This window comes from Streptomyces sp. NBC_01237 (assembly GCF_035917275.1).
Taxonomy (GTDB): Bacteria; Actinomycetota; Actinomycetes; order Streptomycetales; family Streptomycetaceae; genus Streptomyces.
This window is the reverse complement of record NZ_CP108508.1, coordinates 5611071-5726413: the sequence shown is the minus strand read 5'-3', so window position 1 is coordinate 5726413 and position 115343 is coordinate 5611071. Positions and strand designations below refer to the sequence as shown.

Annotated in this window: 100 protein-coding genes (2 of these 100 cut by a window edge); 42 read left to right on the top strand and 58 right to left on the bottom strand. The window is 71.4% G+C overall.

The features are described 5' to 3' along the window. Positions 1–866 carry the 5' portion of an extracellular solute-binding protein gene (locus tag OG251_RS25680; protein WP_326679337.1) on the bottom strand. It extends 451 nt beyond the left edge of the window, so the window shows 866 of its 1317 coding nt (coding positions 1–866); the start codon lies at positions 864–866; its stop codon lies off the left edge, out of view. Positions 867–1051: 185 nt separating this feature from the next. Between OG251_RS25680 and OG251_RS25675 the strand changes: the two genes are divergently transcribed. Further along, positions 1052–2365 (top strand): ROK family transcriptional regulator, encoded by a 1314-nt coding sequence (locus tag OG251_RS25675; protein ID WP_326679336.1) that lies wholly within the window; start codon positions 1052–1054, stop codon positions 2363–2365. 63 nt (positions 2366–2428) lie between these two features. On the opposite strand, the gene OG251_RS25670 is transcribed toward OG251_RS25675, so the two are convergent. The 3 genes from OG251_RS25670 to OG251_RS25660 all read right to left on the bottom strand — a co-directional run bounded on the left by OG251_RS25670 (position 2429) and on the right by OG251_RS25660 (position 8289). After that, on the bottom strand, positions 2429–3529 hold the full coding sequence (locus tag OG251_RS25670) for a DUF1996 domain-containing protein (RefSeq protein WP_326679335.1): 1101 nt from the start codon (positions 3527–3529) through the stop codon (positions 2429–2431). A gap of 59 nt (positions 3530–3588) precedes the next feature. Further along, positions 3589–5913, bottom strand: a complete 2325-nt coding sequence (locus OG251_RS25665) for a discoidin domain-containing protein (RefSeq protein ID WP_442818378.1) — start codon at positions 5911–5913, stop codon at positions 3589–3591. Positions 5914–6066: 153 nt separating this feature from the next. Continuing rightward, positions 6067–8289, bottom strand: coding sequence for a discoidin domain-containing protein (locus OG251_RS25660; RefSeq protein WP_326679333.1), 2223 nt, complete (start codon positions 8287–8289; stop codon positions 6067–6069). 334 nt (positions 8290–8623) lie between these two features. Here OG251_RS25660 and OG251_RS25655 point away from each other — a divergent pair, with 334 nt between their 5' ends. Further along, positions 8624–11971, top strand: a complete 3348-nt coding sequence (locus OG251_RS25655; RefSeq protein WP_326679332.1) for a tetratricopeptide repeat protein — start codon at positions 8624–8626, stop codon at positions 11969–11971. A 241-nt stretch (positions 11972–12212) separates the two neighbouring features. Here OG251_RS25655 and OG251_RS25650 read toward each other — a convergent pair whose 3' ends face one another. Both OG251_RS25650 and mca read right to left on the bottom strand, forming a co-directional pair. Continuing rightward, entirely contained in the window at positions 12213–12452 is a 240-nt protein-coding gene (locus tag OG251_RS25650) for a hypothetical protein (protein ID WP_326679330.1), read from the bottom strand. Between the two features lies 1 nt (position 12453). Continuing rightward, positions 12454–13335: a mycothiol conjugate amidase Mca gene (mca, locus tag OG251_RS25645; protein ID WP_073718153.1), complete on the bottom strand. Its 882-nt coding sequence runs from the start codon at positions 13333–13335 to the stop codon at positions 12454–12456. Between the two features lie 99 nt (positions 13336–13434). Between mca and OG251_RS25640 the strand changes: the two genes are divergently transcribed. Both OG251_RS25640 and greA read left to right on the top strand, forming a co-directional pair. Then, entirely contained in the window at positions 13435–13851 is a 417-nt protein-coding gene (locus OG251_RS25640; RefSeq protein ID WP_326679329.1) for a DUF4307 domain-containing protein, read from the top strand. Between the two features lie 192 nt (positions 13852–14043). Then, complete coding sequence (gene greA, locus OG251_RS25635; RefSeq protein WP_073718155.1) at positions 14044–14541, top strand: transcription elongation factor GreA; 498 nt, start codon at positions 14044–14046, stop codon at positions 14539–14541. 70 nt (positions 14542–14611) lie between these two features. Here the strand turns inward: greA and OG251_RS25630 are convergent, their stop codons facing one another. The 3 genes from OG251_RS25630 to ilvA form a co-directional block, all read right to left on the bottom strand. Then, positions 14612–15466, bottom strand: coding sequence for an ABC transporter permease (locus OG251_RS25630; RefSeq protein WP_326679328.1), 855 nt, complete (start codon positions 15464–15466; stop codon positions 14612–14614). Continuing rightward, positions 15463–16440, bottom strand: coding sequence for an ATP-binding cassette domain-containing protein (locus tag OG251_RS25625; protein ID WP_326679327.1), 978 nt, complete (start codon positions 16438–16440; stop codon positions 15463–15465). The genes OG251_RS25630 and OG251_RS25625 overlap by 4 nt, the downstream gene beginning before the upstream one ends. A 148-nt stretch (positions 16441–16588) precedes the next feature. Beyond that, positions 16589–17818 (bottom strand): threonine ammonia-lyase, encoded by a 1230-nt coding sequence (gene ilvA / locus OG251_RS25620; RefSeq protein WP_326679326.1) that lies wholly within the window; start codon positions 17816–17818, stop codon positions 16589–16591. Between the two features lie 157 nt (positions 17819–17975). Between ilvA and OG251_RS25615 the strand changes: the two genes are divergently transcribed. After that, the gene (locus OG251_RS25615; RefSeq protein WP_326679325.1) at positions 17976–18506 is read left to right on the top strand and encodes a MarR family winged helix-turn-helix transcriptional regulator; all 531 of its coding nucleotides are present in this window, start codon (positions 17976–17978) and stop codon (positions 18504–18506) included. Positions 18507–18618: 112 nt separating this feature from the next. Further along, on the top strand, positions 18619–18810 hold the full coding sequence (locus OG251_RS25610; protein ID WP_326679324.1) for a DUF1059 domain-containing protein: 192 nt from the start codon (positions 18619–18621) through the stop codon (positions 18808–18810). Between the two features lie 66 nt (positions 18811–18876). Here the strand turns inward: OG251_RS25610 and OG251_RS25605 are convergent, their stop codons facing one another. Continuing rightward, complete coding sequence (locus OG251_RS25605; protein ID WP_326679323.1) at positions 18877–20022, bottom strand: cystathionine gamma-synthase; 1146 nt, start codon at positions 20020–20022, stop codon at positions 18877–18879. 67 nt (positions 20023–20089) lie between these two features. On the opposite strand from OG251_RS25605, the gene OG251_RS25600 reads away from it, so the two are divergent. From OG251_RS25600 to OG251_RS25580, 5 genes are all read left to right on the top strand, one after another. After that, positions 20090–21193 carry a hypothetical protein gene (locus tag OG251_RS25600; protein WP_326679322.1) on the top strand — a complete coding sequence of 368 codons (1104 nt, stop codon included), beginning with the start codon at positions 20090–20092 and terminating at the stop codon, positions 21191–21193. Between the two features lie 71 nt (positions 21194–21264). Next, positions 21265–21471, top strand: coding sequence for a hypothetical protein (locus OG251_RS25595; RefSeq protein ID WP_326679321.1), 207 nt, complete (start codon positions 21265–21267; stop codon positions 21469–21471). A 58-nt stretch (positions 21472–21529) separates the two neighbouring features. After that, positions 21530–22201, top strand: a complete 672-nt coding sequence (msrA, locus tag OG251_RS25590; RefSeq protein WP_073718165.1) for a peptide-methionine (S)-S-oxide reductase MsrA — start codon at positions 21530–21532, stop codon at positions 22199–22201. A 227-nt stretch (positions 22202–22428) separates the two neighbouring features. After that, the gene (locus OG251_RS25585; protein ID WP_326679320.1) at positions 22429–23067 is read left to right on the top strand and encodes an ATP-dependent Clp protease proteolytic subunit; all 639 of its coding nucleotides are present in this window, start codon (positions 22429–22431) and stop codon (positions 23065–23067) included. A gap of 2 nt (positions 23068–23069) precedes the next feature. Next, positions 23070–23675: a ClpP family protease gene (locus OG251_RS25580; RefSeq protein WP_326679319.1), complete on the top strand. Its 606-nt coding sequence runs from the start codon at positions 23070–23072 to the stop codon at positions 23673–23675. Positions 23676–23723: 48 nt separating this feature from the next. Here OG251_RS25580 and OG251_RS25575 read toward each other — a convergent pair whose 3' ends face one another. The 4 genes from OG251_RS25575 to OG251_RS25560 all read right to left on the bottom strand — a co-directional run bounded on the left by OG251_RS25575 (position 23724) and on the right by OG251_RS25560 (position 26667). Beyond that, positions 23724–24140 carry a helix-turn-helix domain-containing protein gene (locus OG251_RS25575; RefSeq protein ID WP_326679318.1) on the bottom strand — a complete coding sequence of 139 codons (417 nt, stop codon included), beginning with the start codon at positions 24138–24140 and terminating at the stop codon, positions 23724–23726. Between the two features lie 242 nt (positions 24141–24382). Continuing rightward, positions 24383–25762: an NADP-specific glutamate dehydrogenase gene (gene gdhA / locus OG251_RS25570; protein WP_326679317.1), complete on the bottom strand. Its 1380-nt coding sequence runs from the start codon at positions 25760–25762 to the stop codon at positions 24383–24385. Between the two features lie 274 nt (positions 25763–26036). Next, a complete protein-coding gene (locus OG251_RS25565) occupies positions 26037–26207 on the bottom strand; it encodes a hypothetical protein (RefSeq protein WP_326679316.1) in 171 nt (56 codons plus the stop codon). Positions 26208–26298: 91 nt separating this feature from the next. After that, positions 26299–26667 carry a hypothetical protein gene (locus tag OG251_RS25560; RefSeq protein WP_326679315.1) on the bottom strand — a complete coding sequence of 123 codons (369 nt, stop codon included), beginning with the start codon at positions 26665–26667 and terminating at the stop codon, positions 26299–26301. Positions 26668–26754: 87 nt separating this feature from the next. On the opposite strand from OG251_RS25560, the gene OG251_RS25555 reads away from it, so the two are divergent. Next, positions 26755–28434 (top strand): hypothetical protein, encoded by a 1680-nt coding sequence (locus tag OG251_RS25555; RefSeq protein WP_442818377.1) that lies wholly within the window; start codon positions 26755–26757, stop codon positions 28432–28434. Positions 28435–28792: 358 nt separating this feature from the next. After that, complete coding sequence (locus OG251_RS25550) at positions 28793–29482, top strand: RDD family protein (protein ID WP_442818376.1); 690 nt, start codon at positions 28793–28795, stop codon at positions 29480–29482. Between the two features lie 102 nt (positions 29483–29584). Here the strand turns inward: OG251_RS25550 and OG251_RS25545 are convergent, their stop codons facing one another. From OG251_RS25545 to OG251_RS25530, 4 genes are all read right to left on the bottom strand, one after another. After that, positions 29585–30268, bottom strand: coding sequence for an ABC transporter ATP-binding protein (locus OG251_RS25545; protein ID WP_073718171.1), 684 nt, complete (start codon positions 30266–30268; stop codon positions 29585–29587). 216 nt (positions 30269–30484) lie between these two features. Beyond that, positions 30485–31960, bottom strand: coding sequence for an ABC transporter permease (locus OG251_RS25540; RefSeq protein ID WP_326679314.1), 1476 nt, complete (start codon positions 31958–31960; stop codon positions 30485–30487). A 302-nt stretch (positions 31961–32262) separates the two neighbouring features. Next, positions 32263–33525 carry a L,D-transpeptidase gene (locus tag OG251_RS25535; protein WP_326679313.1) on the bottom strand — a complete coding sequence of 421 codons (1263 nt, stop codon included), beginning with the start codon at positions 33523–33525 and terminating at the stop codon, positions 32263–32265. Positions 33526–33760: 235 nt separating this feature from the next. Beyond that, positions 33761–34222: a hypothetical protein gene (locus OG251_RS25530; protein ID WP_326679312.1), complete on the bottom strand. Its 462-nt coding sequence runs from the start codon at positions 34220–34222 to the stop codon at positions 33761–33763. Between the two features lie 108 nt (positions 34223–34330). On the opposite strand from OG251_RS25530, the gene OG251_RS25525 reads away from it, so the two are divergent. Further along, complete coding sequence (locus OG251_RS25525) at positions 34331–34639, top strand: hypothetical protein (RefSeq protein WP_326679311.1); 309 nt, start codon at positions 34331–34333, stop codon at positions 34637–34639. Positions 34640–34751: 112 nt separating this feature from the next. Here the strand turns inward: OG251_RS25525 and hutH are convergent, their stop codons facing one another. The 5 genes from hutH to OG251_RS25500 form a co-directional block, all read right to left on the bottom strand. After that, a complete protein-coding gene (hutH, locus tag OG251_RS25520; RefSeq protein ID WP_326679310.1) occupies positions 34752–36302 on the bottom strand; it encodes a histidine ammonia-lyase in 1551 nt (516 codons plus the stop codon). Positions 36303–36387: 85 nt separating this feature from the next. Next, positions 36388–37542 (bottom strand): GGDEF domain-containing protein, encoded by a 1155-nt coding sequence (locus OG251_RS25515; RefSeq protein ID WP_326679309.1) that lies wholly within the window; start codon positions 37540–37542, stop codon positions 36388–36390. Between the two features lie 104 nt (positions 37543–37646). Next, a complete protein-coding gene (locus OG251_RS25510) occupies positions 37647–38459 on the bottom strand; it encodes an enoyl-CoA hydratase/isomerase family protein (protein ID WP_326679308.1) in 813 nt (270 codons plus the stop codon). A 129-nt stretch (positions 38460–38588) separates the two neighbouring features. Beyond that, the gene (locus tag OG251_RS25505; RefSeq protein WP_326679307.1) at positions 38589–39788 is read right to left on the bottom strand and encodes an adenylate/guanylate cyclase domain-containing protein; all 1200 of its coding nucleotides are present in this window, start codon (positions 39786–39788) and stop codon (positions 38589–38591) included. A 182-nt stretch (positions 39789–39970) separates the two neighbouring features. Continuing rightward, positions 39971–40873, bottom strand: coding sequence for a biotin--[acetyl-CoA-carboxylase] ligase (locus OG251_RS25500; protein ID WP_326679306.1), 903 nt, complete (start codon positions 40871–40873; stop codon positions 39971–39973). 190 nt (positions 40874–41063) lie between these two features. Here OG251_RS25500 and OG251_RS25495 point away from each other — a divergent pair, with 190 nt between their 5' ends. The 4 genes from OG251_RS25495 to OG251_RS25480 all read left to right on the top strand — a co-directional run bounded on the left by OG251_RS25495 (position 41064) and on the right by OG251_RS25480 (position 43804). Next, positions 41064–42653: an acyl-CoA carboxylase subunit beta gene (locus tag OG251_RS25495; RefSeq protein WP_073718180.1), complete on the top strand. Its 1590-nt coding sequence runs from the start codon at positions 41064–41066 to the stop codon at positions 42651–42653. 14 nt (positions 42654–42667) lie between these two features. After that, entirely contained in the window at positions 42668–42874 is a 207-nt protein-coding gene (locus OG251_RS25490) for an acyl-CoA carboxylase subunit epsilon (protein WP_073718181.1), read from the top strand. A 122-nt stretch (positions 42875–42996) separates the two neighbouring features. Continuing rightward, positions 42997–43125 (top strand): morphogenic membrane protein MmpB, encoded by a 129-nt coding sequence (gene mmpB / locus OG251_RS25485; protein ID WP_274535783.1) that lies wholly within the window; start codon positions 42997–42999, stop codon positions 43123–43125. A 67-nt stretch (positions 43126–43192) separates the two neighbouring features. Continuing rightward, positions 43193–43804 (top strand): nucleoside triphosphate pyrophosphatase, encoded by a 612-nt coding sequence (locus OG251_RS25480; RefSeq protein WP_326679305.1) that lies wholly within the window; start codon positions 43193–43195, stop codon positions 43802–43804. Between the two features lie 13 nt (positions 43805–43817). Here the strand turns inward: OG251_RS25480 and OG251_RS25475 are convergent, their stop codons facing one another. Further along, positions 43818–44270 carry a hypothetical protein gene (locus tag OG251_RS25475; protein WP_326681417.1) on the bottom strand — a complete coding sequence of 151 codons (453 nt, stop codon included), beginning with the start codon at positions 44268–44270 and terminating at the stop codon, positions 43818–43820. Positions 44271–44625: 355 nt separating this feature from the next. Between OG251_RS25475 and OG251_RS25470 the strand changes: the two genes are divergently transcribed. Further along, a complete protein-coding gene (locus tag OG251_RS25470; protein WP_326679304.1) occupies positions 44626–46380 on the top strand; it encodes an acetyl/propionyl/methylcrotonyl-CoA carboxylase subunit alpha in 1755 nt (584 codons plus the stop codon). A gap of 124 nt (positions 46381–46504) precedes the next feature. Next, complete coding sequence (locus OG251_RS25465) at positions 46505–47107, top strand: TetR/AcrR family transcriptional regulator (protein WP_442818375.1); 603 nt, start codon at positions 46505–46507, stop codon at positions 47105–47107. A gap of 80 nt (positions 47108–47187) precedes the next feature. On the opposite strand, the gene OG251_RS25460 is transcribed toward OG251_RS25465, so the two are convergent. Both OG251_RS25460 and OG251_RS25455 read right to left on the bottom strand, forming a co-directional pair. Further along, entirely contained in the window at positions 47188–48144 is a 957-nt protein-coding gene (locus OG251_RS25460; protein ID WP_326679302.1) for a DeoR/GlpR family DNA-binding transcription regulator, read from the bottom strand. Positions 48145–48319: 175 nt separating this feature from the next. Then, on the bottom strand, positions 48320–49759 hold the full coding sequence (locus OG251_RS25455) for an NAD(P)H-quinone dehydrogenase (protein ID WP_326679301.1): 1440 nt from the start codon (positions 49757–49759) through the stop codon (positions 48320–48322). 238 nt (positions 49760–49997) lie between these two features. On the opposite strand from OG251_RS25455, the gene OG251_RS25450 reads away from it, so the two are divergent. The 3 genes from OG251_RS25450 to OG251_RS25440 all read left to right on the top strand — a co-directional run bounded on the left by OG251_RS25450 (position 49998) and on the right by OG251_RS25440 (position 53255). Beyond that, complete coding sequence (locus OG251_RS25450) at positions 49998–50435, top strand: gamma-glutamylcyclotransferase (RefSeq protein ID WP_073718187.1); 438 nt, start codon at positions 49998–50000, stop codon at positions 50433–50435. 147 nt (positions 50436–50582) lie between these two features. After that, positions 50583–51407, top strand: a complete 825-nt coding sequence (locus OG251_RS25445; RefSeq protein WP_326679300.1) for a purine-nucleoside phosphorylase — start codon at positions 50583–50585, stop codon at positions 51405–51407. 207 nt (positions 51408–51614) lie between these two features. Then, a complete protein-coding gene (locus OG251_RS25440) occupies positions 51615–53255 on the top strand; it encodes a phospho-sugar mutase (protein WP_326679299.1) in 1641 nt (546 codons plus the stop codon). A gap of 60 nt (positions 53256–53315) precedes the next feature. Here the strand turns inward: OG251_RS25440 and OG251_RS25435 are convergent, their stop codons facing one another. From OG251_RS25435 to OG251_RS25390, 10 genes are all read right to left on the bottom strand, one after another. Beyond that, positions 53316–54155, bottom strand: coding sequence for a phosphate ABC transporter ATP-binding protein (locus tag OG251_RS25435; protein ID WP_326679298.1), 840 nt, complete (start codon positions 54153–54155; stop codon positions 53316–53318). Positions 54156–54296: 141 nt separating this feature from the next. Further along, the gene (locus OG251_RS25430) at positions 54297–55277 is read right to left on the bottom strand and encodes a sortase (protein WP_326679297.1); all 981 of its coding nucleotides are present in this window, start codon (positions 55275–55277) and stop codon (positions 54297–54299) included. A 114-nt stretch (positions 55278–55391) separates the two neighbouring features. Then, positions 55392–56873, bottom strand: a complete 1482-nt coding sequence (locus tag OG251_RS25425) for a hypothetical protein (RefSeq protein WP_326679296.1) — start codon at positions 56871–56873, stop codon at positions 55392–55394. Between the two features lie 100 nt (positions 56874–56973). Next, complete coding sequence (locus OG251_RS25420) at positions 56974–57894, bottom strand: hypothetical protein (RefSeq protein WP_326679295.1); 921 nt, start codon at positions 57892–57894, stop codon at positions 56974–56976. Between the two features lie 289 nt (positions 57895–58183). After that, entirely contained in the window at positions 58184–60730 is a 2547-nt protein-coding gene (locus OG251_RS25415) for a hypothetical protein (RefSeq protein ID WP_326679294.1), read from the bottom strand. Continuing rightward, complete coding sequence (gene pstS / locus OG251_RS25410; protein ID WP_326679293.1) at positions 60727–62460, bottom strand: phosphate ABC transporter substrate-binding protein PstS; 1734 nt, start codon at positions 62458–62460, stop codon at positions 60727–60729. Before pstS ends, OG251_RS25415 begins: the two co-directional genes overlap by 4 nt. Next, entirely contained in the window at positions 62457–63923 is a 1467-nt protein-coding gene (pstA, locus tag OG251_RS25405) for a phosphate ABC transporter permease PstA (protein WP_326679292.1), read from the bottom strand. The genes pstS and pstA overlap by 4 nt, the downstream gene beginning before the upstream one ends. A 17-nt stretch (positions 63924–63940) precedes the next feature. Further along, the gene (pstC, locus tag OG251_RS25400) at positions 63941–64990 is read right to left on the bottom strand and encodes a phosphate ABC transporter permease subunit PstC (protein WP_326681416.1); all 1050 of its coding nucleotides are present in this window, start codon (positions 64988–64990) and stop codon (positions 63941–63943) included. Positions 64991–65054: 64 nt separating this feature from the next. Further along, complete coding sequence (locus tag OG251_RS25395; RefSeq protein WP_326679291.1) at positions 65055–65444, bottom strand: hypothetical protein; 390 nt, start codon at positions 65442–65444, stop codon at positions 65055–65057. Between the two features lie 388 nt (positions 65445–65832). Beyond that, entirely contained in the window at positions 65833–66507 is a 675-nt protein-coding gene (locus OG251_RS25390; RefSeq protein WP_326679290.1) for a PH domain-containing protein, read from the bottom strand. Between the two features lie 137 nt (positions 66508–66644). On the opposite strand from OG251_RS25390, the gene deoC reads away from it, so the two are divergent. The 3 genes from deoC to OG251_RS25375 are packed head-to-tail and all read left to right on the top strand — an operon-like array spanning position 66645 to position 69941. Further along, positions 66645–67592, top strand: coding sequence for a deoxyribose-phosphate aldolase (gene deoC / locus OG251_RS25385; RefSeq protein WP_326681415.1), 948 nt, complete (start codon positions 66645–66647; stop codon positions 67590–67592). Between the two features lie 5 nt (positions 67593–67597). Beyond that, positions 67598–69037 (top strand): aldehyde dehydrogenase family protein, encoded by a 1440-nt coding sequence (locus tag OG251_RS25380; protein ID WP_326679289.1) that lies wholly within the window; start codon positions 67598–67600, stop codon positions 69035–69037. Continuing rightward, positions 69027–69941 carry an aldehyde dehydrogenase family protein gene (locus OG251_RS25375; protein ID WP_326679288.1) on the top strand — a complete coding sequence of 305 codons (915 nt, stop codon included), beginning with the start codon at positions 69027–69029 and terminating at the stop codon, positions 69939–69941. Before OG251_RS25380 ends, OG251_RS25375 begins: the two co-directional genes overlap by 11 nt. Positions 69942–70040: 99 nt before the next feature. On the opposite strand, the gene OG251_RS25370 is transcribed toward OG251_RS25375, so the two are convergent. Beyond that, a complete protein-coding gene (locus tag OG251_RS25370) occupies positions 70041–70454 on the bottom strand; it encodes a hypothetical protein (RefSeq protein ID WP_073718197.1) in 414 nt (137 codons plus the stop codon). A gap of 64 nt (positions 70455–70518) precedes the next feature. Here OG251_RS25370 and OG251_RS25365 point away from each other — a divergent pair, with 64 nt between their 5' ends. Continuing rightward, on the top strand, positions 70519–71220 hold the full coding sequence (locus tag OG251_RS25365) for a uridine kinase (protein ID WP_326679287.1): 702 nt from the start codon (positions 70519–70521) through the stop codon (positions 71218–71220). Between the two features lie 308 nt (positions 71221–71528). On the opposite strand, the gene OG251_RS25360 is transcribed toward OG251_RS25365, so the two are convergent. Next, the gene (locus tag OG251_RS25360) at positions 71529–72290 is read right to left on the bottom strand and encodes a SigE family RNA polymerase sigma factor (protein WP_326679286.1); all 762 of its coding nucleotides are present in this window, start codon (positions 72288–72290) and stop codon (positions 71529–71531) included. Between the two features lie 181 nt (positions 72291–72471). Here OG251_RS25360 and afsQ1 point away from each other — a divergent pair, with 181 nt between their 5' ends. The 5 genes from afsQ1 (at position 72472) to OG251_RS25335 (ending at position 76359) form a co-directional block, all read left to right on the top strand. Next, the gene (gene afsQ1 / locus OG251_RS25355) at positions 72472–73149 is read left to right on the top strand and encodes a two-component system response regulator AfsQ1 (protein WP_073718952.1); all 678 of its coding nucleotides are present in this window, start codon (positions 72472–72474) and stop codon (positions 73147–73149) included. Further along, complete coding sequence (locus OG251_RS25350) at positions 73146–74696, top strand: HAMP domain-containing sensor histidine kinase (protein ID WP_326679285.1); 1551 nt, start codon at positions 73146–73148, stop codon at positions 74694–74696. The genes afsQ1 and OG251_RS25350 overlap by 4 nt, the downstream gene beginning before the upstream one ends. Continuing rightward, positions 74693–75343, top strand: coding sequence for a hypothetical protein (locus OG251_RS25345; RefSeq protein WP_442818374.1), 651 nt, complete (start codon positions 74693–74695; stop codon positions 75341–75343). Before OG251_RS25350 ends, OG251_RS25345 begins: the two co-directional genes overlap by 4 nt. A 164-nt stretch (positions 75344–75507) precedes the next feature. Continuing rightward, positions 75508–76062 carry a VanZ family protein gene (locus OG251_RS25340; protein WP_326679284.1) on the top strand — a complete coding sequence of 185 codons (555 nt, stop codon included), beginning with the start codon at positions 75508–75510 and terminating at the stop codon, positions 76060–76062. A gap of 90 nt (positions 76063–76152) precedes the next feature. Continuing rightward, positions 76153–76359, top strand: coding sequence for a PspC domain-containing protein (locus OG251_RS25335; protein WP_073718202.1), 207 nt, complete (start codon positions 76153–76155; stop codon positions 76357–76359). Positions 76360–76454: 95 nt separating this feature from the next. On the opposite strand, the gene OG251_RS25330 is transcribed toward OG251_RS25335, so the two are convergent. Both OG251_RS25330 and OG251_RS25325 read right to left on the bottom strand, forming a co-directional pair. Continuing rightward, positions 76455–76748 carry a hypothetical protein gene (locus tag OG251_RS25330; protein WP_266803229.1) on the bottom strand — a complete coding sequence of 98 codons (294 nt, stop codon included), beginning with the start codon at positions 76746–76748 and terminating at the stop codon, positions 76455–76457. Positions 76749–76881: 133 nt separating this feature from the next. Next, positions 76882–78036, bottom strand: a complete 1155-nt coding sequence (locus tag OG251_RS25325) for an adenosine deaminase (protein ID WP_326679282.1) — start codon at positions 78034–78036, stop codon at positions 76882–76884. 101 nt (positions 78037–78137) lie between these two features. On the opposite strand from OG251_RS25325, the gene OG251_RS25320 reads away from it, so the two are divergent. Further along, positions 78138–78902, top strand: a complete 765-nt coding sequence (locus OG251_RS25320; RefSeq protein WP_326679281.1) for an alpha/beta hydrolase — start codon at positions 78138–78140, stop codon at positions 78900–78902. A 40-nt stretch (positions 78903–78942) separates the two neighbouring features. Here OG251_RS25320 and OG251_RS25315 read toward each other — a convergent pair whose 3' ends face one another. Further along, a complete protein-coding gene (locus OG251_RS25315; protein ID WP_073718206.1) occupies positions 78943–79896 on the bottom strand; it encodes a LysR family transcriptional regulator in 954 nt (317 codons plus the stop codon). Positions 79897–79958: 62 nt separating this feature from the next. Between OG251_RS25315 and OG251_RS25310 the strand changes: the two genes are divergently transcribed. The 3 genes from OG251_RS25310 to OG251_RS25300 all read left to right on the top strand — a co-directional run bounded on the left by OG251_RS25310 (position 79959) and on the right by OG251_RS25300 (position 83214). Further along, positions 79959–81254 (top strand): MFS transporter, encoded by a 1296-nt coding sequence (locus OG251_RS25310; RefSeq protein WP_326679280.1) that lies wholly within the window; start codon positions 79959–79961, stop codon positions 81252–81254. A gap of 154 nt (positions 81255–81408) precedes the next feature. Then, complete coding sequence (locus OG251_RS25305) at positions 81409–82125, top strand: L,D-transpeptidase family protein (protein WP_326679279.1); 717 nt, start codon at positions 81409–81411, stop codon at positions 82123–82125. A gap of 93 nt (positions 82126–82218) precedes the next feature. Further along, positions 82219–83214: a sigma-70 family RNA polymerase sigma factor gene (locus tag OG251_RS25300; protein ID WP_326679278.1), complete on the top strand. Its 996-nt coding sequence runs from the start codon at positions 82219–82221 to the stop codon at positions 83212–83214. 308 nt (positions 83215–83522) lie between these two features. On the opposite strand, the gene OG251_RS25295 is transcribed toward OG251_RS25300, so the two are convergent. Continuing rightward, positions 83523–83870 (bottom strand): STAS domain-containing protein, encoded by a 348-nt coding sequence (locus OG251_RS25295; RefSeq protein WP_442818373.1) that lies wholly within the window; start codon positions 83868–83870, stop codon positions 83523–83525. A 281-nt stretch (positions 83871–84151) separates the two neighbouring features. Here OG251_RS25295 and OG251_RS25290 point away from each other — a divergent pair, with 281 nt between their 5' ends. After that, positions 84152–87490, top strand: a complete 3339-nt coding sequence (locus OG251_RS25290; RefSeq protein ID WP_326679276.1) for a S8 family serine peptidase — start codon at positions 84152–84154, stop codon at positions 87488–87490. Between the two features lie 112 nt (positions 87491–87602). Here OG251_RS25290 and OG251_RS25285 read toward each other — a convergent pair whose 3' ends face one another. The 7 genes from OG251_RS25285 to OG251_RS25255 all read right to left on the bottom strand — a co-directional run bounded on the left by OG251_RS25285 (position 87603) and on the right by OG251_RS25255 (position 96049). Beyond that, positions 87603–88880 (bottom strand): thymidine phosphorylase, encoded by a 1278-nt coding sequence (locus OG251_RS25285; RefSeq protein WP_326679275.1) that lies wholly within the window; start codon positions 88878–88880, stop codon positions 87603–87605. 84 nt (positions 88881–88964) lie between these two features. Beyond that, positions 88965–89390 carry a cytidine deaminase gene (locus OG251_RS25280; protein WP_326679274.1) on the bottom strand — a complete coding sequence of 142 codons (426 nt, stop codon included), beginning with the start codon at positions 89388–89390 and terminating at the stop codon, positions 88965–88967. Next, positions 89387–90652: an ABC transporter permease gene (locus OG251_RS25275; RefSeq protein ID WP_073718214.1), complete on the bottom strand. Its 1266-nt coding sequence runs from the start codon at positions 90650–90652 to the stop codon at positions 89387–89389. The genes OG251_RS25280 and OG251_RS25275 overlap by 4 nt, the downstream gene beginning before the upstream one ends. Beyond that, positions 90649–91767 (bottom strand): ABC transporter permease, encoded by a 1119-nt coding sequence (locus OG251_RS25270; RefSeq protein ID WP_326679273.1) that lies wholly within the window; start codon positions 91765–91767, stop codon positions 90649–90651. The genes OG251_RS25275 and OG251_RS25270 overlap by 4 nt, the downstream gene beginning before the upstream one ends. Then, positions 91764–93347 carry an ABC transporter ATP-binding protein gene (locus OG251_RS25265; protein WP_326681413.1) on the bottom strand — a complete coding sequence of 528 codons (1584 nt, stop codon included), beginning with the start codon at positions 93345–93347 and terminating at the stop codon, positions 91764–91766. Before OG251_RS25265 ends, OG251_RS25270 begins: the two co-directional genes overlap by 4 nt. 253 nt (positions 93348–93600) lie before the next feature. After that, entirely contained in the window at positions 93601–94650 is a 1050-nt protein-coding gene (locus OG251_RS25260) for a BMP family lipoprotein (RefSeq protein WP_326679272.1), read from the bottom strand. Between the two features lie 160 nt (positions 94651–94810). Continuing rightward, positions 94811–96049 carry an amidohydrolase gene (locus OG251_RS25255; RefSeq protein WP_326681412.1) on the bottom strand — a complete coding sequence of 413 codons (1239 nt, stop codon included), beginning with the start codon at positions 96047–96049 and terminating at the stop codon, positions 94811–94813. Between the two features lie 396 nt (positions 96050–96445). Between OG251_RS25255 and OG251_RS25250 the strand changes: the two genes are divergently transcribed. Further along, entirely contained in the window at positions 96446–98110 is a 1665-nt protein-coding gene (locus OG251_RS25250; protein WP_326679271.1) for a VCBS repeat-containing protein, read from the top strand. 124 nt (positions 98111–98234) lie between these two features. Here the strand turns inward: OG251_RS25250 and OG251_RS25245 are convergent, their stop codons facing one another. Genes OG251_RS25245 through OG251_RS25230 form a run of 4 tightly spaced genes read right to left on the bottom strand, consistent with a single transcriptional unit; the run spans position 98235 to position 102972 of the window. Beyond that, positions 98235–99284 carry a hypothetical protein gene (locus OG251_RS25245; RefSeq protein WP_326679270.1) on the bottom strand — a complete coding sequence of 350 codons (1050 nt, stop codon included), beginning with the start codon at positions 99282–99284 and terminating at the stop codon, positions 98235–98237. Between the two features lie 10 nt (positions 99285–99294). Further along, on the bottom strand, positions 99295–100221 hold the full coding sequence (locus OG251_RS25240) for an N-acetylneuraminate synthase family protein (RefSeq protein ID WP_326679269.1): 927 nt from the start codon (positions 100219–100221) through the stop codon (positions 99295–99297). Between the two features lie 13 nt (positions 100222–100234). Further along, entirely contained in the window at positions 100235–101572 is a 1338-nt protein-coding gene (locus tag OG251_RS25235; RefSeq protein WP_326679268.1) for an N-acylneuraminate cytidylyltransferase, read from the bottom strand. Between the two features lie 20 nt (positions 101573–101592). Beyond that, positions 101593–102972, bottom strand: a complete 1380-nt coding sequence (locus OG251_RS25230) for a DUF6716 putative glycosyltransferase (protein ID WP_326679267.1) — start codon at positions 102970–102972, stop codon at positions 101593–101595. A gap of 187 nt (positions 102973–103159) precedes the next feature. Here OG251_RS25230 and OG251_RS25225 point away from each other — a divergent pair, with 187 nt between their 5' ends. Continuing rightward, positions 103160–104143, top strand: a complete 984-nt coding sequence (locus OG251_RS25225; RefSeq protein WP_326679266.1) for a glycosyltransferase family 2 protein — start codon at positions 103160–103162, stop codon at positions 104141–104143. After that, the gene (locus tag OG251_RS25220) at positions 104140–105513 is read left to right on the top strand and encodes a polysialyltransferase family glycosyltransferase (protein WP_326679265.1); all 1374 of its coding nucleotides are present in this window, start codon (positions 104140–104142) and stop codon (positions 105511–105513) included. Before OG251_RS25225 ends, OG251_RS25220 begins: the two co-directional genes overlap by 4 nt. A gap of 198 nt (positions 105514–105711) precedes the next feature. Here OG251_RS25220 and OG251_RS25215 read toward each other — a convergent pair whose 3' ends face one another. After that, complete coding sequence (locus OG251_RS25215; RefSeq protein WP_326679264.1) at positions 105712–108078, bottom strand: glycosyltransferase; 2367 nt, start codon at positions 108076–108078, stop codon at positions 105712–105714. Beyond that, on the bottom strand, positions 108075–109673 hold the full coding sequence (locus OG251_RS25210) for a hypothetical protein (RefSeq protein ID WP_326679263.1): 1599 nt from the start codon (positions 109671–109673) through the stop codon (positions 108075–108077). Before OG251_RS25210 ends, OG251_RS25215 begins: the two co-directional genes overlap by 4 nt. A gap of 262 nt (positions 109674–109935) precedes the next feature. Between OG251_RS25210 and OG251_RS25205 the strand changes: the two genes are divergently transcribed. Continuing rightward, positions 109936–111144, top strand: coding sequence for an acyltransferase family protein (locus tag OG251_RS25205; RefSeq protein WP_442818372.1), 1209 nt, complete (start codon positions 109936–109938; stop codon positions 111142–111144). 163 nt (positions 111145–111307) lie between these two features. On the opposite strand, the gene leuE is transcribed toward OG251_RS25205, so the two are convergent. Together leuE and OG251_RS25195 are read right to left on the bottom strand one after the other, a co-directional pair. Further along, positions 111308–111973, bottom strand: coding sequence for a leucine efflux protein LeuE (gene leuE / locus OG251_RS25200; protein WP_326679262.1), 666 nt, complete (start codon positions 111971–111973; stop codon positions 111308–111310). A 165-nt stretch (positions 111974–112138) separates the two neighbouring features. Further along, positions 112139–113719 carry an acyl-CoA mutase large subunit family protein gene (locus OG251_RS25195; RefSeq protein ID WP_326679261.1) on the bottom strand — a complete coding sequence of 527 codons (1581 nt, stop codon included), beginning with the start codon at positions 113717–113719 and terminating at the stop codon, positions 112139–112141. A 396-nt stretch (positions 113720–114115) separates the two neighbouring features. Here OG251_RS25195 and OG251_RS25190 point away from each other — a divergent pair, with 396 nt between their 5' ends. Continuing rightward, the gene (locus tag OG251_RS25190; protein ID WP_326681410.1) at positions 114116–114976 is read left to right on the top strand and encodes a L,D-transpeptidase family protein; all 861 of its coding nucleotides are present in this window, start codon (positions 114116–114118) and stop codon (positions 114974–114976) included. Between the two features lie 288 nt (positions 114977–115264). On the opposite strand, the gene OG251_RS25185 is transcribed toward OG251_RS25190, so the two are convergent. Continuing rightward, on the bottom strand, positions 115265–115343 hold the end of the coding sequence (locus OG251_RS25185) for a hypothetical protein (RefSeq protein ID WP_326679260.1). Its footprint extends 1061 nt past the window's final position; only the last 79 of its 1140 coding nucleotides appear in the window; its start codon lies off the right edge, out of view; it ends in the stop codon at positions 115265–115267.

Here is a 115343-nt window from a genome sequence, read left to right as displayed (position 1 = left end):
TGGGACTTGAAGGTGGCGGAGGCGGTCTGCCACAGCACCATCGCGGTCTTGTCGGTGGCGAAGTCGCTGAGGGACTGGTTCTGCGCGTACTCGGCGTTGCCCGGTGCGACGATCCTGGCCTTGGCCATCAGGTCGACGTACTGCTTGACGGCGGCGACGGCTCCGTCCGAGGTGAAGTCCGCCTTGCCGTCGGGGGTGAAGAAGTCCGCGCCGTGCTGCTTGCCGAGGACGAAGACCTGGTGGATGTTGTTGGAGAGGTTCGACCCCTCGGCCCCCAGGGCCCACTTGCCGTTCTTGGACAGCTTCTTGCCGGTCTCGGTCATCTCGGCCCAGGTCGCGGGGGGCTGGGTGACACCCGCGTCCTTGAACATCTTCTTGTTGTAGTAGAGCGCGTACGCCATGGAGTAGAGCGGTACGGCCGCGGGGTCCTGGCCCTCGACCCCGGTCGAGCCGAGCGCCGACTCGACGAAGCGGTCCTTGCCGCCGATCCGGTCGAAGTTCTTCGCGTCCCAGGGCAGCAGGGCCCCGCCGGCCTGGAGGGAGGCGCTCCAGGTGTTGCCGATGTTGAGGACGTCCGGACCCTGGCCGGACGTCGTCGCGGTGAGGATGCGGTTCAGCAGGTCGGCCCAGGGCACCACCTCCAGCTTCACCTTGATGCCGGTCTCCTTCTCGAACTTGTCGAGCTCCGGCTGGAGGACCTTCTTGTCGACCTCGATGCTGGCGCCCTGGTTGGAGGCCCAGTACGTGAGGGTCTTGGGCTGCTCGTTGGATCCGCCCGCACCGGACGATCCGCCGCCGCAGGCAGCCGCGGTGAGTACGAGCGAGAGGGTGACGGCACCGACGGCCGCGGCTCGGCTTCTGCGCATGACTCCAGGGGGCCTTTCGGGAAAGTGGCGGAAGGGCCGGGGTGGTTGGGCCGGAACGAACGCCCGCGTTCGGATCCCGCAGCCCCCACGGCTTAATTTAGGATGTGAGTTAAACCTCAAGCGAAGGTCGCGTCAAGAGGCCGGACCCCTGTAGGTTGCGAGTAGGACTTCGACGAGGGGGCAGAGTGAGAGAGCGCAGCGGCCGTACCGTGCGTGACCTGCGGCGGGAAAACCGCACCGCTGTTCTGCAACAGTTGTATTTCGACGGGCCGCTGAGCCGCTTCTCACTCGGACCCGCCACCGGCCTCAGCTCGGGCTCGGTCAGCAACGTGGTCGCGGAACTGGTCGCCGAAGGACTCGTCGAGGAGGCCGGGAGCGTCGACTCCGGTGGCGGGCGACCGCGCATCCTCGTGCGCATCCGCCCCCACTGCGGATACATGATCGGGGTCGACGTCGGCGAGACCCGGGTCCGCATCGAACTCTTCGACCTCGCCCTCACCGAGCTCGCGCGGGTCGAGAAACCGCTCACGGGCGGCCCCTTGAACCGGTACGACGTCGACGTCGTCGTCGGCCACCTCCTCGAAGGCATCGCGGAGGTCCTGGACCGGGCGGACCTCGCCCCGGAGCGGCTGCTCGGGGTCGGCATCGGGGTGCCGGGCATCGTCGCCCGGACACCCGAGGACGGCGCCGTGGTGCACGGCCAGACCATCGGCTGGGACGCCGTGCCGCTGGAACGGCTGCTGCGCGAGTCCGGGCTGCTGCCCGAGACCGTGCCGTACTACATCGACAACGGCGCCAAGACGCTCGGCCAGGCCGAGATGTGGTTCGGCGCCGGACGCGGTGCGCGGAGCGCCGTGGTGGTGCTGTTCGGCTCCGGCGTCGGCGCCTGTGTGGTCACCGACTCCCTGCGCCCCGGCCGGGCCGTGGAGTGGGGCCATCTGACGGTACGGGTACGGGGGCGGCGCTGTCGTTGCGGCGCCCAGGGCTGCCTGGAGGCGTACGCGGGGGCGGAGGCGCTGCTGCAGCGGTGGGCGGAAGCGGGCGGACGGCCCCCCGGCGGCGCGGACGAGGAGACGGCGCTGACCGCCATGCTCGCCGCCGCCTATCCCGCCGCCGGCGACGACGGCACGGTGCCCGAGGCCGACACGACGGCACTGGCCGTCCTGGAGGAGACCGCGGAGTACCTCGGCGCGGGCTTCTCCGACCTCATCAACCTGTTCCAGCCCGAGCGGATTCTCGTCGGCGGCTGGGCGGGTCTCCAGCTCGGCGCGCGCTTCCTGGAATCCGTGCGGGCCTACGCCACCTCGTACGCCCTGTCCTACCCGGCCGCCCATGTGCACATCGGCCTCGGCACGCTGGGCCCGGACGCGGTCACGGTGGGCGGGGCGATCCTGCCGCTGGACGACTTCTTCGCACGCGGCGGCCGGCCGCGCGAGGCCGGCCCGGAGGAGCCCGCCCCCGCCTGGCAGGCGACCCTCCAGCAGCGGGCGGCGAACTGAGCGGGCGAAGGCCCGGCCGCCCCTCGGGAAAGCGGCGGCCGGGCCGGTGGGAGTCCTCCGGGATCAGGGCAGCCGGTACTCCTCGTCCAGTACCGCGCCCTCCTCGGGACGGTTCTGGTCGTAGCCGCGCGGGTCGCACTGGAGGCCGCCCACGACGCAGTGGTCGACCATGGCCTTGAGGGTGCGCTCCTCCCAGGCGTTGAAGAAGTCGTAGTGGAAGGAGTAGCCGCGGCCGCTGGCCAGTCTGACCTGCGACATGTCACCGTCGGCCGGGAAGGCCATCTTGAACTCCACCATCGGCAGGGCCACCGGATGGCTGGCGGGGCACACGTTGTCGTTCGTGCCCGCCTTGACCAGCGGATAGGCCATGTGGCTCTGGTGATCGGGTGTGTCCAGGTGCAGACCGTTCCAGCAACTCGGCGCCTGCATACGCAGGTTGAGCTGCGATCCGGCGGGGCAGTTCGACGGGAAGTCGATGTTCTTGAAGCTCTCCCCGCACTCCCAGCCCTCGACCCAGCCGGGGTGGTCGCGGAACTCCTGCGCGCTCTGCATCGGGTTGCCGACCACGAACCGCAGCCCCTTGGGGAAGGGCCGCACGCTGGTGTAGTCGGTCACGCCGGCCTTGTAGTAGATGACCTGCGGACCGATGGGCAGGATCTTCTTCTCGCCCTTGAACAGGGACGGCATCCAGTACGCGGACGCGTCGCCGGGAGCCTTGCACGTGGTACCGCCACCGTAGAGCGAGTCGGTGGTGCTGCTCGCGTTCGTCGAGGTGTTCCCCATGAACGTGTGGTCGTGGGACTTGCCCGGCTGGCCCGGGAACACGATCGGGTCGTCCGGCGCGGTGTGCGTGACGGAACAGTTGGCCTGGAACTCGTGGAAGTAGCGCGGTTCCGGGTTCGCCTCGGACGGGGTCACCCCCGTCACCTGCGGCACGGCCGGTATGTACCCGTCCCCGTCGGCGTCGTCACCCGAGGCCCGGGTGGACGGCGCCATGGTGTGCCCGGCGTGGGCCGCCGCGGCCGCGCTCACCCCGGCGCCCCTGCCCGCCCGGTCGGCGGCGTCCGGGTCGGCGGCACTGGCCATCGTGCCGAAGCCCAGGACTCCGGCGACGAGGGCGGTACCGAGCAACAGTGCGGGAAGCCGTTTTCTGCGTGATCTCATGGTTCTCCTGCCTTTTCGGTGGGGGTGGTGCGGGTCGGTGCCGGCCGGTGCGGCCGTGATCAGCTGTAGACGCCGAACTCGTGCAGGGAGTAACCCCAGCCGGTGCCGCGGGCCTTCAGCTGGAGGCGCACATGGCGTGCTGTCCCGGCGACATCGAGGGTGTCGATGTCCCCGTTGCCCGTGGTGGTGGTGTGGACGGTGCGCCAGGTGGTGCCGTCGTTCGAGACCTGGACCTCGTACGACGTGGCGTAGGCGGCGTTCCAGACCAGCTGGAGCTTGCGGAAGGCCGTGGGGGCTCCGAGGTCGACCTGGATCCACTGCGGATCGCTCCAGTCGCTCGCCCAGCGCGTCTCGGGCTTTCCGTCCGTCGCGTTGGCCGCCGGGCACGGGCAGTCGCCGTACGAGGCCTGGGCGGACGAGGCGGTGGCCGGCTTGTTCAGTGCGACGTTGGTACCGTCGACGGGCGGTGCGACGACCTTGACCGACTTGGTCTCGATACCGGCGTTGCCGTGCCCGTCCTCGGCCTGGATGTACACCTTCCACACGCCGAGCTTCTCCGGCGCCGTGACGGCGAACGTGCCGTCGCCCGTGGAACGCCACCGGGCCTCGACGAGTCGCTTGTCGCCGTTGGCGTAGTTGCCGCTCAGGAAGATCTTGGACGTGATCCGGTCGCCGTCCGGGTCGGTGATACCCGCACGCACGGTGAACTCACCGCCCGCCGGGGCCGCCGAGGCCGGGGTGACCGTCATGTCCCGGATCACCGGCGGGGTGTTGTCGCCGGCCGTCGATCCCCCGTACGCCTTCTTGACGGCGTAGTACGACAGCCGCTTCAGCCCGTCCGGCAGCAGATTGAACCAGACACCGCCGAAGTCGTGCTCGGTCCCGTAGTGGAAGAGGGTGGCGCCCAGGGCCACGCCCTGGTGACCGGTGACGCAGTTCCACGCCTCGGTGTACCCCTCGGCCTTCTGTACGTCGGTCTGCTCGTCGGGCACACCGTTGGCGTCGTCGGGCACCTCCCACTCACCGGCCGGGCCGCCCTCGGTGATCAGGTAGGGCTTGGTGTAGCCCCCGTCGATCCAGTCCTGCCGCACCCCGCAGATGTCCCCGTAGGAGTTCATCGAGTACAGATCGAGGTCGGGGGCATTGCGCTTGTAGTACGGCCAGGCGCCGGTCCAGGCGTCGGTCGAGGTGACGGGGTGGTCCGGGTCGATGCCGTGGATCTTCTTCGCCACGTCGTTGACGAAGCTCGTGTACGCGTTGCGCTGCGCCTCCAGCTCCGTACCGCTGTAACAGTTCTGGAGCCCGAGCACCGACTCGTTGCCGACGTTCCACATCAGGGTGGCGGGGTGGCTCCTGTAGGCGTCCACCCACTTCGCGAACTCGGTGAGCATGCTGTTCTTGTACGTCGTGTCGGTGACGTAGTTGACGCAGCCGCCCGATCCGGGGCCGCCGCCGGGCTGGAGCCAGAAACCGTTGACGACGCGGAGACCGTTGGCCGCCGCGCTGTCCAGCAGCGGCTTGGTGGAGGCGTCGGTGCCCCAGGTACGGATCGTGTTGACGCCCATCGACGCGACGTCGGGCAGGTACTTCGGGGCGTCCGCGACGGACGGCCCCCAGGTGAGCCCCTTGACCGTGTACGGGCGTCCGTCCACGGTGAGCTGCCAGTTTCCCTGTGAACCGGCCACGCGTACGGCGCCGCCGGCGGCGGGCGGGGGGCCGCCGTCGCCGTAGACCTGGAACTCCCACAGCGAGTAGCCGTATCCGCCGGAGCGTGCGACGCCCTGCATCCGCACATAGCGGCCGGAGCCGGAGAGCGCGACCTCGTCCGTGCCGCCGTCGCTGCCGGTGACGGCCTTCACGGTGCGCCAGTCGGTCCCGTTGTCGGACGCCTGGATCTCGTAGTTCTTCGCGTAGGCCGCCTCCCAGGTCAGTACGGCGCGGCTGAGACCGCCGCTCCGGCCGAGGTCGACCTGGATCCATTCGTTGTCGTTGCGCGCGCTGGACCAGCGGGTGCCGGTCGTATCGCCGTCGAAGGCGGCCTTCGCGGCGAAGGCTTCGCCCTCCGAGGAGGAAGCGGTGGCCTGCTTGCCCTGCGACAGCAGGGCTTCGGCGGCCTGGGCCGGGGGCGCGGCGGCGAAGCCGAGCGAGGAGGCCGCGAGGGCGCCGAGCGCGAGCAGGGACACACCGACACGGCGGCGGACCGAGGTGGTCCGTGAGGAGGGTGGAAGAAGTGGCGGCGGTGCGGTGCTCGATGACCGTGACGGCTGCGACGGCTGCGACGGCTGTGGGGATCGTGAGGGGGGTCTGGACACGTCTGCTCCTGGCGGTTTCGGTGCCGGACGGGGGCCGGGGGCGCTCTCCCGGAAACCCGGCCCCGTCGGCATGGAGGGCCTGTCGGCACACCCGTGGGGGGCGGCCGTCCTGGTGACGCACCAAAGGGTGCTCCCCCTCCGGTCCGGACGGCGGGGATCGGTCCGGCCGGAGGGGGGTTCGGGCCGGCCGCCGTCAGCTGGACCGGCGGCCGGAGCTGCGGGAGGTCAGGGGTAGGAGACGACCGTGGAGGGAACCGTCGCGGTCCCCGAGGTGGGGGAACCCGTGTCGTTGATGACGTGGTCGTAGTGGCCGTTGCCGCCGAGCGAGACCGTCAGCAGGCTGTGGAACTTCACGCCGGGCTTCACCGGGGCCTTGAAGCCGTGGTCCTGACGGATGGTCGGGTCGACGTTGTAGTTGCAGTAGCTGCCCATGCCCCACCCCTCGTGGGTGTTGACCGAGTCGTCGACCCGGTAGGCCGCGTAGCCCTTGGTGCCGCCGTTCTGGATGGCGGCCTGGTCGGGGGCGTCGTACGCCTTCTCGTTCTGGTAGAAGATCGTCCGGCCGCGCTCGCCGTACCACTCGACGTCGTACTTGTTGAAGTGCTCGACGAACAGGCCGGTGGCCAGGACGTCGTCACCGTTGACACGGACGCCGTAGTCGGCCCGGTTGGTCTCCCAGCCGACGCCCTCGCCGTGGTCCGCGCGCCACACCCAGGTGTGGTCGACGATCACGTCGTCGCTGTTGACGACCATGCTGGTGGTGGCCTTTCCGGCGCCCGCCCCGCCGACCCGGATGTATACGTCCTGGACGGTGGTGGGGTTGGCCGCGTGGTCGGTGGAGGAGCCGCTCCCGCCGATCTCCAGCAGCGTCGGGGAGTTGACCGGTCCGGCGTCGATGAGGAAGCCCGCGAGCTTCACTCCGTCCACGTCGGCGACCTTCATCGCGGTCACGCCGTTGTCGGGGATGACCGTGGCGAGACCGAGACCGAGCACGACGGTGTCGGCCCGGTTCACGTTGATGGTCCGGTCGACGTGGTAGATGCCCGGAGTGAAGAGCAGGTTCAGGCCCTGCGCCAGGGCGGCGTTGATGGTCGTGGCGGTGGCGCCGGGCTTGACCACGTAGAACTGGCTCAGCGGGATCGACCGGCCCTGCGGCGTGCCGTTGGCCCAGGTGGTGCCCCGTGCGTTGGTCCGCTTGGCGGGGGTGAACACCTTGTACTCATTGCCGTCCAGGTACAGGAACGGCTTCTCACGGGAGATCGGCGTCGTGTCCAGCGTCGTGTAACGCGGCTCGGGGAAACCGTTCGCCGGAGCGCCCTCGACGCCGGAGAACGTCATGTTCCAGACGCCGTTGGTCCAGCCGCCGATCGTGCTGTCCCGGGTGTACCACTGCTGCTGCGAGTACGGTCCGACGGTGCCGTCGATCTTGCTGTCGGCGATGTAGCCGCCGCTGGCCCAGCCGTATCCGTCGGGAGCGAGGTTGAGCCCGCCCTTGACGTGCATCCGCCGGAAGGAGGCGGCCTGGGAGACGGCCCACCGGTTGGTGCCGTTGACCGGCTTGAGCGCCAGGTTCTCCGCCGACCGCCAGAAGTTCTGGGTGGCGTTGCCGTTGAACCACCCGGCGTCGACGGTCACATCACCGTTGAAGGTGGTGTCGTCCGGCTTCAGGCCGAGCCCGGCGATCGAGGTGTAGAAGCCGATCTGGGCGTTGAGGTTGCTGTACGTGCCCGGTTTGAAGAGGAACGCGTGCCTTCCGCTGCCGAACTGGGCCGACTCCTGCTCCTTGAAGACCTGGTCGAGCTTGGCCTGGATGCCGGGTGTGGACGGGTCCATGATGTGCACGTTCGGGCCGAGGTCGCCTCCGCCCTCGATGGGCGGTCCGGAGGAGTCGGCGGCCCCGAAGACCTTGAACTCCCAGAGTGAGTAGCCGTATCCGGTGGCACGGGCGGTGCCGAACAGCCGGACGTAGCGCGCCGTGCCCGAGATGTCGAGGGTCTCGACGCCGCCCGCGCCGGTGGTCGTCGAGTAGGCCGTCGACCAGTCGGTGCCGTTGCCCGACAGCTCGATGCGGTATCCCTTCGCGTAGGCGGCCTCCCAGTGCAGTTCGACCTTCCCGATCGCGGCGGGGGAACCGAGGTCCACCTGGATCCACTGCGGGTCGGAGCTGCCGCTGGACCAGCGGGTGCCGTTGTCGCCGTCGACGGCTCCGGTGGCGGGGGTGCCGTAGTTCTCCTGGCTGGAGGCCGTCACCGGCTTGCCCCGCGAGAGGAGTGCGGGCGCCGCCTGGGCCGTGACGGCGGGGGTGAGCGCCAGGAGGGCTGCGACCAGGGTGCCGACGACGGCGCCGGCGACGCCTCGCCGGGCGGTCCTCCTGGAGCTCCACGGACTCTTCGTGCTCCACGGGTCCTGCGGTGGCGATGCGGCCACGGGTCTGCCAACTACGGCCATGAAGGGGCTCCTTGAAACGAAACCGAAACGGGAGAGCGCTCTCCGGAACCTTGCCCGCCGCCGCGTGCACGGTCAATATCTCCGACCGGACTTTTCTTTCGTCTTTCATTAAGACGGGAGGTACGGGCGGGCCCGGTGCGTACGACACCTCCCGGCCGAGTGCGATCGCCCTTCGGGGCCCGGTGCGCTCGACACCCCCGGCCGAGTGCGCATCGCCCTTCGGGGGCCGGTCGCACCGCACCACGGCCGCGGGGCGGGGGCGAACCGATGGACCTCACCGGGCCCGCGCAGGACACTTGGCGCGACAGGCCGGGACTCTCGGAGGGGGACACACATGCGGGACAGCCATCGGGCGGAAGCCGAACGGCTGTTGGTGCGCGCCGTGGAGGAGGAGGCCCGGCGCGCCGGCGGGCGGGCGGACTCCGGTGCGCTGATGGCGCGGGCGCGCACCGCGCTCGACACCATGGCGGCGAGCGCGGGCGAGGAGTACGCCGCGTACACGCGGGCGCTCGAAGCGGCGGAGGCGGAACGACCGCCGCTGTCGCAGCGGTTCAGCAGGGCCACACTCGGAACACCTCTGCTGGTGACGGGAGTCGCCGCCACCGCGGCGTTCGGGGCGGACCTGGCGCTGGGCACGGCGACCGGACTCGCCCTCGGCGCGGGCGCCGTCGTCGCGGTGGCCGGGGCCGCCGCGACCGTGGCCAGGGTGACCACGTCCCACCGGCCCGCCGCCCGCTCCGGGGCCGGTGCGCCTGACCGGCCCGGCGGCCCCGAACAGCTGCGGCTCGACTGGCTGGCGGCGCTGGAGATACGGGGCATCCGCCCGTACCTCGACCAGCAGCGGTGGATGCACGCCGCCACCGCCACCGCCCGCGTCCACCACAGATCCGCCCGCCGCCCGGAGGGGAGCGGCACCGCCCCGGCCGGAGGGGGACTGCGCGGCCGGGACCGCAGCGCGGCCGCCCGTCAGCGTGCGCTCCTGGAGCAGTCCTTCGGCCATCTGCCCGCCGCCGAGGGCCCGTTCGCCGGACGCCGCGCCGAGCTGGCCCGGATCGCCCAGTGGGTGCACGCGGCGCGTGCGTCGGCGGAGACCAGGCCGACCGTCGTCGTCCTGCACGGCGAGCCGGGCGCCGGGCGCACCACCCTCGCGGTACGCGCCGCGCACGCGCTCAAGGACCAGTTCCGGGGTGCATGCGTCGTCGACCTGCGCGGCGATGTCGCCGGGGAGAGTCCGCTGCCCACCCGCGACGCGCTGCTGCACCTGCTCAACCGGCTGGGCGCACCCCGCGAGCAGCTGCTGTTCCGGGACGGGTCCTCCGCCGGCCGGGCGGTACCGGGCGCCGGGGAGCCGGGCGCCGGAGAGCGCGGCACCGGGGAGCAGGGAGCCGGGGAGCCGGGCGCGATCGACCAGCAGTTGCGGCGGCTCGGCGTGCTGTACCGCCAGCACCTCACCGGGATGCCCGTGACGATCATCCTGGACGACGCGACCGACGCCGGTCAGGTCCGCACGCTGATCCCCGAGCGCTCCGACAGCCTGGTGCTCGTCACCGCCCGCGAACCCCTGGACCTGCCCGCGGACACCCCCGCCTGGGTGCACCAGCTGCCGGTCGGCGGGCTCGACGCGGCGGGCGCCGAGGAGCTGCTGCGCGAGAGCGCCCAGGACGAGGAGGCCGGGCCGTACGACTACCCGTCCACCGACGCCGTCGTCGAGCTGTGCGGCGGGCTGCCGCTGGCGCTGCGGGTCGCGGGCTCCGCCCTCGGCTCGCGCACCCGCGCCGCGCTCGCCTCCGACTTGGCCGCCGACCCGGGCGCGCGGGGTCCGGCGGGGCCGGTGGAGCGGGCCCTGCGGCTGCGCTACGACGATCAGTCCGAGCAGGCCAGGCGGCTGCTGCGGCGGCTCGCGCTGGCCGGGCGCGCGAGCCTCGGCGCGGCAGCGGCGGCGGCGCTGCTCGCCGCCGACGAGCAGGAGGCGGGGCGGCTGCTGACCGCACTGACGCGGGCCGGGCTGCTGACCCATGTACGCGGTTCGCGCTACCGGCTGCACGATCTCGTCCGGGCCTTCGCCCTGGCCCGGCTGCTGGACGAGGAGGAGCCGGCCGAGCGCACCGCCGCGCAGGAACGGCTCCTGACGAACTACGCGGAGCTCGCCGACGCCGTGATCCGGATGGTCGACGGCAAGATGTCCACCCGTGCCGGGCAGTTCGGCCCGCACGGCTTCACCTCCCTGGACGCGGCCCTGCGCTGGCTGGACGAGGAGTCGAGTTTCATCACCTCGGCGCTGCGGCACGCGGAGGGGGTGGACCAGGGGGCCGTGCTCCATCTGCTGGGCGCGCTGTGCGACTACTGCCTGCTGCGCGGTGACCTCTACCGGCTGGGTGAGATCAGCGAGCTGACCCAGGCCGTCGACAAGGGTCTGCTGGAGCGGTCCGTCCAGTGGCGCACCGGCATCGCGGCCCGGCAGCTCGGCGAGCTGGACAAGGCCCGCACCACGCTCTCCTCGGTCGTCGGCCTCTACCGTGAGGCGCACCACGACGCCGGGGCGGCGCTGGCGCTGTGCTCGCTCGGGATCACGCTGCACCATCAGGGCAACCTCACGGAAGCCTCCGTACGGCTGCGCGAGGCGCTCGCCCTCCAGTCCTCCGACGAGCAGGCCGAGGACCGTGCCTGGACCCTGCACGCGCTGGCCGCCGTCGAACGCGACCGGGCCAATCTGTCCGAGGCACTGACGCTGCTGGACACCGCACTGGCGCTGCACCGGGAGGGCGAGTCCCTGCACGGCGAGGCGTGGACGCGGTTCCAGCTGGGCCAGGTCCGGCTGCGGACCGGCGAGGTGGGCGCGGCCGAGGAGGCTCTGAACACCGCGCTGGAGCTGTACGGACGCACCAGGGACGAGCGGGGCGAGGCCTGGGCCCTGACCCAGCTGGCCCGTGCCCGGCTGCTGGACGGCGACCCGGTCCGCGCGGTGGAGGAGCTGCGCGGCGCGCTGGCCCGCCACCGGGACAACGAGGACGCGCGTGGCGAGGCGTGGACGCGGTACTACCTGGGCCAGGCACTGGAGGAGGACGGCGACACCGATCAGGCGGTACGGGAGCTGGAGCGGGCGCGCACGATGTTCTCCCGGATGCGGGACGTGTACGGGCTGGCGTGCGCCAGGCACCACTCGGGCCGGGTCACCCGGGACCAGGGGGCGGCCCGGACCGGGAACCTGCGCAACTCCGGCTTCGCCCGTCAGCTCCTGATGGACTCACGGGCGGACTTCCGGCGCATCGGGGTGGCGCACGGGGAGGCGTGGACCTGCCTGGAGCTGACTCTGGTGGACGCGGGCAACGGCCGGGCGGCCCAGGCGCTGGAGCTGTGCGGCGAGGCGGTCGGGCTGTTCGCCTCGTACGGGGACGAACGCGGCGGCGACTGGGCCCGCTTCCTGCGCTGCACGCTGCTGCCGTACGCCTCCCCGGGCGGCAGCGAGGTGGGTACGGCGGTGGCCCAGCAGGAACTGGCGGACCTGATCGCCGCCGGGCACCCCGCGCGTGACAGCAAGCTGGCGGATTGCGCACGGGCGTACGCGGGTGTGCTGGACCGGGGCGTCGACCTGGACGAGGGCTGGCAGGCGTGGCGCCTGGGCCTGACGCCGGACCGCGACGCGCGGGAGCTCATGGGGGTCCGGGTGACGGCGGAGCCGTAGGAAGGGCGCCACGGCGGCCGGGCGGCACGGGACCGGCGCGTTGGCCGGTCACCGGCCGTTCAGGTGGTCGGGCCCGTCCGGAAGCCGGGACACCGGCTTCCGGACGGGTACGACCGGCCGGCCCGGCCGACGAGCAGGGCCGACGACCGGGGCCGATGATCCGGCCGACGGGCCCGGCCGGTGATCCGGGCCGGCCGGTGACCGGCTCCAGGAGCGCTTGCGCGCGGTCCGTGTGTGCGGGCTACTTCCGCGGCGCCGCCGCGGCCTTCTCCCCCGCCTCGTCCGGAACGGCGTCCGGATCCGGTGCCTCGACGAAGTCGACCTTGCCCATGTGCCGGTTCATCGACTTCATCAGCAGCCACACGCCGACGGCGAGCGCCGCGAAGACGAGAAAGCCGAGAACGCCGGGAGTCACCTTGTTCTTGTCGAGCTCATCGGCGGCGAGCGGGACGAGGTGCGTCAGTGCCTGAGTCGCGTACATATCAGGCATTGTCGCGGATGCCCGCGAAGAGGTCGCTCTCGGGGAGGGAGGTATCGACGAGAGACTTCGCCAGCTCGTACTCCTCGGTCGGCCAGACCTCCCGCTGGATGTCCATCGGGACCCGGAACCAGCCGCCGTCCGGATCGATCTGCGTCGCGTGCGCGATCAGCGCCTTGTCCCGGATCTCGAAGAACTCGTCGCACGGAACATGCGTGGTCAGCGTGCGTTCGTCGCGCTCGAACTCCTTCCAGCGCTCCAGCCACTCGCCGTACGGGGACTCCAGCCCGCGGGCGAGGAGCGCCTCGTGGAGGGCGACGGTGCGCGGCCGGTTGAAGCCCTGGTTGTAGTAGAGCTTCTGCGGCTGCCAGGCCGGGCCGAACTCGGCCTCGGGGAACTTCTCCGTATCGGCGGCACCGTCGAACGCGATCATCGTGATCTTGTGGGTCATGATGTGGTCGGGGTGCGGGTAGCCGCCGTTCTCGTCGTACGTGGTGATGACCTGCGGCCGGAACGCGCGGATCTTCGACACGAGACGCCCCGCCGCCGTCTCGTCGTCCTCCAGCGCGAAGCAGCCCTCGGGCAGCGGCGGCAGCGGGTCGCCCTCGGGCAGCCCGGAGTCGACGAAGCCGAGCCACTCCTGCTCGACGCCCAGGATCTCCCGGGCCTCGTCCATCTCCTTCCGGCGCACCTCGTGGATGTTCTCCTCGATGTACGCGTCCCCCTGGAGCTTCGGATTGAGGATGGAGCCGCGCTCGCCCCCCGTGCAGGTCACGACCAGCACGTCCACCCCCTCGGACACATACTTGGCCATCGTTGCCGCGCCCTTGCTCGACTCGTCGTCGGGGTGGGCGTGAACGGCCATCAGACGCAGCTGCTCAGTCAAAGCTTCGATCCTCAGTGATTGGTCGCCATGTGCGGCTTCTATAGTGACCGAACCGGGGGCTGGAAAATTCCTCGATTCCGGGGAGCAGGAGGAACGATCATGACGGCGGTTCGTGAGGCCACGCCCGAGGGGCGCTACGGCCGGCCCGAGGATCAGCGTGCGGACCGCAAGCTGAAGATCGTCGGGGCGGCGCTGGGCGTCGTCCTGCTCGGCGTGATCGCCTGGATCGGCTTCTCCTACGTGGGCGGCAAGGACATCAGCGCCGAGTTGATCAAGTCCAAGGTCGTCTCGGACACCCGGGCCGAGGCCCATCTCGAAGTGCGCAAGGACCGCGACAGCGGCGGCTACTGCACGCTGCGCGCGCTGAGCGAGGACGGCCGGGAGGTCGCCCGCAAGGACTTCCGCTTCGACCAGCCCTCCGACCGGATCGACCACGTCGTCGCGCTGCGCACGACGTCCAGGGCGACCGCGGTCGAGCTGATGGGCTGCACGGCGGGTGGCGACTCGTCGCACTGACGGTCACCGGCCGTCCAGTACCCCCTGCGACCTGCGCCGTCCGACGCTGACCTGCGTGGACGCGCGATTGACGATTTACCTTCTCCCCCTTTTCCTGCGGAATTGTTAGGCTCGTGGTTTCGCCCACCCGTGGAAGCACATGCTTCTGGGTAGGGCGTTGCTTTGTATTCCCAGTACCGACGAGGAGCACCTGTGACCCAGACCAGCGAAAACGTCACCTGGCTCACGCAGGAGGCGTACAACCAGCTCAAGGCCGAGCTGGAGTACCTGTCTGGTCCCGCGCGCACGGAGATCTCCGTAAAGATCGCGGCGGCCCGTGAGGAGGGTGACCTCCGGGAGAACGGCGGGTACCACGCGGCCAAGGAGGAGCAGGGCAAGATGGAGCTGCGGGTGCGCCAGCTCACCCAGCTCCTGGAGCACGCGAAGGTCGGCGAGGCCCCCGCCGACGACGGCGTGGTCGAGCCCGGCATGGTCGTGACGATCGCCTTCGACGGCGACCCGGACGACACGATGACCTTCCTGCTCGCCTCGCGCGAGTACGCCAGCTCGGACATCGAGACGTACTCCCCGCAGTCCCCGCTCGGCACCGGCGTGAACGGCAAGCGGATGGGCGACGACGCGCAGTACGAGCTGCCGAACGGCAAGACCGCGACGGTGAAGATCCTCAGCGCGAAGCCGTACACCGGCTGAGCCGTCCCGGACACACCCGACGGAGAGGAGCCCGCGGCCGGACGGCCGCGGGCTCCTCTCCGTGGACGGGTCAGACCGTGACCCGCCGGTACTTGCGCACGGACAGGGTCCGGAAGACCACCAGGATCAGCAGCGACCACAGCAGCGAGGCCCAGACCGGATGCACCATCGGCCAGGCGTCGGACGGTGACACGCCCGGGTTGCCGAAGAGCACCCGGCAGGCCTGGACGGTGGCGCTGAACGGGTTCCACTCCGCGATCGGCTGGAGCCAGCCCGCCATGTTCTCCGTGGGCACGAACGCGTTCGAGATGAATGTCACGGGAAAGAGCCAGATCAGCCCGCCCGACGTGGCGGCCTCGGGGGTGCGGACGGTGAGCCCGATCAGCGCCCCGATCCAGGAGAAGGCGTACCCCAGCAGCAGGAGCAGCCCGAAGGCTCCCAGCACCTTGCCGATGTTCTCGTGGGTGCGCCAGCCGACCAGCAGGGCGACGATCGCGAGGACCACCAGGGTGAGAGTCGTCTGGACCAGATCGGCGAGGGTACGGCCGGTGAGGACCGCGCCGCGGGCCATGGGCAGCGAGCGGAAGCGGTCGATGAGGCCCTTGTGCATGTCGTCGGCGATGCCCGCTCCGGCGCCCGCGGTGGCGAAGGTGACGGTCTGCGCGAAGATGCCCGCCATCAGGAAGTTGCGGTACTCGGTGGCGTTGGTGGAGCCGCCGATCACCATCGAACCGCCGAAGACGTAGCTGAACAGCACGACGAACATGATGGGCTGGATCAGCCCGAAAATGATCATCTCGGGGATGCGCGCCATGCGGATCAGATTGCGCCGGGCGATGACGAGCGAGTCGCGGACCGACTGGCCGATCCCGCCCTCCGGCCGGTGACCGGCCGGGCGGGGAGCGGCCTCGCTGAGGGCGTTCATGATCCGGACTCCTTCCCGTTGTCGTTCTGCTCCAGCTCCGCGGCATGCCCGGTCAGCGAGATGAAGACGTCGTCGAGGGTGGGGCGGCGCAGTCCGATGTCGTCGATCTCGACTCCCTGGGCGTCGAGGTCGCGGATGACCTCGGCGAGGAGCTTGGCCCCGCCCGTCACCGGGACGGTCAGCCGCCGGGACAGCTCGGCGACGGTGACCTCGCCCTTGCCCAGCGCGCTCAGCACGGCGCGGGCCGGTTCGATCTCCTGCGGGCGGTGCACGACGACCTCGACCCGCTCGCCGCCGATACGGGCCTTGAGCTGGTCGGACGTACCGCGGGCGATGACCTTGCCGTGGTCGATGACACAGATGTCATGGGCGAGGTGGTCGGCCTCCTCCAGATACTGCGTGGTCAGCAGCAGTGTCGTGCCGCCCGCCACCAGTTCCTGGATGACCTCCCACAGCTGCTGGCGGTTGCGCGGGTCCAGGCCGGTCGTCGGCTCGTCCATGAACATCACGGGCGGGGACACGACGAGCGCCGCCGCGAGGTCGAGCCGGCGGCGCATACCGCCGGAGTACGTCTTGGTGGTGCGGTCGGCCGCGTCGGCGAGGTGGAACCGCTCCAGGAGCAGGCCCGCCCGGACCTTCGCGTCCCGTGCGCTCATCTGGTAGAGCTGCCCGACCATCTGAAGGTTCTCGCGGCCCGTCAGATATTCGTCAACCGCGGCGAACTGGCCGGAGAGCCCGATCGAGCGGCGTACCTCGTTGGGTTTGCGCAGTACGTCGATGCCCGCCACCAGGGCCCGGCCGCTGTCCGGCCGGAGCAGCGTGGTCAGGACCCGTACCGCGGTCGTCTTGCCCGCGCCGTTCGGCCCGAGGAGGCCCAGGACGGTGCCTTCCGGCACGTCGAAGCCGACGCCGTCCAGTGCTCGTACGTCACCGAAGGTCTTCACCAGGTCTTCGGCGTAGATAGCGCCCGGCATAGGGATTCCCCCAGTTGCTTCTCGGGTGACTTCCTGAGCACAGATCCTAGGTACGCCGCCCGCTGCCCGCCCGGTGAACGCCTGCGCCCGGTCTCCGCCCCGCCCGGCCCCTGGTTCCGGCCGCCGCCCCGGTCCCGCCCCGGTCCGGTCAGCTCATCACGAGGTACCCGGCCCCGCGCAGCGTCGCCGCGACCTCCTCGCAGTGCTCCGGGCCCTTGGTCTCCAGGTGCAGTTCCACCTCGGCCTCGGTGAGCCCCAGCCGGGGGTCGGTCCGCACATGGCTCACGTCCAGGACGTTGGCGTCGGCCAGGGACAGCGCGGCCAGCAGGGTGGCGAGCGCGCCGGGCCGGTCCGTGAGCCGCAGCCGCAGGCTCAGATAGCGCCCCGCGGCGGCCATCCCGTGCCGCAGGATGCGCTGCATCAGCAACGGGTCCACATTGCCGCCCGACAGCACCGCGACGACCGGCCCCCGGAACGCGCCCGGGTCGCTCAGCAGCGCCGCCACCGGACTCGCCCCGGCCGGCTCGACGACCAGCTTCGCCCGCTCCAGGCAGAGCAGCAGGGCGCTGGAGAGCTCGTCCTCGGTGACCGTACGCACCTCGTCGACCAGTTCCTCGATGATCCCGAACGGTACGTCGCCGGGGCGCCCGACCCTGATGCCGTCGGCCATCGTCTGCGTCGATTCGAGGGAGACCGGGTGGCCGGCGGCCAGCGACGGCGGGAAACTGGCCGCACCCGCCGCCTGCACCCCGACGATCCGCACGTCGGGGCGCACGGCCTTCACCGCGACGGCGATGCCCGCGGCGAGCCCGCCGCCGCCGACGCCGACGACGACCGTGCGGACCTCCGGGCACTGCTCCAGGATCTCCAGGCCGACGGTGCCCTGTCCCGCGATGATGTCCGGGTGGTCGAAGGGGTGGATGAAGACCGCGCCCGTCTCCTGCGCGTACTCCTGGGCGGCGGCGAGCGTCTCGTCGACGACATGGCCGTGCAGCCGGACCTCGGCCCCGTACTCACGGGTCGCGGCGACCTTCGGCAGCGGAGCGCCGACGGGCATGAACACCGTCGACCGCACCCCCAGGAGGGAGGAGGCCAGGGCGACACCCTGCGCGTGGTTCCCGGCGCTCGCGGCGACCACACCGGCCGCCCGCTCGACCGGGCTGAGGCCCGAGATCCGCACGTACGCGCCGCGCAGCTTGAACGAACCGGTGCGCTGAAGGTTCTCGCACTTGAGGTGGACCGGTGCGCCCACCAGGCCGGTCAGATGGCGGCTGCCCTCCATGGCCGTCACCCTGGCCACACCGGACAGCATCTTCCGCGCCCCGCGGATGTCATCGAGGATCAGCGGCGGAAAGGGGCTCGGCGTACGGAAGGTCATGACAGCAAGTCTCGCAGTTCCGGCCGATCGCGGCCGGGCCGTCTCACGGTGGCCTGCGGTGGTGTCCACAGGTTTGTGCAGCGCTGGTACACGTTGCCCCGTGGCCGCGTACTCTGTCCCCCACCCATCCGACACCGCACGAAGAGAGCCCCCGGCCATGCCCCCTCAGGACATGACGACTGCTGCGTCTCCTTCCGGGGGCGCCGCCCCCGAACACCCGGGTCCCGACCACCTCCTCGATGCCCTCCAGCACCAGGTGGCCGTCTTCGCCCGCCGTGCCGAGCAGACCCGCCTCGGCGGTGTCGGCCAGGTCCGCAATTCCATGGACCGGGCGGCGTATCTGCTGCTGAACCGGCTGGACCGGGAAGGCCCGATGGGCGTCAAGGCACTGGCCGCGGGGATGGGGATCGACTCCTCGACCGTGACCCGCCAGGTCGCACCGCTCGTCGACACCGGCCTGGTCAAGCGCACCTCGCACCCGGAGGACGGCCGGGCCGTCGTGCTCCAGCTGTCGCCGCGCGGCCAGGCCCGGCTGAACGAGGTCCGGGCCTCCCGACGGGAGCTGATGTCCCAGGTGACCGACGAGTGGAGCACCGAGGAGCGCGACACCTTCTGCGCCCTGCTCACCCGGTTCAACGCGGCACTGGCCGCACGCCAGGCCGCCCATCTGAGCCCGCAGGACAACTGACCGGCCGCCGGTTCGGATCGCACCGCCCGGCGGGACGACACCGCCCCCGCCGGGCCGGTGAACGGATCTACCCTGGAGAGAGCGGGCCGTCACATCGGCCGAGGAGGCTGTCATGACCAGGAAGATCGCCGACTGCCGCAAGTATCCGAGCGACTCGAACTGCACACTCACCATTTCCGGTGAGGAGGACGAAGTCGTACGGGCCGCCACCGAGCACGCCGTCTCGGTCCACGAACACACCGACGGCCCCGAACTGCGCGAGCAGGTCCGGGCCATGCTGGAGGACGAGAAGGCCGCCGTCTGATCACCCGTGTGGGTGCCCGCCCGGTCACGGACGGGCACCCGTCGCACGCGGAGCCCCGCGGCAGGGTCAGCCGAGCGCCTGGGTCAGGTCGCCCAGCAGGTCGTCGGCGTTCTCGATGCCCACCGAGAGGCGGACCAGGTCGGCCGGTACCTCCAGCGGGGAGCCCGCTGCGGAGGCGTGCGTCATCCGGCCCGGGTGCTCCAGGAGGGACTCCACGCCGCCGAGGGACTCACCGAGCGTGAAGAGCTTCGCCCGGTTGCAGACCTCGACGGCCGCTTCCTCGCCGCCCGTGACCCGGAACGACACCATGCCGCCGAACGCCTTCATCTGCTTGGCGGCGACCTCGTGCCCGGGGTGCTCCGGCAGCCCCGGGTAGAGGACCTGGGTCACCTTGGGGTGCCGGGTCAGCAGCTCGGTGACCCTGGTGGCGTTCTCGGTGTGCCGGTCCATACGGACCGCGAGGGTCTTGATGCCGCGCAGCACGAGCCAGGCGTCGAAGGGACCGGCGACGGCCCCCATCGCGTTCTGGTGGTACGCCAACTCCTCCGCCAGCTCGGGGTCGTTGACGATCAGCGCGCCACCGACGACGTCCGAGTGACCACCCATGTACTTGGTGGTGGAGTGCACCACGACATCCGCGCCCAGGGCGAGCGGCTGCTGGAGGTAGGGGCTGGCGAAGGTGTTGTCGACGACGAGGCGCGCCCCCGCCTGCCGGGCCACGCCCGCGACGGCCGCGATGTCGGTGATGCCGAGCAGCGGGTTGGACGGGGTCTCGACCCAGACCGCCTTGGTGCGCGGGGTGATCGCGGCCCGTACCGCCGCCACGTCCGAGGTGTCGGCGACCGAGAACTCCACGCCCCAGCGGGTGGCGACCTTGGCGAACAGCCGGAACGTGCCGCCGTACGCGTCGTTCGGGATGACGACGTGGTCGCCGGGGGTCAGCAGCGTACGGAGCAGGCAGTCCTCGGCGGCGAGGCCGGAGGCGAAGGCCAGACCGCGCCGGCCGCCCTCCAGGGCCGCGAGGTTCTCCTCCAGGGCGGTACGGGTCGGGTTGGCGCTGCGGCTGTACTCGTAGCCGCCCCGCAGCCCGCCCACGCCGTCCTGCTTGTACGTGGACACCTGGTAAATGGGCGGAACTACGGCGCCGGTGAGGGGATCGGCGGTGTTCCCCGCGTGAATCGCGAGGGTCTCGAAGCTGTGCTGGTCGCTCATGAGGCCCGAGCGTAGTTCGTCACGAGGGCACGCACGGGACACTGCGCCGTCCGGGGACAATGGAGCCATGGAGATTCTGTGGTTCCTGCTCGCGCTGTGCATGCTCGGCGCCGTGATCGGCCCGATCATGCTGCGCCGTCGCGGCGGCATCCGCCAGGTCGCCCCCGGTTCACCGGACGCGGCCGACCCGGACACGTACGGCTTTGTCCGCCAGGAGGATCTGGACGTCCGGATGCCGGGCCCGGACCAGGACCTGCTCGATGTCCTCGACGTCGTGCAGCGCACCCAGGACTGGCGGGCCGCGGCCCAGCTGCTGGCCGGTACGCCCAAGGAGGGCGAGGTGCGCTGGCAGCGGGTGCAGGCGTTCGCGGGCGCGGCCTCGCTGGAGCTGGCGCGGCAGCCGGGCGTGGGCGGGGCGTGGCTGCGCTCCTGGCGTGCGGAGTCCCCGAAGGACGCGGGCGGCGCGGCGGTGCACGCGGAGTTCCTGGTGCAGCAGGCGTGGCGGTCGTCCACCGCCGGGTCGGACGACTTCCGGATCATCCTGGAGGAGGCCCGTACGGTCTGTGGCGAGGCGGCCCTGCTGGCGCCCGGCGACCCGGTGCCGTACCTCGTCGAACTGGCCGTGGCCCGTGGACTGGGCTACTCCCACGAGCAGTTCGACCAGCTCTGGGCGAAGATCATCGACCGCGCCCCGGCGCATATGGGGGCGCATATCGCCGCGCTGCACTTCTGGTGCGAGAAGTGGCACGGTTCGCGTGAGGAGGCCGAGCGGTTCGCCACCGCGGCCGCCGCCCGCGCCCCGCAGGGTTCACTGCTCGCCGCGCTGCCGCTGTTCGCGGTGTACGAGCACCTGCCCGAGGTCAATCTGGTCCAGGGCTTCTACCGGGGCGTCGTGGTGGGGAAGGCGGTCGAGGGCGCGATGTTCGCGGTGCACGCGGCCCGTGCGGACGACCCGATGCTGGCCCATGTGCGCCACCTCCTGGTGCTGTTCCTGGTCCGGATGGAGCGCTGGTCGGAGGCGATGCACCAGCTGGTCCACATCGACGGGCACGTGGGCGCGCTGCCGTGGACGCAGGACCCCGACCCGGCCGCCGAGTACACGGTCTACCGGGCGCTCGCGGTCGCCGGGTACGAGGCGAACGGCGGCAGCCCGGCCACCCTGCCGCACTGACCCGCGGCTTCCCCGGGGCTCCCCCGCACCTGCCTCTCGGACTCCTCCTTCGGATTGGACCGGTATCCCGCATGGCACGACTGATCCCGCTCGTCATGATCGCGCTCGCCGTCTGGCTGTGGCTCCGGGCGAGGCGGAAGACGGCCGCGTACATGGCGGCGCACGAGTCCGCAGCCGGCGCCGGCGCACGGCGCGAGGGCAGGGACCCGTCGGCGGGCGGCCCGTCGGCGGATGGCCCCTCGGCGGGCGGCCCGTCGGCGGGCGGCCCGGAATCCTGACCGCCGCACCTTTGTTGTAAGTAGCGACCCCGCACCCGGCCCCCGGAGGAGCCCCCGCATGTTCCTGAACAGCCGTACCCCCGAGCTCCCCACCCCCGAGCAGGCCCTGCGCGGCCGGTCCACCCCCGAATTCACTGTCCCCTCCCGCCACACGGTCCTGGGCAATCCGCTGCTGGGTCCGTACCCGGAGGGCCTGGAGACCGCGGACTTCGCGCTGGGCTGTTTCTGGGGCGCCGAGCGTAAGTTCTGGCAGACGGAGGGTGTCTGGACGACCCTCGTCGGTTACCAGGGCGGATACACCGAGAACCCCACGTACGAGGAGGCCTGCTCGGGTCTGACCGGCCACACCGAGGCCGTCCGTGTGGTCTTCGACCCGAAGGTGGTCACGTACGCGGAGCTGCTGAAGCTCTTCTGGGAGTCCCACAACCCGACCCAGGGCTTCCGCCAGGGCAACGACGTGGGCACCCAGTACCGCTCGGCGATCTACACCCATTCCCCCGAGCAGGCGGCGGCGGTGACCGCGTCCCGCGAGGCGTACCAGCAGGTCCTGACCGGCTCCGGCTTCGGGACGATCACCACCGAGATCCTCCCGGCGGAGGGCCGGCCGTTCTGGCCTGCCGAGGCCTATCACCAGCAGTACTTGGACAAAAATCCGGCGGGTTACTGCGGGATCGGCGGAACGGGCGTCTCCTGCCCGATCGGGGTGGCTCCGGCGTCGACGGGCGAATGACCGGAAGCCGGGGTGACCACCGGCCGGGGTGACCGTCGGCCGGGGTGACCGCTCGCGAACGGGACTGCGGCGGCGGGCCTTCGGGCCCGCCGCCGCTTTCGTGTTCAGGGGCCGCTCTGCCGTCGGCGAATCTGCCGTGGGCCGAGAAAACCCCGCGGCCGGTGCGGGCGGGGCAAAGGTGGAGGCAACGCGGCGGCAGCAGCCGCGCCGGCCACTGGGAGGACCGCATGTCACCACACCTCGCCCCGTACCCGCGCGCCACCGACGAGGACACGCCCTCGACCAGGTTCGACGACCATCTGGCCGCGCAGCTCCTCACCCAGCGGATCGTCTTCCTCGGCACACAGGTGGACGAGGTCTCCGCGAACCGGGTCTGCGCACAACTGCTCCTGCTGTCGGCGGAGGACCCGCGCACCGACATCAGCCTTTACATCAACAGCCCCGGCGGCTCCGTGACCGCCGGGCTCGCGATCTACGACACGATGCGGCTGATCCCCAACGACGTCTCCACCCTCGCGATGGGGTTCGCGGCGAGCATGGGGCAGTTCCTGCTCACCGTCGGGACGGCCGGGAAGCGCTTCGCGCTGCCCAACGCGCGGATCATGATGCATCAGCCGTCGGCCGGGATCGGCGGGACGGCTGCCGACATCGCGATCCAGGCGGAGAACCTGGAGTTCACCAAGCGAGCCGTCGAGCGGATCACCGCCGAGCACACGGGGCAGAGCGCGGAGACGGTCTCCCGCGACGGTGACCGCGACCGCTGGTTCACGGCCGAGCAGGCAAAGGCGTACGGCATGGTCGACCGCGTCGTCGACGCGCTCGACGACGTACGGCCGGCGGGTTCACGACGACGGATCGGACTCTGATCATGGGCCAGTACACGATTCCGAACGTCGTCGAGCGCACCCCGCAGGGCGAGCGGTCCTACGACGTCTTCAGCCGGCTGCTGTCGGAGCGGATCATCTTCCTCGGTACCGAGATCGACGACGGGGTCGCCAACGTCGTCATCGCCCAGCTGCTCCACCTGGAGTCGTCGAGCCCGGACACGGAGATCGCGATCTACATCAACTCCCCCGGTGGCTCGTTCACTTCACTGATGGCCATCTACGACACGATGAGCTTCGTCGCCTCGCCGATCTCGACGTTCTGCGTGGGGCAGGCCGCCTCGACGGCGGCGGTGCTGCTGGCCGGGGGGAATCCGGGACGGCGGTTCGTGCTCGAACACTCCCGTGTGCTGCTGGGGCAGCCGGCGAGCGGTGGGCAGCAGGGGACGGTGTCGGATCTGCGCGTGCACGCCGCGGAGATGCTCCGGATCCGTTCCGAGGTCGAGGAGGTCCTGTCCCGGCACACCGGCCACGACCTCGCGACGCTCCGCGCGGACATGGACCGGGACAAGATCTTCACCCCGCACGAGGCGGTGGCGTACGGGCTCGCCGACGAGGTGCTCAGCCGCAGAGTCCCAGCGCGCGTCTGACGGCGGGGCGGGCGGCCGGAGGCGGGGGGAGCGGGGGGCTCCCCGGCTTCAGGCCGCCAGGCTCACCTCTCCCCTCATGGCCCCGGACGGGGCGGCGGCGCGGCCGAGGCGGGTGGTCAGGGGGCGTGCACCGGTCAGACGGACCAGATCGGCTCGGGCCAGACCGAGGACATCCGCGAGGCTGAGACCGAGCGCGTGCGCGGCGGCCGCGAGGACTTCCGACGACGCCTCCTTGCGTCCGCGCTCCACCTCGGAGAGATAGGCCATCGAGATCCGCGCCGCGTCGGCCACGTCCTTGAGCGTGCGCTCCTGGTCCAGTCGCTCCCGGCGCAGGACGTCACCGACGATGTCCCGCCAGAGCGGCTCTCTGGGCGCGGGCGCGGCGGGCGCGGCGGCGTCCGGCCGCGTCGCGGGGAACGGGCGCAGGGGGATGACGCGGGCTTGGTTCGTCGCATGGGTGCTCACCGCTCCAGAGTAGGAGCGTCGCGCCCGGCGGGCGAGGTGCGGGCGTTGTGCCCGGGGCGGATCTGCTGTCGGCGAAGTCCCGTGACGCGCGGCCGTCCTGCGGGAAGGGGCAGTCCCTCCTACGGGAAGGGACAGGCCGTCCTACGGGAAGACGCGGGCGGTCCTGGGCGCGGGCGCCGTCGTGGCGAACGGGCACCGGTCCGGTCGGAGGCCGGCCGGACCGGTGCCCGCGGCGTCCACGGTCAGATCAGGCCCTGCGCGAGCATGGCCTCCGCGACCAGCTCGAAGCCCGCGATGTTCGCGCCCACCACGTAGTTGCCGGGGCTGCCGTAGCGCTCGGCGGTCGTGTAGCAGGAGTCGTGGATGTGGCGCATGATCTCCGCGAGCCGCTCCTCCGTGTGGGAGAAGGACCAGGAGTCGCGGGACGCGTTCTGCTGCATCTCCAGCGCGCTGGTGGCCACACCGCCCGCGTTGGCCGCCTTGCCGGGGGCGAACGCGACACCCGCCTCCTGGAGGACCCGGACGGCCTCCGGGGTGGTGGGCATGTTGGCGCCCTCCGCGACGGCCTTCACTCCGTTGCGTACGAGGGCGATGGCGTCGGCCTCGTGGAGTTCGTTCTGCGTGGCGCAGGGCAGGGCCACATCGACGGGCACGGACCACAGCCCCGTACCGGGCACGAACCGCGCGTGCTCACCGCGGCGTTCGGCGTACTCGGAGACCCGGCCGCGGCCCGCTTCCTTGATCTCCTTGAGCAGGGCGAGGTCGATGCCCTTTTCGTCGACGACATAGCCGTCGGAGTCGGAACAGGTCACCACGGTCGCGCCGAGCTGCTGGGCCTTCTCGATGGCGTAGATCGCCACGTTGCCCGAGCCCGACACGGCGATGCGCTGGCCGTCGAGGGAGTCGCCCCGGCTGCGCAGCATCTCGGCGGTGAACAGGACGCAGCCGTAACCGGTCGCCTCGGTGCGTGCCTGGGCGCCGCCCCAGCCGAGGCCCTTTCCGGTGAGGACACCGGACTCGTAACGGTTGGTGATCCGCTTGTACTGGCCGAAGAGGTAGCCGATCTCCCGGCCGCCCACGCCGATGTCACCGGCGGGGACGTCGGTGTACTCGCCCAGGTGGCGGTGGAGTTCGGTCATGAAGGACTGGCAGAAGCGCATGATCTCGGCGTCGGAACGGCCCTTGGGGTCGAAGTCCGCGCCGCCCTTGCCGCCGCCGATGGGCATCCCGGTGAGGGCGTTCTTGAAGATCTGCTCGAAGCCGAGGAACTTCACGATGCCGAGGTTGACCGAGGGGTGGAAACGCAGTCCGCCCTTGTACGGGCCGAGCGAGCTGGAGAACTCGACCCGGAAGCCCCGGTTCACATGGATGTCGCCGGAGTCGTCCGCCCACGGCACCCGGAAGATCAGCTGGCGTTCGGGCTCGCAGATCCGCTCGATGATGCGGGCGTCCACGAACTCCGGCCGACGCGTCAGCACCGGACCGAGTGTTTCGAGGACCTCGCGTACCGCCTGGTGGAACTCGTGCTCGCCCTGGTTGCGCCGCAGGATCTCGGCGTAGAGCGGCTCGATGACACGGTGGTCGGCATCGTGCGGGCGTGAGGGGGCGGGGCTGGCCGGCATCTGATCAAGACCTTCCATGGGGTCGGCGACATGCACGTCGACGCCCCCGTCCCGAGGGCTGACGCACGGACCGTTGTACGGCGCAATTGTCCCAGAGCGGTCTGATGATCTACGAAGGCATCCACATGCTGGCCGTATACCGGCGCCGGTCGACATATCGACCTTGATCAACCGGTCCGGCCGACGCCCGGACGACGTCCCCCGCTTCCCGGACCGGAGCCGCCCCTGAGCAGTAGCCCTGAAGCCGCCGCCCCGGAGCCTCCCCCGGCCGCGCTCAGGATTCGCGCGGCTCGCGCAGCATCCAGAGTCCGACCCCGGAGCCGATCGCCAGGACGCCCGCGACGGCGCTCATCGCGATCTGCAGGCCGCTTTCCTCCACCGCGAAGTTGATGAACACGTTCGCGACGAGCGAGACGGACAGTACGAGCAGGAGCAGGGCCTTCATGGTGTCCTCCGTTTTGGGGTGATGCACCGAGTCTCCCGGCCGGAGCCGGCCGTCACGAGGGAGCTCTCACCCTGGTCCGGGGTGTACCCACCTACACCTCGTCCACCGGGACGGGGGTGTCGACCCACCGGAACCAGGCTCGGCCGTCCTGGATGTGCAGCAGGAACTCGGCGACCGTCCCGCCCGTCGGCCGGGTCAGGGTCATCGTCCGGTTCACCTGGTCGTGGACCGCCTCCCAGGCTTCGGCGCTCTCGTCGCTCCCGTCCTCGTCCATCCGGTCGAGGAGGACCAGTTCGCGGGCGAAGAGGTCGCGCACCTCCTCATGGGCGGGGCCGGCCAGGAACCGGCCGTGCAGCCAGGGGAAGTCGTGCTCGTCGACGGCGATGGCGCCGACCAGGTCCTCGCCCCGCCGTGAGGGCAGTCGCAGCCTCAGCCGCCAGATGGCGTCGTCGTTCTCCATAGCCGTACCCGGCCGCCCTTCGTGCCCGTTCGCGCATACGTTCCCCTCACCGTAAAGGGTGGCCCCGCCCGGTTAGGGTCTCTGCGCATGGGGATCACCGAGAGCGTCCGTGCGCACACGCCCGGCCCGGTCGCCACGGTGAGCGGCGGCGGAAACCGCGCCCTGTGGCAGGTGCCGCTCGTCGCGACGCTGGCGGTGGTGCCGTTGTACGTGGTGTGGGCGACGGTCCTGGCCACCGGCGGCGGGGATCTGGCGGCACAGGTCGCCTGGGCCGACTTCGTCTCGCGGCACCCCTCGTCCGCGTATAACCTCTCCTGGTACGGCGGGACGCACACCGCCAACTACAGCGTGCTGGCACCGCCGTTGATGGGGCTGGTGGGTGTGCGGGCGGTGTCCGTGGGCGCCGGGCTCCTGGGGTCGTGGGCGCTGGCCCGGCTGTGCGTGCGCGGCGGGGCGCGGTGGCCACTGGCACCCGCGGTGCTGGGGTCGTTGGCGCTCTGGTGCAATGTCGCGTCGGGGCGGACGACGTTCGCGCTGGGCGTGGCGTTCGGCCTGGTCGCGCTGCTGTACGTACGGAGCCGTCCGGCGCTCGCGGCGGTGTGCGGTGTACTGACGACGGCCGCGAGCCCGGTGGCGGGACTGTTCCTGGTGGTGGCGGGTGCGGCCCACGGGCTCGACCGCCGGTGGCACCGGGCCCTGGCGCTGGTGCTGCCGCCCTTCGCGGTGGTGGCGGTGACCACGGTGCTCTTCCCGTTCTCGGGGGAGCAGCCGATGCCCTCCGGGAAGCTGTGGATGCCGCTCGCAACCTGCGCGGCCGTGTGGCTGGCGGCGCCGCGCGAGGGCGGCTGGCGGGTGGTGCGGTTCGCGGGCGCCGTGTACGCGGCCGGCGTCGTCCTGACCTTTCTGGTCTCCTCGCCCATCGGGACGAACGTGGAGCGGCTGGTGGGGGTCGCCGGTCCGCCCGTGCTGCTGGCCGCCCTGACGGCACGCGTCGTCCGGCCAGGGCCGGGCGCGGGGCCGGTGCGCGGCGTCCAGCGGGCGCGCGGCGCGGTGCCAGCGGTGGTACCGACGGTGGTGCTGGCGGCGGTGCTGGCCGTCAACACCGGCTGGGTGGTGGACAAGACCAACGACGATCTGAAGGTCTCCAACGACGTGCCCGCCTGGGCCGCGCACACCGACGGGGTCGTCGCCGCCCTGCACCGCTTCGGCGCCGACCGCACCCGGATCGAGGTCGTCCCGGCCCGCGACCACCGGGAGGCCGCCGTGATCGCCCGGTACGCCTCCATGGCGCGCGGCTGGAACCGCCAACTGGACGTGGAGCGCGGGCGGCTGTTCTACGAGGGCACCCTGACCCCTGCGGCCTACCGCGGCTGGCTGGATCGCTGGGGCGTCGGACTGGTGGTCCTGCACAGCGGGAAGCCGGACAGCCCGGCCGCGGCGGAGGCCGGGATCGTACGGCGCGGTACCGACTGGCTGGAGCCGGTGTGGCAGGACGAGGGGTGGCGGATCTACCGGGTCCGCGACGCCGTGCCGCTGGTGTCCGCGCCGGGTGCCGTGGTGCGCGGGGACGCGGCTTCGCTGGTGCTGCGGATGCCCGCGGCCGGTTCGGTACGGATCCGGATCGCGTACTCGCCGTGGCTGCGGGCGGACGGCGGCGGGTGCGTGCGCCGGGACGGCGAGTGGACACGGCTCACGGTGGACCGGGGCGGTGAGTACCGGCTGGACGCGCGCTACCGGCTGCCGTGGACCGGTGACGGCTGCGGGTGATCCGGAGCCGGGCCCGATACGGAGCCGGAGCCCGGCCCGACGCGGAGCCCGGCCGGACGCTGCGCACGGCCCGACGGGAAGCCGGGCCCGATACGGAGCCCGGCCGGTGGAGCGCACCGTGGCGACGGCGGGGGCCCGTCGCCCTCGTGACCCCGTTGCACCGCCTTGCCCCTCCTTGCCCTCCTTGCCCGGGAGGCACGGAGGCCGGTACGCCGGGCCGGGTTGTGCGAGGGTGATCCGATGAGCGAGTTCTTACCCTGCGGGAAGCGCGACACGGCACCTGACGGTCAGCCATGATGCCGTCATGACAACGCCATGGGGGCCACGGAGCGGTCAACGCCCGTTGGGAACACCGCCGTTGTACGCACACGCGGTCGCGTCGCACCAGGCGCGCCCGCACCGGCTCCCCCCGTATCCGCATCCGTACCCCTATGCGCCCGAAGCGCTGAGTCATCCGCATCCGTACCCGCCCGGAACGCCGGGCCGGCCGCCCCGCCTGCCCTCGGCGACCGGGGACATGCGGCGGTATCTGGCGATCGGGCTCGACTCCTACCTCTGTCTGCTGGCGGTCGGGTTGCTGGTCCGTCCCTATCTGAACGCGCCCGGCGCGGGCCGGACGGCCGCGCTGCTCGTCGGTCTGGCGCTGGCCCTGTCGTTCGCCAACCAGGTGCTGCTGACCGCGGCCGTGCGGGCGAGCGCGGGAAAACTGATCATGGGCGTCCGGGTGATCGCCCTTCCCGACGCGGGCCGGCCGGCCTTCCGGCTGCTGGTGCGGCGCTGGCTGTACGGACTCCTCTGGCTGCCGTTCCAGCCCTGGCGCGGGCTGCGCGCCCATGTCACCGGCCGTGCCCCCGACCGGCCCGAGGGCGCGCGAGCGGGTACCGGCGCGGGAGCGAACCCGGGCGCGCGTGCGGGCGCGGGCGCCGGAGCCGGTGCACTGTGCACCCTGACGGACGGCAGCCCCCACGAGGATCTGGCGGGGATTCGCCAGATCCGGCGCAGGGACCTGCTGTGCTACCGGGCCGCCGTGGCCGCCCGGACGGGATGAAGCCGCACCACCCCCCGGCCGGAGCGCACCGCCCTGCCGCACCGCACCACACCGACGGGCCACTCCACATCGCCGGGCCGGCCAGCCCCGGCGGCACCCGTCTTACGCCGAGGCGTTCTCCGTCACGGTGACGCGGCCCTGGCGGATGGTGGCGAGCCGGGGCGCTCTGCGGGCGATCGAGCTGTCATGGGTGACCATCACGAAGGTCAGCCCGTGCTCCTTCCACAGTCCGTCGAGCAGTTCCATGATCTCGTCGCGCATGGACTCGTCGAGGTTGCCGGTGGGTTCATCGGCGAGCAGTACCTTGGGCCGCTTCACCAGCGCCCGCGCGATCGCGACGCGCTGCTGCTGACCGCCGGACATCTCCCCCGGCAGATGGGCGGGCCGGTCACCGAGACCCACGGACTCCAGGGCCTCGAAGGCCCGTTCGCGGCGGGCCTTCGCCCCCAGGCCCAGCGGGACGAGAGCGGTCTCGACGTTCTCCTGGGCGGTGAGGGTGGGAATCAGGTTGAAGCTCTGGAAGACGAAGCCGATGGACTCCGCCCGGACCTTGGTGAGCCTGGCCTCGGGGAGCTTCGCCAGGTCGACCCCGTCGAGTTCGACGGAGCCCTCGGTCGGCCGGTCCAGACCGCCGAGCATCTGGAGGAGGGTGGACTTCCCGCCGCCGGTGGGCCCCTGGATGACGAGCCTGCCACCGTCCTCGATGGTCAGGTCGACACCGGCGAGCGCGTCGACGGTGGTCTTGCCGCGCCGGTAGCGCTTGGTGACGCCGCTGAGCTGGTACACGTGTGGACTCCTGCTGTACGTACGGAGGGTGAGGTCGGGAGCGGCACTGCTGGACGGCGGAGCTGTTCGTACTGGCACACCGTTGAACGGTCGGCGCTGTTCGTACTGGCACACCGCTGGACGGTCGGCGCTGTTCGTACCGGCCGACCGGGGGCGGAAGGGGCACGTCCGGCGCGGGGCTCTGTTCGAATCGGCGGACCGCTCGACGCGGTGCCGCTACTCGACGCGGCGCAGGGCGTCGGCCGGGCGCAGCCGCGAGGCGCGCCAGCCACCGAAGGCGCCCGCGATCAGTCCGCCCGCGACGGCCAGCCCGACGGCGGTGACGATGGTGGTGAGGGAGACGGGTGCGGTCAGGGCGATGTCGAGGGTCTTGGCCGCGCCCTGGCCGCCGGGTCCTCCGACGAGCGCGCCGCCCATCCGGCCGCCGCCCCCGCCCCCGGTGGCGCCGAGCTGCGCGGTGAGGGTGGGACTGACGGCGGTCACCAGGTAGGCGCCGCCGAGCCCGACGGCTATGCCGAGGACGCCGCCGATGAGCCCGTTGACGAGGGCCTCGCCGACGACCTGGCGGGTGACCCGGCCGCTCTTCCAGCCGAGCGCCTTGAGCGTGCCGAACTCCCGTACGCGACGGCTGACGGCGGCGGAGGTGAGCAGTCCGGCCACCAGGAAGGCGGCGACGAGTACGGCGACGGAGAGCCACTTGCCGACGCTGGAGGCCAGGTCGGAGGCGGTGGACAGGGAGCCGGAGACGGTGTCGGCGAGGTCTGCGGAGGTGGTGACGGTGGTGCCCGGGATGTTCTTCTGGATGGTGGACTTGACGCTGTCGATCGCCTGCGAGCCGGTGGCCTTGACATAGACCGTGGTGATCTTGTTCTTGGAGTCGGCGAGGGTCTGCGCCTGCTTCAGCGGGAGGTAGACGTTGGCCGCCGCGTCACCGCTGTCGGCCGTGGAGATCCCGACGATCCTGTACGTGGTGCCGGATATCTTCACGGTCCTGTCGACCGCGAGCTTCTTCTCCTTGGCGTACGAGGCGTCGACGACCGCGACGTCGGCGTCGGTCTCGGTGGCCTTGAAGGTGCGGCCCGCGGTGATGGTGGAGGAGGTCAGCGGGCCGAGGTCCCGCCGGGTGACATCGGTGCCGTACACGGTGAAGGAGTTGACGTCGAAGGAGGCGCCGCCGCCCCGGACCTCGCCCTGCGGCATCCCGCCGCCGCCCTGGCCGCCGCCGGGACCCGTCCGGCCCTCCCGGTCCGCTCCCGCTCCGTCGGACTGCTTGAACTCACCGCGCCTGAACTGTCCGTCGACCTTCATCACGACCAGGCTCAGCCCGCCGACGGAGTCCGCCACCCCTTCCTGCTCGCCGACCTCGCCGACCGTGCCGGCGGCGAGCGTCCGGAAGCCCTGCACCATCACCCGGTCGGTGCTCTGGGTCGTGTCGTCGTCGCTGTCCTTGGCATCGAACTCGAACCGGGGGCGCTCGGAGGCCGAGCCCGGAGCGGCGGCGGCCTTGGTCACGGTCATGTCCGTGCCGAGCCCGTACAGCGACCGCAGGACCTTGTCCTGCGCCTTGGTCATGCCGGAGGAGACCGAGCTGACGACGATGACCAGCGCAATGCCCAGGGCGAGCCCGGAGGCGACGACGAGCGCCGCCTTTCTGCGGCGGCGCAGCTCACGCCGGAGGTAGGTGAAGAACATGGCGTGAAGCTATGGAGCGGGCGTGATGGGGAGATAAGGCCGCGATGAGAGCGGGATGAGAACGCCGGGGTGCGCAGGCATCCGCCCGCGGTACGCCGGAGCACGCGCAGATACGCCCTCCGTACGCCGGGGTACGCATGGACACACCGGGGTTGCGCGGATCCGCCCGCAGGAGGCCGGGGCACGCCCGGGTCCGCCGAAGGCGGCGTACGACCGGAAACGCCGAAGGCGGCGGCACCCGGATCCGTGGGGATCCGGGTGCCGCCGCCTTCGTACGGGGATCGGGAAGGAGCGGGAGCGCGTCAGCCGGCGGAGCCCGCCGTCCACTCGGCCCAGCTCATGTTCCAGCCGTTGAGGCCGTTGTCCGGGGTGATCGTCTTGTCCGGGGAGTTCTTGACGACGACCACGTCACCGATGAGCGAGTTGTTGTAGAACCAGGCGGCGGGCTGGCCGGGGTCGCCCGCGCCCTTCACATCGGCGAGGCCCACGCAGCCGTGGCTGGTGTTGGCCGTGCCGAAGATGCCCTTGCCCCAGTAGTTGCCGTGGATGAAGGTGCCCGAGGTCGACAGCCGCATGGCGTGCGGGACGTCCTTGATGTCGTACTCGCCCTTGCCGTCGTCGTCGGTGAAGCCGACGGTCGCACCGTTCATCCGGGTCTCCTTGTACTTCTCGGAGATCACCATCCGACCGTTGTACGTCGGGTTGTCGGGCGAACCGGCGGAGATCGGGATGGTCTTGATCGTCTTGCCGTCCTGGGTGACCGTCATGGTCTTGGTCTGGGCGTCGACGGTCGAGACCTGGTTGCGGCCGATCTTGAAGGTGACGGTCTTCTGCTGGACGCCGAAGACGCCGTCCGCGCCCTCGACACCGTCCAGCGCCAGCTTCAGCGTGACGGTGGAGCCGCCCTGCCAGTAGTCCTCGGGGCGCAGGTCCAGGCGCTGCGAGTTGAACCAGTGGCCGGCGACCTGCTGGCCGCTGCTCGACGTCACGGTGATGCCGTCCTGGACGGCCTTCTTGTCCGTGATCGCCTTGTTGAAGTTGATCGAGACCGGCATGCCGACGCCGACGGTGGAGCCGTCCTCGGGGGTGAAGTTCCCGATGAAGCTGTTGGCGGGCGACACGGTGGTGAAGGAGCTGTTCTCGTGCGCCTCGCGGCCCTTCGAGTCCTTCGCCGTCGCGTTGATCTTGTACGTGGTGGAGCGCTCCAGCTGACCGGCCGGCTCCCAGCTCGTGCCGTCGGCCGACAGGGCGCCCTTGACGGTGTCGCCGGCCGCGGTGGTCATGGTGACCTCGGTCAGCTTGCCCTTGGTGACGGTGACCTTGGCGTCGTTGTTGATGCTGGCGTTGGTGGCGCCGTTCTTCGGCTTGATCGCTATCTGCGCCTCGGAGGCGTCCTCGGCGGCCGCCTTGTCCACCTCCTGCGCCTGCGACGTCTTCGAGCTGTCGGCGCTCGCGTCCTTGTCGCCGTCGCTACAGGCCGAAAGCACCAGCACGCCACCGAGCAGTACGGACGCGGCCGCGAGGCCCCTGCGCCGCTTGCTGTCCGTCATCACACGCTTCTCCATCGTTGCCGATTCCCCAAAATCCCCGAACGGGTCCGCCGGACGGCGATTACCCGTCAATGTTCCAAGAACACCCGGAACGGGTGCTCGGTTCCTCATCCATCACAGATGTGGGGAACACCACTCATCGACGCGGCGGTGGCAGCGGTGGTTCCCGGCCCGTCTGTGCTTGTCCGGCCGTGGACACAGCGCGGCCCCGGTCCGCGGGTGAGCGGGCCGGGGCCGGTGTCCTCACACGTCAGCCCTGCCGTACCGCGCCGCTTCTCTCGTCTTCTTCCTTCCCATTGTGCGCGACCTCGCCGCCAGCGTCGTCGCCGTCCTCCTCCGGCTCGTGCTCGTAGAGGATGTCCTCGCCGAGGTAGTCCTCGTCCTCGTCGTCGTCCCAGCCCTCCGCGTCGGGGTCGTAGTCGACGGTCTCGCTGCTCCAGGACGCCTGGGCGAGTTCGATCCCCGGCACCTCGCTGACCAGGTCGAACGGGTCCACCAGCGAGGCGAGGGCCTCCGCCGGGTCGGTCCGGACGGTGGCCTCGGCACGGAGGCGTTCCTCGGCGGTGTCCCCCTCGGTGATCCCGGCGACGGGCTCCCCGTACTCGGCGGCGATGCTTTCGAGGGCGGTACCGGTCAGGGCGTCGGGGTCGGTGATCTCCAGCACCATCTCCACACGAAGACGAACAAATCTGGATGTCTCTGAAGTGCTCATAAGCCGGAGCGTAAGGCTCCTTCCGTCCGCGACTTTCCTACGACCCGCTGCTTTGCTTAGCATCGGCCCACGGGGCTAACTCATGGTTGTCGCAAGGGGATCGATTCTGTGTCCGTCGCTCGTCGCACACTGCTGACCACCACCGCCGCAGGGACCCTGCTCGGCGCTCTCTGGTTCGTCCCCTCGGCCAACGCGACCGTCGACGGGACGGCGCGGCAGACCGGGGCGAACGGATCCGCACACCTGGCGGCACAGCCCGCGACCGCCGGGGACGACAGCTCCGGCGAGACCCTCGCCGACACCGGCACGGGGGTCGACACCACGCCGTACCTGATCGGCGGTACGGCACTGCTGGGCATCGGCGCGGGCTTCGTCACCTACTCGGTGCGCCGCGGCACGGTACGCCCGGCGCTCTGAGGGCACCCGCACGGAGGAGAGGGCTGCCGCACTGTCCGGTGCGGCAGCCCTCTCCTCCGTGGGTACGGCGACGTGTACGACGGCGTACGACGGTGGCCGTACGCGCGCCGGCTCAGGCCAGCGGCCCGGTGACCGGTTCCACGGCCTGCACCAGCTTCCCCTCGCGTACGAAGGCGTCGGCGGCGGCCAGGTCCGGGGAGAGGTAGCGGTCCGGGCCGGGCCCCTGGACCCCGGCGGCGCGCAGCGCGGCGATGGCGGCCTGCGAGGCGGGGGCCGGGGTGAGACCTCCGGCGGCGCGCAGCTCGACGGCGCGGGTCGCCGCGTACAGCTCGACGGCGACGATCCGGGCGAGGTTGTCGACGGCCGTACGGAGCTTGCGCGCCGCCGACCAGCCCATGGAGACGTGGTCCTCCTGCATCGCGGAGGACGGGATCGAGTCGGCGGACGCGGGGACCGCGAGCCGCTTCATCTCACTGACCAGGGCCGCCTGGGTGTACTGGGCGATCATCAGCCCCGAGTCCACCCCGGGGTCGTCGGCGAGGAACGGCGGCAGCCCGTGCGAACGGTTCTTGTCCAGGAGCCGGTCGGTGCGGCGCTCGGCGATCGAGCCGAGGTCGGCGGCGACGATGGCGAGGAAGTCGAGGACGTACGCGACGGGGGCGCCGTGGAAGTTGCCGTTGGACTCCACCCGGCCGTCGGGGAGCACTACCGGGTTGTCGACGGCGGAGGCCAGTTCACGGCCGGCGACCACGGCCGCGTACGCGAGGGTGTCCCGGCCCGCGCCGTTGACCTGCGGGGCGCAGCGCACGGAGTAGGCGTCCTGGACGCGGGGCGCGTCGTCCTGATGGTGACCGGTGAGGCCCGAACCCGCCAGCACCCGCAGCATGTTGTCGGCGCTGGCGCCCTGGCCCGGGTGCGGGCGGATGGCGTGCAGTTCCGGGGCGAGGACCTTGTCGGTGCCGAGCAGCGCCTCCAGCGAGAGGGCGGCGGTGATGTCGGCCGAGGTGTAGAGGTTCTTCAGGTCGGCGAGGGCCATGACGAGCATGCCGAGCATGCCGTCGGTTCCGTTGAGGAGGGCGAGGCCCTCCTTCTCGCGCAGTTCGACCGGTGCGATGCCGTGGGCGGCCAGCAGTTCACCCGCGGGGCGCACGATGCCGTCGGGGCCTTCCGCGTCGCCCTCGCCCATCAGTGTCAGGGCGCAGTGCGAGAGCGGGGCCAGGTCGCCGGAGCAGCCGAGCGAGCCGTACTCGTGCACGACGGGTGTGATGCCCGCGTTGAGCACGTCGGCCATGGTCTGCGCGACCTCTGGGCGTACGCCGGTGTGGCCGGAGGCGACCGTCTTCAGCCGGAGGAACATCAGGGCGCGGACGACCTCGCGCTCGACGCGGGGGCCCATGCCCGCGGCGTGCGAGCGGACGATGTTGCGCTGGAGCTGGGCGCGCAGTTCGGGGCTGATGTGGCGGCTGGCGAGGGCGCCGAAGCCGGTGGAGACGCCGTAGACCGGCTCGGGCTTCGCGGCGAGCGCGTCCACGATCCGGCGGGCGGCGGCCAGGGCTTCCACGGCGGCTGCGGAGAGCTCGACCCGGGCGCCCCCGCGGGCCACGGCGATGACGTCCTCGGCGGTGGTACCGGACGTCCCCACCACGACTGTATGCATATCCATATTCAGAAGCGTACGGACTGAAAGCCCACATGTCACTAGTGGTTGCCCGGTTGACCCCTTACCGCCCGTCGCGGCCCGGAGCCGGTCAGGGGCGCTGACCGCGCAGCCTGCGCCGGTCGTGGGCGGCCTTCGGCGGCGAGTCGGCCAGCCGGATCACCTCGCCGTCACGCCCGGCCACCACCGGCCCCACCGAGCGTGCCGCCTTGGCCCGGTACTGCGCCGCGTCCGCCAGCCGGAACAGGCGGCGGGCCGAGCGCACCGGACCGATCGGGTCACCGGTCGACGCGACCCCGCAGGCCACCCCGTCGCCGAGTTCGAGCACATCCGCGCGCTCGCACAGCTCCGTGGCGACCCGGACCACGTCGTCCGCGCCGGGCCCCACGACGAGCAGGCAGAACTCATCGCCGCCGAGCCGGGCCGCGAGGGCGTCCGGCAGCATCGCCCCGCACAGGGACAGCACCGAGCCGAAACGTTCCAGCAGACGATCGCCGACGGCATGGCCATGCGTGTCGTTGACCGCCTTGAGGCCGTTCAGATCGCAGACCACCAGGCTGACGACGGCACCCTCCGTGCGGTGGCGCTCCAGCGCCTCGTCGAGCCGGATGTCGACGGCGCGACGGTTGGCGAGCCCGGTCAGCGGGTCGCTGAAGGCGAGCTTGCGGACCTCCTCCAGGCGCTCCGTCTGGGCGATCCCGGCCGCGACGACGGCGGCCAGCACGGTCGCGAAGTTCGCGTCGTCCCGGTCGAACACCGGCTCCCCCGCCTGGCGCGCCACATACAGCTCGCCCCAGGCCCGCCCGTGCAGCACGATCGGCGCGACCACACAGCAGCCGCGCCCGCGCCGCCGCAGGGCCGCGACCCGCTGATGGCAGTACGGGCGGGCGCCGCGGGCCGGGCCGCCCGCGCCCGGCAGGCCGTCGGCGGTCTCCACCCACGCGTCGGGCTCACCGCCGCCCGCCCACCGCTCGTGCAGGAACTCGGTGATCTCCGGGAACTGGTGCACCGGGTACACCTCGCGCTCGGGGAACTCCTCCTCCGCCTCGTCGCGCCGCCCCGCGTTCACCAGCACCCTCAGCCTGCCCCGGTCGCGCTCCCACACGGAGAGCGCGGCGAAGCCGCCGCCCAGCGCCTCGCAGGCCCCCAACGCCGCAGCCCGCCACGATTCGCGCGGGGTGTAGGCAGCCGCCATCGTCTGCGCCAGCGAAACCACGGCCCTCAGGCGCGCATCGTCACCACCCATTTGCACAGCTTATGTAGATTTGTTCCATTTTGATCATCTTGAGGGCTTAACAATCTTCAGCGCGCCTCACCTGACGTCACCATCGATCACGGAACGTCACCTCGTCACTCCCCGGGCCAGTTCGGGCGGCGCTTCTCGTTGAAGGCGGCCACCCCCTCCACCCGGTCCCCGGAGAAGGCCACCGACCGCCAGGCCGAGTCCTCGACCTCCAGACCCGTCCGCAGATCCAGCCCGTGTCCCAGCCGCAGCGCCCGCTTGGCCGCGCGCAGCCCGACCGGGGAGTTGGCCGCGATCCGGCCGCCGAGCGCCAGCGCCTCCTCCCGGTCCCGGCCCGCGTCGACCAGTTCGTCGACCAGCCCCAGCTCGCGGGCCTCGGCCGCCTCCACCCGGCGCGCGGTGAAGACCAGCTCCGCGGCGCGCGCCGCACCGACCCGGCGGGGCAGCAGCTGCGTACCGCCGCCGCCCGGGATCACTCCGACCGACACCTCGGGCAGGCCCACCACGGCGGTGCCGTCGGCCACGATCAGATCGCAGGCCAGGGCGAGTTCGAAGCCACCGCCGAGCGCGAAGCCGTGCACGGCGGCGATCGTCGGCATCGGCAGTTCGAGCACCCCGGTGTACGCGGCCCGCGCGGTGGGCCGCTGCCGCATCAGCTCGGCATCGGTGAAGGAGTTCCGCTCCTTGAGGTCCGCGCCCACACAGAAGGCCCGGTCATGACTGGAGGTGAGGACGGTGACGCGTACATCCCGGTCGGCGCCCAGCGCCTCGCAGGCGGCCCCGAGGGAGCGGGCCATCTCCGTGGACACCGCGTTCATGGCCCTGGGCCGGTCGAGCACCAGCTCGGCGACGTGCTCCTGGCCCTCGTGCCGCCGTACGACGACGAACTCCCCGAACCGCTGCTCCGACGTGACGGTCATGACTGCACCCCTCCGGTTAACGAGCGTTACCGAGGGATCCTAGACAGGACCGGCCGACACCGTAAGGACGCTCGCGGCGCCCGGCAGCGCACAGGGCCGCGCCGGAACACCGCCCGGCGCGGGAACGCGTCAGCTCCCGGTCTTGCCCCGCCGGGCCAGCAGCCAGGGCTCCACGACCCCGAGTCCGCGCACCGGGCGCTGCCACATCGGCTGGAGTCCGAAGCGGTACGTGGGCAGGGGCGGGGCGTCCTCGACCACCCGGCCCTCCTTCTCGGCGAGCCGGGCCCGCTCGGCGTGGGCCGCGACCTCCTCGGCGGCCTGCGCCTCGGACGCGGGCGCGTCACCGGTGCGGGTCAGCTCCTTGGCGAAGGCCCCGTCGACCAGCACGGCGTCCTTCGGGGCTATCGAGGTGAGCCGGCTGGCCAGGTTCACCGTCGTACCGAAGACATCGCCCATCCGGGTGGTGACCGTGCCGAACGCGATGCCGACCCGCAGCGCCGGCATCGTCTCGTCCTGCGCCATGGCCTCGATCAGCCGCAGCGCTATCTCGGCCGCCGTGCCCGCGTCGTCGGCGGCGAACAGCACCTCGTCGCCCAGGGTCTTGATGAGCCGCCCGCCGTGGGCCGCGACCAGGTCGGCGGAGGTGGTCTCGAACGCCTCGACGAGTTCGCCGAGCTCCTCCTCCTCCAGCCGCCGGGTCAGCCGGGTGAAGCCCACCAGGTCGGCGAAGCCGACGGCGAGCCGCCGGTCGACCATCTCGTCGTCGTCGGCCGCCTGCACGACCCGGCCGGTGGCCGCGGCGAGCTGACGCCGCCACACATAGACCAGGAACTCCTCCAGCTCCGGCAGCAGCAGCTCGATCAGCGGATACGTGACCTCGGTACGGGTCATCCCCGGCTCGGGCGGCTCGGTCAGCCCCTCCAGGAACGAATCGATCTGCCACTCCGCCAGCCGGGCGGTGGTCTGCCCGGTCGACCGGGCCACCTGGATCGCCATCGGCTCGCTCAGCAGCCCCGCCTCCACCAGACCGGCGAGCCGGCGCAGCGCCAGCACATCGGCCTCGGTGAGCGCCCTGGCCTGCCCGATGTCGGCGAAGCCCATGGCCCGCCAGAACCGGGACGCCAGGTCCATGGAGACCCCGGCGGTGCGGGCCGCCTGGAAGGGGGTGTAGCGGCGGTCGGCCCCGAGGATCAGCTGTTCGAGCCGGATCGCGAGGGGGTCGTCGGTCGGTTCCACCGTGTGATCGACCTCGTGATGCGGTGTGGCGTGGACCGAGGGTTCCGAAGGGGGCTCCGCGCCCTCGCCGGAGGTCGTGTCGTCGACGGTCACCAGCCGCCTCCTGCCCGTTCCCTGCGCACTGCCCTGCCGATCTGTCGCTGGATCGCCTCAACGATACGGCAGATGTGCCCTAGCTCACGTCCCCGGTTGCCCGGTACGGGTGCGTCGCACGTGACATCTCCCGTATTTGCAGTATTCCGCCGCGGCCCGCACCGCACCGATTTCACCCGTTCTCAGGTCAGACCGCCCTCCGCGCCCCGCAGGTGCACGATGTCGCCCGCGGACACCGGTTCCATGAGTCCCCCGCCGGTGGACAGCACGAGGCGGCCGTCGCCGTCGATCGCGACGGCCTCGCCGACGATCGACCGGTCGCCGGGCAGCTGGGCCCGTACGGTCCGGTCCAGGGTCGCGCAGCCCGCCGCGTACGCCTCCTGGAGTCCGCTCGCCGCGGCGTCCCCGCCCGCCGCGCGCCATGTCCCGTACCACTCCTCCAGCGACCGCAGGACGGCCCGCAGCAGCGTCTCCCGGTCCGTGGAGACCGCGCCGGCCAGCGCCAGCGAGCCCGCGGTCGGGGCGGGCAGTTCCGCCGCGCGGAGCGAGACGTTGATGCCCATGCCGATGACGACACCGGCCCCGGCGCGCTCGGCGAGGATGCCGCCCGCCTTGCGTTCCGCGCCCGCCGGTGTCTCCCCGGGCCGGGGGTGGCCGAGGTCCCCGGGGACGGTGACCAGGAGGTCGTTGGGCCATTTCAGTGCCAGGTCGACACCCGCGGACCTGGCGAGCCCGGTCGCGGCGGCGACCCCGGCCAGCAGCGGCAGCCAGCCCCAGCGCTCCACGGGCACCTCACGCGGCGTCAGAAAGACGGAGAAGAACAGCCCCGAGCGCGACGGCGCCGTCCAGGCCCGGTCCAGACGCCCGCGCCCCGCGGTCTGCTCCTCGGCGACCAGGACCGTGCCCTCGGCCAGGTCATCGGCGCGCCCGGCGAGGTCGGAGTTGGTCGAGCCGGTCGACTCCACCACGTCCAGTGAGCTCCACAGCCCGCCGGGCCGCAGCAGTCCGCGGCGCAGCGCGGCGACGTTCAGGGGCGGCCGGTCCAGGTCCGACCAGCGGTTGTGTGGCGCATCCGGTGATGTCATGCAAGCCAGCCTAGGTGTGGCAAACGACGCACTGCCGAACCGTATCGGCGCCGATACGCTACGAGTCAGTAGCCATGACGCGTCAGTAGCTGTACGGAGTAGTACTGACCCGTCAGCTGTACGGAGTACCGGCCCGTTCCCCGTGACCGGTACCAGTCGTCCCCGTGACCAGGCAGGGAGCCGCCACCCGATGTCCGAGCCGCAGAGCGACATCCACACCACCGCGGGCAAGATCGCGGACCTGCAGCGCCGCATTGACGAAGCGACGCACGCCGGCTCCGCCCGCGCGGTCGAGAAGCAGCACGCCAAGGGCAAGTTGACCGCCCGCGAGCGGGTCGATCTCCTGCTCGACGAGGGTTCCTTCGTGGAGCTCGACGAGTTCGCCCGGCACCGCTCCACCAATTTCGGCATCGAGAAGAACCGGCCGTACGGAGACGGTGTCGTCACCGGCTACGGCACGGTCGACGGCCGCCCCGTCTGCGTGTACTCGCAGGATTTCACGATCTTCGGCGGCTCGCTCGGCGAGGTCTACGGCGAGAAGATCGTCAAGGTCATGGACTTCGCCCTGAAGACCGGCTGTCCGGTCATCGGCATCAACGACGGCGGTGGCGCCCGCATCCAGGAGGGGGTGGCCGCCCTCGGTCTGTTCGCCGAGATCTTCCGCCGCAATGTGCACGCCTCGGGTGTGATCCCGCAGATCTCGCTGATCGTCGGTCCGTGCGCGGGCGGGGCCGTCTACTCCCCCGCGATCACCGACTTCACGGTGATGGTCGACCAGACCTCCCACATGTTCATCACCGGACCCGACGTCATCAAGACGGTCACCGGTGAGGACGTCGGCTTCGAGGAGCTGGGCGGCGCCCGTACGCACAACACCACGTCCGGTGTGGCGCACCACATGGCGGGGGACGAGAAGGACGCGATCGAGTACGTCAAGTCCCTGCTCTCGTACCTCCCTTCGAACAACCTCTCCGAGGCGCCCGCTTTCCCGGAGGAGGCCGACCTGGCCACCACGGACGAGGACCGCGAGCTGGACACCCTCATCCCGGATTCGGCGAACCAGCCGTACGACATGCACACCGCCATCGAGCATGTGCTGGACGACGGCGAGTTCCTGGAGACCCAGGCCCTGTTCGCGCCGAACATCATCACCGGCTTCGGCCGCGTCGAGGGCTACCCGGTCGGCATCGTCGCCAACCAGCCGATGCAGTTCGCCGGTTGCCTGGACATCAACGCGAGCGAGAAGGCGGCCCGCTTCGTCCGTACCTGCGACGCGTTCAACGTGCCGGTGCTGACCTTCGTCGACGTGCCGGGCTTCCTGCCGGGCGTGGACCAGGAGTACGGCGGCATCATCCGCCGCGGTGCCAAGCTGATCTACGCGTACGCGGAGGCCACCGTCCCGCTGATCACGGTGATCACCCGCAAGGCGTTCGGCGGGGCCTACGACGTCATGGGCTCCAAGCACCTGGGCGCCGACATCAATGTCGCCTGGCCGACCGCGCAGATCGCGGTGATGGGCGCCCAGGGCGCGGTGAACATCCTGCACCGCCGCACCATCGCCGCGGTCACGGACCCCGACGAGGCGGAGGCCACCCGCGCCGGACTCATCGCCGACTACGAGGACGCCCTGCTGAACCCGTACGTGGCGGCCGAGCGCGGATACGTCGACGCGGTGATCATGCCGTCCGACACCCGGGCCCACATCGTCAAGGGACTGCGGCAGCTGCGGACGAAGCGGGAGTCGCTGCCCCCGAAGAAGCACGGCAACATCCCCCTCTAGAAAGGGCCCTGGTCATGATCAAGGTCGTACGGGGCAACCCGACCCCGGAGGAGCTGGCCGCCGCCCTCGCGGTGGTCCAGGCACGCGCGGCGGCGACGGCGGCCGTCTCCTCGGGCGCGCCGGTACCGCCCGAGCAGTGGTCCGACCCGGGCCGCATCGCCCGCCGCGGGCGCCCGCAGCCGGGTCCGCGGTCCTGGGCGCGGACGTACTGGCCCGCCTGAGCCGCACCGCGTACGCACGGACGCCACCCCAGGTACGGGCGGAATTAATTAGTCCGTCCGTACGGGGGTGGCTGAGTATCCGTACTCAGGCGTAGGGGCGGGCTCCGCAGCAGGATCGGAGCATGCTGTGGTCCGACCCCGAGAACAAGCCGCCGAAGGAACTGCGTGACGCCCAGGACATGATGCGTCGCGCGGGCCTGGTGCTCGCGCTCGCCATGGTGGTCGCGATGTTCGCCCTGGGCATCCGCTGAGCTTCCCCGGCGGGCCTCTCCCCGGCCCTCCCCGGCGGGGCACGGGGCCGCCGCCGGTCCTTCTACGATGGCCGGTATGACTGATCAGCGCCGCCTCGTGCTCGCCTCCGCCTCGCCCGCCCGCCTCGGCCTCCTGCGCCAGGCCGGATTCGCGCCCGAGGTGATCGTCAGCGGCGTGGACGAGGACGCCCTGACCGCCCCGACCCCGGCCGAACTGGCGCTCGTGCTGGCCGAGGCCAAGGCCGCGGCCGTCGCCGCCCGCCCCGAGGCCGCAGGCGCCCTGGTCATCGGCTGCGACTCGGTGCTCGAACTGGACGGCCTGGCGCTCGGCAAGCCCGCCGACGCCGAGGAGGCCACCGCGCGCTGGAAGTCCATGCGCGGCCGGGCGGGCGTCCTGCGGACCGGGCACAGCGTGATCGACACCGCGTCCGGCCGTACGGCTTCCGCGACCGCGTCCACCGTCGTCCGGTTCGGCGAGCCGACCGACGCCGAGGTCGCCGCCTACGTCGCCTCGGGCGAGCCGCTCCATGTCGCGGGGGCGTTCACCCTGGACGGCCGCTCGGCCCCGTTCGTGGACTCCATCGAGGGCGACCACGGCAACGTCATCGGGCTCTCCCTGCCGCTGCTGCGCCGGCTCCTCGGAGAACTCGGCATCTCCGTGACGGAGTTGTGGGTCTGATCCGGGACGGCGCTCAGACGGGCGCGGGGGCGGACGCGTCGCCGCCGCTCCCGTTCCCGCCGCCGCCCGCGCCCCGGCCCTCGGGGCCGTACGCCAGCAGCGTCAGCACGAGCAGGGCCAGCACGGCCATCATGACCGCGAACGCGGTCCAGCCGACCAGGCCCACCGTCACGGCGCCCAGCACCCCGTGCACGACCGCGCACCCGATGAGGGCGATACGGCCCACCCGGCCCGGCGAGCGGTCCCGTATCCCGGCCACCAGCGCGACCAGACCGCACAGCGCCAGCAGGAACCCGGAGACACCGCCCATCACCCAGGTGCCGGTGGACATGGCATCCGGGTCCAGACCGGCCAGCGACATGTTCTGGTTCTCCGTGAGCGTCGCGAGTACGGCGTTGATGAGCACGATGCCCACGGCTTCCCCGAACAGCACGAGCGCGGTCACGACCGCCACCGGCCTGCGCACCACGGCGCCACCCCCTGTTACCTGTAGTACGTGTGATATCGCGGACCCTACTAACGGGTAATCCTTCGGACAAGGGGTCGCACACCCTCGCCCGACGGGCAAAGAATCCACCGGCCGTTCGTAGGGAGTCCACAAAGAAATGCCCTGCGGCGTTGACCCTGATTACAGAGACCTGCACCACACCTCGTGGCTACTGTGCGCTTGGGGAACGCGGCGTACCGTGGTGCGACAAGGGATTTCACGACTCAAGCAAGCCTCGAATCACACTCCGTGTGGGCAAGCTCACTATTGGGGACGGGTCGTACGGCCGTGTCGGTAGTCCCTAAACTCAGCTTGTTCCAAGGAGGGAGTCATCGTGCGCAAGGTGCTCATCGCCAACCGTGGCGAAATCGCTGTCCGCGTTGCTCGGGCGTGCCGGGATGCGGGGATCGCGAGCGTCGCGGTCTACGCGGATCCGGACCGGGATGCTTTGCACGTCCGGGCGGCCGATGAGGCGTTCGCTCTGGGCGGTGACACCCCGGGTGCGAGCTATCTGGATGTGGCCAAGGTGCTCCGGGCTGCCGCGGACTCGGGCGCGGACGCGATTCATCCGGGGTACGGGTTCCTGTCGGAGAACGCGGAGTTCGCCCAGGCGGTGCTGGACGCGGGGCTGACCTGGATCGGTCCGCCGCCGCAGGCGATCCGCGACCTGGGGGACAAGGTCGCGGCCCGGCACATCGCGCAGCGTGCGGGTGCTCCGCTGGTCGCGGGGACCCCCGACCCGGTGTCCGGGTCGGACGAGATCGTGGAGTTCGCCCGGGAGAACGGGCTGCCGGTCGCGATCAAGGCGGCGTTCGGCGGCGGCGGCCGCGGGCTGAAGGTGGCCCGCACCCTGGAGGAGATCCCGGAGCTGTACGACTCCGCCGTCCGCGAGGCCGTCGCCGCGTTCGGCCGGGGCGAGTGCTTCGTCGAGCGCTACCTCGACAAGCCGCGGCACGTGGAGACACAGTGCCTGGCCGACACCCACGGCAATGTCGTGGTCGTCTCGACGCGTGACTGCTCGTTGCAGCGCCGGCACCAGAAGCTGGTCGAGGAGGCCCCGGCCCCGTTCCTGTCCGACGCGCAGAACGCCGAGCTGTACGCGGCGTCGAAGGCGATCCTCAAGGAAGCCGGCTACGTCGGTGCCGGAACGGTCGAGTTCCTCGTGGGGCTGGACGGCACGATCTCGTTCCTGGAGGTCAACACCCGTCTTCAGGTCGAGCACCCGGTGACCGAGGAGGTCACGGGCCTCGACCTGGTCCGCGAGATGTTCCGGATCGCCGACGGCGAGGAGCTCGGCTACGGGGACCCCGCGGTGCGCGGGCACTCCTTCGAGTTCCGGATCAATGGCGAGGACCCGGGCCGCGGGTTCCTCCCCGCCCCCGGAACCGTCACCACCTTCGCGCCCCCGTCGGGTCCGGGAGTCCGTCTGGACGCCGGGGTCGAGTCGGGCAGTGTGATCGGACCGGCGTGGGACTCGCTGCTGGCCAAGCTCATCGTGACCGGGGCGACCCGTGAGCAGGCGCTCCAGCGGGCCGCCCGCGCGCTGGGCGAGTTCACGATCGAGGGAATGGCGACCGCGATCCCGTTCCACCGCGCGGTCGTGGTCGATCCGGCGTTCACCGCGGACCCGTTCCGCGTGCACACCCGCTGGATCGAGACGGAGTTCGTCAACGAGATCAAGCCGTTCGCCGCTCCCGCGGACGCGGACGCGGACGACGAGTCCGGCCGTGAGACGGTCGTCGTCGAGGTCGGCGGGAAGCGGCTGGAGGTCTCGCTGCCGTCGTCGCTGGGCATGAGCCTGGCCCGGACCGGGCTGGCCGCGGGTGCGAAGCCGAAGCGCCGGGCGGCCAAGAAGGCCGGTTCCGCGGCGTCGGGCGACAACCTCGCCTCCCCGATGCAGGGCACGATCGTCAAGGTCGCGGTCGAGGAGGGCCAGGAGGTCAAGGAGGGCGACCTCGTCGTCGTCCTGGAGGCCATGAAGATGGAGCAGCCTCTCAACGCCCACCGCTCCGGGACCGTCAAGGGCCTCACCGCCGAGGTCGGCGGCTCGGTCTCCTCCGGCGCCCTGATCTGCGAGATCAAGGACTGACGGCACCGCCGCTCTTCTGAGGGTCCGGTCCGGGTCGAACGACTCGGACCGGGCCCTTCGCCGTGCGGTGGCATCCTGGACCCAGGGATTCCGGGAGGACGGCGTGATGGCAGGGGCGATCTCGATGTCGATAAGCACGGCGCGGGTGCCGGACCGGCCGATGCGCGCGGACGCGCGGCGGAACCATGACCGGCTGGTGGGCGAAGCCCGTACGTCGTTCGCGGAGCACGGCACCGATGCCTCGCTGGAGGACATCGCGCGGCGGGCGGGAGTGGGCATCGGCACGTTGTACCGGCACTTCCCCAACCGGCACGCCCTGATGAACGCGGTGTTCCAGGAGGCCCTGAGCGCGCTCCTGGAGCGCTCCCGGGAGCTGGCAGGGGCGGAGCAGCCGTGCCGGGCGCTGGTGGAGTGGCTGGGCGCGATTGTCACTCATGCGGGTGAGTACCGCGGGCTCGCCCAGGCCCTCATGTCGGCCTCGCGGGACGAGACTTCGGCGCTGGCCCAGTGCCATACGCCGCTTCGGGAGGCGGGGGCCAGGCTGCTGTCGCGGGCGCAGGAGAGCGGGGCGGTGCGGGCGGACGTCTCGATCGACGATCTGTTGCAGCTGACGAACGCGATCGCGCTGGCGGCGGAGCAGACGCCGGACGACCCGGCGCTGGCGGACCGGCTGCTGCTCCTGACGCTTCAGGGCCTGAAGGGCCGGGCCGACCCCTCGGGCGGCTGAGGAGGACGGGGCCGGAGGGAATCAGCGGGACCGGGGCTGCCACCCCGAGGGCCCGGGACAGCGGCCGGAGTTGCGGGGAGTCAGCGGCGGCGCAGGTCCGCCACCCGGGCCCGTTCGCCCTGGTCCGCCATGGCCGCCGCACTGCGCAGGGGCGAGCCCATCCCGCCGTTCTGTGTGCGGCGTTGCCCCGGCAGCGGCATGTCGCGCCGGGGCTGGCGTCCCGACGGCGCACCGTCGCCGCCGGGGGTGCCCGCTTCCGGACCCGCCACCGTGATCTCCACGCCCTGATCCGCCAGGGCCTGCAGTTCGGTGGCGGCGCGCTCGTCGTGGAGCGGTGGTTCGTCCGTGACCAGCCGGGTGATGAGGTCCGTCGGCACCGTCTGGAACATGGTGTCCGAGCCCAGCTTGGTGTGGTCCGCCAGGACGACCACCTCCGCGGCGGCCTGCACCAGTGCGCGGTCGACGCTGGCCGAGAGCATGTTGGAGGTGGACAGGCCCCGTTCGGCCGTGAGTCCGCTCCCGGACAGGAACGCCCGGGAGACCCGCAGCCCCTGGAGGGACTGCTCGGCCCCACTGCCCACGAGGGCGTAGTTGCTCCCGCGCAGGGTGCCTCCGGTCATCACGACTTCCACCCGGTTGGCATGGGCCAACGCCTGGGCGACCAGCAGCGAGTTGGTGACCACGGTCAGACCGGGAACCCGCGCGAGCCGGCGGGCCAGCTCCTGCGTGGTCGTACCGGCGCCGACCACGATGGCCTCGCCCTCGCCGACAAGACCGGCCGCCACATCGGCGATGGCCGTCTTCTCCGCGGTGGAGAGATGGGATTTCTGCGGGAAGCCGGACTCGCGCGTGAAACCGCCCGGCAAGACCGCACCGCCGTGCCGGCGGTCGAGGAGTCCTTCTGCCTCCAGCGCCCGCACGTCCCGCCGTACGGTCACTTCGGAGGTCTGGACGACGCGGGCGAGCTCACGGAGCGATACCGCCCCGTTGGCGCGCACCATTTCGAGGATCAACTGACGACGTTCTGCAGCGAACACGAAACTGACAGTAACGTGGCTGCCCGTGAGTTTTCAGCAGTTTGCGCCGAATAGCAGAAGTTGTACACAGACGAGGCCGCCAAGTGATATAGGCGGCCTCGTTGTTGTCGCGAAGTGATCGCGGGGTACCCCCGGTATGCCTGAGTTGACAGGGGATGCCGGGGATCGCCGGGTTCTACGCCTCGCCCGTGAGCTTACGGGTGTGCAACTGCCGGGCCACTTCCGCGATCGATCCGGACAGGGACGGGTACACGGTGAAGGCGTTTGCGATCTGTTCCACCGTCAAGTTGTTGTCGACCGCGAGCGAGATCGGATGGATCAGCTCGCTGGCGCGCGGCGCGACGACGCAGCCGCCGACCACGATGCCGGTGCCGGGGCGGCAGAAGATCTTGACGAAGCCGTCCCGGATGCCCTGCATCTTGGCGCGCGGATTGCGCAGCAGCGGCAGCTTCACCACACGGGCGTCGATCTTGCCCGCGTCGACGTCGGCCTGGCTGTAGCCGACGGTGGCGATCTCGGGGTCGGTGAAGACGTTCGAGGAGACCGTCTTCAGGTTCAGCGGGGCCACCGCGTCGCCGAGGAAGTGGTACATCGCGATCCGGCCCTGCATCGCGGCCACCGAGGCCAGCGCGAAGATCCCGGTGACGTCACCGGCCGCGTAGACGCCGGGGGCGCTGGTGCGGGAGACCCGGTCGGTCATGATGTGGCCGGACTCCTTGAGCCGGACCCCGGACTCCTCCAGGCCCATGCCCGCCGTGTTCGGGATCGCGCCGACCGCCATCAGACAGTGCGAACCGGAGATGACACGGCCGTCGGCGAGCGTGACCTCGACCCGGTCGCCCACCCGCTTGGCGGACTGGGCGCGGGAGCGGGCCATGACGTTCATGCCCCGGCGCCGGAAGACGTCCTCCAGGACGGCGGCGGCGTCCGGGTCCTCACCGGGCAGCACCCGGTCGCGGGAGGAGACGAGGGTGACGCGCGAGCCGAGCGCCTGGTAGGCACCCGCGAACTCGGCGCCCGTGACACCGGAGCCGACCACGATGAGCTCCTCGGGCAGCTCGTCGAGGTCGTAGACCTGGGTCCAGTTCAGGATGCGCTCGCCGTCGGGGAGCGCGTCCGGGATCTCCCGGGGGTGGCCGCCGGTCGCGACGAGTACGGCGTCGGCGGTGAGCCGCTCCTCCGTACCGTCGGCGGCGGTCACCACGACCTGGCGGGAGCCGTCGGCGGCCTGGAGCCCTTCGAGCCGGCCCCGTCCGCGCATGACCCGGGCACCCGCGCGGGTGACGGAGGCGGTGATGTCGTGGGACTGGGCGAGCGCGAGGCGCTTGACCCGTCGGTTGACCTTGCCGAGGTCGACCCCGACCACGCGCGCCGCCTGTTCGAGGTGCGGCGTGTCGTCGGCGACGATGATGCCCAGCTCCTCGTACGAGGAGTCGAAGGTGGTCATCACCTCTGCCGTCGCGATCAGGGTCTTCGAGGGCACACAGTCGGTGAGTACCGAGGCTCCGCCGAGGCCGTCGCAGTCCACGACGGTCACCTCCGCGCCGAGCTGGGCGCCCACCAGTGCCGCCTCGTAGCCGCCGGGGCCGCCGCCGATGATCACGATCCGGGTCACGAAAAGTCCGCCTCGCGTGGTGTCATCCCACGGCCGTCTGCCGCCCCGGCCGGGGGTCCGGGGGATCGCCCCGGGGGAATGCAGTACGTACTCCATTGTCCCGCACGCGCCAAAGTGCTTCGCCCCGGGGCCCTCCATACGGGAGAGAGGGCTTCCGCCGCACGGCGGGAACTCCCCGACCGGGGGCTTCCTCACCGGAATCGGCACTCCCGCGGCCACCTCCCGTACCCTCGACCACATGTCGCTCTACGCCGCGTACGCCGGCAACCTCGACGCGCGGCTGATGACGCGCCGCGCCCCGCATTCGCCGCTGCGCGGTACCGGCTGGCTCAACGGCTGGCGGCTGACGTTCGGCGGGGAGCAGATGGGCTGGGAGGGCGCGCTGGCCACCGTGGTGGAGGCGCCGCGTTCCCAGGTCTTCGTGGCGCTGTACGACCTCGCGCCGATGGATGAGGACTCCATGGACCGCTGGGAGGGTGTCGGGCTCGACATCTACCGGCGGATGCGCGTGCGGGTGCACACCCTGGACGGCGAGGAGCCGGCCTGGATGTATGTGCTGAACGGGTACGAGGGCGGGCTGCCCTCGGCGCGCTATCTGGGCGAACTGGCCGATGCCGCGGAGTCGGCGGGCGCCCCGCACGACTATGTGATGGAGCTGCGCAAGCGGCCCTGCTGAGCCCCGGCCGGCCCGCCTTCCGCACCCCGTCGGACCCCGCCGAACCCTTCCGGCAGCCCATTTTCGTACGAAAGTACGAACATGACCGGGCAGACTCTGCGCATGGGCATCTACGCGCGTAGGGAATCAGCGGTTACGCTCATCCGCGTGAACGCATCAGTTATTCCGGACAACATCCAGGGCGACCCGCACGCCGCCGCTGCCGGGGCCGCCGCCCGCCTGCGCGAGCTGACCGGCGGCGACACCCACGACGTCGCCCTGGTCATGGGCTCCGGGTGGGCTCCCGCGGGCGACGCGCTCGGCGCTCCGGAGGCCGAGTTCCCGGTGACCGAGCTGCCCGGGTTCCCCGCTCCCGCCGTCCAGGGCCACGGCGGCACGATCCGCTCGTACCGGATCGGTGACAAGCGCGCACTCGTCTTCCTCGGACGTACGCACTACTACGAGGGCCGCGGTGTCGCCGCCGTCGCGCACGGGGTCCGCACGGCGGTCGCCGCGGGCTGCAAGACCGTGATCCTGACCAACGGCTGCGGCGGGCTGCGCGAAGGCATGCGCCCCGGCCAGCCGGTGCTGATCAGCGACCACATCAACCTCACGGCGGCGTCCCCGATCATCGGCGCCAACTTCGTCGACCTGACCGACCTGTACTCGCCGCGGCTGCGCGCGCTGTGCAAGGAGATCGACGACACCCTCGAAGAGGGCGTGTACGTGCAGTTCCCCGGCCCGCACTACGAGACCCCGGCCGAGATCAACATGGTCCGGGTCATGGGCGGCGACCTGGTCGGCATGTCCACCGTCCTCGAAGCCATCGCGGCGCGCGAGGCGGGTGCGGAGGTGCTGGGCATCTCGCTCGTCACGAACCTCGCCGCCGGGCTGTCGGGCGAGCCGCTCAACCACGAAGAGGTCCTCCAGGCGGGGCGCGACTCCGCGACCCGCATGGGAGCGCTGCTGGCACGGGTGCTGGACCGGATCTGAGCGGGCGCCGGACCGGACCCGAGCGGGCAACGGTCCGGACCCGGCGGGTGGGGCGCGGGCGCCCGCGGAGGGCCTGTTCCCCCGTCCGCCCCTTTCCGGGACCGTGGGTCGCGGACCCGGCCGCCCGCGCCCGCGAGGCCGTCGTCGGCCCGCTCCCCCGCACCCCCGTACGTCCCCGTACCCCCTTCCCCCAGAGAGGCGGACCCCGTGCAGCACGACCTCATCGCGCAGGCCAGGACCTGGCTGGCCGAGGACCCGGACCCCGAGACCCGTGACGAGCTCGGACGGCTCATCGACGCCGGGGATCTCGACGAGCTCGCCGTACGCTTCGCCGGCACGCTCCAGTTCGGCACCGCCGGACTGCGCGGCGAGATCGGGGCCGGGCCGATGCGGATGAACCGGTCCGTCGTGATCCGCGCCGCGGCGGGCCTCGCCGCCCACCTCAAGGCGCAGGGGCAGGAGGGCGGGCTCGTCGTCATCGGGTACGACGCCCGCTACAGGTCGGCCGACTTCGCCCGGGACACCGCGGCCGTGATGACCGGCGCCGGGCTGCGGGCCGCCGTGCTCCCCCGGCCCCTGCCGACCCCGGTCCTGGCGTACGCCATAAGGCATCTGGGCGCCGTCGCCGGGGTCGAGGTCACCGCCAGCCACAACCCGCCGCGCGACAACGGCTACAAGGTCTATCTCGGCGACGGCTCGCAGATCGTGCCCCCGGCCGACGGCGAGATCGCCGCCGCGATCGACGCGGTCGGCCCGCTGGACGGCGTGCCCCGCCCGGAGTCCGGCTGGGACGTGCTCGGCGAGGAGGTGCTGGACGCCTATCTCGCGCGGACGGACAGCGTGCTCGGCGCCGGGAGCCCCCGTACCGCCCGGGTCGTGTACACGGCGATGCACGGCGTCGGCACCTCGGTACTGACGGCCGCGTTCGCCCGCGCCGGATTCCCCGAGCCGGTGCTCGTGGCCGAGCAGGCGGAGCCGGACCCCGCGTTCCCCACCGTCGCCTTCCCCAACCCGGAAGAGCCCGGCGCGATGGATCTCGCCTTCGCGACCGCACGCCGGGCCGGCCCCGATCTGATCATCGCGAACGACCCCGACGCCGACCGCTGCGCCGTCGCCGTGCCGGACCCGACGGCCGAGGGCGGCTGGCGGATGCTGCGCGGCGACGAGGTCGGCGCGCTGCTCGCCGCCCATCTGGTGGACCGCGGCGCGACGGGTGTCTTCGCCGAGTCGATCGTGTCGTCCTCGCTGCTCGGCCGGATCGCCGAGAAGGCGGGGCTCGGCTACGAGGAGACGCTGACCGGCTTCAAGTGGATCGCCCGCGTCGACGGACTGCGGTACGGGTACGAGGAGGCGCTCGGCTACTGCGTCGACCCCGAGGGCGTGCGCGACAAGGACGGCATCACGGCCGCCCTGCTCGTCGCCGAACTGGCCTCCGTACTCAAGGAACAGGGGCGTACGCTCCTGGATCTCCTCGACGACCTCGCCCTCGCCCACGGGCTGCACGCCACCGACCAGCTGTCCGTCCGGGTGGAGGACCTGTCGGTCATCGCGGACGCCATGCGGCGCCTGCGCGAGCGTCCGCCGGCCGCGCTGGCCGGACTCGCCGTCACCTCGGCCGAGGACCTCTCCCGGGGCACCGGGCAGCTGCCGCCCACCGACGGGCTGCGCTACCACCTGACGGGCGCCCGGGTGATCGTCCGCCCGAGCGGCACCGAGCCGAAGCTCAAGTGCTACCTGGAGGTCGTGGTGCCGGTCGGCTCGGCGCGGGAGCTGCCCGCCGCGCGGGCCAGGGGCGCCGAACTGCTCGCCGGGATCAAGCGGGACCTGGCGGCGGCCGCCGGGATCTGATCCGGCACCCGCGCGTCCACCGGCCCCCGTTCCCCTTCCCGGGGGACGGGGGCCGGTGCGTCATCCGAAGCGGCCGTTGACGTAGTCGGCGGTCCGGGGGTCCTGCGGGGAGCCGAACATGTCCTCGGTCGGGCCGTGTTCGACGATCAGCCCGGGGGTGCCCTGTTCCGCGAGGAAGAACGCGCAGCCGTCGGAGACCCGCGCCGCCTGCTGCATGTTGTGCGTGACGATGACGATCGTGACCTCGTCCTTGAGGTCGTGGACGGTCTCCTCGATCCGCCGGGTCGAGGTCGGGTCGAGGGCCGAGCACGGTTCGTCCATCAGCAGGACCCGGGGGCGTACCGCCAGCGACCTGGCGATGCAGAGGCGTTGCTGCTGCCCGCCGGAGAGCGCGCCGCCGGGCTGGCGCAGCCGGTCCCGGACCTCCTTCCACAGGCCCGCCTTGGTGAGGCACTCCTCCACGAGGTCGTCGCGCCCGCCCCTGGACACCTTGATGCCGTTCAGCTTCAGGCCCGCGAGGACGTTGTCGTACAGGGACATCGCGGGGAACGGATTCGGCTTCTGGAAGACCATGCCGATCTCGCGGCGGGCGTGGGTGATCCGACGGCCCCGGTCGTAGATGTCCTCGCCGTCCAGGAGCACCCGGCCCGCCAGCGAGGCCGAGCCGATCAGTTCGTGCATCCGGTTCAGGATGCGCAGGAAGGTCGACTTACCGCAGCCCGAGGGGCCGATGAGGGCGGTCACCTGACGTGCGGGCATGGTCAGCGAGACCCGGTCGAGGACCTTGTGGTCGCCGAACCAGGCGGAGATCGCGTCCGCTTCGAGCGTCGCGGCGAGGGGCGCGGTGCCCGGTCCGGTGACCGTGCGGGGCTGGACGGCGGTGTCGATGAGGTCGGTCATGGGACGGGTGACTCCTCGGCTCTCGGGGCGGATCGGTGTGCGCCGGTTCGACGGCCGCCCGACGGCGGCTCGCAGCGGCTCTGTGCGGTGCGAGGGCGGCTCGTAGCGGCTCTGTGCAGTGCGAAGGCGGCTCGTAGCGGCTCAGAGCAGGTTGGGAAGCAGACGGGTGGCGGCCGAGGCGAGCGCGATCCCCAGGGCGCCGAGCACCGGGACCGCTGTGATCCACGTCTGCCAGACGCCCCAGACCCGCAGCGCCCAGGTGGCGAGCAGCGCGGCCGCCAGCAGCGCCTGCGACCAGAGGAAGACGGTGAGCCAGGCACCGTTCTCGCCCGCAAGGGCCTCCTCGGCCGGGCTGATCCAGCCGCTGCGCGCCTCGCGGGGCGGATGCGGCTGTACGGGGGTGGTGAGCGCGGCGTCGACGCGCAGGACGCCCGCGGGTGTGTAGGGGCCGCCGGTCGCGGTGATGAGGGTGAGCCGGCCCTGGTCCCGGCCGAGCCGGGCGGGCAGACCGTCGCCGGGTCGGCGGACGCCGGTGACCCGGTACACCGCCTTCGTCTGGCCGGTGGTGACCTCGATGCTCGCTCCGACGGGAAGCCTGTGCAGACCGTGGAAGGGGCTGCCGTACCCCCACTGGCGGCCCATGACCACGGAGGTGCCCGCCTGGCCGGGCAGCGGGGTGTCGCGGCGGTGGCCGGGCCCGGACATCAGCACCCCGGACGTGGTGCCCTCGCCGACGACCTCCCGCAGGCCGAGCGCGGGGATGCGCAGGAGCGCCATCGGGGCGCCCGCCGCGAGGGGTTTTCCGTCGTAGGTGCGCTGCCCCACGGGGGCGGTGCCCAGGGCGAGTTGCCTGCGCAGTTCGTCGTAGGCGGTCTGCTGGTCCCGGGAGTGCTGGAGGTGGCCGACGAGCGTCAGGTTCGCGGTGAAGCCGAGGAGTACGGCGGCCAGGACGCACAGGGCCGCCCCGGCCAGCGCGAGGCCCGGACGGGCGGCGGCCGGCGCGGGGGGCGGGGAGGTGGGAGCGGGGGCGGGGGCGAGGGGCGCGGCCGGCGCCGGGGCGTGAGGTGCCGTCACCGTGGACGGTGGCGGGGGCGGGGGCGGTGGCGGGGTCAGCACGGTCACGGTGGCTGCGCTCCTGGCTGCGGAGGGGTGGTGGCGGTGCCCGGGGTCCGGAGGCGGGGTGACGGCCCGCCTCCGGAGGCCCGGTGGGTCGGTGCGCCGGGATGGCCCGGTGGGTCAGTGCGCCGGGCGGCCGAACGTGAGCAGGCCCCTGCGGCGGACGTGGATCACGATCGCCGCCCCGAGGCTGATCAGCGCGGCGGCGGCGAGGCCGATCGCGCCCGCCTCGCCGCCGGTCGAGGCGAGGGGGCCGGCGGACTGTCCGCCGGAACCGCCCGAGCCGCCGCCCGCGGCGCCCGCCGCGTCACCCGCGTCACCGCCCGTGCCGCCGGAGGTCGTACCGCCGTCGTCGGTGCCCGCGGTGTCGCTCGGGTCGGGGGTGGGGCTCGGCTGCTCGCCGGTGACGAAGGCGAAGACGACGCTGTGCCCGTCGGCCTTGTCCTCGGCGAGGGTGAGCGTGTGGTCGCCGTCCTCGATCCCGGCGGGGACGGTGAACGCGTACGCGTCGACGGTGCCTTCGGCGTCGGCGGTCGCGTCCGCGAGTGTGGCCCCGCTGTCGGCGAGGGCCACCTTCACCGTGGCGCCCTTGGTGTAGCCGCGGGCGGTGACCAGGACCTTCTGGCCGGCTTCGAGGGCGGGGTTGGCGTCGAGCGGCTTCCCGTCGGCGTCGGTGACATCGAGGTCCGCGGGCTCGGTGGGGCCGTCCGTGGGCTTGCCGGTGGGGTCGGTGGCGCTCGGGTCGGGACTCGGCGCCGCGTCCGTGACGGTCACGGCCAGGAGGTCCGACGTACCGCTGAACGCCTCCGGGTCCGTGGGGGTGAAGGTGGCGCTGTAGTAGGCGAGGCCGGGCTTCGCCGGTGCGGTGACGGTCAGTTCGGCCTTGCCCCCGGTCAGCTCCGCCGCTCCTGCCTCGGTGAACGGGCCGGCGGCGGACGTTCCGGCGCCGAAGCTCACCCGGCCCGCCGCCGCTGCCGGGGTGAGGGCCGCCGTCAGCTTCAGCGGCGCGCCGGCCGCCGTGGCGGGCCCGGTCAGCTCCATCGTGGTCGCCTGCGCCCGGACCAGGGCCCAGTTCTCGCCGGTGACCCGGACGCTCGCCGAGAAGTGGTCGAAGGCGCCCACGCTCGTCGCCGTGTCGCAGTGCAGCCGGATCTCGTAGGTGCCGTCCAGCGGACCGGTCTTGACGTACTTGCGCAGGACGCTCTCCAGCGAGGCCCCGGCGGGGAGCGCGGCGGTGAAGGGCCCGGAGTCGAGCGGCGCACCCGCGGCCGAGGTGGTGAGGGCGTACGAGGCCAGCCCCCCGGTCGCGGCGGCCGGCTTGGGCAGGCGGAGCCCGGCCCTGACGTAGGGCGCCTGCGGATCGGCGGGGGCCGGGCAGGCGGCGTCCGTGGTGGCCGAGGTGGCGAGCTGGGCGTCCTTGATGCTCCCGGCTGCGGGCTCCAGGGTGAACGTCCCGATCCGTGCCGACGCGGCGTGCGCCTCGGTGGACAGACCCAGAACGGCGGCCGCCAGACCGCACAGCAGCGCGCAGACGCCGAGCAGCGCCACGGGTGATCCGAACAGCAGCGCCGCGGGCGATCTGCGTGGTGCGAGGCGATTCATCGCGTTTCTCCCCAGGGGGTGGTGGTGGACTTCGGGTACGCCGTGGGGCCGGGCACCCCGATGGGTGCCCGGCTGTCGCACGGTTACGGGGTGGCGATGATCAGCGCTCACCCTTGAGGACGGTCGCGCCGCAGTTGGCGATGGTGGTGAAGCCGTAGAACTCGATGACGTCGGTCTCGGCGCAGACCTTGGAGTCGGAGCCGGTGAACGTGGCGTCGATGGTCGCGTCGTTGAGCTTCGCGGTCGGGACGACGTTGTAGACGTCGCGGCTGAACGCGCCGCCGTTGACCTTGCCGAGCACGGTGGCACCGTGCCGGTCGTTGACCGCGCCGCTGACCTGGGCGTTGTACTGGGATACGGAGTACGGGGCGATGTCGCCCGCGGTGTCGAGCTGCACGCCGTTGTGCTCCTGCATCGTGCCGACACAGGCACCCACGACGGGGTTGCCGATCTCGCCGAGGAAGAAGGTGAGCGTCCCGGAACCGGCCTGCGGCAGCAGCGGGGTCAGCGAGACACCGTTGAGCGAGGTCAGCGTGCACTCGTAGATGGACTTGAGCTGGGCGGTGGTGAGGTTCAGGTTCGCGTTGAGCGGGCTGTCCCCGCGGACGGCGACGGTCACCCGGTCCTGCGCGAACGGGATCCAGGTCAGGTCGGTGCCGGCGGCGGCCGGTCCGCGCGAGGAGCGGGCGAAGTCCAGACAGCCGGTGGCGCCGTCGATGCTGCTGTTGAGGGCGTTGATGCCGGCCGAGGAACCGTTCGGACGGGTGAGGGTGCAGTTGGCCGCCCGGGTCTTGACCGTGCTCGAACCGGTCGCGTCGTACGAGGCGATCAGCGTGCCGCCGTCGATGGACTCACCGAGACCGTTGACCACGTCCTGCGTCGTGTCCGAGCCGGCACCGGCGAGGACGCGGTAGTCGGTCGGGGTGGCCGGGTCGGCGGAGGCGACGGGGGCCATGATGCCGAGGCCGAGGGCGGCGGCGCCGACAGCGGCACCCAGACGAACACGAGTCTTGACGTTCACTTCTGTTCTCCTCCGTGGATACGGAATGCAAGGAATGGACGCGCAAGTACAATCCGGATTCTGTTACCGCCGACCCGTCGGCCGGCCACCGCAAACAATTCCGCAGAGCGGTCCCCCCGGCCACCAAATCCAATTGCTGATCAGGTTACGTATGGATTTACTGGGCGACACCAAGAGAATTCCCCGGAGACCAGCACGATTCCCCGGATTCACCGGGCGGGGAATCCGGGGAAATCCGGGGAATCGCACCGGGCCGGAAGACGTGGGCCGAAGGACGCCGGCCGAGGACTCAGCCGGAGCCGGCCGCCGCCCTCCGGGTCGACAGCCGCATCATCACCGGGCCCGCCAGCGCCGCCGCGCCGCCCGCGATCAGCACCCCCAGCAGCACCCACCGGATCAGCCCGAGGACCTGCGAGGGGGTCGGTGCGCCGGACGCGGTCGCGGCCACCTTCGACGTGTCGTCGGCGCCCGCCGCGGTCCCCGGCGACCCGTCGGGGCCGGGGCCGCCCGCCGAGCCGCCACCGGCCGCCGTGCCGCCCCCCGTACCGCCGGAGTCCGCACCGGATGCCGGTCCGCCCGCGGTGCCGTCGCCGCCCGGTCCTGCGCTCCGGCCGCCACCCGGCGTGCCGGCGCCGGGCGGGGTCCCGGCGCCGCGTTCCAGCAGGCCCGCCGCGTCCCTCGCCTGTGCGCGCATCGCCGCGGGCAGGGGGGCGTACCCGTGCGGCAGCTGTCCGGGGGTGAGGCCCGCTGTCTGGCCCGGCCCGGCCGCGTACCGGATCATCCGCGCGTAGTCCCGGCGGGCGGCGGCGGGCTGGTCCGTGGTGGCGGCGGCGTAGGCGACCGCCGTCAGCGGATACGCGCCGTTCCTCGCCCGTGCCGGATCGGGCGCCTTCACCCCGGCCACGGCCGAGTCCTTCATCTGCGCGACGGCCGCGAGCAGGGACTTCTCGGTGGGCACGACGAACTCACCGTCGGCGTTCGGCAGGGCCGCGATGTCCAGCTGATAGCGGTCGGCCGACGGGGCGTCGACCAGTCCGGCCACCTGGCGCATGCCCTGCGGGCTGCGCTCCCCGGTCAGCTTGCCGCCCGTGGCGCACTCGGCGCAGACCTCGAAGTTCGTCGTCTGACCGCTGTACCCGCGGCGCACGCGCAGCGCACCGTCGTGCAGGTTCTCGGCGTACGGCACGATCTCGGCACCGGTGTAGACGGCCCACTCCGTGGGTCCCGCGGAGGCCCTGGTCTCCGTCGGGTCCGCTTTCGGGAAGTAGTCCGGCGCCTCTTTGTCGAGCGCCATGTCCCGGTAGAAGGGATTGAGTTTCATTCCCCAGGGATCGGGTTTTCCGGAAAGGAATTCGCGGGCGTCCCGGTCGGACTGAAGATAGCGCCACAGCAGTCGGCTCGTATCGGAGTTCTCGCTCGGTGCGACCATTCCGAGCGGACCGCTGCGAGCCGCTCGGCCCGCCATGGCGGGGTTGAGCTCCACGAATTCAGGATCGCTGACCAGCGCTTCGGGATTCCCCGCCAGATGCGGCGGCTTCGGGCTGTCGACGCTCCAGAGACTGACGCCCGCGACATAGGACTGGGTCAGCATCTTGGCCAGCAGCCGTGGACTGAGCCGCAGATCGCGCACCCACTCGTTCGGCGCCCCCGCGTGCTCCCAGAGGAATCCCACGCTCAGCCCGCTCACCGCGAGGGGGGCGTGCACGACCGGCGGGGCGCCTTCGGCCGTCTCGACGGGGTCGACCGTGACGGCCATCCCGGGCGAGGTGGCGGAGGGGTTGCGGATCAGGGAGCGGGCGTGGTCCTCGCCCGACTGGCTGAAGGTGAAGCGGGCGTCCAGGCCGTCGCACAGGACGGTCTGCCACGACGAGACGGCGTCGGTGAGCAGTTCGGAGCCGATGATGCGGCGCTCCGGCCGGTCCGGGTCGCAGGTCGCGCCGACCGGATCGAACCGCAGCGGGAAGACCATCCGGCGGTCCCAGTTCGACCGGCTCAGCGGGGAGGTGTCCAGGTTGCCGTTGGCCGGCGCCTCGGTCTCGTGCTCGCCGCGCGGCACCACGACCAGCCAGCACGAGCGCGGTTTCCCGCCGCTGCCGTTCACTTCGCCGCAGCCCAGGTGGGGGGCCTGGAGTGCGGTCTGCACCTCGAAGATCGCCTCGCCGGTGCCGTCCGGCTGGGTCTTGCGCAGGGGTTCCGCGTTCGAGTCGTTCGGGCCGAAGTACGTGAAGTCGTAGGCGTCCTCGGTGGGCTTGCCCGTGACGGGCCGGAACGGCACGAAGGGGCTGAAGTTGCCTTCGCCCTGCGTGTATTCGGACTCCTGCGGGTCCCATCCCTCGGGCAGCACCCGGCTCCCGTTGTAGCTCCCCCCGGCCCTGACCGCCCCGAAGTCACAGCTCTCCCGGTCGGGGCCGCCGGAGCTGTCGCCCCAGCACTGCATGATCTGGAGGTAGTTGACGAACTTTCCGCCCAGCGGGGTCGGCCTCCCGCCGGTCCAGGTCACCTTCACACCCTGGGCCCGCAGGTGCTCGGTCTGGTGGACGGTCACCCTGAGGCCGGAGAAGTCGTCGTAGGGCCCCTTGGTACCGCTCCTGGTGACCGCCGATCCGGCGTCCGCCGCACGGCCCGCGGAAGCCGCCCGCGCCGTGGACGCCGTGGACGCCGTGGATGCCGTCCTGGCCGTCTGTGCCGTCTGTTCCGTGGTCGCCGCCTGGGCCGCCCGCGCCTGGTCGGCGCCGCTCGGCAGCGGGACCAGGGCGAGCAGTACGGCGGCGAGGAGCGCTCCGGCACCGGCGGCCGTACGTCTCCCGGGGCGGACACGGGCACGCGGGGGTCTCACGACAGGTCTCCCTTGCGGCGGGACCGCGCGGCGAGCGCGCGGGCGGTGAGCGGCGGGCCGACGACCACACCGGCGAGCAGCAGGGCGGACAGCGCCATCAGGGCACCGCGCAGCCCCACCGCGTCGTCGGACGCGAGATTGACGGGGTTGGCGACGACCGAGGCGTCACCGGAGCCGGAGCCGCCGTCGTCGATCGGTTCGCCGGTGTCGGGGTCGATCGCGCCTCCCCCGCCCGCGGCGGCCTCCTGGGCGTCCGGAGTGCCGTCACCGTCGCTGTCGGCACCGCCCGTCGTACCGGCGCTTCCCGTGCCGCCGGAGCCGGTCGCCCCGCCGGAACCGCCGGTGCCACCCGCGCCTCCGCCGCCCGAACCGCCGTTTCCGGAACCGCCGTTGGAGCCCTGCGCCGCGGGCTTCACCGGGGTCTGCTCGTTCTTGGCTCCGGCGGTGCCGTTGGAGCACTGCTGCGGGCCCCGCTGGTCGCACGCCTTCGGGTACGGCGCGTTCTTGGCGAGGGTGTTGCCGCCGTCCTTGGAGAAGGTGGGGTTGCGGCAGCCGTTGATGTCGACCTTGCCGGTGGGGGCGCCGGGGATCCGCCGTACCTGGTCGAATCCCGCGAGCACCAGGTTCTTGGGCAGCGGTGAGTAGCCGAGCTCCTCCGCCTGCTGCTGGCCGTCGCAGAGGAAGTAGTTGGCGAAGGCGCCGAGGGTCCTGCCCTTCGCCTCCGTCATGGGGTTCTTCTCGCCGTCCAGCGAGGTCGGCACGATCATGTAGCTGTAGCTGGACAGCGGGTAGGTACGCCGGTCGCCCGAGCGGTAGACCCCGTCGAGGATCTGCGTCAGGTAGTCGGAGGACCCCTTGTCGTTGTTGATCCGTGCCGCCATCAGCCCCACGGCGACGCTGGAGGCGGTCGGTTCCACGTAGTACCCGGCCCGGTTGAGCATCTTGGCGACCGGGAAGCCGGTCTTGATGGCGTACGAGTACTCGACGTAGGTGATGGCGCCCTCGGCGTGGTTCTGCCGCACATAGCCGGAGACGCCCAGCGAACCGGACTTGGCGATCTGGGAGGAGCCCGAGGCGCTGGGGAAGTACGACGTCATGCCGCAGGGCGTGGACTTCCCGGCCCGTCGGCAGAAGTCGTTCCAGGTCGCGCCCTGCTCCTTGGCCAGCCAGGTGGTGAACTGCGCCGTGGTGCCGGAACCGTCGGAGCGTACGACGGGCACGATCTGGCGGCTCGGCAGGTTCAGGCCCGGGTTGTCCGCCCTGATCTCGGGCGCGTTCCACCGGGTGATCCGCGAGGTGAAGATCTTGGCCAGGACGTCGCCGGACAGCCGCAGGTTGGTGACCCGCTTGCCACCGATCCTGAGGTTGTACATGAACGCGGTGCCACCGGCCACGATCGGCATGTACGCGTAGCCGCGCTTCGGCGGCACGTCCGTGACGCCGCCCTCCTTGAGCCCGTACGGAATCTCCGAGACGCCGAAGTCGACCGTGCCGTTCTTGAACTGCTCACGGCCGTTGGACGAGCCGGTGGCCGCGAAGTTGACGGTCATCCCGAGGTTGGAGGCGACATTGCGGCGCCACTGGTCCAGCGCGTTGGAGCTCCAGGTGGAGCCGGCGCCGGTGATCTTGCTGTACGAGGCCGCCAGGGCGGGCGGCTGACCGGTGGCCAGCAGCGCGCAGAGCAGCGCGGCCAGCCCCATGGCCAGACGGGACACGGTCGCGGGTCTCACGGGGTACTCCCGGGTGTGGTGGTGGCGCCGCCGGACGGGGTGCCCGACGGTGTCGTACGGGTGGCCTCACCGGCTGCGGAACGGGCTTCGGCACGGCCTTCGGCACCGGCCGGGGAACCAGCCGCGGCGCGGGCCCCGGTACGGGCCGTGAAGCGGGCGGAGTCGCGGCGCGAGGCGAGGACCCGCCGATGGGTCTGGGCCTTCGTCAGCTGCCCCGGATCGCGGCCGCCGATGAGCCGGGCGATCACGAAGAGGAGCAGCACCAGCGCCATGAGCGTCGCCGCGGTGCCGAAGCCGCGGGCGATCATGTCGGGCTCGGGCGACTTGACGAACTCGAAGGTGGCCAGCGGCAGCGAGACCTGCGGCCCGGACAGCGGATCGGCGTTCAGCTCGGCCGTGAAGCCCGCGGTGAGCAGCACCGGCGATGTCTCGCCCACCCCGCGGGCGGTGCCGAGGATGACCGACGTGGTCAGCCCGGACCGGGCGGTGGGCAGCACGACGTGCCAGACGGTGCGCCAGCGCGAGGTCCCCAGCGCGTAGGAGGCTTCGCGCAGCGTGCCGGGCACCAGGCGGATGACGACGTCCGAGGCCCTGATGATGATCGGCAGCATCATCACGGCCAGGGCGAGGGAGGCGGCGAGCCCGGACTTGTCGAAGCCGACGGCGAGGATGACGGTCGCGTAGATGAACAGACCGGCGACGATCGAGGGCAGCGCGGTCATCGCCTCGACGATGGTGCGGACGAAGCGGGCGAAGCGGCCCGGGACCTCGTTGAGGAACACCGCGCAGACCAGCCCGGTCGGGACGGTGACCAGGAGCGCGAGGGTGATCTGCTGGAGCGTGCCGACGATGGCGTGCAGGATGCCGCCGACACCGAGGCCGTCCAGCGGGCCCGCGAGCTTCATGTCCTGGGTGAAGAAGTTGCCGTGGGGCAGCGCCTTGCGGCCTTCCCAGAGCGTGAAGACGATCACGAAGGCCAGCGCGACGAGCATGACCAGTCCCATGCTGCGTACGACGATGCCCGCCAGCCGGTCCCTGATCGCCGGCCCGTCCTCGTCGAACGAGACCAGCAGCGCGTACAGCCCGAGGAAGAGCACGTACGCGACGAAGACGAAGCCCACGGCGCCGTTGAACGGCAGCAGGCGGACGAAGAGCAGTGCGGTCACGCTCAGCGCCGCGGCAGCCGCACCGGCCAGGGCGAAGGTGTCCGAGGGGCGGGTCAGCTTCAGGGAGCGCCGGACCTCGCCGCCCGTCCGCTGCCGTTCAGCGGTGCGGGCGGGCAGCACGGTGCGCGACGCGGCCGGGGCTCCGTGGTCCGGGGCGACGTGGTCCGGGGCGACGTGATCCTGGGCGACGTGATCCCGGGCGGCTTCCGGGACGTCCTTCGGCGAGGACGAGGACGCGGACGAGGACGCGGACGCGAACCCGCCTACGGTCCGCGGCGGTTCGGGTGCGAGTGTCATGACGGGCGGGCACCCTTCTAGGCGTCGCTGGAGGCGCCGGAGCGGCTGCGGGCGACGATCGACGAGGCGGCGAAGTTGACGACGAGGGTCATGAGGAAGAGCGCGAGACCGGCGGCCATCAGCGCGGACATGCCGAACGGGCTGGCCTCGCCGTAGCGCAGGGCGATCAGCGCGGCGACCGAGCTGGTGCCGTTCTGCAGCACATGCCACTGGATCTCGAAGACGGGCGAGATGATCAGGTAGACGGCGATGGTCTCGCCGAGCGCCCGGCCGAGCCCGAGCATCGTGCCGCCGATCATGCCGCCCTTGCCGAAGGGCAGGACGACGCTGCGGATCATGCCCCAGCGGGTGGCGCCCAGGGCGTACGCGCCCTCGCGCTCCCCGGCGGGTGCCTGCGAGAACACCTCGCGCATCACCGAGCAGATGATGGGCGCCACCATCAGGGCGACCACGATGCCCGCGATCAGGGTGGAGGAGGTGTAGACGGTCTCGGGGGCGAGCGGGTCGCGGGGGTCGGCCCCGTCGACCGTGAAGAGCGGGAACCACCCGAAGTAGGCGGCGATCCAGCGGGCGGTGGGCAGGACGGCGCCCTCGAAGAAGAAGAGCCCCCACAGCCCGTAGACCACGGAGGGCACGGCGGCCATCAGGTCGACGACGCTGATCAGGGTCCGGCGCAGCCGCGGCGGCGCGTACTCGGAGATGTAGAGGGCGCCGCCGATGGCGAGCGGAACCGCCACGGTGATCGCGGTCAGCGCGATGAGCACCGTGCCGATGAGCACCGCGGCGATGCCGAACCGTCCGGCGTCCGGTTCCCACGCCTGGGTCGTGAGGAACGCCCAGCCGGCCCGTTCGAGCGCCTGCCAGGCCCGGTAGAGGAGGAATCCGCCGACCAGGAGCATCACGGCCAGCACGAAGCCCCCGCCGCTCCGGGCCACCGCGCGGAACACCCGGTCGGGCAGCCCGGGGTCCGCGTACAGCCGCCGGGGCACTTCGGATACGGCGCCGGGCTCGTCCGGTGCGCCGGTGCGTGTCCCGGCGGGCGGGGGTCGCTCCTTTGTTCGTGTCATCACGCGGCCGACGCTCGCGGGACGCGATGAACCCGTGCGCCCCGAGATGTGAATGAGGTGTGCCCTAAAGGCAACTTCCGGTGACGTCCCCCATCTCGGCGAGGAGCGCGCGGAACCGTTCGTAGGCGGCCCGGCAGGTCGAATGCCGTTCGTACGCCCGTGCGGAGACGGCCGTGGCGCGGCCGTCCGCTTCCCTCAGCAGCCAGATCCAGCCGTTGCCCGAGGGCGTGTGCTGGACAGCACCGGTCTGGCCCCGGTGGCTCTCGCGCAGTTCGTCGAAGGCGCGACGGCAGTCGCCGTACGCGCCGAACGCATGGGCGGACACCGCGACCACGCGCCCGTTCTGCGCGATCATCCGCCAGCCGTATCCCCCGTCCGTGTCGATGTCGATCCGACATCGTGCCCGTACCGCTTCCGCTCTGCCGGCACCATCAGCACCATCCGTACGCGTCATGTCGCCCCACCCCCCGCCGCCCCCTTCGGAAGTCGGGCGGCAGGCGCAATTTATTGAGCGGGGGGCGCGACCGGGGGCGCAAACCAGTCATCCGGTCGGTTTTCATCGCGATGTAGTCCGTAGGGCGTCCGCCATACACCGGAACGGCCCGCTGCCCGACGAGCACCCGGTCCGGCGCTCACCCGGTCCGGCGCTCACCCGGTCCGGCGGACACGCCTTCCCGCGGACACGCCTTCCCGCGGGCGCGCCGGCCGGCGCGCGGACGCCGGGGTGCGGGCCCACGGGAAGGCGCGCACCGCTCACGAACCGAGGAGCGGCGGACCCGGCGCCCCGGCCTCCCGGCGCCCGACGGCCACCCGCCGGGACACCGTCCTCACGTCACCTCACATCACGCCACGGCGAGCAGCACGATGAGCGCCACGGCGCCCACCGCGGCCGGGGCGATCACCTCGTACGCCCAGCGCACCGGGGACGCCACGCCCGCCCCGGTCGCCCCGGTCTCCGCGGTCCCCGCGCTCTTCCCGCTCTCCCCGTGGCCCGCCCGCTCGGCCAGATCCCGCAGGTCCAGCACGGTCTGGTCGGCCGCCGCGACGCGCGCCTGCCTGTCGCGCACGTCGGCGTTGACCGAGGTCCGGCCGTACGGGTCGTCCAGGGACTGCCGCGAGGCCTTGCGGGCCGCCCGCTTGCGCTCCCGCAGCGAGACCGGCACCGCCCACAGCTGGAAGGTGGCGCCGTCCCGGGCGATCAGCTCGGTGGAGTACCCGGCGCGCACGTCGGCGACCGCGCTCCACGGCAGCTCGACCGTCCGGAACGGGTTGCGGATCCGGATCCGCGTGCCGTTCGCGAACACCGCGGGCCGCAGCGTGAACGCCACGATCAGCGGCACCGCCGTCAGCAGCCCGGCGAGCGCCACCCACGGCACCCGGCCGTCCCCCTGGAACATGGCATCACCGGCGAGCCAGGCGACCAGCAGAAGCAGCAGGACACCGCAGACCAGCCCGGCGCCCGACCGGTAGGTCCGGTCGGCATAGGTCGGCTCTGCGGGGGGTGTGGGGCTCGTCATAGGGCCGATTCTGCCTGACCGGAGCCCACGACGACGGGGCGGCCGTGCGCCCGGCGCACGCCGCTCGGCGAATACGCACGGTCGGCCGGGTCCCCTGTACAGGTCGCTACGCGCGTAGATATGCTCATCTGGTGACCATGCCCACCACTGCTCCCGCATTCTCCGACGCGACCGCGTCCGACAGTGCGCTGCGCCGCTTCCTGTTCGGGCTGCCCGGCGTCGACGCCGTCGGCCTCGAAGCGCGCGCCGCGTCCCTCGGAACCCGTTCGATCAAGACGACGGCCAAGGCGTACGCCATCGATCTCGCCATCTCGATGATCGACCTGACGACGCTGGAAGGCGCGGACACCCCGGGCAAGGTCCGGGCACTCGCCGCCAAGGCCGTCAACCCCGACCCCACCGACCGCACGGCTCCGCGCACCGCCGCGGTCTGCGTCTACCCCGACATGGCGGCGACCGCCGCCGCCGCGCTGGCGGGTTCCGGAGTGAAGGTGGCGTCCGTCGCGACGGCCTTCCCCGCCGGACGCGCCGCGCTGGACGTCAAGCTCGCGGATGTCCGCGACGCTGTGGCGGCCGGGGCCGACGAGATCGACATGGTGATCGACCGCGGCGCCTTCCTCTCCGGCCGTTTCCTGAAGGTCTACGAGGAGATCCTCGCCGTGAAGGCGGAGTGCGGCTCCGCCCGCCTGAAGGTGATCTTCGAGACCGGCGAGCTGTCCACGTACGACAACATCCGCCGCGCCTCCTGGCTCGGGATGCTGGCGGGCGCGGACTTCATCAAGACGTCGACCGGCAAGGTCGGGGTCAACGCCACCCCCGCGAACACGCTCCTCATGCTGGAGGCCGTGCGCGACTTCCGGGCGCAGACCGGCGTACAGATCGGCGTGAAGCCCGCCGGCGGCATCCGCACCTCCAAGGACGCCATCAAGTTCCTGGTGCTGGTGAACGAGACCGCGGGCGAGGACTGGCTGGACAACCACTGGTTCCGGTTCGGCGCCTCCAGCCTGCTCAACGACCTGCTGATGCAGCGCCAGAAGCTCAGCACCGGCCGTTACTCCGGCCCCGATTACGTGACGGTGGACTGATCCCCATGGCATCTGCATTCGAGTACGCACCGGCGCCGGAATCCCGTTCCGTCGTCGACATCGCTCCGTCGTACGGCCTGTTCATCGACGGTGAGTTCACCGAGGCCGCCGACGGCAAGGTCTTCAAGACCGTCTCGCCGAGCAGCGAGGAGGTGCTCTCCGAGGTCGCGCAGGCGGGCGAGGCCGACGTCGACCGGGCCGTCAAGGCGGCCCGCAGGGCGTTCGAGAAGTGGTCCGCGCTGCCCGGCTCCGAGCGCGCCAAGTACCTGTTCCGGATCGCCCGGATCATCCAGGAGCGCAGCCGCGAGCTCGCCGTCCTGGAAACCCTCGACAACGGCAAGCCGATCAAGGAGACCCGCGACGCGGACCTCCCGCTGGTCGCCGCGCACTTCTTCTACTACGCGGGCTGGGCCGACAAGCTGGACCACGCGGGCTACGGCGCGAACCCGCGCCCGCTCGGCGTGGCCGGCCAGATCATCCCGTGGAACTTCCCGCTGCTGATGCTCGCGTGGAAGATCGCCCCGGCGCTCGCCACCGGCAACACGGTGGTCCTGAAGCCCGCCGAGACGACCCCGCTCTCCGCGCTCTTCTTCGCGGACATCTGCCGCCAGGCGGGACTCCCCAAGGGCGTCGTCAACATCCTCACGGGCTACGGCGACGCGGGCGCCGCCCTCGTCGGGCACCCGGACGTCAACAAGGTCGCCTTCACCGGCTCGACCGCGGTCGGCAAGGCCATCGCCCGTCAGATCGCCGGTACGGACAAGCGGGCCACCCTGGAACTGGGCGGCAAGGGCGCCAACATCGTCTTCGACGACGCCCCGATCGACCAGGCCGTCGAGGGCATCGTCACCGGGATCTTCTTCAACCAGGGCCAGGTCTGCTGCGCGGGCTCCCGGCTCCTCGTGCAGGAGTCGGTCCAGGACGAGCTGCTGGACTCCCTGAAGCGCCGGCTGTCCACGCTGCGCCTGGGCGACCCGCTGGACAAGAACACCGACATCGGTGCGATCAACTCCCAGGAGCAGCTCGCCCGGATCACCTCGCTCGTCGAGACGGGCGAGGCGGAGGGCGCCGAGCGCTGGTCCGCCCCCTGCGAGCTCCCCTCGGCCGGCTACTGGTTCGCGCCGACGCTGTTCACCGGCGTCACCCAGGCGCACACCGTCGCCCGCGACGAGATCTTCGGCCCCGTGCTGTCCGTCCTCTCCTTCCGCACCCCGGACGAGGCGGTCGCCAAGGCCAACAACAGTCAGTACGGCCTCTCGGCCGGCATCTGGACGGAGAAGGGCTCCCGCATCCTCGCGGTGGCGGGCAAGCTCCGGGCGGGCGTCGTCTGGGCCAACACGTTCAACAAGTTCGACCCGACGTCGCCGTTCGGCGGCTACAAGGAGTCGGGCTTCGGCCGCGAGGGCGGCCGCCACGGCCTGGAGGCATACCTCGATGTCCGATAACCGTCTGAGTGTCTTCAAGACCTACAAGCTGTACGTCGGGGGCAAGTTCCCCCGCTCCGAGAGCGGCCGGGTGTACGAGGTGACGGACTCCAAGGGCAACTGGCTGGCGAACGCCCCCCAGTCCTCCCGCAAGGACGCCCGCGACGCGGTCGTGGCCGCCCGCAAGGCGTTCGGCGGCTGGTCGGGCGCGACCGCGTACAACCGCGGCCAGGTCCTCTACCGCGTCGCCGAGATGCTGGAGGGCCGCAGGGACCAGTTCGTACGGGAAGTGGCGGACGCGGAGGGCCTGTCGAAGTCCAAGGCGGCGGCCGTCGTGGACGCGGCCGTCGACCGCTGGGTCTGGTACGCCGGCTGGACCGACAAGATCGGCCAGATCGTCGGCGGGGCGAACCCGGTGGCCGGCCCGTTCTTCAACCTCTCCACCCCCGAGCCGACGGGTGTGGTGACGGTCCTCGCACCGCAGAAGTCGTCGTTCCTGGGGCTGATCTCGGTGATCGCCCCGGTGATCGCGACCGGCAACACCGCGGTGGTCATCGCCTCGGCCGACGCACCGCTGCCCGCGCTCTCCCTGGGCGAGGTGCTGGCCACCTCCGACCTGCCCGGCGGTGTGGTGAACATCCTGTCCGGGCGCACCGCGGAGCTCGCGGCCCCGCTCGCCTCCCACCAGGACGTCAACGCGATCGACCTGACGGGCGCCGACCCGGCGCTGGCGAAGGAGCTGGAGATCGCGGCGGCGGACAACCTGAAGCGGGTACTGCGTCCCCGGCCTGTGGACGCGGACGGCGACGGCACCTCCGCCGACTGGTCGGCCGACCCCGGTACGCACCGGCTGACGGCCTTCCTGGAGACCAAGACGGTGTGGCACCCCACGGGTTCCCTGGGCGCCTCCGGCTCCTCGTACTGACCCGTCGCACCCCGGCAGGTACGCACTTCCCGCAGGGCCGCCCCTCACCCGGGGGGCGGCCCTGCGCCGTGCCGTCGGCCGCGACCGGCCGGCCCGTGATCAGCCGGTGATGAACCCGGTGACCTCGCCCACCACGGGCAGATCGTTCAGCGCGCCGCCGCTGGTCAGCGGGTCGGTGACGACAGCCGTGGTCACCGGCGCGAAGTCGGCGATCTGGGTGCCCACGGCGTTGTCCAGCGGGTCCACCCCGGTCCCGGCCAGCGGGTCGAGCTGAAGATCCGTGATGGGCGCGACGGCCCCGGCGAGCGAGTACCCGAGCGCCCCGGTCAGTGCGGGCGCGGCGGCGTCGGTGATCGCCCCGAAGGTGCTGTCGGCCTCGCTGGCGGGGGCGGAGGGCGGCGGTGCCGCCTGGGCGGCCGTGGCTCCGGCGCCGAGTGCGGCGCCCATCGCGGTGATGGTCAGACCGGCGCGCAGCAGAACGCGACGTGCGGGCTTGCGTGCATGAAGTCCCATGATTTTCCCACCTGATCGGGTCCGGATGTGTGATCGTCCGTGCGCGCAGAGTAGTTGAGGTGTGATGCTCGATACCAACAAGACCTCCGAGGGATCCCCTACGCGGGTCAATGCCTCACACTTCTGTTCTGTGAGTTCCCAACCGATCCCGACCCGCGTCGTGCTGCTCGCGGGCCCCTCCGGCTCCGGAAAGTCGTCCCTCGCCGCTCGCACCGGTCTGCCGGTGCTGCGTCTTGACGACTTCTACAAGGAGGGTGACGACCCCTCGCTGCCCCAGGTCCCGGGCAGCCCGGACATCGACTGGGACTCCGCGCAGTCCTGGGACGCGGACGCGGCGGTGGCGGCCATCGCGGAGCTGTGCCGCACGGGCCGCACGGAAGTGCCGGTGTACGACATCGCCACCAGCGCCCGCACGGACCAGGAGGCGTTCCACATAGAGCGCTCGCCGCTGTTCGTGGCCGAGGGCATCTTCGCGGCGGACATCGTCGGACGCTGCCAGGAGCTGGGGCTGCTGGCCGACGCGCTGTGTCTGCGCGGCCGTCCGTCGACGACCTTCCGGCGACGGCTGCTGCGGGATCTGCGCGAGGGGCGCAAATCGGTGCCGTTCCTGGTGCGGCGCGGGTGGCGTCTGATGCGGGCCGAGCGGCGCATCGTGGCCCGGCAGGCGGCGCTGGGCGCGTATCCGTGCGGCAAGGACGAGGCCCTGGGCCGACTGGCCGCGGCTGCTGCGGGCCGCTGCCGCCGCGGAGCGTCCGCGGGAAGGTGAAGCGCATCAGGGCGTCCGCGGGAAGGTGAAGCACCGCGGGGCGTCCTCGGGGCGCCTCCGCACCTCACTCGGGGCGGCCTCCGGGGCCGGGGCCGCTCCGCGCGGCACGGGCCCGGTGCACCGCACCGGCGGCAGGACACGCGAACGGGGCCGGACAGGACCCCCCGGCCCGTCCGACCCCGCTGCGTTCCCCGTACCGTCGCCTCCCCCGAAGCGCCGGCCTGTTCCCCCGTGTCCCCGTATCCCCGTACCGCCGCCTCCCCCGAAGCGCCGGCCGTTTCCCCCGTATCCCCGTTTCCCCCGTTGCCTCAGGCCACCAGCTCGCCGAAGGACTCTTCCTCGTCACGGCCGAAGCTGAGGACCTCGTCCTCGCGCAGCCGGCGGAGCGACCGCCAGATGCTCGACTTCACCGTGCCGACACTGATGTCGAGGATCGACGCGATCTCCGGATCGGTGCGGCCCTCGTAGTACCGCAGGACCAGCATCGTGCGCTGGAGTTCCGGCAGCCGTGCGAGCGCCTGCCAGAGCACCGCACGCAGTTCCGTTCCGCGCATCGCGTCCGTGTCGCCCACCGTCTCCGGCAGCTCCTCGGTCGGATACTCGTTGAGCTTGCGCCTGCGCCAGGCGCTGATGTGCAGATTGGTCATGGTGCGGCGGAGATACCCGCCGACCGCCGCCTTGTCACTGATCCTGTCCCACGCCCGGTACGTCGAGAAGAGGGCGCTCTGCAGCAGGTCCTCGGCCTCGAACCGGTCGCCGGTCAGGTGATAGGCGGTTGCGTACAGGGAGGCGCGGCGCTCCTGGACGTAGGCCGTGAACGCCGCTTCGGCGTCCTCGGTCTCCGCCGCGGTCTTCCGCTCCCCCGTGACCTCCCCGTACGCGGTTCCCCCGTGCTTTCCCCCGTTGGCCCCGATGGGCACGTCAACAACCGTTATGTACGACGGATGCTGACGCCCGGTGCCGCGAACGCACCCCCGTCCGCTCGTTGCACCGGACTTCTCCAGGCTCCGGCCGACGTCGTGGAGACGCGTGACAACTGCGCTTGAGCTGGTGCTGTGCAGTGCGTTCATCTCGCGCCCCCTCATCGGTGGAGTCCGTTCGTTCCATGTGCCAACGAGCTTGCCCGGCCAGTTTCATCACGTTGTCCTGCGACTGTCACAGGGCTGTCACAGGGCCTGTTGGGCCGGGCCGGAACGATGAGAGGACTCCAACTGTCGAACTGAGGCGCCACCATGGGTCAGAATGACCCACGTGCCTTTCCTGTTGCTGATCGAGGACGACGACGCCATCCGCACGGCCCTCGAACTCTCGCTGTCACGCCAGGGCCACCGTGTGGCCACCGCGGCGACAGGAGAGGACGGCCTGAACCTGCTGCGGGAGCAGCGGCCCGACCTGGTCGTGCTGGATGTGATGCTGCCCGGGATCGACGGTTTCGAGGTGTGCCGGCGTATCCGCCGCACCGACCAACTGCCGATCATTCTGCTGACCGCGCGCAGCGACGACATCGACGTCGTGGTGGGACTGGAGTCCGGCGCGGACGACTATGTGGTGAAACCCGTGCAGGGCCGGGTGCTGGACGCCCGTATCCGTGCGGTGCTGCGCCGGGGCGAGCGCGAGTCCACCGACTCGGCGACCTTCGGGACCGTGGTCATCGACCGCTCCGCGATGACGGTCACCAAGGACGGTGAGGATCTTCAGCTCACGCCGACCGAGCTGCGGCTCCTGCTGGAGCTGAGCCGCCGGCCCGGCCAGGCGCTGTCCCGGCAGCAGTTGCTGCGGCTGGTCTGGGAACACGACTACCTCGGTGACTCCCGGCTGGTGGACGCCTGTGTGCAGCGGCTGCGCGCGAAGGTGGAGGACGTGCCGTCCTCGCCGACCCTGATCCGTACGGTGCGGGGCGTGGGCTACCGGCTGGACTCGCCTCAGTGAGTGAATCCGCAAAACGCTCACTCCGCGCGGGTCTTCGGTGGACCAGTCTGCGGCTGCGGCTCGTGGTCGTGTTCGCCCTGGTCGCACTGACCGCCGCGGTCTCCGCGTCGGGGATCGCCTACTGGCTGAACCGCGAGGCGGTGCTGAACCGCACCCAGGACACGGCGCTCGGCGACTTCCGGCGGCAGATGCAGGGCACGGCGGCCACGCTGCCGGTGCGGCCCACCAAGGACGACCTGCAGAGCGCCGCCGTACGGATGGCGAGCAGCAGTCCGGGCTACAGCGTGCTGCTGGTGGACGAGCGCGACAGCGGCAAGCCGATCGTGGGCTACTCGGATCTGGACACGTTCACCCGGGTCAATGTGCCGGACTCGCTGCAGAAGCAGGTGAGCCGGAAGCAGCAGCTGACGTCGGGCAACAAGTTTGAGTACCACCTGTTCTGGCAGCGTACGAAGATCGCGGGCAAGCCGTACCTGGTGGCCGGTACGAAGATCATCGGCGGCGGTCCGACGGGGTACATGCTGAAGTCGCTCGACCAGGAGCGTGAGGATCTGAACTCGCTGGCCTGGTCGCTGGGGATCGCCACCGGTCTGGCGCTGGTCGGTTCGGCGCTGCTCGCGCAGGCCGCGGCGACGACCGTGCTGCGCCCCGTGCAGCGGCTCGGTGACGCGGCCCGCAAGCTCGGCGAGGGCAAGCTCGACACCCGGCTCGTGGTCTCCGGTACGGATGAGCTGGCCGATCTGTCCCACACGTTCAACAGGACCGCGCACTCGCTGGAGAAGAAGGTCGCGGACATGACCGCGCGGGAGGAGGCGAGCCGCCGCTTCGTCGCCGACATGTCCCATGAGCTGCGGACCCCGCTGACCGCGATCACCGCGGTGGCGGAGGTGCTGGAGGACGAGGCCGACAGCCTCGACCCGATGATCGCGCCCGCCGTGCATCTGGTGGTGAGCGAGACCCGGCGGCTGAACGACCTGGTGGAGAATCTGATGGAGGTCACCCGCTTCGACGCGGGTACGGCCCGGCTCGTCCTGGACACGGTCGATGTCGCCGACCAGGTCACCGCGTGCATCGACGCCCGTGCCTGGCTGGACGCGGTGGATCTGGACGCGGAGCGCGGCATGATGGTGCGGCTCGATCCGCGCCGCCTCGATGTGATCCTGGCGAATCTGATCGGCAACGCGCTCAAGCACGGTGGTTCGCCGGTGCGGGTGGCGGTGCGGACCGAGGGCGAGGAACTGGTCATCGAGGTGCGCGACCACGGCCCCGGCATCCCGCAGGACGTCCTGCCGCATGTCTTCGACCGGTTCTACAAGGCCAGCGCCTCCCGGCCGCGCTCCGAGGGCAGCGGCCTCGGGCTGTCCATCGCCATGGAGAATGCCCATATCCACGGCGGCGACATCACGGCCGCGAACTCCCCGGACGGTGACGGCGCCGTGTTCGTCCTCAGACTGCCGCGCGACGCCGAGGAGCTCGCCGGGCCCGACGGGACCGGAACCGACACACACGGCGCGCAAGGCCGCAACGAGGAGGGTGAGGCGACGTGAGGCGCAGCGAGCGCACGTCCCGGGCACCCCGCGGGGGACGCACGGGCGGCCCGCGGCGGCCCGCCGTCGTGCTGGCCGCCGCCCTGGCCGGGGTGGCCCTGCTCTCCGGCTGCGGGATCCGGACCACGTCGGTGCCGGTGGACGCCGGGGCGGCACCGTCGCGGGTGCCGTGCCGCCTCTCCTCGCCGGACTCCGCCACGAAGGCGCTGGACGGCATCGAGGTCGACGTCTATCTGGTGTGCGCCTCACAGCTGGTGACGGTCGACCGCACCGTGCCGGTCCCCGCGACGACGTCCGACCGTCTGCTGGTCGCGCGGGCCCTGCTGGACGAGGTGCAGTCCCCGCCGCCCGCCGACGAGCGCCGGGCCGGGTTCTCCACCGCGGTGCCGACAAGCCTGCGGGTCACCGGGGGGCACAGGAGCGACCCGCGGGGCACGCTGAGGCTCAGTACGCAGCCCGAGGACCTGTCGGCGGAGGCGCTGGCCCAGCTCGTCTGCACATACGCGGAGAGCGACGTGCTCGTCTCCGCGGGCACCGTCGTCCTGGGCGGCCCCGGTAACTACGCGCCGCGGGGCTATCTGTGCACGACGGAGACGAAGGCGCGGCCTCAGGACGTACCGACGCTCGGCGCGGTCGAACTGCGCTGAGCCACCCCCGGCCGAGCGCTCCGAGCGGACGCGTCGGAGCTGCCCGGGCCGGTACGGCCGAACGGGCGCGGTCGGGGGCGATCGGGGCGCGGACCGCTCGCCGTCGCACCGGACGCACCTTCCCGCGGTCGCGCGGAACCGATCCTGCCGGTCGTGGCGTCTTGGTGGACGTGCGTCAAGGTTCGGGCGGCCAGACCGTCATCCGCTTCCGCGCGGCGGGGGTCTCTCTCCTCTTCGCGCATCTGCTGTTCGTCGCGTGGCTGACTCTGCGCCCGCTGGATGTGCCCTGGATGACGGCCGCGAATTTCGAGCCGTTGGCCGGTATCAGGGCGGATCTGGCTCTCGGCCCGGTCGAGGCGGCCCGCCGTATCGGTGAGGGGCTGCTCCTGCTGGCCCCGCTGGGTGTGCTGCTGCCCTTGGCCGGGGGGCGGCTCTTCGTCTCCCCGTGGGTCTCGCTGGTGCGCACGGTCGCCGCCGGTGCCCTGATCTCGCTGGCCATCGAGCTGGCGCAGACCGCCGTGCCCGGACAGGTGGTGGACATCGACTCGCTGCTGCTGAACACCGCCGGGGTGGGACTGGCCCATCTGCTGGTCGTCCCGGTGTGCCGGGCCCGGCTGCGCCGCCGCGAACATCCGGGGGTACGAGACGCCCCCCGCCTCAGGGACGAGGCCCCTGGGGGCCCGACCCCGACGATTCCCAGGGTCGGCATCGCACCGTAGAGCGATGTTTCGTACCGCTTCGCCGGGCCACTATGGATACATCGGGAGCCACCCACCGCTCCCCCGGAACGGTTCACGAAGGAGCCCACCATGGCCGCACTTGCCCGCCCCCGCGAAGGACGCATGATCGGTGGAGTGTGCGCAGCGCTGGCACGGCGCTTCGGCATCTCCGCAGGGACGATGCGGATCATCTTCGTCGCCTCGTGTCTGCTCCCCGGCCCGCAGTTCCTGCTGTACCTGGCGCTGTGGGCGCTGCTGCCGTCGGAGAAGTCCGCCACGTCCGCGACGGCCTGGTGACGCGCGGACCACGGGGAGAACGCGCAGTGGGGCACACACCCGGACCGGGTGTGTGCCCCACTGGCATGTGCGGTGGTGTGCCGCGGGGGTGGTGATCAGCCGCCGAGCGGGATCCCGTTCGCCGACAGGCCCTTGGTGGGCAGGCCGCCGAGCAGGCCGGTGACGGGGGCGACGGCGTCGGTGGCCTCGCCGCCGAGGACCTTGTTCGCGGTCTCCTGGACCGGCAGGGACTTGGCGACGGTGTCCAGGGCGCTGGTGGAGACGGGGAGCGCACCGGCGACGGCGTCGACCGGCAGCGCGGTGACGGCGGAGGCACTGCCGGCGGCGGCAGCGGCGAAAGCGGCACCGAGGGCGGCGACGCCGAGAGTCCTGGCAGCAGACTTCTTCATGAGAATTCGTCCTTGGGGAAGGGAATGTGAGCGGCTTCGCAACGTAGCCAGCTCATTACCTGTTCCGCAAACATGGCGACACACGAAAAACGGCCGGGACACGAAGGCCCCGGCCGTTTCCCCTGAGCTGCTATCAGCCCACCAGGGACGAAGAACCGCTGGTCGCGGCGGTCTGCCGGAACAGCCATTCGGACTTCAGTTCCGCGTATCCGGGCTTGACGACGTCGTTGATCATCGCCAGACGTTCATCGAAAGGAATGAACGCTGATTTCATCGCATTGACTGTGAACCACTGCATGTCGTCGAGCGTGTATCCGAAAGTCTCGATCAGCTTCTCGAATTCCCGACTCATGCTCGTCCCGCTCATCAGCCGGTTGTCCGTGTTCACCGTGGCGCGGAAATGCAGCTTCCGCAGCAGCCCGATGGGGTGCTCGGCGTAGGAGTCGGCGGCGCCGGTCTGGAGGTTGGAGGTCGGGCACAGCTCCAGCGGGATGCGCTTGTCGCGTACGTAGGAGGCGAGACGGCCCAGCGTCACGGTGCCGTCGTCGGCGACCTCGATGTCGTCGATGATGCGGACGCCGTGGCCGAGGCGGTCGGCGCCGCACCACTGGAGCGCCTGCCAGATCGACGGGAGCCCGAACGCCTCGCCCGCGTGGATCGTGAAGTGGTTGTTCTCGCGCTTGAGGTACTCGAACGCGTCGAGGTGCCGGGTGGGCGGGTAGCCCGCCTCGGCGCCCGCGATGTCGAAGCCGGCGACGCCCAGGTCGCGGTAGCGGTTGGCGAGTTCGGCGATCTCCAGGGCGCGGGCGGCGTGCCGCATCGCGGTGAGGAGCGCTCCGACGCGGATGCGGTGGCCGTTCGCGCGGGCCCGGCGCTCGCCCTCGCGGAAGCCCTCGTTGACCGCTTCGACGACCTCTTCGAGGGTCAGTCCGCCGGTCAGGTGCTGCTCGGGGGCGTAGCGCACCTCGGCGTAGACGACACCGTCCTCGGCGAGGTCCTCGGCGCACTCGGCGGCCACCCGGAACAGGGCCTCACGGGTCTGCATGACGGCGCAGGTGTGGGCGAACGTCTCCAGGTAGCGCTCCAGCGAACCGGAGTCGGCCGCCTCGCGGAACCAGACGCCGAGCTTGTCGGGCTCGGTCTCGGGAAGGTCGTCGTAGCCCTGCTCGCGCGCCAGGTCCACGATCGTGCCGGGGCGCAGGCCGCCGTCGAGGTGGTCGTGGAGGAGCACCTTGGGGGCACGCCGGATCTGGTCGGAATCGGGGACATTCAGGGTCTGGCTCGTCATCTTGGCACTCTAGCGCCTACGCGCGTAGAGCGCTTCGCCGATGCGTAACAGTGACCGCGAAGTCGGGTGGAGTACACCTCTCCTTCTGAGACTGTTCTGTCATGGCACAGCGCGCACTTCCCCTGCCTGCTGCGAGGCTGGGACGGGCCGTCCTCACGGCCGGAGCACCACCCGAGGTCAGCGGCGTCGTCCTGCTGCTCCCGGACGGCAGGGCGGACTCGCCCCGCCGTCCTTCCGCATGGTCGTACGCGGTCCAGCTGCCGTTCGCCCGGACCCTGGCCCGCGCGGGCCGGGACGACGGTCTCGCGGTGCATGTGCTGCGCTACCGCGCCCGCGGCTGGAACGGTGACGCGGCCCCGGCGGCGGACGCCGAGTGGGCGGCCGACGAGGCCGTACGGCGCTACGGCGACGTCCCCGTCTGCCTCGTCGGCCACGGCATGGGCGGCCGGGCCGCGCTGCGGGCCGGCGGGCACACCGCCGTGACCTCCGTGCTGGCGATGGCCCCCTGGCTGCCGGACCACGCCCCGGACGAGCCCGATCCGGAGCCGGTGAAGCAACTGGTGGGGCGGCGGGTGCTGATCGTGCACGGCACGAACGACGCGCACACGGACCCGGAGCTGTCGTACCGGCTGGCCGAGCGGGCCAAGAAGTCCAACCGGGACACCTGCCGCTTCGAGGTCCACTCCGACGGGCACGCGCTGCGCCAGCACCGGTCCGAAGTGGAGGCGCTGGCCGCCGACTTCGTCCGGGGATCGCTGTTCGCCCGGTCCTACGCCCGGCCGGTGGCCGACGCACTGGCGGCACCGCCGCCGCTGGGGCTGCGGATGCCGCTGGCCGCCGGGTTCGGCCGCTCGCTGCGCCCGTAGCGCCGCCCGGTCCGGGAGCCGGCCGCGCCCGCCCGGCCGGTCAGTCCGGGAGCAGATGGCCCCGGCGGGAGAGCAGGAAGCGCTTGAAGGCGGCGACGGGCGGGGTGTCCGGGTGGCCGTCCAGCCAGGCGACGCCGATCTCCCGGGCCGCCCGCGGCGCCGTGACGGTCAGCTCGACGACGCCGGGCCGGGCCACCGCGGGGGGCGGCAGGAGGGCCACCCCGAGTCCCGCCGCGACCAGACCCCGCAGGGTCTCGGCCTCCTCGCCCTCGAAGGCGACCCGCGGGGTGAAGCCCGCCTCCGCGCAGAGGTCGTCGGTGATCCGCCGCAGGCCGTAGCCCGGTTCCAGGGTGACGAAGAATTCGTCGGCGGCCTCCGCGAGGCGGACGCGGCGGCGGCCCGCGAGGCGGTGGTCGTCGGGGACCACCAGGCGCAGCCGCTGCTCGTCGAGGCGGCGGGCTACCAGGTCCGGGGCGTCGGGGACGGGTGAGGTGAGGCAGAGGTCGAGGCCGCCCGCCCGCAGACGTTCGATCATCGCCTCGCCGTAGTTCTGGACGAGCTGGAAGCGGACCTTGGGGTGGTCGACGCGGAAGGCCCGGATCAGGGCGGGCACGGTCTCGGATCCCATGGTGTGCAGGAAGCCGAAGGCGACCTTGCCCGCGCTCGGGTCGGCGTCCGCCCGTACGGAGTCGGCGGCCTTCTCCACCTCGGCCAGCGCCCGCTCCGCCGAGCCCAGGAAGGTGCGGCCCGCCGGGGTGAGCGAGACGGTGCGGCCCCGGCGGGCGAACAGGGCGACGCCCAGATCCTGTTCGAGTCTGACCATGGCCCGCGAGAGCGTCGACTGCGGGACTCCCAGCTCGTGCGCGGCGCGGGTGACGTGCTCGTGACGGGCCACCGCCGCGAAGTACGCGAGCCTCGGCGCGAGTACCGCGCGGATGTCTTCTTCGTAACTGCTCGGTGACAGCCGAGGCTGTGAGCTGCGTTCATGCACCATGGGAACGATTATGGCGAGTTCGTGCATTGGACGCATGAAACCCGGAAGCCTACTTTCGACGTATGCCTCCTGCCAGTACCGGGGCATCCACCCTCGCCGTGGATGCCTCAGCCGCGCCGTCCCTCCTCTCCACCACCGACGCCACCGCGCGTCTTGAGCCCGGCCGCCCCGGCTACCGCCGGATGAGCTTCGCGCTCTTCGCCGCCGGGATCGCGACGTTCGCCCTCCTCTACTCCACCCAGGCCCTGCTGCCCGCCGTCTCCGCCTCCTTCGGCGCCACGGCGGGACAGGCGAGCTGGACGGTCTCCGCGGCCACCGGGGCGCTGGCCCTGTGCGTCCTGCCGCTGAGCGCGCTCTCCGAGCGGTTCGGGCGGCGGCAGATGATGACCGCCTCGCTGACGGTCGCCGTGCTGGTGGGTCTGCTCATCCCGTTCGCCCCGTCGCTCGGCTGGCTGATCGCGCTGCGGGCCGTACAGGGAGCCGCGCTCGCCGGGCTGCCGGCCTCCGCGATGGCGTATCTGGCCGAGGAGGTGCGGCCCAAGGCGCTGGTCGCCGCGATCGGGCTGTTCGTGGCGGGCAACAGCATCGGCGGCATGAGCGGCCGCATCCTCACCGGCTGGGTCGCCCAGCTGTGGGGCTGGCGGGCCGCGCTCTTCTCCGTGGGGCTGCTCGCCGTGGCCTGTGCGGTCGTCTTCCACTTCATGATCCCCAAGGCCCGGCACTTCACGCCCGGCTCGCTGAACCCGAAGGCCCTGGCGAAGACCGTCGGCGGGCACCTCGCCGATCCGCTGCTGCGCCGCCTGTACGCGATCGGCGCCCTGTTCATGACGGTGTTCGGCGCGGTCTACACCGTGATCGGCTACCGGCTGGTCGAGGCCCCGTTCAGCCTCCCGCAGGGCATCGTCGGCTCGATCTTCCTGGTCTACCTGGTCGGTACGGTCTCCTCCGCCGCGGCCGGACAGCTGGTCGCCCGGCTCGGCCGCCGGGGAGCGCTCTACCTGGCCGTCTCCACCACGGCCGCCGGTCTGCTGCTCTCCCTGGCCGACCAGCTGCCCGCCGTACTGCTGGGCCTGGTGCTGATCACGGCCGGGTTCTTCGCCGGGCACGCGGTCGCCTCGTCCTCGGTGAGCCGTACGGCCACCACCGGCCGCGCCCAGGCATCCGCGCTCTACCAGTCCGCGTACTACCTGGGCTCCAGCGCGGGCGGCACGCTCGGTGCGGTCGCCTTCCACGCCGGGGGCTGGGCGGGGACGGTGGCGCTGGGGCTGCTCGCGGTCCTCGGCGTCGTATCGATCACGCTGTACGGGACCCGGGTCGCGCGGGCCGAACGGCGCGCGCTCGTCCCCGCCACGCGCTGAACCACCTGCGGAAACCGCTGAACCGCTGACGGCGCGTACCGGCCGGACCCCGACCGGTACCCGATCGAGAGGTCAGCCCGCGCAACCTCCACTCCCCTTCGCGCGTCCTAGCAGACGAGACCAACGTACTGCCTGCGAAGGGGAGTTGGCGTACATGAGAGTCACACAGAAGATACCTGCCGTGCGACTGCGGCGCGGGGTCGCGCTGTCCGTCGCCGGGCTGGTGGCGGCGCCCGCGCTGGTCCTGGGCACCGGCACCGCCGCCCAGGCGGCGTCCTGCACGAAGTCCACCGGGCCGTACCAGAAGAAGGTGGAGAAGTTCCTGAAGCGGCCCGTCGACGGCAAGCAGTCGACGGCCGACTGCAAGGCCACCCAGAAGTTCCAGAAGGCCCACGGGATCACGCCCACCATCGGGTACGCGGGGCCGGTCACCTGGCGCACCATGAACACGATGCTCGACCAGAAGGCCGCCGGGAAGAACCCCGACAAGGCGAAGAAGTGCCCCACCGACAAGGGGCGCATCGCGTGCGTGGACCTGACGCGGCAGCTGAGCTGGATCCAGGACGGCAAGAAGCTGAAGTTCGGGCCGGTGCCGGTGCGGACCGGGCGCGACGGCGCGGAGACACGTACCGGCGCGAGCAAGGTGTACTGGCGCGACATCAAGCACTGGTCGACGATCTACAAGGTCTGGATGCCGTACTCCCAGTTCTTCGACGGCGGCCAGGCGTTCCACTCGGTCACCAAGTCCATGTACAACCCTCCGGGCTCGGGCGGCTGCGTCAACATGCGGCCCGCGGACGCGAAGTCGTACTGGAAGCTGCTGAAGAAGGGCGACGACGTCTTCGTGTACGGACGCAAGCCCGGAACGTGAGGGGCTTTGGTGCTTCCCACCCGATTGTCAGTGGCCTGCGGTAGCTTCCAGAGTGCTGGATGAGCGGTGTCACAGCGCAACAGGGGTGGAGCGATGAGCGATCTGACGAAGACGGCCACGGCGAGCGTCGACAGCCGTCTGGAAGGGCACCGGGTCGAGCTGACCGGCTACTGCTACCGGATGCTCGGCTCGGCCTTCGAGGCCGAGGACGCGGTCCAGGACACCCTGGTGAGGGCCTGGCGCAATTTCGACAAGTTCGAGGGCCGTTCCTCGCTGCGGTCCTGGCTCTACCGGATCGCGACGAACGTCTGTCTGGACATGCTGAACGCGGGCAACAAGCGGGCCAGGCCGATGGATCTGAGCGGACCCACCCCGCTGGCCCGCGCGGCGCTCAACCCGCTGCCCGAGAACACCTGGCTGGAGCCGATGCCGGACGGCCGGATCCTGCCGTCGGTGGAAGATCCCGCGGAGGCCGCCGTGGCCCGGGAGTCGGTGCGCCTCGCGTTCGTCGCCGCACTTCAGCATCTGCCCCCCAAGCAGCGGGCCGTGCTGATCCTGCGCGAGGTCCTCGCCTGGAAGGCGAGTGAGGTCGCCGAACTGCTCGACACCTCGGTCGCCTCGGTCAACAGCGCCCTCCAGCGGGCGCGGGCCACACTGACGGAGTCCGAGGACCGGGCCGCGGACACCGCGAATCCGCTCGACGCGGAGCAGCAGAAGCTCCTCGAACGGTACGTGGCGGCGTTCGAGGGCTACGACATGACGGCACTGACCGCGCTGCTCCACGAGGACGCCGTGATGACGATGCCGCCGTTCGACCTCTGGCTGAAGGGGCACGAGGACATCACCGGCTTCATGCTCTCCTTCGGCGCGAGCTGCGCGGGCTCCCGTCTGGTGGCGACCGAGGCCAACGGGACACCGGCGTTCGCGCACTACAAGCCGAACCCCGAGGGGCCCGGTTTCGTGCCATGGGCGTTGCAGGTCATCGACATCACGGACGGTGCGATCTCCGCGATGCACTGCTTCCTGGACACCCCGCGCTGGTTCCCGCTGTTCGGGCTGCCCGACCACCTCCCCGCCGAAACGGCGTGAGCCGACGCTCCGGCCGGGGATGGCGGTACGGCCGGGGATGGCGGTACGGCCTGGTGGGCGGCTGGGCCGTGCCGGCGGCGGGCGGGTGGGGGCTGACCCAGTGGGTGGGTGAGCCGGCCGCGACGAGCGGGCCGGCCCCCCGGCCCTCCGCCGGTGCGGGCACGGAACCGGGACCGCAGCCGGAGCACTGGTACGACCACCTCTGCGACGACCCGCCGCCGTCACCGCTGCCGACGCAGCCCGGCGACAGCGGTACCGCCTACGCGGTGACCTGTGTGAGCACCGGCCCGGACCGAGCGGGAGACTCCTCAGGGCACGGGCGGCCGGTGCGGCCCTGGAACCCGTTGCTCCGGGTCGTCCAGGACCACCACATCGGCCAGCCCCACCAGACGCAGCAGGGTCCGGACCTCCGGCGGCACCCGGCGCAGCCGTAGCCGCCTGCCGCCCGCCCTGCGCGCCACGAGCCCCAGCCGGGCCACCGCCTCGACCAGGGCCAGATCCGGCTGGACGACCCCGCCCACATCGCACTCCACCGCCTCGGCCGGGCCGAGGGCGGCGGCCTGCGGGCTCCGCAGCAGCGACTCCAGTTCCGCGCAGAGACCCGGCACGGCGGACCGGGTGACGCGGCCCTCGACGACAAGAACGATCGGGTTCATGGCATCCACACCAAGCAGACCGGCACAGCCGCCGAAACTCATCTGCCGCTGTCGAGAAATCGACGTTGCCCGCCCGTGATTCCGCCCGTCCGCCCGCAGTTCCGCTCACTCACCCGCACATTTTTCGTCAACTCCTCACTCATGCACCACTTTCGTGAACCCGTGCGCACGATTTCCCCTCTTGTTCCATGAACCTGTGGGCATCGGCAGCACAGCGGTGCCCACAGACCAACGGTTCCCAGGAACCGCCTCATTCTCCAGGGGGAGAGTTGCGCAGACACGTGAAGAGCGCGTGTGTTTCGACGATCGCCGCGGCAGCAGCCGTGGCCATCGCGGCGGGGATGACCACGCCCGCCGCGGCACAGCCGGACAGGGCCGGTCCCGCCGGCTCCCGGGCCGGCGCCGCGGCCAGGGCGACGCACCATCTGACGCTCATCACCGGCGACCGGGTCACGGTCGACGCCAAGGGACGGGTCGTGGGCTTCGAGCCCGCGAAGGGGCGTGCCGGGATACCGGTCCAGAAGCGGATACGCGACGGGCACACGCTCGTCATACCCGCCGACGCCCACCGGCTGATCGCCTCCGGAAAGCTGGACCGACGGCTCTTCGACATCACGGAGCTGAACCGCCCCGAGAACCGCCGCGCCCAGCAGAAGGGCCTGCGGCTGATCGTCGGCTACCGGGGAGCACAGGCGGCGGCCGCGAAGGCCGAAGTGCGTGACGCGGGCGCCACCCGGGTCGGCCGGAGCCTGAAGTCGCTGAACGCGGAGTCGGTGACCACGCCGAAGGGGGACGCCAAGGACATCTGGCAGGCCCTCACCAGCAAGCAGGCCCACAGCCCCCAGCGCACCACGGCGGCGGGCGTCGACCGGGTCTGGCTGGACGGGGTGCGCCGGGCGAGCCTGGACAAGAGCGTCGCCCAGATCGGCGCACCGGTCGCCTGGCAGGCCGGGTACACCGGCAAGGGCGTGAAGATCGCGGTCCTGGACACGGGTGTGGACCCCACGCACCCCGACCTCAAGAACCAGATCCTCGCGTCGAAGAACTTCACCGCCTCGCCCGACACCAAGGACCGGGTCGGGCACGGCACGCATGTGTCCTCGATCGCGGCCGGTACGGGCGCCAGGTCCGGCGGAAAGTTCAAGGGCGTGGCCCCGGACGCCAAGCTGCTCGAAGGCAAGGTGCTCGACGACGACGGCTTCGGCGACGACTCCGGCATCCTGGCGGGCATGGAGTGGGCGGTCGCCCAGGGCGCCGACATCGTCAACCTGAGCCTCGGCGGCGGCGACACCCCCGAGATCGACCCGCTCGAAGCGGCGGTCAACAAGCTGTCGGCCGAGAAGGGCGTCCTGTTCGCCATCGCGGCGGGCAACGAGGGCGACGGGGCGGGCACGGTGGGCTCGCCGGGCAGTGCGGACGCCGCGCTGACCGTCGGTGCCGTCGACGACAAGAACGTGCTGGCGGACTTCTCCAGCCGCGGTCCGCGCATCGGTGACGGTGCCATCAAGCCCGATGTGACCGCCCCCGGCGTGGACATCACGGCGGCCGCCGCCCCCGGTTCGGCGATCGACCAGGAGGTCGGCCAGAACCCGCCCGGCTACCTGAGCATCTCCGGTACGTCGATGGCGACCCCGCATGTCGCGGGCGCCGCGGCGCTCCTCAAGCAGCAGCACCCGCAGTGGACGTACACCGAGCTGAAGGGCGCGCTGACGGCCTCCACGAAGCCGGGCGCGTACAACGCGTTCCAGCAGGGCTCGGGGCGGATCGCCGTCGACAGGGCGCTCGGCCAGAGCATCGTCGCCGACCCGGTCTCGGTGAGTTTCGGTGTGCAGGAGTGGCCGCACACCGATGACACCCCGGCCACGAAGAAGGTGACGTACCGCAACCTCGGTACGAGCGATGTCACGCTCGATCTGACGGTGGCGGGCACCGGACCGAAGGGCAAGCCCGCCCCGGCCGGCTTCTTCGTCCTCGGCGCCGACAAGGTCACCGTCCCCGCGGGCGGCACCACCGACGTGGAGCTGACGGCCGACACCCGGCTCGGCGGCGCGGAGAACGGCTCGTACTCCGCGTATGTCGTGGGCACCGGTGGCGGGCAGAGCGTCCGCACCGCGGCCGCGGTCGAGCGTGAGGGCGAGGCGTACGACGTCACGCTGAAGACCATCGGCCGCACCGGCGGGGCCCCCGCCTTCGCGGAGGTCGCTCTGGACGCGCTCGACGGTCTGGGGGCCTCGGTCGCCCCCGTGGTCACCGACGGAGTGGCCAAGGTGCGGCTGCCCAAGGGCACGTACGCGCTGAACGCCAACATCTACGCGAGCGAGAACCCCGAGGCCGGCGTCGACTGGCTCGCTCAGCCGAAGCTGAACGTCACCGGTGCCACCGCGGTCACGCTGGACGCCCGCACGGCGAAGCCGGTCTCCTTCACGCTGCCGGAGAAGGGCACCAAGGCCCAGGGCCTGTTGACCGAGTACACGGTCTCGACCAAGAACAGCGAGGCGAGCTTCGGCTGGATCCTGGGCGACACGAAGGGCTTCGGCACCGCCCACGTCGGTCCGCAGATCACCGACGGTTCGCTCTCCCAGAGCTGGACGGGCAACTGGACCAAGGGCGCGTCGAGCGAGTACAACGTCGCGCTCGGCGGAAAGGTGAAGCAGCTCGCGACGGGCTACAGCCGAAAGTTCACGGCCGGTCAGTTCGCCACGCTGAAGGTGTCCATGGGTGTCGGCGCGGTCGCCAGGAAGACCGGCCAGATCTACGCGTGGGCCTCGCTGCCCGACAGTGAGCAGTTCTTCGGCACAGCGGTCGAGCAGAAGCTGCCCGGTACCCGCACGGTCCGCGTCTCCACCCTCGACAAGGCCCGTTGGAGCTTCGACTTCCAGCAGGTCGGCGGGCACACCCCGGAAGGCTTCCCGCTGACCGAGGCGTACTACATGGTCGGCGACGAGGCCGCGTACAAGGGCGGCAAGAGCTACACCAGGACCGTGAACACCGGGGTCTTCGGTCCCCTGCTGTCCTCGGAGTCGGGCATCTTCCGCAGCGGCAACGACATCACCGCCGCCCTGCCGGTCCTGGCCGACGGCAAGGGCAACTACGGTTCGCCGGAGCTCTCCTCGGTGAAGACGGTCCTCTACCGCAACGGCAAGAAGATCGCCCAGAACGATGACCCGCTGACGGGCGACGAGTTCTTCAAGGTCCCCTCGGGTGCCGCCGACTACCGGCTCACCACCTCGGTGCGGCACAGCGCGAAGATCGGTGCGCTGTCCACCCGGACCGACGCGAGCTGGTCGTTCCGCTCCAAGAAGACGCCGGGCGCCCAGCTCCCGGCGTCCACCGTCCGCTTCAGCCCCGCGCTGACCACGGACGGCCGGGCCAAGGCGGGCAAGGCCGTATCGGTGCCGGTGAAGGTGCAGGGCTCGGCCGCCGGCAAGAACCTCAAGTCGCTCACGGTGTACGTGAGTTACAACGACGGCAAGACCTGGAAGAAGGTCACCGTCAAGAAGGGCAAGATCTCCGTGAGGAACCCGGCGAAGGGGAAGGCCATCTCCTTCAAGGCCAACGTCACGGACAAGAAGGGCAACAAGTCGTCGGTGACGATCCACAGCGCGTACCTGGGCAAGTGACCCCGGACCGCAGGCGCTGAGGCCCCGCAGGGGCTGACGCCCCGCACGACAGCGGCCCGCCGCACGGATCTTCGAGATCCGTGCGGCGGGCCGCGCGTGTTGTCCCGCCCGGTTACGCGATGCGCTCGCGCACCACGGGCAGCGGGGCGAACTCCGTACCGGCCGGGGCGATGTCGTACGCGTCGGGCAGGGCCTTCAGCGCGTAGTCGAACTTCTCCGGGGTGTCCGTGTGCAGCGTCAGCAGCGGCTGCCCCTCGGTCACGGTGTCGCCGGGCCTGGCGTGCAGCTCCACGCCCGCGCCCGCCTGCACCGGGTCCTCCTTGCGGGCCCGGCCCGCGCCCAGGCGCCAGGCGGCGACGCCGATGTCGTACGCGTCCAGGCGGGTCAGTACGCCGGTGGAGCGTGCGGTGACCACGTGCTGCTCGCGGGCGACGGGGAGCGCGGCGTCCGGGTCGCCGCCCTGGGCGGAGATCATGCGGCGCCACACGTCCATCGCGGAACCGTCGGCCAGGGCCTTCTCCGGGTCGGCGTCCTTGAGCCCGGCCGCGTCCAGCATCTCGCGGGCGAGTGCCAGGGTGAGGTCGATGACGTCCTGCGGACCGCCGCCGGCCAGCACCTCCACCGATTCCCGGACCTCCAGGGCGTTGCCCGCGGCGAGGCCGAGCGGGGTGGCCATGTCCGTGAGCAGCGCGACCGTCCGTACGCCGCTGTCGGTGCCGAGCGCGACCATGGTGGAGGCCAGCTCGCGGGCGTCCTCGATGGTCTTCATGAAGGCGCCGGAGCCGACCTTGACGTCCAGGACGAGGGCGCCGGTCCCCTCGGCGATCTTCTTGGACATGATCGAGCTGGCGATCAGCGGGATGGCCTCGACGGTGCCGGTGACATCGCGCAGCGCGTACAGCTTCTTGTCGGCGGGGGCGAGCCCGTCACCGGCGGCGCAGATGACCGCGCCGGTGGTGTCCAGGACGTGCCGCATCTCCTCGTTCGAGAGGTGGGCGCGCCAGCCGGGGATGGACTCCAGCTTGTCGAGGGTGCCGCCGGTGTGGCCGAGACCGCGGCCGCTGAGCTGCGGCACGGCGGCGCCGCAGGCGGCGACCAGCGGGGCGAGCGGCAGCGTGATCTTGTCGCCGACGCCACCGGTGGAGTGCTTGTCGGTGGTGGGGCGGGAGAGTTCGGCGAAGCTCATCCGCTCGCCGGAGGCGATCATCGCGGCGGTCCAGCGGGCGATCTCGGTGCGGTTCATGCCGTTCAGCAGGATCGCCATGGCCAGCGCGGACATCTGCTCGTCGGCGACCGCGCCGCGGGTGTACGCGTCGATGACCCAGTCGATCTGCTCGGGGGTCAGCTCGCCTCGGTCCCGCTTGGTGCGGATGACGGAGATGGCGTCCATGGTCTGGAGTCCTTCCGGCCGTGTTGCTCGTACATGAGGGTGGGGGTGGGGCCGGGCACCCGGTGCGGGGGTGCCCGGCGCGGGTCAGCCGAGGTTCTGCGGCCCGAACGCCTGCGGCAGCATCTCGTCGAGCGTACGCAGGCCGTCCGGGGTCTCCAGGACGAGTTCCGGCCCCCCGAACTCGTAGAGCAGCTGCCTGCACCTGCCGCACGGGACCAGGATCGCCCCGGTCCCGTCCACGCAGGTGAAGTGGGTCAGCCGGCCGCCGCCGGTGGCGTGCAGCCGGGAGACCAGGCCGCACTCGGCGCACAGCGAGAGGCCGTACGAGGCGTTCTCCACGTTGCAGCCGACGATCGTGCGGCCGTCGTCCACCAGGGCCGCGACGCCGACCGGATAGCCCGAGTACGGCGCGTACGCACGGGACATGGCCTCCCGTGCGGCGGTGCGCAGGGCCGCCCAGTCGACCGGCGGCGCCTCGACGGGCGCCGCGGCGTCCGGCGGCGGTGTCACTTGCCTTCGCCCTTGCGATAGGTCACGCCGTCCGCCTTCGGCATGCGCAGCCGTTGCGCGGAGAGCGAGAGGACCAGCAGCGTCGTGACGTACGGGGCGGCGTCGACGAACTGGCTCGGTACCTGGTCGGTCAGCGCGTACCAGGTGAACAGCAGCGCGGAGATGGCCGCCGAGATCACCGCGGCAACGTACTTCTTGCGGTACAGCTGCCAGAACACCACGATCACCAGCAGGATCGCCAGCAACAGCAGCATCGCGTGCACGTTCTCGGCGCCGCCACGCAGCTTGAGGCTGTCGGTGAAGCCGAAGAGGCCCGCGCCCAGCGCCATGCCGCCCGGCATCCAGTTGCCGAAGATCATGGCGGCGAGACCGATGTAACCGCGTCCGCCGGTCTGGTTCTCCTGGTAGATGCCGGTGGCGACGATCGCCAGGAAGGCCCCGCCGAGTCCCGCCAGACCGCCGGAGACCGTGACGGCGATGTACTTGTACTTGTAGACGTTGACGCCGAGCGTCTCGGCGGCCACCGGGCTCTCACCGCAGGAACGCAGCCGCAGACCGAACGCCGTGCGCCACAGGATCCACCAGGTGGCGGGGATCAGCAGCAGGGCGACGACCGTCAGCAGGGACAGGCCGGTGACGAGTCCGCCGATGATGCCCGCGATGTCGGAGATCAGGAACCAGTGGTGTTGTTGCAGATCCTGCATCCAGTCGGACAACCCTGGAATGGTGATCTTGTCGATCGGATCGATGCGCGGCGACTGCTTGGACGAACCGCCCTCGACGCCGTCGAAGGCGAAGTTGGAGAGGTAGCGGGTGAGACCGACGGCGAGGATGTTGATGGCCACACCGGAGACGATGTGGTTCACGCCGAAGGTGACGGTGATGACCGCGTGCAGCAGCCCGCCGAGCGCGCCGCCGAGGATGCCGAACAGCACGCCGACCCAGGGACCCCACTGGAATCCGGCCCAGGCACCGAACCAGGTACCCAGCACCATCATGCCTTCGAGGCCGATGTTGACGACGCCGGCGCGTTCGGCCCACAGGCCGCCGAGCCCGGCCAGGCCGATCGGAACGGCCAGTTCCAGCGCGCCCGCGACCTGACCCACGGAGGTCACGTCGTCGGCGCCGCTGATCAGACGGACCAGGGAGACCAGGGCGAGCGCACCCGCGATGATCAGGAGGACGACGGGCAGGGAGAGCTTGCGGCGCCCGGTGCCCTTCTTGGGGGCGGCGGTTGCGGCGGAGACCTTGCTGGTGCTCACAGTGCCGCCTCCTTCTCGGTCGTGAGGGCGTTCCCGGCGGCGAGTTCCTCGCCGACCTTCTGCTGCTGGCGCTTGATGCCGTACCGGCGGACCAGTTCGTAGCTGACGACGACCGAGATCACGATCAGGCCCTGCATGATCGTGGCGATCTCCTTCTCGTACCCGAACTGGTCGAGAGAGGCCGACGACTTGTCCAGGAACGCGATCAGCAGGGCGCTGAAGGCGATGCCCAGCGGGTTGTTCCGGCCCAGCAGCGCGATGGTGATGCCGGTGAAGCCGATGCCGGTCGGGAAGTCGAGGCTGTAGGTGTGCGTGTCGCCGAGCAGGGTCGGCATGCCGGCGAGACCGGCGACCGCCCCGGAGATCAGCATCGAGGTGAGGATCATCTTCTTGGCGTCCACACCGGATGCCTGGGCGGCGCTCTCGCTGGCGCCCGTGGCCCGCAGGTCGAAGCCGAACCGGGTGCGGTTGAGCACGAACCAGTAGACGAGGCCGCAGCCCGCGGCGACGAAGGTGAACCCGTAGATCTCACCGGCTTCGGCGCCCATGGACAGGCCGGGGAACCAGCCGGACTCCGGGATGTCGCCGGTGGTCAGGTTGTTGGAGCCCGGCGGCTGCTCACCGAAGTTCTTCGGCAGGATGAGCCAGGCGACCAGCGCGGTGGCGATGGAGTTGAGCATGATCGTCGAGACGACCTCGCTGACTCCGCGGGTGGTCTTCAGGAAGCCCGCGATGCCCGCCCAGAAGGCACCGACCAGCATCGCGACGATGACGATCAGCGCGATCTGGAGCGGCCCCGGCAGGCTGACGCTGGCCCCGACGAGCGCGGCCATCATCGCGGCGAGGCGGTACTGACCGTCGACCCCGATGTTGAAGAGGTTCATCCGGAAGCCGATGGCGACGGCGAGTGCGGCGAGGTAGTACGTACCGGCCTGGTTGACGATCAGGACCTGTACGTCGACGTACGACGCCGACTCGAACATCAGCCGGTACGGCTCGAAGGGGTTACGGCCGGAGGCCAGCAGCACCACCGTGGTGAGTGCGATGGCGACGACCAGGGCGAGGACCGGGCCGGCGAAGCCCAGAATCAGCCGGTCCTTGTCGATCTTCTTCATCGGGCCTCGTCCTCCGGGCTTTCGAGGTGACCGGTGGCGGCGCCGGTCATGGCCGAGCCCAGTTCCTCCGGGGTGATGGTGGCCGGGTCGGCGTCGGCGACCAGTCGGCCGCGGTACATGACGCGCAGGGTGTCGGAGAGCCCGATCAGCTCGTCCAGGTCCGCGGAGATGAGCAGGACGGCCAGCCCCTCGCGGCGCGCCTCGCGGATCTGGTCCCAGATCTGCGCCTGGGCACCGACGTCCACGCCCCGGGTGGGGTGCGCGGCGATCAGAAGCTTCGGGGCGTGGCTCATCTCGCGGCCGACGATCAGCTTCTGCTGGTTGCCGCCGGAGAGCGATCCCGCGGTGACCTCGATGCCGGGGGTGCGCACGTCGTACTCGCGCACGATGCGCTCGGTGTCGACGCGGGCCGCCTTCGGCTCCAGCAGCCAGCCCCGGCTGTTGGGCTTCTCGGTGACATGGCCGAGGATGCGGTTCTCCCACAGCGGCGCGTCCAGCAGGACGCCGTGCCGGTGGCGGTCCTCGGGGATGTATCCGATGCCGCTCTCCCGCCGCTTGCGCGTGGGAACGTGCGAGATGTCGTCGGTGTCGAGGGTGATCACCCCGCCGTCCGGGTTCCGCATCCCCATCAGGGTCTCGATCAGCTCGGTCTGGCCGTTGCCCTCGACCCCGGCGATCCCGAGGACCTCGCCCTTGTGGATGGTGAAGCCGACACCGGCGAGCACGTCGCGGACGGCTCCGTCGGGGTCGGTCACGCTGAGCGCGAGGTCCTCGACGCGGAGCATCGGGACGTCGGTCACCGTGGACTCACGGGTCTCGGGCGAGGGGAGCTCGCTGCCGACCATCAGTTCGGCGAGCTGCTTGGTGGTGGTGTTCGCCGGGTCGGCGGTGCCCACCGTCGTACCGCGGCGGATCACCGTGATGTCGTCGGCGACCGACAGGACCTCGCCCAGCTTGTGCGAGATGAAGATGACGGTCAGGCCCTCTGCCTTGAGCTCGCGGAGGTTGTCGAAGAGCGCGTCGACCTCCTGCGGCACGAGCACGGCGGTCGGCTCGTCCAGGATGAGGATGCGGGCGCCGCGGTAGAGGACCTTGAGGATCTCCACGCGCTGGCGGTCGGCGACTCCGAGGTCCTCGACGAGCGCGTCGGGCCGGACCCCCAGACCGTAGGCGTCGGAGATCTCCTTGATCTTCTTACGGGCTGCGGCGCCGATGCCGTACAGCTTCTCGCCGCCGAGAACCACGTTCTCCAGGACGGTGAAGTTGTCGGCGAGCATGAAGTGCTGGTGCACCATGCCGATGCCGCGGGCGATCGCCTCGCCGGGGTTGCCGAACGTGACCTCGTCGCCGTCGATCGCGATGGTGCCCTCGTCCGGCTTCTGCATGCCGTAGAGGATCTTCATCAGGGTGGACTTGCCCGCCCCGTTCTCACCGACGAGCGCGTGAACCGTGCCCTTGCCGATGGTGATGTCGATGTTGTGGTTGGCGACGACGCCGGGGAAACGCTTGGTGATGCCGTGCAGTTCTACGGCGGGGGGGCTGCTGGACGCGTTGATGACGCACTCTCCTTGGCCGGACAGGAGCGGGGGCGGAGGGGCTGGGGGGCGGGGTGAAGTTATCGCGCCGGAGGGCTGTCTACACGCGTAGCGCTGCCGAATCGTAAAACACAGGTGCACAGCACGGCCCGGACGCTTCGTTCCGGGCGGGTACGGAGGAGCACTGCGAGAGGCGGATCTTCTTCGAGGTCTTCGTGGTGGGGTACTCCGCAGGCCCGGAGCGGCGGCATCGCGCACGCTCCGGGCCCACAGGAAACCAGCCGGACGGCAGGAACCGTTACGGGGTGGTCTTGACGGTGATCTTGCCGTCGATGATGGCCTTCTTCGCCGTGTCCACGGCGGCGATGACCTCGGTCATCTTGGTGAAGGCCGGGTTGGACATCGACAGGCCGACGCCGTCCTTGTCCAGGCCGTAGCGGATCTCACCGGTCTCCGGCTTGCCGTCCTTGACCGACTTGATCAGGTTGAAGACCGAGTCCTCGACGTCCTTGGTGACCGAGGTCAGAATGCTCGCCTTGTAGGCGGCGAGGCCCTTCTGCTGGTACTGGTCGGAGTCGACGCCGATGTTCCACTTGCCGGCCTTGGAGACGGCCTCGATCGCACCGGAACCGGCCAGACCGGCCGCCGAGTAGATCACGTCGGCCTTCTTGTCGAGCTGGCCCTGGGCGGCGGCCTTGCCGAGGTCGGGCTTGGAGAAGCCGTCGAAGTTCGGCGGCTGGGTCAGGTACTGCGACTGGACCTTGACCGAGGGGTCGGTGTCCTTGACGCCCTGCTCGTAGCCGGCCTGGAACTTCTTGATCAGCGGGGTCTCGACACCGCCGATGAAGCCGACCGTCTTCGTCTTGGTGACCTTGGCGGCGGCGACACCGGCGAGGTAGGAGCCCTGCTCCTCGTTGAAGACGATGTTGGCGATGTTCTTGCCGGTCACCGAGGCGTCGTCGATGATCCCGAAGGTGATCTTCGGGAACTTCGGCGCGACCTTCTTGATGGCGGGCGCGTAGGCGAAGCCGACGCCGATCACCGGGTTGTTGCCGGCGCGGGCCAGCTCGGTGAGGCGCTGCACCTTGTCGGCGTCCGACTCACCGTCGGAGGGCTCCGCCTCGGTGCCCTTGATGCCGAGGTCCTTCTCGGCCTTGGCCAGACCGGCGTAGGCGGCATCGTTGAACGACTGGTCGCCGCGGCCACCGATGTCGTACGCGATGGCGGTCTTGCCGTCCTTGGAGTCGGAACCCGCATCCGACGACGATTTTCCGCCACACGCGGTGGCGGTGAGTGCAAGCGCCGCGGACGCAACGCCCACGGTGGCAATCCTGGTGATCCGGCGCAAGGGAAGGCTCCTTCAAACCTGACCGAAGCGCCTCTTCCGGCGCTGGTTTCGCGGCGATCGTAACGCGCGTAGATGTCAGATAAGGACCCGTACGGAAGCCGTTATCGGATCGTCGCGAACAGAAGCGGTCCCGCCCGTCCACGAATGGCCCCCGAACAGCTCACGAACGGTTGCCGTCGAGCAGCGCGGCGGCGGTGAAGAGTTCGACACCCACGGTGATCGCCTCCTCGTCCACGTCGAAGTTCCCCCGGTGCAGGTCAAGCCCCCGGGTGTCCCCGGGGGTCCGTACGCCGAGCCGGGCCATGGCCCCCGGCACGTGCTCCAGGTACCAGGAGAAGTCCTCCCCGCCGAGGCTCTGCTCGGTGTCCTCGATCGCGTAGGAACCGCGGCGCTCGGTCATCGCGGCGTCGAGCAGTCCGATGGTCTCGGCGTCGTTCACCACGGGCGGCACCCCGCGCACGTAATTGATCACGGTCTTGGCCCCGTGCATGCCCGCGACCTCGTCGATGGCCGCGTGCACCAGATCGGGCGCCCCCCGCCAGGCGGCCAGATCCAGGCAGCGAACAGTTCCGGACAATTCCGCGTGCTGCGGAATGACATTGCAGATGTGGCCGGTCTCCAGCCGCCCCCAGGTGACGGCGAGCCCCGAGCGGGCGTCGGTCCGGCGGGCGAGCAGCGCGGGCACGTCGGTGGCCACCCGGGCGGCGGCGGTGACCAGGTCGGTGGTCAGATGCGGCCGGGCGGTGTGCCCGCCGGGCCCGTCGAGGGACACCTCCAGCCGGTCGCAGGCGGAGGTGATGGGCCCGATCCGCAGCCCGATCCGCCCGACGTCCACCTTCGGGTCGCAGTGCACCCCGATGATCCGCCCGACACCCTCCAGCACCCCGGCCTCGATCGCGTCGGCGGCCCCGCCCGGCAGGACCTCCTCGGCGGGCTGGAAGATCAGCCGCACGGCGCGCGGCAGCAGCCCCTGCCGCGCCAGCCCGGCCAGCACGAGCCCGGCGCCCAGCACGGTGGCGGTGTGCACGTCATGCCCACAGGCGTGCGCCCGGTCGGGCACGGTGGACCGGTAGGAAACCCCCGCCTTGGTGTCCGGGATCGGCAGCGCGTCGATGTCGGCCCGCAACGCCAGCATGGGCGTCACCCCGTCCCACTCCCCCACGTCACAGATCAGCCCGGTCCCGATGGAGAGCACCCGCGGCTTCAGCCCGGCCTTCTCCAGCCGGTCCTTGATGGCCGCGGTGGTGCGGAACTCCTGGTTGCCGAGCTCGGGGTGCATGTGCAGATCACGGCGGAAGGCGATCAGCTCGGCACGGAGCTCCTCGGACAACGTGCCGGGCAGAGCGGCGCCCTCGGGCAGCTCGGCAAGGGCATCGGTGCGGGACGCGCGGGACTTCAACTGGTTCACCTGTTGAAGGGTAGGGCCCCCACACCCCCAACTGGCCACAGATCAACAAAACTTCAGCCGCTCAGGCGAACAAAAGTTGGCGCGGGCGCGTGTGGTGTGTGTGCGCCATGGGTAGACTCCGCCGCCCTCGACGCCTGCCCGGCTCGTCACCGACGCCCCACGCCGCGGCAACGGCCCGCTCGCCGCGTCACGAGGAGCACACAGTTCCCCCTCATCCACGCCCGGAATATCCGGGTAAAGAGTGAATCCACTGACCATCATCGGTGATATTCGCTTTCGACCCGTCCAGGAGTGCCTATTCCTGGCATGTCGAAATAACCCTTTCCTGCAATAAAGAATTGCAGCCTACGATCATGAAGAAATGATGGATTTTTCACGAGGAGACCGATGAACAGTTCGCCGGAACCACGCAAAAAGAGACACCGGCCCCTGCACCGTGCCGTTCTCGGCACCGTCGCCACCGCCCTGGCGGGGGCCGGCGTCCTCGCCCCGGCCCCCGCTGCGGCGGCCACCTCGGCCTCCTTCGAGGCCACGGCCAATACGACTGTGCCGAACACTCCTCCCGAGACGCCCTACGGCCGCGGCACCAGCCCCGCCACGGCATGCACCGGAGGCGCTGTCGGCAATACGCGGACAGCGCTCTACGCGTGGGTCGACGACGTGGACTCCGCCGATCTCACAGCCCGGTTCCAGGTGTTCGAGAGCGAGGGGACGAGCCCTGTCGCCGAGGTGCCGGTGTCTGCCACCCGGGGTACCAGCGCGACAGCCCTGGTCGACCTGCCCACCGGGTCCTATCACTGGCGAGTCCGGGCCGAGGACTCCGCCGGGGCCGTCTCCGCCTGGACGGACTCCTGCGTGTTCTCCGTGGACCGCGTCCGCCCGGACAAGCCACCCGTGGTTTCTTCGGAGGAATTCCCCGACGGCGACAACGGCTGGCCCGAGAACACCGGAAACGCGCGGACCCCGGGGACCTTCACCCTGGGGGCCAACGGCGTCGATGACGTCGTCACATACGTCTGGTACACGGATTCCGAACCGCAACTGCGCCAGGTCTCCGTATCCGCCGGCAGCGGAGCGGCTATTACATACACCCCGCTCAACAAGGGGCTCAATCGTCTGTACGCCTACAGCATTGACGCAGCCGGCAACCGCTCCGACACCATGACCTACCGCTTCTACGCGAACGGCGCCACCGCACCCGATGCCCCCGGGGATCTCAACGGTGACGGCAACAAGGACATCTGGAGCCTCGACCCCGACGGGAACCTGCTCACCTACGCGGGCCGGGGCGACGGTTCCTTCTCGCCGCCCACCAGTGGCGGGCAGACCCTGGCGGACGCGTCGATCGCCTATCGCGGCGACTGGGGGCAGGACGGCTATGTCGACCTCGTGACGCTTGAGTACAGTCCGGCCCAGCAGCGCAAGGAGCTGTGGGTCTACTCCAACAGCGGGCTCGGCGTCGCGAGCACCACGGCGAATGTCGGCAAGCAGCCGGTGACCGTCAAGTGCCCGTTCCCGGACGAGGACTCCGGCTGCTTCGGCTCCGGGAACGACCACTGGCACGATGCCGACGCGATCGTCGCCCCGGGTGACGTCAACGGTGACGACAAGCACGACCTGCTCGTCCAGGAGGGGTCGCGTCTCTGGGTCTACTACGGAGTGGGATCGACGCGTCTGGGCGTGCCCGTCCTCGTCGAGGGCATCGACTGGGACGACTACACCGTCCTCGCGCCCGGCGACATCGACGGCGACGGCCTGGCGGACCTGTGGCTGCGCGACAAGGCCACCGGCGATGTCCTGGGCGTGCGCGGCGGTGCGGGCGCCGACGGCAAACTCGACCCCGCCACCTGGGGCGACCCCGCGAACCGGGTCACGATCGCCCGGGGGTTCACCACCGCGGCTCATCCCGACCTCGGTACCGTCGGGGATTTCGACGGCGACGCGGTGGCCGACCTGTGGGGCCGGGCGCCGGACGGCACCATGACGCTGTGGTCCGGACGGGTCGCGGACGACCAGAGCTTCGGCTTCGCCGAAGGCCGGCCGATCGGCTGATCCACAAGGGGGCGGCGCGCGGTGGCCGGTGACACCCGAAAGGGTGTCTTCGGTCGCCGAGCCGCGCCGCGAGAAGTGAGGGGCCGGCTCGCTCAGTCCTCCGTTCTCATGCCTCTGTCACCTCTCATGCCTCCGTCACCGCCGTGGCCCGCCACGGTGCCAGGCGCTGTACGTCGCGGGCCGTCTCCGTGACTCCGCTCAGGAAGCCCTGCGCGCGCGGGGACGCCGTGTCGCGGAGCCATTCCGGGGCGATGTCGCAGACCGCGACCTTGACGCCCGTGCCGGCCAGGGCCAGCGGGAGGGTGTGGACGACCGTGGAGGGGAAGCTCAGGACCGTGCGGCCGATGGGGCCCCGGCGGGCGATGAGTTCCAGGGGGAGGTCCGGGCGGACGATCTCCAGGCCGGTGGCGGCTTCCAGGGCGTGGAGCTTCTCCGCGGACTCGCGGCGGTGGGCGAAGTAGCGGGTCGCGCCGTGGGTGCGGGCCAGGGCGGCGACCGCCTCCTGGTACGGGACCGGGTCGATGACGCCCGTCTCGACCAGGGAAGTGCCCACCAGGTCGGCGCCCTTGGTGATGCGGGGCGGGCCGAAGCGGCTGCGGGTCCAGGAGAAGTCGTTGGCGCTGACCGTGATGCCCGGCGGGGCCTCGACCGGCATCGCGGTGAACACCTCGACCGTGCGGGTCGCCGATGGGGTGAAGCGGCGGCGGGCGGTGGCCGTGACCGGGGCCAGGACCAGTTCGCGCGGGCCCTTGCTGCCCCGGCGGTGCCAGCGCACCAGGCGCTCGCCGCGCGCCAGTTGGGCGACGAACTCCATGGTGGCCGTGCCGTCGTCGACCACCGTGAGGCGGGGTGCGCGGACCAGGGTGAGCAGGAGCTGTACGTACCGCGAGAACGGGTCACCGATCACGATGTGGTCCGCCCGCCTGACCAGCCCGGTCAGGGCGCGCAGGGCCTTCAGAGGCGCGCCGGACTCGCCGCGCGCCTCCTGCCAGCGGACGGTGATGCCCTCGTCGCGGGCCAGCTCCGCCATCCTGCGCAGCTGGCCGCGCGACATCGGGTCGACCGGGGGGAGGACGACGACCGTGGTGGCGGCCGGGTCCTGTCCCCCCATGCTGTGGGTCCACTCCAGGACGTTCAGGAGCTGGACCGGGCTCTCGACGAAGGCGAGGTTCACCGGTCGGCGCTCAGACCGCGACCGGCTCGGGGGCCGCGTCGCTCTCGGCGACGACGCCCGCGACGCGGCGGAGCTTCTTCATCGGGCCGAGCTCCGACTCGTAGACCTTCTTCACGCCGTCGCCGAGGGAGGCCTCGATGGTGCGGATGTCGCGGACCAGGCGGGTCAGGCCCTGCGGCTCGACGGAGGCGGCCTGGTCGGAGCCCCACATGGCGCGGTCGAGGGTGATGTGGCGCTCCACGAAGGTGGCGCCGAGCGCGACGGCCGCCAGCGTGGTCTGGAGGCCCGTCTCGTGGCCGCTGTAGCCGATCGGCACGTTGGGGTACTCCTGCTGAAGGGTGTTGATGACCCGCAGGTTGAGCTCCTCGGCCTTCGCCGGGTACGTCGACGTGGCGTGGCAGAGCAGGATGTTGTCCGAGCCGAGGACCTCCACCGCGTGGCGGATCTGGCGCGGGGTCGACATGCCGGTGGAGAGGATGACGGTGCGGCCGGTGGCGCGCAGCGCGCGCAGCAGCTCGTCGTCGGTGAGGGAGGCCGAGGCCACCTTGTGCGCGGGGACGTCGAACTTCTCCAGGAACGCGACGGCCTCGGTGTCCCACGGGGAGGCGAACCAGTCGATGCCGCGCTTGGCGCAGTGCTCGGCGATGGTGCGGTACTCGTCCTCGCCGAACTCGACGCGGTGGCGGTAGTCGATGTACGTCATCCGGCCCCAGGGGGTGTCGCGCTCGATGTCCCACTGGTCGCGCGGGGTGCAGATCTCCGGGGTGCGCTTCTGGAACTTGACGGCGTCGCAGCCGGCTTCGGCGGCCACGTCGATCAGCGCGAGGGCGTTGTCGAGGTCACCGTTGTGGTTGATGCCGATCTCGCCGGTGATGTAGACGGGCCGGCCGGGGCCGGCGGTGCGGGTACCGAACGTGCGCAGACGGGAGGTGTTCATGGTGGTGCGTTCCTTACTTGGTGGGGACGGTGGGGACAGAGGTGGCGGGGACGCCGGTGGGGACAGAGGTGGCGGGGAGGCCCGTGCCGGTGAGCGTGGGGCCCAGCAGCCACGCCGCGATCTCGCGGATGGCGCCGAACCCGCCGGGGGTGGTCGTGACGGCGCGCGCCGCCGCGCGCACCGAGTCATGGGCACTGGCGACCGCGACGGGCCAGCCCGCCAGGTCGAAGCAGGGCAGGTCGTTGACGTCGTTGCCGACGTAGAGGACGCGTTCGGGGGCGATGGACTGCTCGTCGCACCACTGCTTGAGCGCCTCGTCCTTGCGGTCGATGCCGTGCAGGACGGGGACCTTGAGCTTGCGGGCGCGGGCGGCGACGACCGGGTTCTGCTCCGTGGACAGGATCAGGAGCGGCAGGCCCGACCTGCGCAGCGCGGCGATGCCCAGGCCGTCGCCCCGGTGCACGGCGACGGTCTCGCGGCCCTCGGAGTCGATCATGACCCGGTCGTCGGTCTGGGTGCCGTCGAAATCGAGGACGACGGCGTCGATGTCCGCGCGGGTGGGCAGCGGGGCCGGGTCCAGGAGCGGGGCGAGCGCGCGGGCGCGGGCCAGGTCGTGCGGGTCGTCGACCTCCAGCACCCGGGCCGGGTCGGTGCGCACCAGGGCGGTGTGGCCGAAGAAGCGGTGGCGGTGGGTACGGAAGCCCGCCACGTCCATGGCGTACGCGGCGCCGGTCTCCAGCAGGTCCTGCGGACGGGCCTGGCGCATGGGGCGGACGGCCTTGTCGTGGTTGACGCCGTAGCTGCCCTCCTCCACCGCGGACCCGTCGCGCCACACGAAGCCGTGGAACGGGGCGACGGTGACGGCCGTGTCGGCGCCTTCGTGGGCGACCGCCCTGGCGACGCCGTCGATGTCCTCGCGGGCGACGAACGGGCTGGTGCACTGGACCAGCAGCACCACGTCGACGCTCCGGCCGCGCAGGGCCTCGTACGCGTCGAGGGCGTGCAGGACGGCCGCCTCGCTGGTGGCGGTGTCCCCGGCGATGGCCTCGGGGCGCTGGACGCAGTGCAGCCGGTGGGCGGCGCCGTACGCCTCGGCCGCCGTCCGGGCCGCCTCCGCGATGGCCGCGTCGTCGGTCGTGACGACGACGTCGGTGACCTCGGGGGCGCCGAGGCAGGCGTGGACCGCGCGGGCGACCAGCGGTACGCCGCCGACCGGGGCGAGGTTCTTGGCGGGGACGCCCTTGGATCCGCCGCGGGCGGGGATCACGGCGAGCACGGTGGGCTTCGCGGGGGTCCGGGCGGGCGTCCGCGCGGGGTCCGGGGTGGTCGCGGGGGTCTGGGGCGGCGTCATCGATGCTCCTGGGGTGGTGGTCACAGCTCGCCCATCCGGCGGATCACGGGGGCGACCCGCTGGACGCCCTGGCGGTAGGCGCCGCGCGCCGCGTTGCGTACGGTCTCGCGCACCGCGCCCCGTACCCGGCCGGTCTCCTGGGGGGCCGCCGCGCCGGGCAGCGGGTGACCGTCGGGGGCCAGGTGGTGGCGGGCGAGGATGCCGGGGAGGTAGCCGGGGGCGGTGGCGGGCGTGTAGTAGGGGGACAGGGTGGGGAGCGGGCCGCGGTTCAGCAGGGCGTCGACCCGGGCGCGGGCCCGGTCGTAGGAACCCGCGTACGTGCCGTCGGCGGCGACGCCCTGGCCGGACAGCCACTCCTCGTCGGGCCTCGGGCGGATGCCGCCGTCGAGCCGGTCCCAGGAGGTGAGCAGTCCGGAGCCGATGAAGTGGTGGTTGCCGAGGGTTTCGCGGATGCCCAGGTCGGTCAGGACGGCGGTCGGGATGCGCCGGTGCAGGGACTCCAGCGCGGCCGTCGAGGAGACGGTGACCAGCAGGTCGGTACGGTCCAGGACCTCGCCCATGTGCCCGTACACCAGACGGAAGTTGGGCGGGAGGCCGCCGGGCAGCTTCTCCGCGAGGCGCTGGTAGGGCAGCTCCTCGATGTGCGTGGTGTGCTCGCCCGGCTTGGAGCGCAGCTTCAGCAGCACCTCGCGGCGCGGGTGCAGCCGGGCGTGCTCGACGAGCCTGCGCAGCAGGTACGTGCGGTCGGCGCGGGAGGCCGGTACGGAGGGCTGGGCGGCGAACACCACGGTGTCGCGGCCCTCCTGGGGCCGGTGCGGCTCGCCGCCGAGGAACGGCAGCGCGGCCTCCGTGACGGCCGAGGCGTCGGCGCCCACTCCCTCGTACACGGCCCGGAACCGCTCCGCGTCGTGGCGGGAGTTGGCGAGGACGACATCGGCGCCGTGCCGCAGCAGGAGTCCGTCGGCCAGCTTCTCGTAGACGACCCCGACATAGCCGGTGACGACCACGGGCCTGCGGTCCAGCCGCAGGGCGGCGAGTCCGTGCAGCATGGCCTGGACGCCGCCGCCGACGAGGGAGAGCACGACGAGGTCGTACGCCTCCTCCCGTACCGTGCGCAGGAACTCGACGGCGGTCACCTCACGCACCCGGTCGGCGGCGATGCCGACCTCACCGACCTCGGCGAGCTGCCGGGGAGTCGGGGTGGCCCGGCCGCGCAGCAGCAGTCCGCTGATCTCGACGGGGCGCCCGCCGGTCGTGGACGCGGCGGTCAGCCGGCGCGCGGTGAGCGCGCCCCATTTCCACCGGGTGTCGGAGTCGGCGAGGACGGCTACCCGCAGCGCCGCGGGGTCCGCGGCGGCGGTTTCAGCCGGATCGGCCGTATTGCTGGTACGTGGGGGCACGTCGTAGAAGTTAGGAAGGCATTCGGATGGGCGGCCCAACGGAGCGGCAACAAATGGTTAACAGCCCGCCGACGATTGGCGAATCGGCCCCGGAATCGGCCTGGTTCATCATTCCGACATTCGCCGTTCACCGACCGTCCCCCGTGGGGACAAGGCAAATGCCGGGGCTCGCCCTAGCGTGATGCGGGTGGTTAAGCTCTCCGTCATCGTGCCGTTCTTCAACGTGCAGACATACGCGCCCGAAACCCTCAGAAGCCTACGGGCCAATGCCCGCGAGGACTTCGAGTTCATCCTTGTCGACGACTGCTCGACCGACGGGACGGCGGACATCCTGCGCCGTTCCCAGGACGACATCCCGGGGGTGGTCGTGCTCAGACACGAACGGAACGGGGGGCTGGCCACCGCCCGCAACACCGGGCTGGACGCGGCGCGCGGCCAGTACCTCGCCTTCCTGGACGGGGACGACTGGCTGGCCCCCGGTTTCTACACCGAACTGCTCGCCCGCACCGAGGCGTTGGGGTGCGACTTCGTCCGCACCGACCATGTCCAGGTGGAGGGCGCGAGCCGTACGGTGCACCGCGTCCCGCACGGCAGGCGCGACAGCGTGACGGACCCGCGCGAGGCGATCCTGCCCGCCGACCGGTCCACCTCGGTGGACTATCCGTACGCCTGGGCGGGGCTCTACCACCGCAGGCTGCTGGACCGCGGACTGCTGCACTTCACGGACGGGCTGCGCACCGCCGAGGACCGGCCGTGGATCTGGCGGCTGCACCGCAGCGCGGATTCCTTCGCGGTGCTCGGAATGCTGGGAATTTTCTACCGGCGCGGAGTGGCTTCCTCACTGACCCAGATCGGCGATGTGCGTCAGCTCGATTTCATTCGCTCATTCGACCAGGTCGTCCGGGAAACGGCAGAGGACCGCGACGCGAATCTGCTGCTGCCGAAAGCGGTACGTACGTACTGCGCGATCATTTCCCATCACATGGCCTCGATCGAGAGGTTCGAACCGTCCGTGGCACGCACCCTGAAATCGCTCAGCTCGGCGGCGCTCAAGCGCATGCCGCAGCCGGTGCTGGACGAAGCGCTCGACTCCATGGACGTCCAGCGCGCGACCCTGCTGCGCCGGCTGCGGCGGCGGCCCGCCGCCGCGAAGGAGGCGACGGCAGCATGAGCTTCCCCTCGACGCGCCGCACGACGCAGATCTTCGCCGCCTCCACCCTGTACGGCGCGGCCACGCTCGCCGCCGCGCTGGACACCGACTGCTTCGGTCCGGCCGACCGCCGCATCCTGCTCGTCTGCAACAACGCCGCGATCCCGGAGACCACCCCGGCCCTCGACGCGATGCCGGGCTTCGAGCTGCTGCGCGGCCGCTTCGACGACGTGGTGTCGTGGAACGAGACGATCGCCCCGTTCCACCCGGGCCATTGGTCCCCGCGCCCCGACGACGTACCCCTGTGGGAACGGCATCTGCGGCTGGTCTGGGGGCTCGGCGACGACGCCGTCGAGCTGACGGTCGAGTCGATCCAGGTCAACCCCGCCATGGCGATCGCCCAGATCTTCACCGGGGTGCCGATCGATGTGTACGCCGACGGGCTGATGAGCTACGGACCCACCCGCAACAAGATAGATCCGCTGGTCGGGACGCGGGTACGGCGACTGCTGCACCTGGATCTGGTGCCGGGTCTGAAGCCGTTGCTGCTCACCGAGTTCGGGGTGCTGCCGCAGATCGTGCGGACCGAGAGCTTCCGCAAGGTGCTGGGCGAGCTGGCCGGCGTACCGGCCGGTCTGCCGTCCGTCGAGGCGCCCGCGCTGCTGCTCGGCCAGTACCTCTCCGCGCTGGGGCTGATCTCCGCCGCCGAGGAGGAGAACCTGCATCTGCGGATGATGCGGGGCGCGGTGGCGCTCGGCCACACCCGCCTGGTGTTCAAGCCGCATCCGACGGCCCCGGCCCACTGGTCGAAGGCGATGGAGGCGGAGGCGGAGCGGCTGGGTGCCGAACTGACCGTGCTGGACGCCGGGATACTCACCGCGCCCGTTCTCGCGGAGGTCCTCTACGAACGGATGCGGCCCGCACTGGTCGTCGGCTGCTTCTCGACGGCGCTGCTCACCGCGTCCGTGTTCTACGGGCTGCCGGTCGCCCGGGTCGGTACGGAAGTGCTGCTGGACCGGCTCTCCCCGTACGAGAACAGCAACCGGATGCCGGTCACCCTGGTGGACGTGCTGCTGCCCGAGCTCGGTGACCGGGCGGCGGTGCTGGAGCAGCGGCCTTCGGACGGCGCCGAGACGGAGGTGTCCGCGCTGGTCGCCGCGGTCGGGTTCGCCATGCAGCCGAAGATCTATCCGGGGCTGCGGCCGGACGCGGAGCGGTATCTCGCGGCGCGGCTGACGCCGTCGACCTGGCGGTACTTCAAGCGGCGCCGTCTCACGTCGCTGGCGCTGCCGGGGGCGGTGCCGTCCCAGTTCGCCTTCCTGCCGCGCAACGCGACGGTACGCAGGGTGGCGAAGCGGGCGCGGTCGCTGCGGCGGGCGGTGCGCCGGTAGTCACGGTCGCGGTGAGGGCCACGAACGGTGGGGCGGGTCCGGTCGTCCGGGCCCGCCCCACCGTTCGTCGTACCGCTCGTCGCAACCGTCCCTCGCGCCGCTCGTCGCCACCGGTTCGCCGTACCGTTCGACGCAACCGGTTCGTCGCGCCGTTCGTCGCCACCGGTTCGTCGTACGGCGGCTTCGTGCTCCGGGGCGCTAGCGCCCCAGGATCACGCGCAGGTCCGCCGCGTTCGCCTCGGTGACCTTCCACAGTTCCTGCTGGCGGCCGTGCACATCGGCCACCGTCGCCGCGTGATCGGCCAGCAGTCCGGCCGCCCGTTCGGTGAGGCGGGCGCCGAGGTGCCGGTCGTGGACCGAGATGCCCCACTCGGGCCGCTCGATGTCGGACAGGAAGTACGCCATCTTGGGGTGCGAGATCAGGCTGATGACCGGCGTCCCGCAGCCGAACGGGATCATGCCCGCGTGTCCGCGCATCCCGATGACCAGCTTCGTCCGGGCGTAGGTGTCCCGGATCGCGTCGTTCCCGAAGTCGTACATCGGGATGACCGGCAGCGAGATGCCGTGCTCGCGCCGCAGGTCGAACGCGATCCGCTCGTCGTCCAGCGAGTGCGCGACGCACTTCACCTCGGCCAGCTCGCCCAGCGCGGTGACGGCGGTGGCCATCTCGGCGAGGAAGTGCCCGTAGTCGTGGCCGAAGCGGAGCCCGGCGCGGTCGTACGCGGCGTTGACCAGGATGGTGTCCTCGCGGGCGGCGGGGTCCCGCCAGCCGTCGACCAGCTGTCGGGTGACCGTGGTCGGGCAGGGCTGGAAGCGGACCTTGTGGTGCAGCTCGGGCGGCAGGAGGTCGCGGACCTTCTCGATGGAGCCGTGGTTGCGCAGCCCGAAGAACGCGGAGCGCTCCACCAGCTTGCGCAGGCTGGACAGGAAACGGTCGCGGCCGTGCCCGTACGCCTGTCCGTCGAAGGCGTTGAAGCCGACCGCGTACACCACGACGGGTACGTCGATCCGCTCCAGCAGCTCGTCGGGCACGTTCCACTGCCAGCCGCTGTTGCCGTTCGGCGCGGTGTCCGGGATGAAGAGTCCGCCGCCGCCGATGACCAGACCGCGGCGGTCGTTGACCCGCTCCAGGGCCGCCTCGTCGAAGAGCCGGTGGGCGTGGACGGAGTGCCAGCGGTCGGGCCCGGTGTCCCGGCCGAAGGCCAGCCGTACGCTCTCGGGCAGCAGCTTGTCGCCCGCGTTGCCCTGGCGCTCCATGTAGAAGGCGACATGGGCCAGTTGGCCGGAGGCGGGACCCTCGGCCGGCGGGGCGGAGTCGGTGGTGCGCAGGTGCATCAGCCGGTTCGCCCGGTGCGTCGGGTCCACGCCGAGGCCCTGCCGGGCGTATGCCGCGGCCTCGGTGTCGTCGCCGTGGATCCAGGCGATCTGGGCGAGCCGGCCGAACGCGGTCGCGGCCCGGTTCGGTGCCGCGGTGGCCAGCAGCAGCTGGGCGCGGGCCTCCTCGTAGCGGGACACGCTCATCAGGGCGTGGCCGAGCACCTCGTGCGGCCATGCCTCGTCGACCGGGATACGGACCCGGCCCAGCAGGTCCACGGCCTCCTGGTACTCGCCCGCGCCGATCCGGGCCGCGGCGACCTTGCGGGCGCTCTCCACGTCGGCGGTGCGCAGGACGTGCGGGGTGCCGTAGTGGACCAGCAGGTCGTGGTGCTTGGGCCCGTTCGTGTTGAGGTACGCGGCGTGGAAGTCGGCGTCGGACAGCTCGTACTCGTGCCAGCGGGCCTCGGCCGCGCCGTACCCCGCCTCACCGCCCTGCCAGGGCTTGTGGCGCCCGGTGAAGTGCAGGATCGCGGTGTCCTCGGGGACCGGGAGGTCGCCCGAGAGCCGCCGCTTGACGAAGTTGTAGCGGGCGTCCAGGTGGACGAAGCCGCCGTCCAGTACGGCGTTGAGGATGCCCTGGTCGTGCTTGTCCAGCTCGTACGTGCCCGCCCGGCCGACCTCGTCCAGTTCGGCGCAGAACGTGTCGCTCAGATACTCGCGCTGGATGACCAGCAGCCCGCTGTTGAGCTTGTGCTGCCCGTAGAAGAACTGCGGGACGGCGGCGAGGCCGTCGCGCAGCTGGAGCAGTTCGCCCAGGTCGCCGAGGACCACCATGTCGGTGTCCAGGGTGATCACGGTGTCGTAGTCGCGCACACGGAACACATCGAGGATGAAGTACGCCTTGCGGACGAGGTAGTTGTCCTGGTCGCCCTTGGCGTAGCTGTCGTAGTGCTCGGCGTCCACGCGCCGGAAGTCGACGCGCGGGTGCAGGGCGCGGATCCTCGCGACCGAGTCGGGGCGCAGCCCGTCGTGCAGGACGAGGAAGTCCTCGCAGACCTGCGGGTTGGAGAGGGCGAGGCTGCGCAGCAGGGTGAGGAAGCCGGGCAGGTAGTTCTCGTCCACGAAGCTCGCGAACGCGACGCGGCGCTTGCCGGTGAGCGCGTTCGCGGAGGCGGGGGAGCTCACGGGCGCGGAACTCAGGGACGCGGAACGCGGGGAGCCGGAGCTCACGGAGGTGGGAGTCGTCATCGCAGTCGTATCCTCGTATCGGTGACGCTCTGGGCGCGTTCCATGACCCACGCCTTTTCGCTGGTGTACTCGTGCACGGACGTGATGGGCATCCGCATGGCCTCGGGCAGCCGGTAGGCGCCGCTCTCGTAGAAGTCGAAGCCGATCAGGTCGATGCGCGGGCTGACGTCCAGGAAGTCCAGCAGCCACAGCATGTTGAACCCGGTGGTGGGTATCGCGGGCCACTCCTCCTTGCCGACGTGCCCGATGTCGCGCATCGGCCAGCGCAGCGACTCGTCGCCCAGGTACGTCTGCGCGCCCGGCACCAGCCGGTTGCGCAGCGAGTGCTTCCAGTCGCCGGAGACACCGCCGAAGATCAGCCGGGTGTCCACGCGCCGGTCCCAGTTGAAGCCGTGCTTGTGGATGCTGACATGGATGTCGGTGCGGCCGCCGGTCGCCACCGGGTCGATCCGGTACGAGTTGAAGCGCACGACCAGGTCGTAGGCGTCGATCTCCGCGCCGAGCGAACTGGAGCCGACGCGCTGCGAGTTGGCGATCAGACAGATCGACTTCCCCGCGATGCGGTTGCGGAACTCGCCGAGGGTCAGCCACCGGACACCGCCGAAGGTGGGGTCGTCGACCGGGCCGCGCATACGGAGTCGGCGCTGCTCGGCGTAGAGCGCGGTGAGCGCGGCGAGTTCGGTGAGCTCGGCTGTCCCACCGGGTCCACCGGGTCTGGAGTGCCGCGAGCGATCGCGGGGGCCGGTTCCGTCGTACGTACCGCTGCCGCCGCCGCCCGGGATTCCGGCGGCCTCCCGGGCGAGGCCGAGGTACTGGGACACCGTCTCCTGGACCTCGGTGACCGGAGTGCCTTCGCGGCTCTGGGCCAGCAGTGCGCCGATCAGCCGGGCCCTGGCCCCGGACCGGTCGCCGCGCGCCCGCAGGTCCAGGCCCGCGGCCCAGGACTCGGTGACGGGCCGGGCGGCGAACTCCTGGGCCTCGGGGCAGCTGCGGGCCAGCCGGTGCAGCAGCTCGCCCCGGAGCCGGGCCCCCTCCCGCAGCCCGGCGACCTTGGCGGCCACACCGAACCCGTCGTCCTCGGTGAACGCGAGGTAGCGCTCGTACGCGGCGACGGCGGCGCTCTCCTGGCCCATCACCTCCAGGATGCGGGCCCGCAGCCGCCATCCGGCCCGGGAGCGCTTGCGCTGGGTGAGCACGGTGTCCGCGATAAGGAGGGCGAGCTTCCGCTCGTCCTCGTAGTCACAGTCCAGCGCCTTGTTCCCGGCGGCGAGCAGCGGATCCAGCAGGTCGTCGCCGAGGACGAGGGCCGCGCCCGGCTCCTTGCCCGGCCGCCGCAGCAGCGGAAGTCCGGCCGCCGCGGGGGCCGCCGGGGCCGACGCGGCGTGGGCGGCGAGGAGTTGGCGCAGCGCTTCCGCGAGTGCCGTACGACGGCGGTCCAGGCCCGCGACGAGCTTCCCGCTGTGCGCGGCGCAGGCGCGCAGACAGGTCTCCAGGTCGGTGGGGGTGACGTCGGCGGCCTCGGGGCCACCGCCTTCGGGCGGTGCCTGGACCTCCGCGTCACGTTGCCGTGGCCAGCGGGTGCGGGCTTTCGTCATGGCGCTCCAAGCGTCTGATGCCCGTGGGGGGAAGGGGCGGGGCGTGCGTAGCGGCGTCCGGGGCCTCCTCGTGTCCGTCTCCGGCGAGGCGGAGGGGGCGGGAGTCCGCAGAGCGGGTGGTGGTTTCGCGTCACCGTAGGAAACCTGGACGGCGCTTGGATGAACTCGCCCTGTCGACCCGGGAAACTGCACGCCTCCCGGGCGTTTCGGCCCCTCTTCCGGTCCTACGCTGACGCGGCGCACCGGCTGAAATGGAGTGGCCTTGACCATCACACCGCAGGACGCGGGCACGGCGCCCCGCGCCGCCACGCTCCCCCTCCCCGCTCCCCCGGGCACCCCGCCGGACACCCCGGAGGCGATGTCCGGGGCCCTGCCGCGGGAGTCCCCGCCCACGCGGCCGAGGGTCCGGATGCGGGCCCTGGACGGGCTGCGGCTGCTCGCCGCGCTGATGGTCGCGGGCTACCACTACGGCGGCCGGGGCGGTGACATCACCGAGGCGTGGGGCAGTTCCGCGGCCGTGCAGTTCCCGTCCGCCCACACCTGGTTCGCCTATGGGTGCCTCGGAGTGCAGATCTTCTTCGTGATCAGCGGTTTCGTGATCTGCATGAGCGGCTGGGGGCGCTCGCTGAGCGCGTTCTTCGCCTCACGCGTCTCCCGGCTGATGCCCGCGTACTGGGTCGCCGTCGCCCTGGTGACCCTGGTCTTCGCGCTGCCCTGGGTGGCGTACGAGGCGGTGTCGCCCAGTGACGCGCTGGTCAACATGACGCTGCTCCAGCAGCCGTTGGGCGTGGACCGGGTGCTGGGGGTGTGCTGGACGCTCTGGGCGGAGGTGCGGTTCTACGCCCTGTTCGCGCTGTGTGTCGTGCTGCCCGGGGCGAACCGGCGGCGGGTGGTGCTGTTCTGCGCCGTGTGGACGCTGGCGGCGGCGCTGGCGAAGGCGTCGGGCGAAGCGTTCCTCGATGTGCTCCTGATGCCGGAGTACGCCCCGTACTTCATCGGCGGCATCGGTCTCTACCTCGTCCACCGGGACCGCCGGGACGCGCTGGCCTGGGGCATCGTCGGGGTGAGCTGGCTGCTGGGCCAGCACTACGCGGTGGCGGACCTGTGGCACCCGGACAGCCAGGACGCCTTCTCCTACCGCTCGGCCACGGTGATCGTCCTCATCGTGACGGCGGGCTTCGCGGCGGTGGCGGCCATCGCGCTGGGAGCCCTGAACCGCCTCGACTGGCAGTGGCTCACGGTCGCGGGAGCACTGACGTACCCCTTCTACCTGGTGCACGAACACCTCGGCTGGGTGGTGGTCGGCGCGCTGCACCGGGGGCTGGGGATTCCGGCGTGGGCGACGTTCGTCCTGACGGTGGCGGCGATGCTGGGCCTGGCCTGGCTGCTGCACCGCTTCGTGGAGCGGCGGTTCACGCCGCTGCTGCGGGACGCCCTCTCACGGACGGCCCTTGGCCTCAAGCGCGGCTGAGTTACTGCCGTCGGGGCCATGGACCACCCACACGATGACGCGGGACTCTCCGGGCGGCCGGTCGGTTACGGGAGTCGGGCCGCGCACAAGCGACCGTGACCCACATCCTGCCGGCGCTCCGGGGACCGGCCGGGTCCGGAACCACTGAGCCGGGCGCGGCCGGTCAGACGCCGCTGAGCGAGAGCTTCGCCGCGAATCCCAGGAACAGCACGCCCGCCGCCGAAGTGGCCCCCGCCGAAAGCCGCTTACGGCGTCGGAAGGCGGAGGCCAGCCGGGTGCCCCCGAATATGAGCATCGAGAGGTACAGGAAGCTGGCGAACTGGAGCAGCGTGCCGAGCAGGAGGAAGGACAGCCCCGGGTAGGCGTAGCCGGGATCGACGAACTGCACGAAGAAGGAGATCAGGAACAGGATCGCCTTCGGGTTGAACAGGCTGACCACCAGCGCCCGCCGGTAGGGCCGCTCCATCGCGACGGCCGCCGCCGGCGCCCCGGCCTCGTCCGTCAGCTCGGCCACCCGCCGGTGCCGCTCACGCCAGGTGGACACGGCCGCCCGCAGCATCCCGATCGCCAGCCACGTCAGATAGCCCGCGCCCGCGTACTTGACCACCGCGAACAGCAGGGGCGTCGTCTGGAGCAGCGAGGCGGCTCCCAGCGCGGACAGCGTCATCAGGACCGTGTCCCCGGTCCAGACACCGGCGGCGGCCACATAGCCGGTCCGTACCCCGCGCCGGGCGGCGACGGAGAGCACGTACAGCGAGTTCGGTCCCGGCAGCAGAATGATCAGTACCAGGCCGGCGAGATAGGTCGGAAGATCGGTGACACCCAGCATGAACGGAGTGTCGCACGGAGGTACGACACCCCGTCCAGGCGTTCCAACACGGGAGACGCCGGGTTCCGGCACGGAAGACGCCAGGTTCGGCACGGAAGACGCCAGGTTCCGGCACGGAAGACATCAGGCCCGGCACGGGAGACGTCAGGCCCCGCAACGGAGACGTCAGAAGGCGTCGGTGGGCACGTACGTCCCCCAGACCTGCCGCAGCGCGTCGCAGACCTCGCCCACGGTCGCCCGTGCCCTGAGCGCGTCCTTCATCGGGTAGAGCACGTTGTCCGTGCCCCGCGCCGCCTCCTTCAGCCGTACCAGGGCCGCGTCGACCGCACCCCGGTCCCGTTCCGCGCGGAGCGTGGCCAGCCGCCGGGCCTGCTGGGCCTCGATCTCCGGGTCCACCCGGAGCGGCTCGTACGGCTCCTCCTCGTCGAGCCGGAAACGGTTGACGCCGACGACGACGCGCTCGCCGCTGTCCGTCTCCTGCGCGATGCGGTACGCGCTGCGCTCGATCTCGCCCTTCTGGAAGCCGTGCTCGATCGCGCTGACCGCGCCGCCCATGTCCTCGACCCTGCGCATCAGGTCGAGGGCGGCCGCCTCGACGTCGTCCGTCATGCTCTCGACGACGTACGACCCGGCGAACGGGTCGACGGTCGCCGTGACGTCCGTCTCGTACGCGAGGACCTGCTGGGTGCGCAGCGCGAGGCGGGCGGACTTGTCGGTGGGCAGGGCGATGGCCTCGTCGAAGGAGTTGGTGTGCAGCGACTGCGTGCCGCCGAGGACGGCTCCCAGCCCCTGCACCGCGACACGGACCAGGTTGACCTCGGGCTGCTGGGCGGTGAGCTGGACGCCCGCGGTCTGGGTGTGGAAGCGCAGCATCAGCGACTTGGGGTTCTCCGCGCCGAACTCCTCCTTCATCACCCGGGCCCAGATCCGGCGGGCGGCCCGGAATTTGGCGACCTCTTCGAGGATCGTCGTCCGGGCGACGAAGAAGAACGAGAGGCGCGGGGCGAAGTCGTCGACGTCCATGCCCGCCGCCACCGCGGTACGGACGTACTCGATGCCGTCCGCGAGGGTGAAGGCGATCTCCTGCGCGGGCGAGGCCCCGGCCTCGGCCATGTGGTAGCCGGAGATCGAGATGGTGTTCCACTTCGGGATCTCGGCCTGGCAGTACTTGAAGATGTCCGCGATCAGCCGCAGCGAAGGCGTCGGGGGGAAGATGTACGTGCCGCGGGCGATGTACTCCTTGAGCACATCGTTCTGGATGGTGCCGGTGAGCCGGTCCGCCGGTACTCCCTGCTCCTCGCCGACCAGTTGGTAGAGCAGGAGAAGAAGCGCGGCGGGTGCGTTGATGGTCATGGACGTGGAGACCTTGTCCAGCGGGATCCCGCCGAACAGGACGCGCATGTCGTCCAGCGAGTCGATCGCGACCCCGACCTTGCCGACCTCGCCCGAGGCGATCGCGGCGTCGGAGTCGTGGCCCATCTGGGTGGGCAGGTCGAAGGCGACCGACAGGCCCATGGTGCCGTTGGCGATCAGCTGCTGGTAGCGGGCGTTCGACTCGGTGGCGGTGCCGAAACCGGCGTACTGCCGCATCGTCCACGGCCGCCCCGTGTACATCGTCGGGTAGACACCGCGGGTGAAGGGGTAGGCGCCGGGCTCGCCGAGCTTCTCCGCCGCCTGCCAGCCGTCGAGTGCGTCCGGCCCGTACACCGGCTCGATGGGCAGTCCCGACTCGGACTCACGCGTCATCTGCTGTACCTCCCCTTCAAGCTACCTACTGGTAACAAACCTCGCCACGGACTGTAGCGGCGGCCTCGTGACCGGTGGAGAGCCATCGGCTGGGACCTTGCTCACAGGACCCGGTCCGGTCTGGACGCGCCGTTCCCATCATGCGCAGGATTCGGCAACCGGGCAGGGCGGGAATCCGTCCAAGGAGACACCGGAACCACCGGGCGAGGCAGGGGGCCGAGGATGACGGGCAGCGACGGAACAGCCGGGATGGACGAAAGGGACGGACGGGGCGGGCAGGACCGGCGGCGGGCGCAGGACGGCCGGGGCGGAAGCGGCGGGCGCGACGGCGCCTCGTCCCGCCCGCGCGGTCGCCGTCACCGGGGAACGCGCGCCGCCACCACGGCCGCGGTCGGGATGCTCGCCGTCACCGCGCTGGCGGCAGGCTGCCGGGCCCAGACCGCCCAGGGTACGGAGCCGACGTCACCACCCGCCCCGTCCTCCGCCGGCCCGACGGCGAGCGTCTCCCCGCGCCCGTTCGCCACTCCCTCCGACGACGCGAAGCCGGGCGACGCCGCCACCGGAACGCCCTCGGCCGACACCTCTCCCGAGGAGGAGCCGAGCACCGCCGCACCGACGCCGCGGCCCGCGGCCCTGATGGAGACCGGGTCGGAGGGAGGACAGGTACGGGAACTCCAGGCCCGGCTCCGCCAGATCGGCCACTTCAACCGCACCCCCACCGGCTACTACGGCACCGTCACCGTCACGGCCGTCCAGTCCTTCCAGGGCAAGCGGGGCCTCGACCGCACCGGCAGCACCGACGCCGTCACCTGGCAGAAGCTGCTGGGAATGACCCGGAAGCCGACGGCCGAGGAGCTGGACCCGCCGACCGAACGGCCTGTGACCAAGCCGGACGAGCGCTGTATGACGGGCCGGGTCCTGTGCGTCAGCAAGAACAGCCGCACCCTGTCGTGGATGATCGACGGCCGGGTCGTCTCCTCGATGGATGTGCGTTTCGGCTCGGAGTACACGCCCACCCGCGAGGGGACGTTCAAGGTGTACTGGAAGTCCCGGCACCATGTCTCGACGCTCTACGACTCCCCGATGCCGTACGCGATGTTCTTCAGCGGCGGCCAGGCGGTGCACTACTCCTCGGACTTCGCGGCCCGCGGGTACAGCGGCGCCTCGCACGGCTGTGTGAACGTCCGGGACGAGGGGAAGATCGCGGCTCTGTTCGGCGAGGTGAAGAACGGCGACAAGGTCGTCATCTACTGGTAGCGGCCACACCGCCGGCCACGGCCGGAGGAGAAGAGGCGCGGACGGGACCGGGGGAACGTGCCCCGCCCGCGCCATTGCGCCGAGCCGAAGGTACGGGGGGAACCCCGGCTCAAGCGCTGCCGATGACCAGTCGGCTCACTCTGTACTGCGTCCCGCCGCCGAAAAACGTCACACCTTATCGGTGGGGCCTCGCGAGCGAGAGGAAATCCGCAGGTCAGTGAGGCGGACATACGTTCCGGCACAAGGTGCTGCGGGCCTACGGGCCTACGGGCCTACGGGCCTACGGGCCTATGGAGCCAGGGACGCGTTGGCCGTGCCGTCCCCGGCACCGTCCGCCCCACCAGCCGACGCGCCGTCCGAACCCGCG

Bases quoted from the DNA above. Each gene is read 5' to 3' on its own strand.
- OG251_RS25425 (WP_326679296.1), bottom strand. From the start codon at position 56,873: ATGAATCGCCTCGCACCACGCAGATCGCCCGCGGCGCTGCTGTTCGGA.
- OG251_RS25495 (WP_073718180.1), top strand. From the start codon at position 41,064: ATGTCCGAGCCGCAGAGCGACATCCACACCACCGCGGGCAAGATCGCG.
- OG251_RS25380 (WP_326679289.1), top strand. From the start codon at position 67,598: ATGGCATCTGCATTCGAGTACGCACCGGCGCCGGAATCCCGTTCCGTC.
- OG251_RS25555 (WP_442818377.1), top strand. From the start codon at position 26,755: ATGGGGATCACCGAGAGCGTCCGTGCGCACACGCCCGGCCCGGTCGCC.
- pstC (WP_326681416.1), bottom strand. From the start codon at position 64,990: ATGACACGAACAAAGGAGCGACCCCCGCCCGCCGGGACACGCACCGGC.
- OG251_RS25630 (WP_326679328.1), bottom strand. From the start codon at position 15,466: ATGAACGCCCTCAGCGAGGCCGCTCCCCGCCCGGCCGGTCACCGGCCG.
- OG251_RS25235 (WP_326679268.1), bottom strand. From the start codon at position 101,572: ATGACGCCGCCCCAGACCCCCGCGACCACCCCGGACCCCGCGCGGACG.
- OG251_RS25450 (WP_073718187.1), top strand. From the start codon at position 49,998: ATGTCGCTCTACGCCGCGTACGCCGGCAACCTCGACGCGCGGCTGATG.
- OG251_RS25360 (WP_326679286.1), bottom strand. From the start codon at position 72,290: ATGAACGCACTGCACAGCACCAGCTCAAGCGCAGTTGTCACGCGTCTC.
- deoC (WP_326681415.1), top strand. From the start codon at position 66,645: ATGCCCACCACTGCTCCCGCATTCTCCGACGCGACCGCGTCCGACAGT.
- OG251_RS25305 (WP_326679279.1), top strand. From the start codon at position 81,409: ATGAGAGTCACACAGAAGATACCTGCCGTGCGACTGCGGCGCGGGGTC.
- OG251_RS25190 (WP_326681410.1), top strand. From the start codon at position 114,116: ATGCTCGCCGTCACCGCGCTGGCGGCAGGCTGCCGGGCCCAGACCGCC.
- OG251_RS25585 (WP_326679320.1), top strand. From the start codon at position 22,429: ATGTCACCACACCTCGCCCCGTACCCGCGCGCCACCGACGAGGACACG.
- OG251_RS25320 (WP_326679281.1), top strand. From the start codon at position 78,138: ATGGCACAGCGCGCACTTCCCCTGCCTGCTGCGAGGCTGGGACGGGCC.
- OG251_RS25375 (WP_326679288.1), top strand. From the start codon at position 69,027: ATGTCCGATAACCGTCTGAGTGTCTTCAAGACCTACAAGCTGTACGTC.
- OG251_RS25270 (WP_326679273.1), bottom strand. From the start codon at position 91,767: ATGAAGAAGATCGACAAGGACCGGCTGATTCTGGGCTTCGCCGGCCCG.
- OG251_RS25665 (WP_442818378.1), bottom strand. From the start codon at position 5,913: ATGCCGACGGGGCCGGGTTTCCGGGAGAGCGCCCCCGGCCCCCGTCCG.
- ilvA (WP_326679326.1), bottom strand. From the start codon at position 17,818: ATGACCTTCCGTACGCCGAGCCCCTTTCCGCCGCTGATCCTCGATGAC.
- OG251_RS25670 (WP_326679335.1), bottom strand. From the start codon at position 3,529: ATGAGATCACGCAGAAAACGGCTTCCCGCACTGTTGCTCGGTACCGCC.
- OG251_RS25615 (WP_326679325.1), top strand. From the start codon at position 17,976: ATGCCCCCTCAGGACATGACGACTGCTGCGTCTCCTTCCGGGGGCGCC.
- mmpB (WP_274535783.1), top strand. From the start codon at position 42,997: ATGCTGTGGTCCGACCCCGAGAACAAGCCGCCGAAGGAACTGCGTGAC.
- OG251_RS25535 (WP_326679313.1), bottom strand. From the start codon at position 33,525: ATGGAGAAGCGTGTGATGACGGACAGCAAGCGGCGCAGGGGCCTCGCG.
- OG251_RS25515 (WP_326679309.1), bottom strand. From the start codon at position 37,542: ATGGGTGGTGACGATGCGCGCCTGAGGGCCGTGGTTTCGCTGGCGCAG.
- OG251_RS25435 (WP_326679298.1), bottom strand. From the start codon at position 54,155: ATGACCGACCTCATCGACACCGCCGTCCAGCCCCGCACGGTCACCGGA.
- OG251_RS25335 (WP_073718202.1), top strand. From the start codon at position 76,153: ATGGCCGCACTTGCCCGCCCCCGCGAAGGACGCATGATCGGTGGAGTG.
- hutH (WP_326679310.1), bottom strand. From the start codon at position 36,302: ATGGATATGCATACAGTCGTGGTGGGGACGTCCGGTACCACCGCCGAG.
- OG251_RS25530 (WP_326679312.1), bottom strand. From the start codon at position 34,222: ATGAGCACTTCAGAGACATCCAGATTTGTTCGTCTTCGTGTGGAGATG.
- OG251_RS25220 (WP_326679265.1), top strand. From the start codon at position 104,140: ATGAGCTTCCCCTCGACGCGCCGCACGACGCAGATCTTCGCCGCCTCC.
- OG251_RS25210 (WP_326679263.1), bottom strand. From the start codon at position 109,673: ATGACGAAAGCCCGCACCCGCTGGCCACGGCAACGTGACGCGGAGGTC.
- OG251_RS25330 (WP_266803229.1), bottom strand. From the start codon at position 76,748: ATGAAGAAGTCTGCTGCCAGGACTCTCGGCGTCGCCGCCCTCGGTGCC.
- OG251_RS25295 (WP_442818373.1), bottom strand. From the start codon at position 83,870: ATGAACCCGATCGTTCTTGTCGTCGAGGGCCGCGTCACCCGGTCCGCC.
- leuE (WP_326679262.1), bottom strand. From the start codon at position 111,973: ATGCTGGGTGTCACCGATCTTCCGACCTATCTCGCCGGCCTGGTACTG.
- OG251_RS25240 (WP_326679269.1), bottom strand. From the start codon at position 100,221: ATGAACACCTCCCGTCTGCGCACGTTCGGTACCCGCACCGCCGGCCCC.
- OG251_RS25595 (WP_326679321.1), top strand. From the start codon at position 21,265: ATGGCACGACTGATCCCGCTCGTCATGATCGCGCTCGCCGTCTGGCTG.
- OG251_RS25610 (WP_326679324.1), top strand. From the start codon at position 18,619: ATGACCAGGAAGATCGCCGACTGCCGCAAGTATCCGAGCGACTCGAAC.
- OG251_RS25315 (WP_073718206.1), bottom strand. From the start codon at position 79,896: ATGGTGCATGAACGCAGCTCACAGCCTCGGCTGTCACCGAGCAGTTAC.
- OG251_RS25365 (WP_326679287.1), top strand. From the start codon at position 70,519: ATGCTCGATACCAACAAGACCTCCGAGGGATCCCCTACGCGGGTCAAT.
- OG251_RS25370 (WP_073718197.1), bottom strand. From the start codon at position 70,454: ATGGGACTTCATGCACGCAAGCCCGCACGTCGCGTTCTGCTGCGCGCC.
- OG251_RS25490 (WP_073718181.1), top strand. From the start codon at position 42,668: ATGATCAAGGTCGTACGGGGCAACCCGACCCCGGAGGAGCTGGCCGCC.
- OG251_RS25605 (WP_326679323.1), bottom strand. From the start codon at position 20,022: ATGAGCGACCAGCACAGCTTCGAGACCCTCGCGATTCACGCGGGGAAC.
- OG251_RS25510 (WP_326679308.1), bottom strand. From the start codon at position 38,459: ATGACCGTCACGTCGGAGCAGCGGTTCGGGGAGTTCGTCGTCGTACGG.
- OG251_RS25215 (WP_326679264.1), bottom strand. From the start codon at position 108,078: ATGACGACTCCCACCTCCGTGAGCTCCGGCTCCCCGCGTTCCGCGTCC.
- OG251_RS25655 (WP_326679332.1), top strand. From the start codon at position 8,624: ATGCGGGACAGCCATCGGGCGGAAGCCGAACGGCTGTTGGTGCGCGCC.
- OG251_RS25325 (WP_326679282.1), bottom strand. From the start codon at position 78,036: ATGACGAGCCAGACCCTGAATGTCCCCGATTCCGACCAGATCCGGCGT.
- OG251_RS25250 (WP_326679271.1), top strand. From the start codon at position 96,446: ATGAACAGTTCGCCGGAACCACGCAAAAAGAGACACCGGCCCCTGCAC.
- OG251_RS25660 (WP_326679333.1), bottom strand. From the start codon at position 8,289: ATGGCCGTAGTTGGCAGACCCGTGGCCGCATCGCCACCGCAGGACCCG.
- OG251_RS25390 (WP_326679290.1), bottom strand. From the start codon at position 66,507: ATGACGAGCCCCACACCCCCCGCAGAGCCGACCTATGCCGACCGGACC.
- OG251_RS25310 (WP_326679280.1), top strand. From the start codon at position 79,959: ATGCCTCCTGCCAGTACCGGGGCATCCACCCTCGCCGTGGATGCCTCA.
- OG251_RS25500 (WP_326679306.1), bottom strand. From the start codon at position 40,873: ATGACATCACCGGATGCGCCACACAACCGCTGGTCGGACCTGGACCGG.
- OG251_RS25650 (WP_326679330.1), bottom strand. From the start codon at position 12,452: ATGTACGCGACTCAGGCACTGACGCACCTCGTCCCGCTCGCCGCCGAT.
- OG251_RS25565 (WP_326679316.1), bottom strand. From the start codon at position 26,207: ATGAAGGCCCTGCTCCTGCTCGTACTGTCCGTCTCGCTCGTCGCGAAC.
- gdhA (WP_326679317.1), bottom strand. From the start codon at position 25,762: ATGCCGGCCAGCCCCGCCCCCTCACGCCCGCACGATGCCGACCACCGT.
- OG251_RS25480 (WP_326679305.1), top strand. From the start codon at position 43,193: ATGGCCGGTATGACTGATCAGCGCCGCCTCGTGCTCGCCTCCGCCTCG.
- OG251_RS25580 (WP_326679319.1), top strand. From the start codon at position 23,070: ATGGGCCAGTACACGATTCCGAACGTCGTCGAGCGCACCCCGCAGGGC.
- OG251_RS25560 (WP_326679315.1), bottom strand. From the start codon at position 26,667: ATGGAGAACGACGACGCCATCTGGCGGCTGAGGCTGCGACTGCCCTCA.
- OG251_RS25395 (WP_326679291.1), bottom strand. From the start codon at position 65,444: ATGACGCGTACGGATGGTGCTGATGGTGCCGGCAGAGCGGAAGCGGTA.
- OG251_RS25300 (WP_326679278.1), top strand. From the start codon at position 82,219: ATGAGCGATCTGACGAAGACGGCCACGGCGAGCGTCGACAGCCGTCTG.
- pstA (WP_326679292.1), bottom strand. From the start codon at position 63,923: ATGACACTCGCACCCGAACCGCCGCGGACCGTAGGCGGGTTCGCGTCC.
- OG251_RS25195 (WP_326679261.1), bottom strand. From the start codon at position 113,719: ATGACGCGTGAGTCCGAGTCGGGACTGCCCATCGAGCCGGTGTACGGG.
- OG251_RS25625 (WP_326679327.1), bottom strand. From the start codon at position 16,440: ATGCCGGGCGCTATCTACGCCGAAGACCTGGTGAAGACCTTCGGTGAC.
- OG251_RS25465 (WP_442818375.1), top strand. From the start codon at position 46,505: ATGTCGATAAGCACGGCGCGGGTGCCGGACCGGCCGATGCGCGCGGAC.
- OG251_RS25640 (WP_326679329.1), top strand. From the start codon at position 13,435: ATGACGGCGGTTCGTGAGGCCACGCCCGAGGGGCGCTACGGCCGGCCC.
- msrA (WP_073718165.1), top strand. From the start codon at position 21,530: ATGTTCCTGAACAGCCGTACCCCCGAGCTCCCCACCCCCGAGCAGGCC.
- OG251_RS25540 (WP_326679314.1), bottom strand. From the start codon at position 31,960: ATGTTCTTCACCTACCTCCGGCGTGAGCTGCGCCGCCGCAGAAAGGCG.
- OG251_RS25600 (WP_326679322.1), top strand. From the start codon at position 20,090: ATGGAGATTCTGTGGTTCCTGCTCGCGCTGTGCATGCTCGGCGCCGTG.
- OG251_RS25285 (WP_326679275.1), bottom strand. From the start codon at position 88,880: ATGGACGCCATCTCCGTCATCCGCACCAAGCGGGACCGAGGCGAGCTG.